We start from the raw sequence: 115,343 nt of genomic DNA, 5'->3' as shown, positions 1-115,343 counted from the left end.
GACGGCCTTGCCCTCGGTCACCTGCACGCCGTCCCACAGGCACGGGCCGGAGCGGATCGCGTCCAGCACCTGCTCGCCCACCTCGGGCGCGGCCCGCCGCACGTGCACCGCCAGGCTCGCCGGCTTCTCCTCCAGCAGCACGCCCTCGGCGCCGGTGATGATGCGCTCCAGCTCCGCGCGCAGCCGCCGGTGCAGGCCCCGGGCGGCCGGGTCCAGCGCGTGCACGAAGCCCACGTCGAACTCCGAGCCGTGGCTCCCGACGAGATGGACCTCCGCCGGCAGCCGGGACAGGGTCGCCAGGTCGCGCAGGGCACGGCCGGAAATGACCGCGGCCGTCGTCGACGGCAGGCCGGCCAGCGACCGCAGCGCGTTCACCGACTCCGGCAGCGGGCGGGCCCGCTCGGGGTCTTCCACGATGGGCGCCAGCGTCCCGTCGTAGTCGCAGGCGACGAGCAGCCGTGGCGTTCGCGCCAACTGGACGATCGCGCGGCGCAGCTCGGCAGGGAGGGCCTCGGCGGTCAACGCCTCTCTCCTCACGGGCGTCGGGGCTGTTGTGCAGGGGTTGTGGTGCCTAGTCTCGCTCAGACTCAGTGTGCGGCTGCGCGCCCAGTGCCTCGAGGAACGACCGTGCCCAGCGATCGACGTCGTGGGTGAGAACCTGGCGGCGCAGCGCGCGCATCCTACGGCGGCCCTCGGCCGGGTCCACGGTGAGGGCGGAGTACAGCGCGTTCTTCACGCCGTCCAGGTCGTGCGGATTGACCAGGAAGGCGCTGGTCAGCTCGGCGGCCGCGCCGGCGAACTCGCTGAGCACGAGCGCGCCGCCCAGGTCGTAGCGGCAGGCCACGTACTCCTTGCAGACCAGGTTCATACCATCCCGGACCGGGGTCACGACCATGACGTCGGCCGCCGAGTACATGGCGACCAGCTCCTCCTTGTCCACGGACGTGTGCAGGTAGTGCACCGCCGGGCGACCGACGCGGGAGAACTCCCCGTTGATCCGCCCGACCTCGCGCTCGATGTCCTCCCGCATCTGCCGGTAGTGCTCGACCCGCTCCCGGCTGGGCGTGGCCAGCTGGATCATGACCACCTCGCCGGCCTCGACCCGCCCCTCGTCGAGCAACTCGTGCAGCGCGTGCAGCCGGACGTCGATGCCCTTGGTGTAGTCCAGCCGGTCGATACCCAGCAGGATCTTCTTCGGGTTGCCCAGCTCGGTCCGGATCTCCCGGGCCCGCTGCTGGATGTCCCGACGGCGGGCCAGCGCGTCCAGGCCCGCCGAGTCGATCGAGATGGGGAAGGCGCCCACCCGCACGACCCGGTCGCCGAAGGGCACCACGCCGGGCTTGGTGCGCACCCCGACCGCGGCCCGGCTGGGCTCCAGCCCCGCCAGCCGGCGGCTCAGCCACAGGAAGTTGTGCGCCCCTCCCGGCCGGTGGAACCCGACCAGGTCGGCGCCGAGCAGGCCGCGAATGATCTCGGTCCGCCACGGCAGCTGCATGAACAGTTCGACCGGGGGAAACGGGATGTGCAGGAAGAACCCGATCCGCAGGTCCGGGCGGCGCTCCCGCAGCATCGCCGGCACCAGCTGCAGCTGGTAGTCCTGCACCCAGACGGTGGCCCCGGGACCGGCCACCTCGGCGGCGGCCTCGGCGAACCGTCGGTTCACCCGCACGTAGGCGTCCCACCACCGTCGCTCGAACACCGGCGGTGCGACCACGTCGTGGTACAGCGGCCACAGCGTCCCGTTCGAGAAGCCCTCGTAGTAGTCCCGCATCTCCTCGGTGCTCAGTCGCACCGGGTGCAGCCGCAGTCCCTCCTCGGCGAACGGGTCCACGTCGATGTCGGCCACCCCGGGCCAGCCCACCCAGGCACCCTGCCGGGCGCGCAGGAACGGTTCGAGGGCACTGACCAGACCACCCGGGCTACGTCGCCACCGCTGCGAGCCGTCCTCCAGGCGCTCCAGGTCGACGGGTAGGCGGTTCGCCACCACGACGAAGTCCGCCCGTCCCACGCCTGCACCGTTGGTCACGTGCCTCGCCCCTCCTGTCGCCGACGCGGGTGTGCCACACCGCCGGCGGCTCGCCCGGCCGGCGTCACCGCCCGTCCACGCCGCCCGTCCCGCGGACGCCGGATCGCGACCCGGCCGGGGCGTTGGCCCAGCGCACGGCGCGGTCACAAGATCCGCGGAACCTGGCACCGAGGTTATCGGGGCGGGCCGGCGCTTGCGTGCCCGCGTCGCTCCCATCACACCCGATCGGCCCTGTCAGTGCCCGCTCCGCCACCGGACGTGGGAGCGCCGGCGTCACTCCAGCCGACGGTCGGCCGGACGCAGCGGCCCCGCCATCCGGGGCCCGGCCAGCCGGCGCTCCAGTCGACCCAGCCCGGTGCGGACCGGCTGCGCCAGGTACTCGCCGAGCACGACACCCGCGGCGAGCGCCATGGCGACACCGGCCGCGAGCACCAGCGTGGACAGCCCGACGCCGATGTCGTTCTGCACGGTGAGCTGGAACAACCCGCGGTAGGTGGGCAGACCGGGCAGCAGCGGCGTAATGCCCGAGACCGCGACCACCAGCGGGGGCACCCGCAGCCGGCGAGAGATCACCCCGCCGACGAAGCCGATCAAAATGGCCGCGGCCGCGGACGCCACCAGCGTCTCGAAGCCGAACAACGTGAGCACGACGTGACTGGTCAGCCCGGTGGCGCCGGCCGCGGCGGCAATGAGTAGCGCACGCAACGTCGCGTAGCTCGCCAGCGCGAAGCAGGCCGAGGTGGTGGCGCCGGCCGCCGCCATCAGCGGCAGGTCGGAGGGCATCGGGGGCAGCGGGTCACTGGCGGAGTTGGCCGAGATCGGCACCCCGAGCCACACCGCGGTGCGCAGCGCCAACGCCACCCCGGTAACCAGCCCCACCGACATCATGGCCAGTTCGGTGGCGCGACCCGCCGCGGTGACGTTGAACCCGGTGATGGCGTCCTGCACCACGCTGACCAGGGACAGGCCGGCCAGCACCACCACGATGCTGGCGGCGATCGCCAGCGACGGGCGTATCCCGGTCGGGAGCAGGCCGGTGGCGTACAGCGCGGACATGACGCCGGTGCCCAGCGCACCGCCGACGGCGTACTGGAAGAACAACGGCAGTGCGCGCCGGTGGAGCACCCGGTTCACCCGGTCGATTAGCGCGGTGACCCCGGCGGCCAACAGCGAGAGCACCAGCCCTCCGCCCAGCAGCAGCGACACCGCGGCCGCCATCCCGGCCAGGGCGGCCGTGGACACCCAGCGTGGGTAGGGGTGCGGGGCGGTGGTGATGCTGTCCAGTTCGGCGTAGGCGTCGGAGGCGCTGATGTCGCCGTTGGTGATTCGCCGCACGAGGTCCTCGACCGCGGCGAGGCGGGTGTAGTCGTGGTTGCGGAACCGGACCACCCGCAACGTGGCCACCGGCGCCGCGTCGGTTCCCCGGTGGCAGCACACGGTGATCGACGTGAAGATCACATCGACCTCGCATCGCGGCAGGCCGTAGGCGTTGGTGACCGCCAGCATCGTGGCCGTGACGTCGGCCGCGCCCGCGCCGCTGGACATCTGCACCTCGCCGATGCGCAGGGCCAGATCGAGCACGAGATGCACGGTGGCGTCGTCGGGCAGCTCCGGCCCGTACACCCGTCCGTTGCCCGTTGTGCGTACCTCGGTTGGCAGGGCGACACGCGCCCGATGAGAGCCCTCACGCCACCAGAACACGTTCCGGGCGCGTTGTCCCAACCGCACGAACGACACCTCCCCACGGCCTACTCGAATTGCTGTCTCGGTTGCTGTCCCCGCGTGGCATCGGCGCACTTGGCCGCGCCGTTGCAAGTCGCTCGGCGTGGTCTCCGACACATCACACGAAAGAGTTGTAATGGCACGGTTGGTAGTCGAATCGGTTCCGTGGTGTGACCGGCCCCGGCCGCGCGCGGCGGCGCTTACGATGTGCGCGGCGACGGGACGACGTCGCCGCGCCGGCGTAGCTCAACTGGCAGAGCACTCGCCTTGTAAGCGAGCGGTTGAGGGTTCGAGTCCCTCCGTCGGCTCTGGCCGGTGTGACCAGCGGAAACACCGTGCTGGTCACACCGTACCCCCGGGGTGCGCCCGCTGGCACGTCGCGCTGGGGACACCTCGCTCCTGGACGGAACCGCCAACGGGGCGGGGCTGTCCGCCGTGCGGACCTCGGCCCCCTCGGTGCGCGCGTCATGGGGCACGGGTGGCGGGAACACCGGGTGAGCAACGTTCTTGCGGCTTCCGGCATGAGGATGTGTCTCCACCCGCCATCCGGGGGAGGGATCGGTCACCCCCTGCAGACCCCGTGTGATCGACGATCGAACCTCCAGCGCCGTGACCGGCGTCAAGGCAACCGTGCCGCGTCCCAGCCGTCCTCTCCATGGATGCCCTGAGCAGGGTGTCTGCCCCCGGCGGGGTACTGTGTGAACGCCGCCTGACCGGGCTGAGGCCCACGACACGCCGGCGGCGTGGTAGGCGGATCTGACCGAGTCGTGGGGAATCCGAATCGATGGTCATGCTGGTCCTGTTGGCGATCTGGGTGCCTGGTCTCCTGCTCGGTCTCACGCTCCGGCTGCGCGGCTGGACCCTGGCCGCCGCCGCGCCCGTCCTGACCTTCGGCGCCGTGGCGACCGGCACCGCGGTGCTGGGCAGGCTCGGGTTTAGCTGGAGCTGGTGGTCCTTCGGCGGCTGGGTCCTCGGCGTCGCCGTCGTACTCGGCCTCACGTCCTGGCTGATGGCGCGCCGGGCGGGAACCGCGGCCGCGCGCAAGAGCACGGACGGCGGGCCCGCCGAGACCACAGCCGGCGTGGAGCCTGGCCGCACGGACAGTCGTTCCCCGCGCGACCACGTCGTGGTCGCCGTGGGCGTCCTCGCCGGGCTCGTCGTGGGCGCGGTCACGTTCCTCCGCGGCATCGGCGGCCTGGGCACGATCAACCAGGACTGGGACGCGCCGTTCCACGCCAACGCGATCCGGTGGATCGCCGAGCACGGCGACCCGCTGCCGTCGGCCCTGGCGCCCATTGCCAACGAGGCGTCGAACGGGAGCTACTTCTACCCGAACACCTACCACGCGTTGCTGGCGCTGGTGTTCGACCCGAACGGCGGCAGCATGCCGGAGGTCCTCAACCTCGGAGCGCTGGCCATGGTCCTCGCCTGGCCACTCGGCGTGGCCGCGGTGGGGATGGCGTGGCGGATGCCCGCGCTCGGCGTCGCCGCCGCGGCCGCGGTCTCCACCTGGTTCAGCACCTTCCCGTACGACCAGCTCTGGCGCGGGCCGCTCTGGCCTTACGTCGCGGGTGTCGCGTTGATCCCCGCCACCCTGGCCCTCGCGCGGCACGTGATCGTGCCGCGCGGGCTCGCCGGCCCGGTCGGCCTGGGGCTGGCCGGGGCCGGCCTGGTGGGGCTGCACCCGAGCGTGGCCTTCGTCCTGGCGGCCTACGCCGTCATGCTGCTGCTGGCGCTGCTTCTACGCTTCGAGCCGGTCCGGTGGCGGGTGGCCCGCCTCCCCCTGGCGGCCACGGTGGTCGTGACCGGGCTGCTGGCGGTGCTGGTCATGATTCCCGCCCTGTCGGCAAAGGCCGGTGTGACCGCCGCCCGCTGGCCGCTGATCGCCACCCCGGTGGAGGGCTTCGGCCAGGCGATCCTGTTCTCGCCCAACGCCCCGAACCCGCAGTGGTGGCTCGGCATCCCCGCTTTGGTGGGTATCGGCCTGTTGATCGCGCATCGCCGGCTGCTCTGGGTCGTCGGCGCCTACCTGATCTTCGCGATCGCCTACGCGGGCTGCGCCTCGCTCGAGTCGCAATGGGTGTTCACCATCACCGGCCCGTTCTACAACGACGCGTGGCGGTTCGGTGCCCTGCTGCCGCTCGCGGGTGCCTTGGCCATCGGCGAGCTCGTGAACACCCTCTCCGGGGCCGTCCGTGACAAGCTGACCGCCCGTTTCCGACAGCCTTGGTTGCCCGTCACCGCGACACTCACCGCTGGCGCGGTGATGATCGCGATGCTCGGCGTCCTCGGCCACGGCGCATACCTGCACCGCAATACCGAACGGCTTGCCTGGAAGAACAACGACGCGTCGGGGCCGGACGGTGACAATTCCGGCGCCACCGTCACCAAGGGGGAGCGCGAAGCCTTCCAGTGGCTCAAGGAGCATGCGGGCGACTCCCCCGTGATGAACGACCACAGCGATGGTTCGGTGTGGATGTACGCCCTGGCCGGGGTCAAGCCCGTGGACTGGAGTTTCTACGGGAGCCCGGCCGACAGCGACTCGGGAATGCTCAACCAGCACTTCAACGAGCTGGACACCAACCCGGACATCCGCCGGAAGGTCGACGAACTCGGCGTGCGTTACGTGATGGTCGGACGCGGGTTCGTGCGCGGCAACCAGTCCGTACGGGCGCCCGGAATGGTCGCCCTGGACAGCGTCCCGGGACTGCGCGAGGTCTACACGAACCCGGATGCCACCATCTACCAGGTCACTGACGCGCCGGAGCCCGTGTCCACGCCGCAGCTGTCCAACTCTCGGCGCTGACCGTCGCCCCGACATTGGGAAGGCTCCCGGGCTGCCGCGGTGACAGCCCGAGCCGGAGTGGTCCTGACGGACGAGATCCGTGCCGTTGACGACGCCGGCCAGCAGGTGACCGGGGCCATACCCAGCCACAGCCGCTGGCCGAACCATGCAGAAGCCGACCGTCTGCCGGCTGTGAACCCCGCGTAGCGCAAGTAATCCGGGACACAGCTCGACCGCGAACCGGCTCAGACATCGTGTCTCACGTTTGTGGCTGTACCAACCTCGGCGGCCCGTTACCAACTGCACCAACCAAACATGGGGCCGGCCCTGCAGGGCCGGCCCCATGTCGTCGTTCCGGAAGTCGGTTGCTCAGCAGAACCCGAGCTGCGCCAACGTCTCCACGATCGTCTCGCTCGGGTGGTAACGGTCCAGAGTGGACGGATGGCGCAGTGCCTCGGGGTCGTCGAGGAACTTCTTCAGGCCCTCGGTGCGCATCCCCGTCAGCACGATGTTCTGGCCCAGGCCCTGGTGCCGCTCCGTCCGTTCGCGGTGGATCGCACAGGGCACGCCGAGGTACGCGCACTCCTCCTGCAGACCACCCGAATCGGTGACCACGAACGCGGCGCGTGCCAACACCGGCAGGAACTCCAGGTAACGGAGCTTGGGGCGCAGCAGGAACCGCTCGTCGTCGAACAGGTGATACAGGTCGAGCTGTTCCAGGCGCTCGCGCTCCGGCGGGCCGACCAGATAGACCAACGGCGTGTGGGCGCTGGCGTCCCGCAGCAGCTCCAGCACCTCGCGGTAGCGCTCCGGCCGGCGCAGCAGCTCGAACCGGTGCAGGGTCACCAGACCGAACCGCTCGGGCAGGTCGAAGGCGACCTTCTCGTTCCCCTTGGCGAACCGCAGGGCGTCGATCACCGTGTTCGCGCCGGTGTCCACCACGACCCCGCGTGCCCTGCGCAGGTTCCGCACCTCGCGGGAGGTCGGGGCGAAGTGGATGTCCACCATGTGCGCGGCCACCCGGCGGTTCGCCTCCTCCGGCAGCGGGCTCAACAGACTGCCGCTGCGGGTGCCGGCCTCGACATGGGCGACCCGGGCACCGAGAAGACGGCCGAGGAATGCGCCGTACGGCGTGGTGAAGGTGTCGCCATGCACGATCACCAGGCCCGGCCGGCCGTCATCGGTGAGCGCCCTGCGGAGCTCCGCGCGCCGCGCGTAGGCGGTCCGGGCCACCGTCATGGCCCAGCGGGGCACCTGGGCTGGCCGCTCCACGTGCGTGGCGACCTCCCGGGGCACCAGCCACTCGTCCGGCTCCGGCAGCCGCAGGTCCTCCAGCACCTCCGGCACGTCGTGCACGTGCTGGGCGGTGAACCAGAGCAGCGCCTTGGTCCCCCGGTTCATCAGTGCGTGGTAGACGGGCGCGATCTTGATGAGCTCGGCCGTGGTGCCGGCGACGAAGGAGATCACTCGAAGACCCTTAGTCTCGGTACAGACGTAGCAGCAGGATACTGGCAGGCGTGATGAGCCCGAGCAACTCACCCAGCGAGCAGGAAAGGCCCAGCTCAGCGGGCCTGCCCAGGCTCACCGTCGTGATCCCGGTCTACAACGAGGAGAGCTGGATCACCCGCTCCGTCCAGGCGGTGCTGTCCGCGCTCACCAACGCGGAGTGGCCGGCCCAGGTGATCGTCGTCGACGACGGCAGCACCGACGCCACGCCGCAGCGCCTGGCCGAACTCGCCGAGCAGCACGGAATCACCGTGGTGCGGCAGGAGAACCAGGGCCGGTTCCGGGCCCGCCAGGCCGGTGTCGCCAGGGCCACCGGGGAGCAGGTGTTGTTGGTGGACAGCCGGGTCATCGTCGATCCCGGAGCGCTGAAGTTCCTCCGGGGCCAGCTCACGGAGCATCCGGAACGCGTGGTGTGGGGTGGCCACGTCAACGTGGACACCGACGGTAACCTCTACGCCGGTTTCTGGTCGGGCCTAGTGGCGTTCGGCTGGCGGCGGTACTTCACCAACCCCCGACTTGTTTCCTTTGATATCACCGAGTTTGACGCATTCCCCAAGGGAACGGGGTTCTTCTGCGCACCGCGTGCCATGTTGATCAACGCAGGTGAGTCGTTCTCGTCGCTCTTCTCCGATGCCCGGTTGGCCAGCGACGACACCCGCATGTTGCGCTGGATCGCCGAACGTGAGCGCATTCACCTCTGCCCGGAGTTCTCCGCGACCTACCACGGACGGGACTCCCTGTCGAAGTTCGTCCGGCATTCGTTCTTCCGTGGCACCACATTCGTCGACAGCTACCTCGACTCTCCGGGGCCGGTACGGCGCATGTTGATCTGGGCCATCGTTGCCGGACTGGCCGGGCTTGGTCTGCTGCGGCGACGGCCCAGGACCTTCGCCGTGCTCGCCGTCACGACCTCCGCCGGCCTCGGAGCCGCCGTGCGACGGTGCGGTGGCAGTTCGGGGGAGGCACGCTCGGTGGCCGGTCTGTTCCCGTTGTTTGCGGTCTGTTTCGGCACTGGGGTACTCCGCGGACTCGGTAAGGCCCTGCGGAAACGGCTGGCGCGATGAAGGCGGAGGCTAGCGTGTCCGGTACCGAGATGCCCGCTGTCGGCCGCTCGGTCGGGACGGTAGGTATCGCCTTGCTCGTGGCGGTCGGGCTCGGCTATGTCGTGCTGATCGCTGTGGGCCGGCTTCTCTCTCCGGCGGACTACGCGATCTTCATGACTTTCTGGGGTGTCGTGTTTGGCGTCGGCGCGACGCTGGCCCCTCTGGAGCAGGAGACCTCGAGACAGGCCGCGCTCGCCGCGGTGCACGGACAGCGGGCTGGCGCGACCGTCCTTCGCACGGTCGCCGTTGGTGCCGCGGCCGCGGCCGTGTTCGGGCTATTGATCCTCGTGCCCGCAATGAATGAAAGGCTGTTCAGCGGGTACGGCGCTCTGGCGGTGGTCGCGGGGGTCGCCGGCGTGGCGTTCGCTCCCCAGTACGGGGTGCGGGGCCTGCTGATGGGCCAGCACCGAGTCCGCTTTTACGGGGGCCTGATCGTGGCGGAGGCCGGGCTACGGTTGGTCCTGCTCGGCGCGGTGGTCCTCGCGGTCGTAACGGGGTTGGTGCCCGTGGTGGGGGTGGTGCCGGCCGCGATCACGGTAGCTGTGGGGTCGTTCGCCTGGCTGTTGTTTGTCCGGCCGGCCACTACGGCGGTGGACCGCCACATCCCCGGTGAGCGCTGGAGCGGTGTGACACAGCGCGTGGTGGTCCTGATGGCGAGCGCCGGCCTGACCGCCACGGTGATCACCGGCTATCCGGCGATGGTCCGGCTGCTGGCGGGAGGCGACCTGACCCCGCTCGGGGCGCTGTTCGCCGCGCTGATGATCCTGCGGTTTCCGTTGCTCCTGATGTCGCCGCTCCAGGCGATGGCCGTGCCGTTGGTAGTACGACTGTCGCATTCGGATGATGGCCGGCACCGCCTGCGCGTGTTGTTGGCCCAGGGAATCGTCGGCTCGATCCTGATCGCCGCCGTGGGAGCTGTCCTGGGTGCCTTGGTAGGTCCGTGGGGCGTCCGTTTCCTGCTCGGTCCGCGGTACCACGTGGACGCGTGGGCCGCCGGCGGCCTGTTGGCCTCCTCGGTCCTGCTAACAGCGATCCAGTTGCTTTGTGCCGTGCTGATCGCCCGGACACAGGTGCACCGCGTGCTGCTCACCTGGGCGGTCATTGCGGCCACCAGCGCCGTAGTGCTGGTCGCGTGGCCGGCCACCCCGCTGGTTCGGGCGGTCCTGGGCCTGGTGCTTGCGCCGGCCCTGGGGCTTGGGGTCGCGGTCGCTTGCGTGCTGCGGCACGACGCAGGCCCGTCCCGACTACCGCACGGTAGCGACGAGGCTCCGGAGGGCGGCCGCTAGAGTGGATGTCGTGTCCACAGCTGCCGTCGACACCCGTCGGGTGCTCATCGTTCTCCCGGCGCTCAACGAGGAGCAGAACGTCGAGCAGGTCGTCACGGAGGTCCGTGAACACCTGCCCACTGCGGACGTCCTCGTGGTCGACGACGGCTCGACGGACGCCACCACCGACCGTGCGCGGGCCGGCGGGGCGCGGGTCGCCCGGCTCGCTGTGAACCTTGGTGTGGGTGGCGCCATGCGGACCGGGTTCCGGTACGCGCTGCGCCGTGGCTACGACGTCGTGGTCCAGGTCGACGCGGACGGGCAGCACGACCCGCGCAACGTGGCCGAGCTGCTGGAGCAGCTCGAGGACGCCGACCTGGTGATCGGCGCCCGGTTCGCCGGGCGCGGGTCGTACGTGGCCAAGGGGCCGCGACGGTGGGCGATGTGGGTGCTGGCCTTCGCGTTGTCGAGGCTGGCCCACACCAGGCTCACCGACGTCACCTCAGGCTTCCGCGCGGCCGGCCCCCGGGCAGTTCGGCTGTTCGCCCAGCATTACCCGGCCGAGTACCTGGGTGACACGGTGGAGTCGCTGGTCATTGCCATGCGGGCTGGGTTCACGGTGCGCCAGGTGCCGGTCGAGATGCGGGTCCGCAATGGGGGTACGCCGAGCCAGACCCCTGTCCGCGCCGCCGTGTACCTTTTCCGGGCGGGCTTGGCGCTGCTGCTCGCGCTGGTCCGGCGGAGGCCGTCGCTGTCGGCGTCGGACTCGGTCTAGGACCGGTCCAGGCCCACCCAACCACAGGAGGTCGTCGTGCCTGGTTGGCGCCTGCTGAGTGTCATTGTCGCGATTGCGGTGCTGGTCATCGTCGTGGAGATGATGCGGCGCCGGAAGCTGCGGGAAAAGTACGCCGGGGCGTGGCTGCTCGTCGGCCTCGGCGTCGTCATCTTCGGTGTCTTCCCGGGCGTGGCCGAGGCGCTGGCGCGGGCGACCGGCATCCTCACCGCGGCCAATCTGGTCTTCCTGTTGTCGGGCTTGGTCCTGTTGGTGGTGTCGCTGCAGCTCAGCAGCGAGATCGGCCACCTTGAGGAGGAGGTCCGCACCTCGGTGGAGGAGATCGCGTTGCTCCGCTGCGAGCTGGACGAGACCCGCCGTCGGCTCGAGGAACAGATCGGCGAGATCGCGGCGCGTACCAACGGGCCCCACGCGCCGAACGAGACGCCGGCGGGCCTGGAGAACGGCGTCACCCCGGCGCGGAGGTGACCGTCAGGCCGGCAGGTGGGCCATTCCGGAGTCCGGCTGAGCACTGGGCGGGTGTGGTTGTCGCGTGCTTGCCGGTGCTGGGCACAGCAGGTCGCTACGTCGAGGCTGTCATGGGCCCTCACCGCGTTGGTGGATGCCAGGCCGAACCTTTCGGAGAACCGCGCGGACAGCGGTACGGCTGCAGTGGGTTGGTCGGTGGTCCCAGGGCCCTCCGCCGAGGGCGTTGCCCGGGGCGCGTGGGCGGGGTGGACGCAGCGAGCGAGGTGGGCCGCCGCTCCGTAACCGTGCCGGCCTGGGCCTCGTACGGCGTGGGGCCCCGGGGCTCTCGCCTGATCGAGTGTCGTCGGGGCGATCGAAAAAACGTCGGCCAACCGATGCTTTGATCTTGTTTTCCGCGATGAATTAGTCCAATTGGTTGACAAGGAGAGCGATAAGCCCTGTTGATGATGGGCTGGGTCGTTTCCCGTCCCTTTTCTCGGCTACCACTCATGGGTGAGTGACAGACCGACCGGTCGGTGTGACCTCACTCACCTGTCATGGTGATGGTGCTGGTCAGGGTCGTGTCGCGTGGCCCTCCTGGACGATTCAGAACGAAACTCGTCCGTAAACTCTTGTGCCCTTGCCCGGCTTGGGTGAAGCTCGTCACGCCGACCGGCGGAGCGCGTCCCTTCGAAGGAAGGTACGTGCGGGGCCACCCGCCGCGATCAACACACGTTGCGCGGAACGAGGAGGATTGCATGGGTGAGTCGAACGCCCGCGGCAGAACTCGGTGGGGTCGGTTCCTGGCCGCCGCTGCCGCCGGTGGGCTCGGTGTCGGCGTGCTGCTGTTCGGGATCCAACAGGGTGCTCTCGCGGCGAACATCTCGGTCGCCGGCACCACGTTCAAGGCCTCGGCGAGCAAGCTCAGTGGCACTGGCTTCGTGCAGTACGCCTCCGTCGACCACGGCAGCGAGGGGCAGGCGCACACCGTCGCGGTCAACGCGATGCGCAAGGCCACGGCGGACGACTTCTGCCAGACCAGTGTGGTGGACCTTCCCGTCGTCGGTACCCAGACGATCAAGATGACCGCGGCAGGCAAGGGTGCCGCCCAGATGGACAACTTCGTGCTGGACCTGGTCGACCTCAACGGTGAGACCTTCACCGTGGGCAACCTGGAGGTCGGTGTCGACGCCGGGCAGCTCGCAAAGGGTCCGGAGGGTGCCAAGGGCACCCCCGGCGGCATCGGTCTGCAGGGCGACACCGTCGAGGTCACCGCCGCCAAGCAGGTGGCCTGGAAGCTGACCGCGGGCACGCTGCGGGTCAAGGGCCTGCAGCTGAAGGTGATCCCCGGCAAGAGCGAGTGCTTCTGATGACCGTGCACAACCCCAGGTGGCCCGCTCCGAAGACGGGGCGGGCCGCGGGGCACTCGCGGCTGGGCGGCGCCCGGTCCCGGGTGGGCACGGCGTGGGCCAGGTTCCGGGACTGGCGGCAGGGCCGCCCGTTCTGGGCCGGCCTGCTCGTCGCCCTGGGTGCCCTTGCGCTGCTCTACCTGCCGTTCGGCACCATCAAGCTGGGTGAGCTGATCATCTCGATCAGCACCGTCGGCGGGGTCTCCTCGCTGCTGATCGGGTTCGTCATGCTGGCCGCGGCGGTGTCGCTGTGGGTGCGCCCGCAGTACCGGCTGGTCGCCGGGATCTCCACGATCCTGCTGTCGCTGGCCGCCGTGGTCACCGCGAACCTCGGCGGCTTCCTGATCGCCACGGTGCTCGGCATCGTCGGCGGGGCGTTGGCCCTCGCCTGGACCGACAAGCCCGCTGCCCAGCGGCCGCGGCGCAGGGTCCCGGCGGCGCCGACCGTCGTCCTGGAGGAGGCGCGGACCACCCCGCTGGAGCGGGTGCCCGGGCCGACCACCGAGGAGGAGATCACCGAGACGATCGTCCGGGCCGGCGAGGAGCAGGCGGCTCCGCAGCGGGAGGCCACCGAGGCCGAGCCCCCCGACGAGGTCCCCGGTGGTACCGCCGGCGGGCAGGGCCAGACCATCTCCCACGGTGGTCTCCGGGGCCGGGACGAGGATGGCGGCGGGGCACCGGGCGACCGGCGCCCGACCGGGCGACTGCGGATGCCACCCGGCCTGACGCTGCTCGGCGTCATCGCCTCCGCGGGCGCGTTGGTCGTGGCCACCGGAGTCACGCCGGCGCACGCCCAGTCGGACGACTGGTGGTGGCCGTGGCCGAAGCCGACGCAGACGACCGACGCCGGCACACCGTCGACGCGGCCAACCCCGACACCGAGCGGGACGCCGGGGAAGCCGTCCCCGTCGGGATCGGAGTCCGGTGCGCCGACGTCCGGTGCGCCGACGGAGTCCACCGAACCCTCGTCCCCGACGACCCCGACGCCGGCCCCGCCACCCGAGGGCGGGGAGAAGATGCAGCCCTTCGGCAACGCGTTCACCCTGCAGACCCCCAAGCTGGAGCTGAAGCAGCTTCGCTTCATCGGGCCGAAGACGGTGACGGTCCAGGGGAAGCCGGTGAAGGTCATCGAGTTCCAGGCCGCCGGCATCAACATTCATGACATGGTCATGACATCGGACTACGGCAACGGGAAGCAGCTGGTGATCCGGGCCGGCAAGGGAACGGTCACCACGATCGGTCCCGGTCCGGTCACGCTGTACACGGAGCGGCTGGTCGGCACGCTCGCGGCGGTCGGTCCCATCCCGCTGCCGCCGCAGATCGGCCCGTTGCCCCTGCGGATGGACATCAGTGGGGACAACCCCGGAATCGCCCCGCTGTTGGGGCTGCTTCCCCTCGACCTGACGTTCAGCAACGTGGACAACCGGAACACCCTGTTGTCGGGCGGAACCATCCACGTTCCCAAGCCGCACCTCAGTGTGGAGTGACGGTGGTTGTCGGCGGGGTTGCGGTGAAGCCGTCTTCCCGCGAGTCGACCATCAGGGCAAGTCGAGCCATCCGAAGCTGACGGGGGCCGCTACGACCGCATGAGGTATCGCGAGTGCGGTCGTAGCGGCCTCGACCTTTCGGTGATTTTCCCTGGTTACTCGGGAGAATCTCGGCGACGCCCGTCCACATGAGACGCGACGTTCGATCGTCTTCGTGCCTTCGACTTCGGAGTCATGCACTTCGACTGGGCCACATACTGAGGTCCTCCGTTGGGCACGGCGGAGTGGAAGTTTGGTCGCATGCTGCGCTGGAACCTGTGGCCCTACCCTCACGAGCTAGCCATCTCCACGACAGCCGAGTACAGGATGCACCCGGTTCCCTTCGGTGAATGGGGATCACGCGGGTATCAATGTCCTCTTTGGACTTCTCCTGCGCCGGATGCGATCTTCTACGTCGGAATCTTCGACCCGCGCCGTTCCGACCTGCTGACTCTGTCGGAGGAGACTGTCGGCGCACTCGTTTCTGTGGTGCAACAAGGGAAGCACTGTACATCGCGGTCTCGTCGTACTCGCCGGCCAGGACACGGTAGGCGGCCGAGATGTTGTGCCAGGCCGGGATCACGCTTTTGATCCACCAGCCCTCGTGCTCGATGTTGAACCGTTGGATCGAGGAGGAGCTGCTGGACACGCTCGCCGGGCTCGGCGCCGGCTGTATCGCGTTCTCCCCGCTCGGCCAGGAGCTGCTACCGACAAGTACCTCGACGGCTTGGCCGCGGGCTCCCGGGGGAGCCGGAACGGCTCGCTGCGGCGGGAGTACCTGAGCGCGGAGAACGTCGCGCGAGCGCGGGCGCTGAACGTGGTGGCGGGACGCGGCGGGCAGAAGCTGGCGCAGCTGACCTTGTCCTGGGCGTTGCGTGACCCGCGGGTCACCTCCGTGCTCATCGGTGCCAGCTCCGTCGCCCAGCTCGAGGAGAACCTGGCCGCCCTCGACGGCCCACCGCTGACCGACGACGTGCTGATCGAGATCGACAAGCACGCGGTCGACGGCGGTATCGACCTCTGGGCACGCTCGCGCGCGGCCGGCTGACGAGCGAAACCCATCCGGAAACCTCCGGCCTACCGGGCACTTTCACCGCCGGGCCACTCACTCGGGAGCGGTGCGCAGGCGGGCAGCCGCAGGCCGCCGAATCCCGTGATGGCGCCTCGTCAACGCGGCGGGCAGCGGTGCCGGCCCTTGCCCGGCAAGGTGCTGCACCGTGCGGAGGTGGCGCGCCGGAGCGCGACTCGAAGGAGGACGCCGCTCGGCGGCCGAGCCGGCAGACCTGCCTACCTCGACGCAGGGGGAACCGCCCCCCCGGTACCTCCACCCGACGCCGCGCCACCAACCCCGTCGCGCGCCCGGCCACTTCTCGAGCTGGGCGAGCAGACCCCGAGCCGGCTGTCAAGTGATTTTCCGGGCGTTGGGGACAACGGATCCTTCCTGTGGACACCCGTTTTGACCTGCGCAATTCGCCCCCTACGCTGGACGCGGGGCGTCAGCCCCCGGAGAGGGCGGGGGCCGTGTTGGTCAAGGGAAGCTGGGAATTCTTCCGTAGGCGCGGAAAATCGCGCGAGTGGTGAGATTTCGGTCACATCAAGGCGGGTCGCGGGCGGGTCGCGTGGTCGATTGTGGATCACATAGGCCCGGCACGCTCGTGAAGTGCGGAAAGAAACGGCCCCGCCCCTGGGTCGGGCTTACGCGTGCGCGTTGTGCTGCCCGAGTAGGGACAGCCGCATCCCGGTCAGGATGAGCCGCAGCCCGTGCTCGAAGCGCTCCTCCGCGCTGTCCGGGTCGAAGGTGTAGCGGCTCGCCTCGGCGGCCAGCGGATAGCGGTCGGGGTTGTGGTGCTCCTGTAGCCGCTCCTGGCTGTACTGCTCGTTCAGCTCGCCCGGTCGCGGGGCCACCGCCTGTTCCTCGATGGTGTGGCCGATGACGAAGTTGTAGACGGTCCACCCCCCGCCCACCGCGTCCTGCACCGAGAACCCGGCGTCGATGAGCACACGCAGCCAGATCTCCTCGGCCTCGACCAGGCGTGGATCGGCGACGTAGGTTCCGGCGCACATCCGGGCGCCGTCCCGGTAGGAGAGCAGGGTGCGGCGCAGCTTGCGGGCGAAGTCGGCCATCCACTCCACCCACGTCTCGCCCGGCCGCTGTGGCCGGACCTGGTGGTAGAGGTCGCCCAGCACGACGGTGGCCATCTCGTCCAGCAGCTCCTGCTTGTTCTTGACGTGCCAGTACAGGGCCGGGGCGCGCACCCCGAGTTCGTCGGCGATGAGGCGCAGCGTGAGGCCCTCCAGGCCGACCTGGTCGACCAGCTTCAACGCCGCCCGCACGATCGCCTCGCGCCGTAGCCGCATCCTGTCCGCCCCTCCGCTCGTCCGCCGGAAACGCCTTGACAGCTTAACGCCGTTCAGGGCAGGCTGAACACTGTTAAATTTAACGTCGTTAAGGAGGGGGACGAGTGGACACACGGGTCGTCGTGGTGGGCGCGGGCCCGACCGGCCTGATGCTGGCGGGCGAGCTGGCGCTGGGGGGTGTTGACGTGGTCGTGCTCGACCGGCTGACCACGCCGAACGACAACGCGCGGGCGCTGGGGATGCACGCCAGGACCATGGAGGTGCTCGACCAGCGGGGCCTGCTGGAGCGGTTGCGACCTGCCGTCGTGGGGTCGTGGGGGCACTTCGGCGCGCTCTCGCTGGACTTCGGCCGGCTGGACGGCGCGCACCCGGGACAGATGTTCATGCCACAGAACCGGACGGAGCGGATGCTCGCCGAGTGGGTGCGCGAGCTCGGGGTGGAGATCCGGCGCGGCCACGAGTTGCGGGACCTGGCGCAGGACGACGAGGGCGTGACCGCACAGGTCGACGGTCCCGACGGCGGTTATGAGCTACGCGCCGCCTACCTCGTCGGCTGTGACGGTGGACGCAGCACAGTACGTAAGGTGGTGGGCTTCGACTTCCCGGGCACGGACGCCACCACGGAGTTCCTGCTCGCCGACGTCACCGGTATCGACCTGGGCCTCCAGACCTTCACCCGGAACGAGCGCGGGCTGTACGCGGTGATCCCGCTGGGCGACGGTGTCTACCGGATCCTGCCCTACGAGTTCGGCACGCCACCCCGTCGCCGCACCGCGCCACCCACGTTTGCCGAGGTGGCCGCGGTGCACTACCGCGTCACCGGGCAGGACATCGGTGCGGCACGGCCGCTGTGGGTGAGTGCGTTCGGCGATGCGACGCGCCAGGTCACCGAGTACCGGCGCGGCCGGGTCCTGCTCGCCGGCGACGCGGCACACGTCCACTTCCCGGCGGGCGGGCAGGGACTCAACCTCGGCGTGCAGGACGCGGTGAACCTGGGTTGGAAGCTCGCCGCGGAACTCAGCGGCTGGGCTTCGCCGGGGTTGCTCGACACCTACCACGCCGAGCGGAATCCGGTGGGCGCGCGCGTGCTCCTCAACACCCGCGCCCAGGGAGTCGTGATGTACCACGGGACGCAGGTCGAACCGCTGCGGGCAATGCTGCGCGAGCTGTTCGACATACCCGAGGTGAACGACCACCTGATCCGGATGATCAGTGCTGTCGAGATCCGCTACGACGTCGGTGTGGACGGTCACCCGCTGGTCGGGCGCAGGATCCCGCACGTGGAACTGTCCACTTCGGACGGGAAGACGAGCACGACCGCGTTGCTGAACCCGGCGCGCGGGGTCCTGCTGGACCTCGCCGACGACGCCGAACTACGCGCGACGGCCGCGAACTGGGCGGGCCGTGTTGACATCGTGACCGCCATCGCGCCCAATGGTGACCTGGACCGCACGGCGGCTGTCCTGTTGCGCCCGGACGGTTACGTCGCCTGGGCGGCGCCCGGAGCAGGCGGGTTGGCGCCAGCACTGCGTCGTTGGTTCGGAATGTCCGGTTCGTCCCGTCGCGAGAGACCTTCCGGATGAGCGCGACGCGGCAGGAGGCCCAGCCGGCACCGCCGGCTGGGTTCCGCGCGCGTGCATGACTAGCAACATCGCCGCGCAGACTTCCACCGTTACGTGGGCCTTCTCACAGGGGTTTTTGCGAACGTGCTGGTAGTGCCTCTGTCGTCGTACGCGGGGGGTGGCGTTCCAAGCTATTCCTGTTACGTTCGCATGACATGACCGGAGAGCGACCGGACCGCGCAATTGGTGGCGGAACGGCGACACCCAGCGTCCTCATCGAACAGCCCGGCACCACCGACGGTGCCGAGATGTGGCGAATCGCCCGCGATTCGCAGACGCTGGACCTCAACCCGTCCTACGCCTATCTGTTGTGGTGCCGCGATTTTTCCGTGACCTCGGCGGTGGCGCGGGTGGACGGGACCGTCGCCGGGTTCGTCACCGGCTATCTTCGACCGGACGCACCCGACACGCTCGTCGTCTGGCAGATCGCGGTGGACGCCCAGCAACGGGGCCACGGCCTGGCCGGGCGCCTGCTGCGGCACCTGCTCGCCCGCCTTGCCGAGCGCGGGGTCCGGTTCCTCGAGACCACCATCACCGCCGACAACACCGCCTCGATTGCCCTGTTCAGTGCGTTGGCGCGGGACCTGGGTACGACCATCGAGCGCCGCGAACTGTTCGACGCGGCGATGTTCCCGGACGGGCACGCCGCGGAGGACCTGTACCGGATCGGGCCGATCCCGAGTTGACCCGCCGCCGCCCGCCCCTGACGGACGGAGCTTGCAAGTGAACATCTTCGAAACACTGGAATCCGAGGTCCGCTCCTACTGCAGGAGCTGGCCGGCGGTATTCGAGACCGCGACCGGAAGCTGGTTGCGTGACGAGCACGGAAAGGAGTACCTCGACTTCTTCGCGGGTGCGGGCTCACTCAACTACGGGCACAACAACCCGGCGTTGAAAGAGCAATTGCTCGACTACCTGCGTTCCGATGGCGTCACCCACTCACTCGACATGAGCACGGTGGCGAAAAAACGTTTCCTGGAAGCGTTCCACGAGCTGGTGCTGAAACCGCGGGGACTGGACTACAAGATCATGTTCCCCGGCCCCACGGGCACCAACTCGGTGGAGGCCGCGCTGAAACTGGCCCGTAAGGTCACCGGCCGGCAGCTGGTGCTCAGCTTCACCAACGGATTCCACGGCATGACGCTGGGCGCGCTGTCGGTGACCGGTAACTCGATGAAGCGTGGCGGCGCCGGGCTGCCGCTGGGCAACGCGATGCCGATGCCCTACGACGGTTACCTGGACGGCCAGCTGCCGGACTTCCTGTGGCTGGACCGGCTGCTCAGCGACAGCGGCAGCGGGCTCGACCACCCGGCCGCGGTGATCGTGGAGACGGTGCAGGGCGAGGGCGGCATCAACGCCGCGCGCGCCGAGTGGCTGCGTGGCCTGGCCGACCTGTGCCAGCGGCACGAGATGCTGCTGATCGTCGACGACGTGCAGATGGGCTGCGGCCGCACCGGTCCGTTCTTCAGCTTCGAGGTCGCCGGGATCACCCCGGACATCGTCTGCCTGTCCAAGTCCATCGGCGGCTACGGCATGCCGCTGGCGTTGACGTTGTTCCGCCCGGAGATGGACCTGTGGTCCCCGGGCGAACACAACGGCACCTTCCGCGGCAACAACCCGGCCTTCGTCACCGCCACCGCCGCGCTGGAGACCTACTGGACCGACGACAAGCTGGAGAAGAGCACCCTCGCCAAGGGCGAGCACGTCGAGCGTGTGCTCAGCGAGATCACCGAGGCGTACCCGGACACCGGCATGCGCGTCAAGGGACGCGGCCTGGCCCGTGGGCTGTCCTTCGAGCAGTCGGAGCTGGCCGACCAGGTGTGCCGGGAGGCGTTCGACCGCGGTCTGATCATGGAGACTTCCGGCCCGGAGAGCGAGGTCGTCAAGGTGATGCCGCCGCTGACGATCAGCGACGAGGAGCTGGAACGCGGGTTGGCCCTGTTGGCCGACTCCGTGCGCGTCGTCGCCGCCTGACCGCACCGAAGATCCTTTCCCTGGAGACAACGTGATCGTTCGTTCGTTGGCCGACATCGAGGGCACGCACCGCGACGTGCGGACGCCCAACTGGCGTAGCCGCCGCATCGTCCTCGCCAAGGAGAAGGTCGGCTTCTCCATGCACGACACCGTGCTCTACGCGGGAACCGAGAACGCCATGTGGTACGCCAACCACATCGAGGCCGTCTACTGCGTCGAGGGTGAGGGGGAACTGGTCAACCAGGAGACCGGCGAGTCGCACTGGATCTCGCCCGGCACCCTCTACCTGCTGGACGGCCACGAGCGGCACGTGCTGCGCCCAAAGACTGATATGCGCACCGTTTGTGTGTTCAATCCTCCGGTCACTGGGCGTGAGGTGCACGATGAGAACGGCGTCTACCCCCTGGTGAAGGAGGACGACGACCCGCAGCCCGTCGGCTGACGAGCACATCCGCTCCACCGCAACGGAAACTCTTTGCCGCCAAGGAGTGAGCGCATGACCACCGTCGAGATGAGCACGACTGGCACGGTGCGTCCGGACGACCAGTACCCGACCCGGGTCAACGGTCATCCCGCGATGCTGCGCCGACCGGACCCCGTGGTGTGGCCCGGCCCGGACGGCACGCCCGTGCCCGGCCCCATCGACAACGACATTCTGACCAGCTACGACGCCAAGGGCTTCCTGACCATCCCGGGGCTGTTGTCCGCGGAGGAGGTCCAGGAGTTCCGCGCCGAGCTGAACCGGCTCGTCGAGGACCCGGAGGTGGTCAACGACGAGCGCACCATCGTGGAGAAGGGCTCCAGGCGGGTCCGCTCCATCTTCGAGGTACACAAGATCAGCCCGAAGATCGCCGCGCTGGCGCGCGACGAGCGGGTGCTGGACCGGGCGCGGCAGCTCCTCGGCTCCGAGGTCTACATCCACCAGAGCCGGATCAACTACATGCCGGGCTTTCGGGGCAAGGGCTTCTACTGGCACTCCGACTTCGAGACCTGGCACGCTGAGGACGGGATGCCGGCGATGCGCGCGGTGAGCATCTCCATCGCGCTCACCGACAACTACCCGTACAACGGCGGGCTGATGATCATGCCAGGCTCGCACCGCACCTTCGTCTCCTGTGTCGGTGAGACCCCCGCCGACCACTACCGGGAGTCGTTGAAGGAGCAGGAGATCGGCACGCCGGACGAGGACAGCCTGAGCGTGCTCGCCGCCCGCTACGGCATCGAGCAGTTCACCGGTCCGGCCGGCTCGGCGTTGATGTTCGACTCCAACTGCATGCACGGGTCGGGCAGCAACATCACGCCGTTCCCGCGGTCGAACATCTTCATCGTGTTCAACAGCGTGGAGAACGCACTCGTGTCACCGTTCTCCGCACCGTCCCCCCGGCCGCCGTTCATTGCCGCCCGGGAGGTTGAACCGGTACGGCGGTGACGGCCGGGGCCGCGCGGGGACGGGCCGCACGTCGAAGCGCTCGGGGTTGCGACCTGTCCGGGTGACCAGCGGGAACGTGCCGGGCGAGGTGCCGTTGCGGTGGCGAACGGACCGGGGACCTGTCGGCTGCTGCGGCAGCGTCCGTTCCACACCGCACCGGAACGTCGGGCACCGCCCGTTGGACCCAGCCGGGCCTGCTGGCGAAGGCGACGGGTTCTGTCACGGTGAGACCCACCCACCTCGGGCCGGGTCTCACCGTGACGTACGGCGGATCGGGTCACGTTTCTCGGTGTTCTCCCGGACGGAAGCGTTCCGTCCTCGCGCGGTTTCCCTTACTCCACAAGCTTTCTTACGTCGCGACCGACGTGACGCTCAGGGGACGTCGGTGGTGGCGGAGGTGAACCGGTAGTGGTCCGCCTCGAAATCCGTGCCGGTGCACGCCGCCCCGAGGTCCTTGCCGAGCTGTGCGACGACCTCGGCCAGCTCCAGCCGGTTCAACCAGGATCGTGGCAGCACGTCCGTGCCGTGCGTGGCGCCCAGCAGGTTCCCGGTGATCGCCGCGGTTGTGTCGCTGGCGCCCGAGTGGTTGGCGGCCAGCCGCAGCGCCTCGCGGAACCTGGCCGGCTGGTAACGCACCAGTGCCGCATAGACCGCGATCGCCAACGCCTCCGGCGCGCGCCAGCCCTCGCCGAGCCTTCGCACGGACTCCGCCGACGGAGCCGTCCCCTCGGTGTGGTCCGCCCGCTCGGCCCGCAGATCGGCCACGGCCAGCCGGCGCGCCCCGGCCAGCGCCAGCCCGGTTTCCTCGTCATCGGCGAGGACCCGCCCGGTCGCCTGGTCCACCGCTTCCCATAACGGGCGGCCCTGCACCGCGACCAGGTGCACGATCAACGCCAACGCCCCACCCGGCGCCCATCCGCCCGGGCTCCCGTGCGTCAGCGCCGCCGTCTCGCAGCCGTGCCGGTACGCCATCTCGGCGTGCGGGGAGAAACCCAGCGGCGCGGTGTGTGCCAGACCGCCACAGCCCTCGGAGTCGTTGCACGGTCGTTCGATCGACGCCATCTCCTGGCGTTGCAACGCGCGCAGGCAGGTGAGACCCGGCTGCCGGGAGGCGTAAACCCGGGGATCGGCCAGCAGGCCGCCGGCGCCCTCGGCCGGCTCGACCCGTTGTTGCGACACCAGCCATCGCCGGCACGCCAACCAGATGAAGGTCATCGGCCAGGTGAAGCCGTTCTCTTCCACCAGGCCGTGCAGGAAGCCCTCGGCGGTGAACAGGGTGAGCTGCGTGTCCTCGGTCACCAACGCCGGAACCGGTGGCTCGGTGATCCCGCCCGGACCGTAGCGGCGGTCGATGTCGGTCCGGTGCAAGAACTCCACCGGCGCGCCAAGGGCATCGCCGAGCGCGCCGCCGAGCAGGCAGCCGGCCGCGCGGTCCATCAGCACCGTGGGATCAACGTGCACGGCGGACAAGGCTACGGGCGTGATCACCTCCAAGCCGAGTGTGGCGCGGACGACCCGGCGCGGCCGGAAGCCGTGTACGGTGCTCGACGACTCGCGTCGCGAGGCGACATTCGGGGGCTGGTTGTGGTCGAGGACAGGGGGACGACCAGCGGCCCGGACGGGCTGGAGCTGCGCCTGCTCGGGCCGGTCGAGGTGCTCGTGGACGGCCGGCCGGCCGCGTTGGGCGGGCCGGGCGTCCGCGCGTTGCTCGGTCTTCTCCTGTTGGCGACCAACCGGGTCGTGCCGGTGGACCGCGTCATCGACGTGCTGTGGGGTGACAGTCCGCCAACCTCGGCGCGCACGATCGTGCACAACTACGTCCACCGGCTCCGCAGGCTGCTCTCCTCCTTCGACCCGGGCAACCGGGCCCGCATCGACACCCAGGGCGGCGGTTACGTGCTGGTCGTGGACTCCCACCGCGTGGACCTGCACCGTGCCCGCGAGTTGATGGCCGCGGCGAGCGGCGCCCCGCTCGCCCGCCGCGCCGAGCTGCTGCGCGCCGCGCTCGGCCTGTGGCGCGGCCCCGTCCTCGTCGACCTCCCGCCGCAGGTGCGCGCCCGGATCGGCCTCGACGTCGTGGAGGAAGTGTGGTTGGGCGCGGTGGAGGACCGCATCCAGGCCGATCTCGACCTGGGCGAGCACGCGTCCCTGGCCACCGAGCTCCGCCCGCTCGTCGCCGAACACCCCTACCGCGAGCGCCTCGTCGGCCAACTCATGCTCGCCCTGCACCGGTCCGGCCGGCGCGCCGACGCTCTGGTGGTCTACCAGGAACTTCGCCGTCGGGTCGTCGAAGCCCAGGGCATCGACCCCGGGCCCGAGCTGCTCGACCTCTACCAGCGGATGCTGCGCGACGACCCCACCCTGCGCGTTGCCGATCCGGACGCGGTCCGGGGCTCCGACGGTGTGCTGCCCCGACCGGCCCCGGTACCCGCCCAGCTGCCGCTGGCGCCCGGCGGCTTCACCGGCCGCGCCGACGAGCTGACCGCCCTCGACAACCTCCTCGCCGACCGGGGCCGGGCCGGCGCCCCGGCGCTGGGCGTGCTCACCGGCACCGCCGGGGCCGGCAAGACCGCGCTCGCGCTGGCCTGGGCACACGCCGTGGCCCACGAGTTCCCCGACGGCCGCCTGTTCGCCTCGCTGCGCGGCTTCGATCCGGTCAACCCACCCCGTGGACCCGGCGACGTGCTGGCCCGCCTGCTGTCCGCGCTCGGCGTGCCCGCCGCCGGCCAGCCCGTCGACGTGGACGAGCGCGCCGCCCTCTACCGCTCGCTGCTGGCCGACCGGCGGGTGCTGGTCCTGCTCGACGACGCCAGCGACACCGAGCAGGTCCGCCCGTTACTGGCCGGTGGCGGGGAATCGCTGGTGTTGGTGACCAGCCGGCGTCGGCTGGACGGCTTGGTCGTGCGGCACGCCGCCCGGGTGCTCGTGGTGGGGGAGCTGCCGCCGGACACGGCCGTCGAGCTGGTCGACGTCGCCGCTGGCGCGCCCCGCTCCCGCGCCGAACCGGACGCCGTGCGTGAGCTGGTCGAGCTGTGCGGCCGCCTGCCCCTGGCGTTGCGGATCGCCGCCGCGCGCCTGGCCAGCCACCCCGGCCGACCGGCGGCCGAGCTGGTCGCGGAGCTGGCTGACGAGCGGCGCCGGCTGACCGGGCTGGACGTGCCCGACGGTGGGGTGGGCGTCCGGGGCGCCTTCGACGTCTCCTACCGCAACCTGACCGCCGAACAGGCCGCCACGTTCCGGCTGCTGGGCCTGCACCCCGGACCGGCCGCCACCGTCACCGCGGTGGCGGCGATGGCCGGATCCGACGTCGGCACGGTGCGCAGCAACCTGCGGGCACTGGCCGCGGCGCACCTGGTGACCGAGCCCGAGCCGGACCGGTTCGGCGCGCACGACCTCCTCCGGCTGCACGCCCGCGACCTCGCCCGCCATGAGCTGACCGTGGGGAAGCGGGCCACCGCGCTCCGCCGGATGATCGACTACCAGCTCGCCGCGTGCGACCGGATGCGCCGCCTCATTCGCCCGGTGCGCGACGATCTCGACTTCACCGGGTGCGTCCCGGCCGAACTGCTGCCCACCCCCACCGATCCACAGCAGGCGGTGGCGTGGTTCGACACCGAGTGGCCGAATCTGCTGGCGCTGTCCCGCTTTCTGGACGAGGGCGCCTACCTCGCCGACGTCTGGCAGCTGGCCCGCCTGCTGCTCAACGTGTTACCGATCCGATCCGGCTGGGAGGACTGGACGACGTTGTTCCAACGCGGGCTGCGCGCGGCCCGGCAGCTCGGCGACCGCTCGGCCGAAGGCATGATGCTCGTCGGCCTCGGTGTCGCCCACGACTACTTCGGACAGTCCGAAGGCGCGTTGGAGCACTACACGCGAGCCCACGACATCGCGGTGGAGCTGGACGACCCGCGCGGCGCCGCGGTCGCGGCGGCCAACCTCGGCTCCGCGTTGCTCAGCCTCGGCCGCAACGCGGAGGCGAAAGAGCGCATCACGTCGGCGATCGCCTTCTTCCGTGGTCTGAAAGATCTGCACGCCGAAGCGAACCAGCTGCAGAACCTGGCGCTGTGCGAACAGCGGATGGGACGCGGTGCCACCGCCGTCGGCCACCTCCGGCGGTCGTTGGAGCTGTACCAACAGACCCAGGACGACGACGCGGTGGGCCGGGCACTGGCCAACCTCGCCGAGGTGTTGCTCGCACTGGGCCGGGTGGATGAAGCCGAGGAGCACTATCGGCGCGCACTGCGCCTCGCACTCGACTATCGGATGCTGGTGTCCGAAGCATTCGCACGACTCGGGTTGGGCGATGTGCACCACGCCCGCCGAGAGTTCGAGCAGTGCCGTACCGAGTGGGATAAGGCGCGGGAGCTGTTCGAGCGCTGTGGTTCCGCTCACGCCAAGGAAGCGCGCGACAGGTTGGTCCGGCTGGGACTCGACGACCCCGACGACACCCCGGAACCAGCCGGGACGTGCGGCGTTTAGCGAACGTTTAGCCCGGGCTCCGACATTGCTGACATAGTGGCCTGGTCGCCGGTTGCGGGCCACCGGAACCGGCGACGACGGGTGGCTCGACGGGGGAGTCGGAGGGGGAACCGCCGGGGGATCGACGGGGACCAAAGAGCAGCCGCCCAGTCCCTCCGGCCGGCATCCACCTCGGATGCCGGCCGGTCCGGCGTTTCCCGCGGGGTCAGGCGACCGGGGTCAGCGTGGGGCGCTTCGGCCCCACGTTGTCGCCCGAGGACTCGCCGCGCAGCCGGCGACCGATCCACGGCACGAAGTGCTCCCTGGCCCAACGCAGGTCCTCACGCCGGGACGCCATCCAGTCCGGCGTCGGCCGGGGCGGCCACGGCGCGTCCCACCGATCCTCGACCGGAACCCCGAGAACCTCGCAGGCACGCAACGCAACCCGACGGTGACCCTCCGGCGACAGGTGCAGCCGGTCGTCGCTCCAGGCCCGCGGATCCTGCAGGATCGTCATCGACCACAGATCCAGCACGCGGCAACCATGGCGGGACGCGATGGCCCACAGGTGCGTGTTGTAGGTGGCGACCTTGCCCCGCAGGTGCCTCATCACCGCGATCTGCTTGGTGTCGAAACCGGTGCACATCAACACGTCCGCGCCGCTGCCCCGTAACTGGACCACGGCCGCCTCGAAGGTCTCGGCGAGCGCGTCCGGATCGCTGCCCGGGCGCAGGATGTCGTTCCCACCGGCGCAGAACGTGACCAGGTCCGGCTGCAGGCGCACCGCCTCCGGCACCTGGTCCTCGACGATCTGGTGCAGCACCTTGCCGCGCACCGCGAGGTTCGCATAGCCCAGGCCCGGCTCCAGCTCACCCAGCCGCTCCGCCAACCGGTCGGCCCAGCCCCGGTAGCCATCCCCGGTCGGGGCCGGATCATCCAGGCCCTCGGTGAAGCTGTCCCCAAGCGCGACATAGGCGTTCCACTGGTGCACGGCTTCCTCCCTCCAGACGCGTCCCAGCCGAACAGCATGACAATTCACGGTCGACCTACGCCACCGTCACCTACGCTGACGTAAGTTCCTGCTGAACACCAGCCGTTTTCCGGCGAACCGGACATTGCGCGAAGTTGATCTGCTGATGATCGCGGGCAGTCCACGCTACCTGGTCGGATGCTGGTCCGGCACGGTTCGGAGGCGTGTTGCCATCTGCCGGTGCAGCCGCATACCGTTGCCCGTACCGGAATCGCGGGAAGTCGATGTGAGACGCTGCCGGAGAAAGGCGGTGCAATGCGATTCAAAGACGCTGATCTCATCGTCGGCCGGCCCAAGGCTCCCAACCACCGCGCCAACCCCGCCCACAACGACTCTGACCTGGTGTGATCTGCGTCCTGTCACGTTTCGCGAACCTCGCTCGAGGCCGCTCCGTCGAACGTGTTCGACTGCTAACGTCTGACGCCGCTGGGCTGTCTGTGCTGCCTCGAGGGGGATGTCATGCCGATGCCCATGGACATGGTGCCATCCAGGAGTCGATGCAGAGCATGCGTGGCCTGACCGCCGCCGCCTCCTCCTCCGGCGGCTTCGCCGTCGACTCCGCCACCGGCCAGAAGATGAAGGACGCGCTGACCCGCATCCAGGACAGCGTCGACAGGATGCTTGGCCAGATGAAGGTCGTCCAGCGACGAACCCCACTGGGGAGTAGTCCGATCGCGCAGGCGGTGGCGGAGAAGAACGAGCTGGCCGCCGGTGGAGACAACGAGTCGGCCGAGTACGTGCTGCGTAAGTACAAGGAAGTACTCGCGCAAGCGGTCGAAGCGGTCGAGAAGAGCGTGAGCAACTACGACAACGCCGAGTTGGGCAACGTGTCCGCCGTGAATCAGACGTGCCAGGTATGAGGTCAGTGTCGATGAGGTGCAGAGCCGGCCGAGTGTTCTTCATGGGACTTCTGCCCGCGACGGCCATGTCGATGGTGGCAGCTTGTTCGGGCACCAACGGCGGGACACCCCGGGCTGCGGACACGACAACGACCACGCCCACCACAGGCAAGTCGAGCCAGCCCGGCTCATCGGCTTCCTCTGACCTCGGGAAGGCCGATCCCTGCGGGCTGATCAGCGCAGCTGAGGCAACCGAGCTGGGTTGCCGGTCAGGGGGCAGTCGTCGAACCTCGGTACCAGGGGTTGCCAGTGGCAGGCATCCGGGAGCTTCTACCTGCGGATAGACATCGACGACCAGCGCGATGTCAACGATCTGAAGACGAAGCCGGACGAGAAGGTCACAAGAGTTCCCGTCGGGCCAACACCAAGGTCGCCGGGTTGAGGAGGCGGCTGACGGCGGTGGGTGCGAGGTCAACATTGCGATCTCGTCCTCGTCCTCCGTCTCGGTGTCTTCCCGCGCACGAAACGACACACAGAAGGCATGCGGGATCGCGACGAAGGTCGCGGAGACGATCGAGCCCAAGCTTCCGTGAGTAGGGGGTTCGCGGGATGACCGGTGGTAGCGGGACCAGCGGCACCTACGGGAACCAGAGTTACCAGCCGCACAAGATGGACTACGGTGCCCGGCCGGAAGATCACCAGAGTGACAACTGGCTCGGCCGCACCGTGGACTAGGTGTCGGGCCGGGACATCGAGCAGGGCCGGGAAGAGCTGGAGCGGCAGCAACGGCAACTGTCCGAATCCGTGGACAGCCGCCGGTCACCGGTGGCCGCTCCGTGCGCGAACTACATGGGTGTCGACCATCCCAAGTTGAAGGAGTGGGTGGAGAGTGGCAACAACCCTGGTGAGGCGCACGGGATTGCCGAGGCTTGGGTCAACCTGGGCAACGTGACGGTCGAGGCGTCGCAGGCGCTCGTCGGTGCCGCGAACTCGACGGAAGCGGACTGGTGCGGCCCGGCCGCGAACGCGGCACGCGCGACGCTCACCAAGCTCGGCGGGTGGAGTGGCGAGACCGGTGGTGGCCTGCAACTGATGGGCACCTCGGTCGGGCAGCAGGCGCTCGCGGCCGAGGAAGCCAATCGGAACATGCCCGAGCCGGTCGAGTTCAACGTGCAGCAGGAGTGCAGGAAGCTGATCGTCACTGCTGCGACGAACCCCTTCGCGCTCCCCGGTGCCATCGACCAGTTCGAGCAGAAGTACCAGGAGAAGCAGGAACGGCACGAGCGGGCCGCCCAGGTCATGCAGACGATGGACATGGCTTTTCGGGACGCTGACCGTTCCGTGCCGGCGTTCACACCACCTCCGCCGCTGGCTGGCAGTGGTGAAGGTGATGACTTCGGTGACACCGGGCGTACTCCGCCCGGAGGCGGTGGCGGCACCCAGCTTCCGCCGATGCCCGGTACCGGCGGTGGTGTCGGTGGTGTCGGTGGTGGAAGCGGCGGTGGGTCGAGCAGCGTTGTCACCCCCCAGCTGACCCCGCCGCCGGGCGGTGGGACAACTCCACCGGGGACACCGCCACAGTTCACTCCACCCAACCCCGGTCTTCCGCCGGGAACTGGGCCGAGCCCAACGCCTTATCCGCCGTACAACAACCCCGCCTTCCGCTGTGCCTCCAGTGGGTTTCCCACCGGGCGGTGGTGGGCCGAGCGGCCAGCGGCCCGGTGACGGCCGCGGGCCCGGCGGAGGCGGGCGTTTCCCCGGCGGGCCGGGCAGCGGCACGGGGCGCGCCGGTGGTTTCCCGGGTGGGGGCGGCCGCGGTGGTTTCGGTCCTTCCGGTGGGTCCGGTGGCGCGGGCGGCAACCTCGGTGCTGGCGGCCGCAGCGGTGTCGGTGGCCTCGGTCCGATGGGTGGTGTCGACCCGGACGGGCCGAGTGCCGCTCGTGGTGGCGCCGGCCGGCCCGGTGCGACGGGCATGGGCCCCATGGGGATGGGTACCCGGCCGCGGTGGCGGTGAGGAGGACAAGGAGCACTTTCGTCCGTCCTATCTGGTGGAGACCGACGATGTGTTCAGTGGTGGGGAGATGGTGGCGCCGCCGGTCATCGGCGAGACCCCGCCGCCCCGGTAGCCGCCGATGCAGGGCTCGGTGTCGTTGTCGCGTGCCGCGATCGACATGCTGTGGGAGCGGATCGGCCTCGGCACGCGGCCTTACCCGTTCGAGATCCCGCACCACGGCGAGACCATGGACGATCGGGAGCGCATCCGGAACGCCGTCTTCTCGGACCTGGAAGGGCGTGGGCTCGTCCACCGTGGACGGCCCGAGCCGGAGTTGGTTGACGCCTTGACGACGCTGGTGCGGTCCGATGTCGCGATCGCTGTCATCGGGCTGTTGGACGTCGAGCACGAGCGGTTCCTGCTGGCGCGGGCGGCCGCCCGTGGCCAGTTCGCCGTTCTCGGTGTGCTCGACGACCGGATGCTGCACATCGACTTCATCCGGCACACCGCGTTGCCGATGTCGGTCATCCGGTTGCTTCCACCGAACCCGGCCGGCCCCGGCCGTTCGGTCACGTTGGCCAGGCCCGTGGTGCGGAGCCGGGAACCGGACGACGACGCGGGTTTCCACCTGGAGACCGCGGCTTCCTGGACAGGCGGGCAGGCCAGGGCCGCCGAGGTGATCCTGGAACGGCCACGGCTGCGGCTCGGCCAGTTCGCGGTGAGCGCCATGGACCAGCTCAACCGGTGGCATCGGCTGCCGAGCCCGAGCTGGTTCGACACCGACGAGGGACGGTACCTGGCGCAGACCCGGCGTGCCGGCGATGGCCAGGAGTGGGTGACGTACGCGCCGGCGGACAACAACAGGTTGGCGTTCCGCCTCGGCGAGATGCTCAATGAGTTGACCCAGCGGTGAGGCTGCCGTGGCTTCCCGCGATGCGGAAGCCGCGGCAGCCCCGCGCCGCTCAGCGTGGGTCGTCCATCCGCTCCGCGATGCCGCCCAGGAGTGCTCGTCCGGCCGACCTCAGCCGCTGCTCAGCGGCTGGCTCGGCGCCGATCGCGTCCAATCCGTAGAGGGCAGCCCCGACCACCGGGGGAACGTCCACGACACGCACCTCACAGCGCGGTGCGGCCGTGGTGCACAGTTGCCTGACGCGCTCCCAGAGCAGTGGCCCCGCGCCGACGGCAACCCCGCCCCCCAACACCACCGGAACCGCCTCGGTGAGCAGGTCGAGGCGGCGCAGGCTGACCGTGGCGAGCAACGCCACCTCCTCGGCGAGCCGCTCGACGAGCCGGAGCGCCACCTCGTCGCTGCCCTCGGCCACCTGGAACAGAATCGGGGTGAGGGCACCCAGGTGGTCCGGCGGAACCTCCCCGAAGTGCAGGCGTTCCACGAGCTCGGGTGCCGAAGCCGCCCGGAAGTGGTCCAGGACGGCCGGGAGAAGGGCGGTGTCCGGTCCCCTGCCGTCAGCGGCCCGCATCGCCCACCAGATCATCTCGGTGGCGAGGAACTCGCCGGCACCCCAGTCTCCGGAAATCCGTCCTACCGAGGGAAACCGGGAGATCTGTCCGTCCGGAGCCACCCCCACGCAGTTGATTCCGGCACCACACACCACGGCCACCCCGACACCGTCCGGTGTTCCGGCCCGAAGCACGGCGAACGTGTCGTTTCCGACCACAGTGGAGTGCGACCAACCCTGCTCGGCAACGGCCCGCTGCAGCATCTCCTCCTCACGGGGCAGGTCCGCTCCGGCGAGGTAGGCGGCCGTGTGCCGGGCGAGTGGTTTTCCCGGTGGGAGCCGGGCATCCCTGGCGGTACGCCGAACCATGTCGTCGAAGGCACGCATGCTGGCTTCCAGCCCAACGGCCTGCGGGGAGGCGCCGGGGCCCCGGAGACTCGCCAGGATCGTGCCATCGGCGTCGACAAGGAGTACGTCCGTTTTGCTGTTGCCGCCGTCGATCGCCAGCACGGCGGCAACCGGTTCGGTCATGCCTTCGCCCACGGCAGGAAATCGGCGTTTCGCGCCAGCAACTCGTCGGTAAGTCGCTCGGCGAGATCGTGTTGTCCCACGAGCGGGTGGGCCAGCAGGGCGTCCGTCACCCGCTCGCGGCCACCGAGCGTGGCCGCCTCCAGCGCCAGGAACTCGTAGGCGGTCACGTGCGCCACCAAACCGGACATAACGGGCGGTAGGGGGCGGACCGTGGCGGGCACGGCGCCGCCGGTGTCCACCGTGGACGGCACCTCGATCACCGCGTCCTCGGGGAGAAAGGGCAGCGTGCGGCCGTTGCGTACGTTCACGGCCTGGATGCCGCCGCCACCGTTCACCAGCGAGCTCACCAGCTCGACCGCGGCGTCCGAGTAGTGGGCACCACCGCGCTGGGAGAGCAACTCGGGTTTGCTCGACATGCCCGGATCGGAGTAGATCGCCATCAGCTGACGCTCGACATCGGACACTGTGTCGGCGCGCGGCGGCGAGGTTCGTTGCTCCGCCACAACCTCGTCGTGCGCGTAGAAGTACCGCAGGTAGTACGAGGGAACCGCGCCGAGCCGCCGCAACAACGCGCCCGGCAACCCCACCCGTGCCCCCAGCTCGTCGGCACGTTCGGTGAGCAACGCGGGAAGCACGTCGGCAACGGCGTTCGGACCCTTGATGAGCACGCCGCGTTCCCAGCTCAGGTGGTTGAGGCCGACGTGTTCGGGAAAGACGTTCTCCGGCGCGACCCCCAGCAGCTCGGCGAACCAGCGCCGGAACCCGATCGCCACGTTGCACAACCCAACCGCCTGGTGTCCCGCGCTGAGCAGGGCGCGGGTCACGATCCCCACCGGGTTGGTGAAGTTGACCAACCACACGTTGTCGCCGGCCACCCGACGCACCCGGTCGGCGATGTCGAGCACCACCGGCACCGTGCGCAACGCCTTGGCCAACCCACCCGCACCGGTGGTTTCCTGGCCGACGCAGCCGCAAGCCAGCGGGAACGTCTCATCGGCCCGGCGGGCGTCCTGTCCACCCACCCTGAGCTGCAACAGGACGGCGGTCGCCTCCGCCGCACCATGCTCGAGGTCCGTGGTGGTGCGCACCACGGCGGGATGGTCGGCCGCGGCGAGCATCCGCTGGCAGAACGGCCCCACCACGGCCAGCCGTGACTCGTCCGGATCTACCAGGACGATCTCGGAGACCGCGACCTCGCCCGCGTGCCGCGCGATGCCGTCGACCAGTTCGGGGGTGTACGTGGAACCGCCTCCGACGACGGTGAGCTTCATGCCTATCCCTTGACTCCGGTGAACGTGATCCCTTTGACGAACGTCTTCTGGGCGACCAGGAACAACACCAGCGCCGGCAGCATGACCAGCACGGTAGCCGCCATGGTGAGATTCCACTCGACCCGGTGCATCCCGCGGAACGAGGCCAGTGCCACCGACAGCGTCCAGCTCTCCGGGCGTTCGGCGGTGTAGAGCAACGGTCCGAAGTAGTCGTTCCAGGTGTAGAGGAAGCTGAACAGGGCGGCGGCCGCGATGCCCGGCCGTGCCATCGGCACGATGACCCGCAGCAGCACGCCGGCCTCGGAACAGCCGTCGGCCCGGGCGGCGTCTACGTAGTCCCGCGGGATGGTCAAGAAGAACTGGCGAAGCAGGAAGATGCTGAAGAAATCACCCAACAGGTAGGGGATGACCAGCGGCCACACCGTCCCGGTGAGGTCCAGTCGCGCCCAGAGCAGGTACAGCGGCACGGCGACGACCTGCGGCGGCAGCATCATCGCCGCCACCACGGCGAGGAAGGCCAGGTTGCGCCCGCGCCAGCGCAACCTGGCCAGGGCATAGGCCGCGGGGACGCTGGACACCAGCATCCCGGCGGTCGCCACCCCCGAGTACAGAAGTGAGTTGCCGAGATAGGTCAGTAGCGGGGCCTTCTCGAAGACTGTCACGAAGTTGGCCCACTGCCATTGTCGCGGCCAAAGCTCAGCAGTCAACGCCTGGCGGTCAGACATCACCGCTGTGAGGCACACGAACACGAGCGGTAGCAAGAACATCAGGCCCAGGGCAAGCGCGATGCTGTGTATCGCAACCCATTCGAGGAACCCGGTGGAGCCACGAGCACGCCGGTACGCAGCCGCCGGCCGTCGCCTTGGCAGTACGGCCGTCATCGTGCCTCCCCCAAGCCCGACGTGTTCCGCATCTGTCGAATAAGGACGGCCGTACCCGCGAAGGACACCAGGAACAGCAGCACGCACATCGCCGCGGCGTAGCCCATGTTGAACTGACGGAAACCTTGCTGGTAGAGCCAGATCGGGAAGGTCATCGTGGCGTTGCCCGGGTAGCCGAGGGTCTTGCTGTTGCCCACCACGTCGGCGGAGCCGGCGGCGACCGCGGACGCCACCATCGCCTGGGTGAAGAACTGCAGGGCGAGGATCACCGAGTTCACCACACCGAACAACAGCACGGGCGAGATCGAGGGCAACGTCACGTGCCAGAACCGACGTAACGGACCGGCGCCGTCCAGCGCGGCCGCCTCGTGCAGTTCCACCGGCACATCGAGCAACGCCGCCAGCATGATGATCATCAGCTCGCCCGAAACCCACAGCATCAGCAGGGTCAGCGACGGTTTCGCCCACGTCGGGTCGGTGAACCACCCCGGTGGGGAGTCCACACCGAGCCAACGCAGTGCGGTGTTCACCGGGCCGGTACCGGGGTTGAACAGGAACACGAAGGCCAGCGTCGCCGCGACGGGTGGTGCCAGTGACGGCAGGTAGAACAACGTTCGGAAGAAGCCCACCCCGGTGCGCACCCGGACGAGTACCGATGCCGTCCCCAGAGCGAACACCACCCGCAGCAGGGTCAGCACCAGTGCCAGCCACAGCGTGTTGAGTGCGGCGGTGCGCCCTACCGGATCGTTGACGAACAGGTGGACGTAGTTCCGTAATCCGACCCACACCGGAGGATTGAGGCCATCGGCCCGGGTAAACGAGAAGAAGATCGTTGCGAGCAGCGGGTAACCGAAGAACACGAGGAAGCCGATGATGGCAGGGGCGACGAAGGCCAGCACCGTCAACCGGTTCCGCAGCCTCCTTCGCCCCGGCCCGGTCCCGGCTCCGACCCGGCGGGCGGCGGCGGGGCGCTCCAGGGTGGCGGTCATCGGGCCGACCTCAGTTGCCGCTCAGCTCGTTGTGCGCGTTGATCTGTTCGTCGAGCTTGCGGAGTCCCTCGTCCAGGTCCGATACCTCGCCGCTGAGGTATCGGGTCGCGAAATCCTCGGTGAACTTCACGTAAGCTCCACCGTTCGGGCTGGCCGGGGAGGAGACCAGCCGCGGGTGGGCGAAGATCTCCAGAAAAGTCCGGAAGTTCTCGTCCACCGACAGCTTCGGGCTGGTCAACGCCGACTTCGTGGTGGGAACGTTCTTGATCGAGTTGGCCAGTTCCACCAACGCATCGGTGTCCGTGGTGAGGTAGGAGACCAGCTCCCAGGCCGCTCCCGGATTCTTTGCCCCTCGTGGGATACCGATGATGGTTCCGGTGGTGTACCCGGTGCCGTAGCGGTCGGGCTGGTCGTCGGCAACGGGGAACGGCGCGGTGCCGTAAGGCAGGTCCGGGGTGAACTCGTCGATGAACGCGGTGCGGTACTCGCCGTCGATCATCATCGCGACCTTGCCCTGCTGGAAGGCGTTGTCCGCCGAGTACTGCTGACCGGCCGAGGCCAGGAACTGGCTGAGTCGCTGCCTGCCGTAGAAGTCGACCAGCTCCTTGTGCCAGGTGAAGAACTCCCGCCACGCCGGGTCGGCGGACAGCCCCGAGGTGCCGTCCGCCCGCTGCCAGTGCGCACCCCAGTGCGGGGCGAGCATCTGTGGTCGGTGGTTGTAGAACTTGAGGTCCGGGACGAACCCGGCGACCCTGATGGATCCGTCCGGGTTGAACTCGGTGAGCCGCTCCGCCATCTCCCTCAGCTCGGAGAGGGTTTTCGGCGGACCGCTGATGCCCGCCCGGTCGAACAGTTCCTTGTTGTAGTAGAGCCCGTAGACGTCGGCCAGCAACGGCATCGCGCACCGGACGCCCTTGTACTGCGTGTAGTCCCGGACCGCGTCCGGGATCTGGTCCAGGTCCACCGCGTCCCGCTCCAGGTAGGGGCCGAGGTCCTGCCACGCTCCCGAGGAGCAGAACTGACCGAGGAAGTCCGTGGCGAAGGAGATGGCGACATCCGGCGGGTTGCCGCCACGAATCGCCTGGGTGATCTTGTCGTCGTCCTGGCTGCCCTGGCTTTCGACGGTGAAGTTCGGATGCTTGGCGCGGAAGCCGTCGAGCACCTTGTTGAGCCCGTTCAGCTCCCGGTGGGCGAAGTTGCTCCAGACCGAGACCGTCACCTGCTCGTCGGGAGCCGGCGCGGGCGCCGGTTGCGTCGTAACACCACCACCGGTGGTGCAGGCCGTGCCGATCAGGCCAGTGACCAATGTGGCCATAAGTATGGATAAGTGTCGGGGACGGCAGGACGAGCCCATGGGTCCTCCCGGAACTAGCGACGGACGGACGGAACAGCGGTGTCGGTCAGGCCGAAGACCTGTTCGCGTGCGGCGGTGAGGGCACGGTGCAAGGCCCCGGTGCGGACCGGGTTTCCGGTGACCGTGGCGGGCGCCACCGGGGTGCGGGGCAGGCCGAGGCGACCGAGTTCCTCCTGCACCAGCTGGCACAGGTGTTGGCCACCGGCCTGGCCGGTGTCGCCGGCCAGCAGGACGAGATCGGGGTCCAGCAGGCTGGCCGCACCAGCCACCCCGGTGGCGATCCGGCGGGCGAGGTCGGAAAGGAAATCCCGGCCGGCCTTGCCAACGGATGGGGCACGGGTGACCGCGACCGCGGCCGAAGGTGCCGAAATGTTGTGCGCCAGGGCCAGTCGCAGCACTTCCGTTGCGCCGAGCAGGTCGCCGAAGCGGACACCCCGTCGGTCGACCCCGGTGCCGCGCTCGGCCCGGTCCGGCACCAACATCGCATCGATCTCGCCCGCTCCACCGTGGGCCCCGTGCAGCAAAGCCCGGTTCACCACGACCGCGGACCCGACGCCGGTGCCGAGCCACACCAGCACGAAGTCGGTCACCGCGCTGGCTCGGCCCGCGGTCATCTCGGCCACCGCGACCAGGTTGACGTCGTTGTCCACCACGACCTCGACGCCGAGCGCGGCCGTCAGCCGGCCCGATACGTCGAACCCGGCCCAGGCCGGCAGGTGCGGGGCGTACCGAAGGTGTCCGGTATGCGGATCGATCGCGCCTTGCGCGCCCACGACCACCCGTCGAAGGTCTGTCGGCCGTAAGTCGGCACCGGCCAGTGTGGACTCCAGAGCGGCAACGAACGCGCCGACCACGTCGGTGTCCGTGGGAGTCGTGGGGTGGTCGGGTTCCCGCTCGGCCGGGCTGGTCGGGTCGGGTCCTGGGCCGGGGGTGGCGGCCGGCATCGGGACGCGGCGCTGGGCGAGGATGTCGCCGGCGAGGTCGGCGATCACGATGTCCGCGGCGTCCGTGGTGAGGTCCACGGCGGCGACCCGGGCGAGTGCGCCGTTCACCCGCCACAACTGGGCGCGCGGGCCCCGGCTGCCACCGCGGAGGCCGCTGCGCACCACCGAACCCCCGCCTTCCAGGCGGGTCAGGAGTTGGGCGGTGGCGGGCTTGGACAGCCCGATGGCCGCCTCCAGGTCGGCCCTGGTGAGTGGCCCGCTGCGCAGCATGACCTCGAGGGCGGCGCGATCGTTGATCTCGCGCAGCAGGCGTGGGCTCCCGGCGCGCACCCCACCCCCCGGTCCCGCCCCGATCTGGGAACTTCCCAGACGGTTTTCGGGAAGCTAGTGATGCCGCTCGCCCGGGGTCAAGGGGCCGATCGAGCGAGCCGACCGGTGGCGGGATGCGATCGAGGTAACGCCGGGCGGCCGTGCCCGCAGGTCAGCGCATGGGGCAGGCTGGGGGCGTGGACCGACCGACCGACCCCCGGCAGGACCTGCTCGCCGGCTCGGGCCGTCCCGCGCGAGATCCGCACGCGGGGTCGAGCCAGCAGCCGCAGGACCTGCTTGCGGGGTCGAGCCCCGGGCAGCGAGATGCGCTCGCGGGATCCGCCCCCGGGCGCGGTGACGGGCGCGATGGTTCGCGCGATCACGATGGCGCCGCGCGCGGGGACTCGGGCGGACCGCCGCGTGATGGGCATCCGGAACAGGGCCGTGCACCCGGTGGTGAGCCGGCCGAGGCAGCTCCGGTGCCGGCCGGCCAGGAGTCGCTGGCCAGCCTGCTCGGGGGCCGCACCGCGGCCGTCGACGCCACGTTGCCTCCGGTCGCGTTCGTGCTCGGCTGGCTGCTCGCCGGCTCCTCGGTGCCGGTGGGCGCGGCCACCGCGCTCGTCGTGGGCGCCGGGGTCGCCGGGTGGCGGCTGTGGCGCGGTGACCGGCCACGAGCCGTGTTGCTGGGCCTGCTCGGCGTCGCGGTCGCCGCGGTGATCGCGTTGCGGACCGGCCGGGCCGCCGACTTCTTCCTGGTGCAGGTCGCGTCCAACGCGGCGAGCGCACTGGCGTGGATCACGAGCATCGTCATCCGCTGGCCGCTGCTGGGTGTGGTGGTCGGGACCGTGCTGGGACAGCGGGGGCGGTGGCGACGCGATCCGGATCTGCTCCGCGCCTACTCGCGGGCGAGCTGGGTGTGGGTGGCCCAGTACGTCCTGCGGCTCGTGGTGTTCGTACCCCTGTGGTGGGCGGACGCGGTCATCGCCCTCGGTGCCGCGCGGTTGGCGCTGAGCTGGCCGTTGGTCGCGGTCTGTCTCGGGGTGAGCTGGTGGGTGCTGCGGCGTGTCCTCCCCGCAGGCCATCCCGGCCTCCGCCACCCGCGCACCTGACGACTCGCTGTCGGCACGGGCACAAGGGCGGCAACAGAGCGCCCCACCGGGGCACGACGGGTCTTTCTGGCCCCAGGCTGGCCGTGGACCGGGTGTATACCGTTGGCCCTCCTGGCGAAGGGGTGCGCGGCTGCCGCTCAGTGGTCCAGCATTCGGCGTGTGCAGTCCACGTGTTCCCACAGCCCACCCTCACCGCGAGTAACGGGTGGCGCGGGTGGAGCACCCCGCGTCTGCAGTTCGAACGTGTCGTTACCTCACCCGGCCAAGCCGGGCCGCGCACGGCCCGTGCCCCTGGTCAGCCGATGCCGTTGGCACCTTCCAGCGGGACCGGAGGAACGACCACCTTCCCCTCTTCGCCGGCCTGGTCCTGTCGGTGCTTACCCGTATCCGGGCCCACGACCGGCTCAGGTGTCTGAGCAAGCGCGCGGAACCGGTCCGGCTCCGCCTCGATGAGTTCCCGGTAGCCAGGATTCCGAAATGCGAGTCGCCGGTAGCTCGCGCGGAGAAAGTCGCGCTGGAACACCGCGATCTCGCGCGGCACATCCACGTGCGCGGCGTAGAAGAGGTGACGCCGCACATCCGCGTCCAGCGGCCGGACAACACAGCCCTCCGGCGGGACGACGTGTGCCGGTACCAGCGAGACCGCCAGCTCGTTGCGTACGCCCTCCAGCAGGTGCAGCCCGGCGCCCAAGTAGCGGATGTCCGGCGTGAAACCGGCCGGGGCGCACATCCCCACCAGTTCCTCACGCGACTCCGAAGCCTCCACCCACGCCTCGCCGGCGAGCTGGTCCAGCCGCACCACCGCCTGCCCCGCCAGCGGGTGGCGGTCCGCGAGCAGCAACCAGACCGGCTCGTGCGCGATCGTCTCGATCTCGACGGCGAGCGGTACGGGCGGCTGGGCGAACAACCGCTCCGCGCCTTGAACAGCGTCATACCCACCGAGACCGACGTACGGCAACGCCGTCCCCGGGGTGCGCAGCTCGTACTCCGGCCGCAGATGGGGAAACCGCTCCTGGGTCGCGCTGACGACACAGGCGAGCTCGGGAATGGTTGTCGCCAACACCATCCGTTGCTCGCTCGTCCGCACATCGGCCACCGCGCGGTACCACATGTGGTTCAGCCGGTGCACGTACCGCAACAGTCGCCGGCCTGGCGCGGAAAGGACAACCCCGCGGGAGGAGCGGTACAGCAGCTGCACACCCAGCACCCGTTCCAGCCGGCGTACCCGGCTGCTCAACGAAGGCTGGCTCAGGCGCATCCGCTCCGCAGCCCTGGTGAAGCTCAGTTCCTCCGCCACGGCATGGAAAGCCTGGAGATCCTGCCAGTCCATGCCGACTCCGGTTCGGGCTCGTGCGGCCGCCGCCGGCCGTGTCGTGTCGGGTTGCGTCCCCTCCGGCACGACACGTCCCAACGCGGCGACCTTTCCCGGTCCGCGGCACCCGTCCATCAAGCCCCCTTCGCCCGCGTGCCCCAGCGAGCTACGGCGCCCCACGACACGAGGCGCATGATCACTCAAAGACGACATCCGAGCGTAGTCGGAAAACGATTGTTCCCGGCGTGTTGATCAATTATTCGTGTGCTGAGTAGTGCGGTTCCTACTACTCGTGGGTGATGTTTCTGTGCGCTGCCCAGCACTTATTTCTCCGCCTTATCGAACAAGAAATATCGAACGTCGACGTTATAGTCGCCGTCCATACCACATCGGGTGCCGGGGGTCGGCGGAAGGGTCTGTTCTTCGTGTCGGTCGGCGAGCTTTCCGCGCTCCTGGGGCTGGTTGTGCCGTGTCGCCCCACCCCGGGCGGTGGTTCCATACGGATTCTCTCTGGGGTTCCGGCCGGGTCGTGCATCTGGCGATAATCCCTGTTTGTGGTCCGTATCACTTTACGGCGGCCGTCGGCTTTGGGTAGGAATGTTCGAGACGGGGGCCAATTCTGATGTTCCCGTTCTTTCCGGAAGTCGACGCGGTTTTTCTTATCACCCGCGTGCGCCGGATACGTACGTCTGGCAACGAGGAGAGGAGATCGACATGAGCGCGCACGACCTGATGGAGGGCCTCACCTTCTACGTGGACGCCGAGGAGTTCGTGGCGGACGCCGGCTCGGTGCAGCAGGTGGCCAGCGGCAACCCGCTCACCACCAGCATCTGCTGCCCGTCGGTCCAGTGCGGCTGAGGCCGTGACCACGGTGTGGGGCCCGCTTTCCGGTCGGTTGCGGGCCCCACACCGCATCTTCAACCTTCCTCGACGCTCACGACCGACCAACGTTGCTGAGCGAGGCGCACCGGGCGGGAACGCCGTTTCCGCGCCGGAATTGCGTCCGACCCAACGTCGCTGGCCAGTAGAGGTACTTGATGGATCATGACGATTCGCGAACCCGCGCGCGGGCCCTCGAGGTGGTGGCGGCGGTTGCCGAGCGGCTGTCCGACCCCCGGCACGTCGCCGCGCACGCCACGCCGACGGCCGAGTACGCTGGTTCGCTGCTGGCCAACGGCCATGCCGGCGTCGCATTGCTCTTCATCGAGCTGGGTCGGTGGGAGCCGCGATGGAACGTTCCGGGGACCGCGCACCTGTTGGCGTCGGTCGCCGGGCTGAAGGGTGCCGCCAGCCGGGTCGGACTCTTCGGGGGTCTTGCGGGCCTGGGTTTCGCGTGCCGGCTGGTGGCCTCCGAGCAGGAGGGCTACCTGTCCGTCCGGCAACACGTGCGGTCCCCGGTGAACGCAACCGCGGTGCGGCTGGCTGCGGCGCTCCACGAGCGGTTCTCCCACGGAGAACCGAACCTCGGTGTCAACGACTACGACCTCTTCTACGGTCTGACCGGGCTCGGAACCTACCTCCTCGCCGAGGACAAGGCCGACGACGGTGGCCTGGTCGGCGTGATCGACGCCCTGTCCCTGCTGGCCGGTACCCGCGAGATTGCCGGGCACAGGGTCCCGTCAGCGTGGGTCGAACGCACCCCGCTCATCGGATACCCGCAGGGCTACCTCAACCTTGGGCTGGCGCACGGACTCGCGGGTGTGCTGGCGTTCCTCGCCTCGGCGTTGCTCGTCGGCGTGGAGTTTCCCCGGCAACGCGAGACCGTCGAACACCTCGCCACCTGGTTGCTCGCCCAGCGTCGACCCGATCGCCGGGGCCGGCTGTGCTGGCCCCGGATCCTGAGCTTCGGCGAGGTTACCGGCGTGGCGAACACGACGCCGCTGACCCAACTGGGCTGGTGCTACGGCAGTGTCGGAGTGGCCAACGCGCTGCGCCTCGCCGCACGGGCACTGCATCGTCCGGAGTGGATGCGGGACGCGATCACGACCATGCGGGATGGGTTCGACGTGGCCGGTGACCTCGACCACGTGCGGGACGCCGGCATCTGCCACGGCTGGGCCGGTCTGCTCTGCCTCGTGCTTCGCGCTCTAGACGATGTCACGGAGCCGCAGGCCCGCGATGCGTTGCAGGAGTTGTCGACCACACTCGCGGAACGTGTTCTCGGTCAGTTCGAGCCGGACAGTCGGTTCGGCTTCCGTGCGGTGCACGGCAACGAAATGTACGACGATCCCGGGTTCGCTCTCGGAGCCGCGGGCACGGCGCTGGCGTTGCATGCCTACGCCACCGGGCAGCCCCCACGGTCCGGTTGGGACTCCGCGTTGTTGCTCGTGCCACCTCCGGTAGACGGTTCGGCGGAATGACATCCCTGGTCGGTCCCGTTCGGGATGCTTGGCGGGGGAGGAGCTACGACAGCGGGCACGCGATTGTCGCCCAGGGCTGGTGAAGCGGTTCGGCACCACGACTGCCCTCACCGGGCTGGGCTGACGTTCGGCAGTTCGATCTCTGCTCCGCCCGACACCATGCCGGATGGCTGTATTTATATGTCGTGCACAACCCGGCGACCTACGTGACAGATGCTGTTCGTGAGTTCATGCTCGGACACTCCGTCGGGAGTTCGGCGTCTTGGACTGTCCTGTGGATCGTGGCGCTCGTCGCGGTCTTCGACCCGCTGGCGCTGCGCCATTATTCCGCGAGGGCCTGACAGCAGCACTACCATGTCCAAAGTTGACCTTGGTGTGCCAAGGAAACTCAGTTCTCGGTGGTGTGCTGGGGGACATTCCGAGAGGGGTTCGCTGGATCGATCCCCGCACGCACCATCGCCGTAGCAATGGCGACCTCACGTGTTGCGTCCTCGGGGTTCTGGGCGTGCGAGAGCAACCCTTCGGCGATGGCGGCGGCACGATGCTGACCGAAGCTGAGGCCGCCCATCCCCGGCCGTTCGTCCGCCGGCTCCCACGCGATCGCGATCCCGGGTGCCATCCGTTCGGCGAAGCAGGATGTCTCCGCACCCAGTCCGTCGACCTCGCCGAGGGCCGAGGTCACGTCGTGCACGATGTGCTGCTCGCCTGCGGGAAGATAGATGACCAAGCCATCCCGGCGCGGATACGAAACCGGACTGGACAGGACCTTGGCCTGATAGCGCACCTCGGACATCTCGAGTGCGCGAAGGGCGACCGCCCATGCCTCGACCGCAGTGTCTGGGTCCTTCAGGTGCACATATATACGGAGAATCGGACCGAGCCCGATCGAGCCACGGGATCCGCGGGCGAGGAAGAACCCTGGCGACAGGGTCGGGCGCGCCGCGCCGAGCTCGACATCCGCGAGTTGGCCGGCGTCGCGCGGGATATCACCCGCCAGGCGGTCCACCGGCACCCGCACACGAACCCCGTCGACCTCCACAACGGGCGTGCCACCATCGTCATCGGGCAAGGACACCAGGGGCGCGACGACCCGGGTCCGCGCATGCGGCATCGCGGCCAGAAACCGCTCTTCCAACTCCGGCTCTCGCGCCACCCGCGGCGGCGGACCGTCTTGAGTGGATTGGCCGGTGTGGAGAATCTCGTACAGTGCTTCGGAGAGCCGGCGCCGCAGCTCGCGAGGATGAGCCGCGACGACATCAACCTCACCGACCCGGGCCCTGTGGCCTGCCGAACCGACCTCCACCGCGGCCAAAGCCCCGACCAGCCTTGGTGGCAACATGGCGGTGGGCGTGCTCATGTGTCGTCTCCTAACCCGAGTACGGCACGGAAGCTCCCCGGGGCGAGTAGGACGTTGCGCCCGATCCCGGCCGCGGCCCGTTGCAACGCCGAAAGCCGGCCCTGGACCCCGCCACCGGCCAGCAGGCGGTCGAACATGTGCCATCCGGCGAACGCACAGGCGCGTTCGGCCAAGCCGGTGTCGAACCGGGGGCGGGCGGCCCGGTATCCGTTCCAGAAGGCCGAGATCAGTGGCCGGAACCGGGCCAGCCGCTGCACGCCGCGCGTGGCGATGGCCCCTGGGGACGGCTCCAGCTCGGCGTCGTCGCCCTCCTCCGGGTCGGGGATGCTGACGATGGCGTGCCACAACAGCTCACCCACGACGGAGCCAACGTCCCGTGCGGGGTCGGCGAGACGGAACTCCTCCCAGTCGAGGATGTGGAGTTCCTCCCCCACCGTGGCGATCTGGTCCAGGCGCAGGTCGCCGTGCACCGGGGTCGGGGCGGCATCGGCTTCCTGCCGGCGCAGTTCGGTCAGCGCCCGGGCCAGCTCCCTGTCACGTTGGAGAAGCCGCCACGCGGCCAGCTCCGCCATCGTGGCTCGCTGGAAGGCGCCCAACGGCAGTGCCTGGAGGAAGTCCAGGGGAGGCAGCGGGTGCGGGGAGCGGTCCAACCCGTCCCCGGGCTCGACAGGCAGGCCGTGCAGTGTGCCGATGGCGAGGCCCGCCTCGCGACACCACTGGGGACCGAGCGATTCCGCACGGAGCAACTCGTTGCCGCTCGTGGCGTCGAGCAGCTCGAAGACCAGCAGCCTGTTCGGTTCGTCGGAGCCCAGGCAACGGGGGCGGCGCAGGGACCGTGCGGGACGCCGGTCGACCCAACGCTCGAAGGTGAGCGCACGATGGAGACGCCCCAGCGACTCCTCGCGGTCCCCGCCGACCCGTTTCACGAAGACACCCCGACCACTGCGGGTCGTTCCCGCCCAGTTGTCGTTGCGACCGGGGAACGAGGTCACCGAGTCGGCCTCGAGCGGTCCCAGTTCCGCACCGGTCAGCAGGGCATTGACCGCGGGAACATCGGCGAGTGGCCGCGGCAGCACGCGGTGCGGCGACGAACCACCCGAGACTCGCATCAGACCTCCAGACACCGGGACGCGGTGGTAGCCGCGTCGCGACCCGTTCGGCACATGGCGCGGGACGCCGTACGGACCGAGTGATGACAGCACCGTTCGGCGTCCCGTGAGCCTTCCTACCTGCAGACTCCGAAAGAAGTGAAGTGAGTGGAACTACAGGACGGCCGTTATTGGGAAACGCTTTCCGGGTTGAGGAGCGGAAGGCGATCCATATAGTCCGAGCACCAGGCCGGAACAGTCGGCCGTCTCGCCGCCGGAACGGAAGTCACGGCACGAGAACCGCGTGCAGGGCCACCGGGTCGTCGGCGAGGTCCAGGGCGGCGAGCCAGGCGGCGCCCGCCGCACCATCGGTGGCCGTGCGGATGTCGTAGCGGCCGAGCTTGGCGCGGAGCGCGCTGCCCACCGGGTTCTCCCGCGCGGTGAGACCGCCGATGAGTACGACCGGGCTTGCGTCATCGGGCTCGCGCGTGGCGGTGACGAGATCGGCAAGGTGTGTCGCGGCGGTGTCCACAATCGTCCCGGCCGACTTATCCCCGGTCCGGGCCGCATCGGTCACGAGAGGTGCGTATTCGGCCAGCGCTACCGGCTTGGCCCCGTTCACCAGGCTGATCAACCGGTTCCGGGCCTCCCACGGATCCGACCAGTCGCCGAGTGCCGTGCTCAGGACCGAGTCCACCAAGGACGTCCACCGACCACGGTGTTCCACGGCGTGGAGCGTGTGCCGGACCGCCTCCCGGCCCAGCCAGAACGCCGACCCCTCGTCTCCGAGCAGCCAGCCGTGGCCACCCACGGTTCGGAAACGGCGGTGATCCACAATCCGGCATGCCACCGACCCGGTTCCGGCTACCAGAGCGGTTCCCGTCGGCTCCGAGGTACCGGCGGCGAATCCCGCCTCGACGTCGAGGGCGACCCGGAACGCGCACCGCAACCCGGATTCCCGCCACGCCAGCTCGAACATCGCACGTACCATGGGGTCGGTCAGCTTGCTCGCGCCCGCCATCGCCAGCACCCCGGCCGCCACCTCCGCCGGATTGGCGTCCCGCAACGCTTCCCGCAGCGTTCTGCCGACGTGCGCCGCGGCCTGCTCGGGCGGGTAGGCATTCGGGTTTCCCCCCGGCCCCTGTGCTGCCCCGAGCCGGCGACCGGCCAGGTCGGCCACCACCGCCCGGGTCGAGGTGCCGCCGACGTCCAGGCCCACCACGAGCGCGCTCATGCCGGGCAGTATTCCGTGCACGAGGGACGGGGCCGGCGCGCCCCTCGGTCGCGCCGGCCCCGTCGGCTCCCACGGTGTGGTCGAGCCGGGACCGCTCAGCCGGGCATCAGCCCTGGCGCGGTCCCCCGATCCTGGCCCCCGGGGCCCGAACCACCTGCGCCCGTTTGCCGCTGGCGTTGTGGTGGTGTAGCACCAGGAGCTTGTTCGCCCTGTCCGCCCGCAACGCCTCGGCGTCGCGGTTCACGACCAGGGCGGTGCCGGCCTTGGCCAGGTAGGACAGGGCGGCATCCCCGCCACCCTGCACCCACAGGCCCGGCTTCAGCGGGTCGAACGACATCGGCGTCGAGATCGCGTCGATGTTGCCGTCCTTGTCGCCGGGCGCCGTGTAGTAGCCGGTCACGCCGACGGTCCAGCTGATCCGCTTGCTGTCGGCGTTCGGATCGATGCCCAACGCCTTGAGCGAGACCGGCAACACGAGCACGTTCGTGTCGAACACGTTCGTGTCGACGTCACCGAAGAAGTTGTTGACCGGCCGCAGCTCGGCCGTGGCGAACCCGCCGTCCGGGAGCGGCTTGTTCAGGTCCACCGTCTTGGCCACCAACACGTCGGTGCCCGACGGCCGGGCCACGTAGGTCTCGAAGTCCGGCCTGCCGTCACCGTTGGTGTCGATGTCGACGAACGGGATCGTGTTGCCGCCGACGTTGTACCAGTTGCTCCAGGTGGCCAGACCGAACGCGAGCACCGACCGCTCCGGCCTGCCCTGCATCTTGGCCAGCGGAGCGGTCGAGGCGGCGCCCACGTAGCGCAGGTCAGCGCCCCTGGCGGTCTCGTTCACCGTGCAGCGGGTCGTGATCTTCCTGCTGCACTCGGGAAGCCGCGGCGAGATGCCCTGCAGCTCGAAGACGCTCAGCAACGAGCGGTACGCCCGGCTGTCCTCGCCCTGGTCCAGGCCGCGGCCCCGCACGTTGAGCACGGCCTGTTGCTCGCCGGGACGGAACCGCACCGCCTCGGCGGTGCTGATGTCGGCCACCGGCTTCGGCGCCGCGTAGACCGGAACCCGCAGCGGGGTGGTCGACCCGTTCTTCGGCGACAACGTGAGACGACCGGAAGCGTCGGACAGGAACTGGCGCGCCACGTTGAGCTGCACCGGCTCCATGGTCGGGTCCATCGTCTTGCGCAGCGCGGCCGGGTCGTCGATCTTCAACGTCACCTTGATCCGGGCGACGCCACGCGGGTTGAGGCGCACCGAGCTGGTCGAAACCTCGTAGCGCACACCGGGGATCTCGGTGGCGGCCTGGTAACCGACGCCGAACTCCACGGCCTGCACGCCCTTGTTGACCAGCTTCACGGTCTTGGTGATCGCGGTCGGGCCGCCCACCTCGACCGTGCCGAAGGAGACGCTGACCGCGCCCGGGTCGTCCTCCACCATGGCCAGTACCTGGTTGTCCAGCGCGGCCTTGGCGTCGACCCGGCCCGAACCGACCCGGTTCGGGCCGTACACCGTGCCGTTGGGACCGGTACGCAGGTCCGCGTTGGCGGTGTTCATCACCGCCGCCTTGACCTCCTCCGGTGACCAGTCGGGATGCGCCTGCCGCACCAGCGCGGCGACACCGGTGGTGTGCGGCGCCGCCATCGAGGTGCCGCTGATCACCAGGGTACGGTTTCCGCTGCCGGACAACGCGGAGGCGATCGTGTCACCCGGCGCGGACACGTCCGGCTTGGAGATCTTGTGGTGCACGCCGCGGGAGGTGAAGCTGCTGGGAGTGTCGGTCAGCTCCGGCGACCACGTCTGCAGGCTGGCGCGCAGGTCACCGGACAGGCGGATCTTCAGCGTTCCCGCGGACAGTGCCGGGCGGAGTTCCTTGGTGACGGTGGCGGTGAACTGGAACACCGGGATTTTCTTGTTACCCGCGATTCCGGCGTTGAAATTGTCCAAGGTGGACGACAGGATCACGCCGGTTGCGCCGGCGGCCTCGGCGTTGTTGGTCCGCACCGCCGAGCCGCACCGCCGGGTGGCGTCGTTGTCGTCCCACTCCAGCCAGGCGAGCCTGCCCGCCACCGCGGCCTTGTCCGCGTCGGAGAACGCCGAGCAGCCGTCCTTGTTGGACCCGTCGGTCAACCCCACCACCGGCAGCGTGGTGTTCAACGAGTCGTAACCGGCGAACTCGCTGCTGTACTGGCCGGGCTTGGTGCCCGCCACGTCGGCCGGGGCCGTCACCTCGGCACCGTCGCGCAGCACGTAGGCATCCCGGCTGCTGGCCACGGTCAACGCCTCCGGCGTGTTGCCGGGCGAGCCACCGGTGTCGTGCCGGTCCCCGTCATTGCCCGCGGAGATGACGGGGAGAACACCGTGCTGTACGAGCTTGCGCACGAACTTGCTCTCGGCGCTGTCCGGTGCGCCGTAGTTGCTGCCCAACGACAGGTTGACCACGTCGAGGCGGTCGCTGAAGTCCCCGTCGCCGTCCGGGTCGAGTGCCCAGTCCAGCGCCTGGCTGGTCAGGTTCGTCGAGCCGCGGCAACCGAAGACCTTGATCGAGTACAGCAACGCCCTGGGCGCCATGCCCGGGCCGATGCGCATCTCGTTGAGCTTGGCGTCGTCGAGCGTCCGGTAGTCGCCGGTGAAGGTCTTGCCCTCCGCGGTGACCCCGAAGCCGGCCGCGGTGCCGGCGACGTGCGTACCGTGCGTGCCGCAGGAAATGGGGTTCGGGTCCGGCGACGGCGTCTTGGGGCCGTTGCGGCCGGATGCGTCGTAGTCGTCGCCCGCGAGGTCAACGCCGCCGATGACCTTCGTCGTCGGGAAGAAGGAGGCTTCGACCTTCGTCCGGTCGATGGCGTCGTAGGCATCCTTGGTGCCCGGCCCGCCGAACATGGCGTGCGTGTAGTCGATGCCGTCGTCGATGATGCCGATGCGGACACCCTCACCAAGCTTTCCGGTGTCCTGCCAGACCTTGACGGTCCGGGTGAGCTGCGCGGCGCTGGAGTTGGTGCGTTCGGCCGGCAGGACCGGCCTGACCGCGCGGACCTCCGGCATCGACGCCAGCTCGCGCACCTTGTCGGCATCGGCCGTCACCACGACGCCCGGCACCGCGTTGCTGGTGCGGTGCGACTCGGTGGTGTTGGCGTCCTTGGCGCGCAGCTCGCGGACGACCTTCTCCGCGGCCTGCCGCGTCTCCTGCTTGGCCTGCTGGGCCGCCTGCTTGGCGCGCTCCTTGCCGGCGCCCTCCCGCTCCTTCTCGGCGAAGGCATCGACCGCCGGCTTCTTCTCCAACTCGACGAACGCGGTGACCGCGCCCTTGACCTCGGCCAGCTTCGGGGAGATCTTCCCCTCCACCGGCGCGGTCGGCAGCGGCGTCGCACCCGGCACCGACGGTGCTAACTCGGTGCCGTCCGGCGCGGTCGGCGCCGCGGTCGCCGTGACCGTGCCGGCGACCGCCGTCACCAGCAGTGCGCTCAGCACGGCAGCAGCCGAGCGCGCGGCCACGCGACCGGCCCCGCCGGGCACGCGTGATCTTGTCATGGGTTCCCTCGCTGACGGGTCGTGCTCCGACCAGGCGGGCGGTTCCCGCCACGGCGCCGTGCCCTCTACGACGCCGGTCCGACCTCGTCGCGCGGACGTTAAGCCGCCGTGAAGAGTGCGGGCACCCGACGATCGTCTCCTTCGTTCCCCACCATCGGCGGGTGGTGTGGGGCCGGGAACTGTGATGCCCGGAGCCGATCGGCTCATGGCGCCGCATTGCGGGAGAACCAGGCAACGGGGGCCGCTGCGGAGGAAAGGTCTGGACTCCCGCGGCTGCCGAGGGTATGCAGTTTCCTGGCTCGCTTGGCCGGCGCGCATTGCTGACAGTGCTGTCCTCGGACAAGGAGGAGCAACGTGCGCTTTCTGCGCCTCGGCGAGCCAGGTACCGAGTGTCCCGCCGTCCGGGCCGGCGACCAGCTGCTGTACGACCTGCGACCGCTGACCCGCGACCTGGACGGAGCTTTCCTTACTTCCGACGGTCTGGGCCGGGTCCGGGCGGCGTTGGCCGACGGTTCCCTGCCCCGGCTCGACGATCCGGGCGACGGCAGCGGCCTGCGGGTGGGGGCGCCGATCGCCCAGCCGGGCAAGGTCATCTGCCTCGGCGTGAACTACCACAGTTATGCCCGGGTTGCCGGCGCACCGGTGCCGACGGAACCCGTGGTGGTGCTGCGCGCGCCCGATGTGGTCGTCGGGCCGTATGACGAGGTGCTCCTGCCACGCGACTCGTCCCGCACCGACTGGGAGGTCGAGCTGGGAGTGGTCATCGGCCGGACGGCGCGATACCTGGCAGGGCCGGAGGAAGCGTTGGACCGCGTTGCCGGGTATGTGCTCTCGCACGATGTCACCGAGCGTGAGTTCCAACTGGAACGCGGGGGCGGGCAGTGGGGCAAGGGCAAGTCGTGTGAGACGTTCAACCCACTCGGGCCGTGGCTCGTGCCCGCGGGCGAGGTGCGCGACCCGCAGTCGGTGGCCTTGCGATTGTGGGTGAACGGTGAACTGCGCCAGGAGTCGACAACCGCCGAGATGGTGTTCGGTGTGGCCGAGATGGTGTGGCGACTGAGCTGGTACATGGTGTTGCGGCCGGGGGATCTCATCAACACGGGCACCCCCGCCGGCGTGGGGATGACGTCCCCCGAGCCGCAGCCGTACCTGCGCCCGGGCGACGTGGTCGAGCTGGAAGCGACCGGCCTCGGCCGCCAACGCCAACACATCGGCACCGCCTGACCGAAGCCACCTGAGTGGCCCAGGAGCGTCGCCTGGCCGTCGTCCACGTGTGATGCTCCGGGTGCGCGGCGGTCACCCGTGTGCCGTGGCTGTCCGGCCTGACTCAGCCAGCCGCGGAGTGGGGCGCCACCCACTCGGGCGCGTCACGTGGCAGGTATTGCTCCGTTCGGCGTAACCTAGGAATTGCCCGCCTCATCCCGCCCCCTCGGTGAGGCGGGCCTTCCCGTTTCCGGGCCACCCATCCGGACGACGACGCCGATCGGGAGAACGGACGGGGCGGACGGTCCGGGGACAAAGCAACGAAAAGCCGGTGGGGGGAGATGCCGTGGCGCGACGGCACCTCACCCCACCGGACGTCAGGTCCGGCCGCCCGCAGAGCCAACCGAGGCGAAGGTAGGAGATCGGTTGACACCCCGTATCCCCCGCTCATGATCGCAGGGCAGCCGGCGACGGGCCCTCAGCGGGTCCGCGTGATCTTGTTCAGCCCGCGCGGGTGGTCGGGATCGCCGCCCCGGGCCAGCGCGAGCCCGAGCGACAGCCGCTGCACCGGCAGGATCTCCAGCACCGGTGCCACCTCCTCGGCGCAGGCCGGCAGATCGATCCGCTGCGCCGCGGACACCTTGCCCGCCGCCGAGCCGACCGCGCAGATGTCCGCGCCCCGCTCGTGCACCACGTCCAGCACCTCGCGCAGGGCCGCGCCGCCGCGCCCCTCGCTGCACACCGCCAGTACCCCGGTCTGCTCGTCGACGGCGGCGACCGGGCCGTGCAGCAGGTCCGCCCCGCTGTAGGCGCGGGCCGACAGGTAGCTGGTCTCGGCGAGCTTCAGCGCCGCCTCCGCCGCGGTCGCCGAGGAGTAACCCCGGCCGGTGGTGACCATCCGCGACACGAAGCGATACCGCTGCACCGCCTCCTCGACCGCGTCCACCGAACTATCCAAAGTGGACCGCGCCAGCTCGGGCAGCGACGCCGCCCGTGCGCCCGACCCCCCGTGGATCGCGTCGATCAGCAGGTAGAGCGCGAGCAGCGAGGCGCTGTAGGTCTTGGTGGCCGCAACCGCCTGTTCCCGGCCGGCACCGATGTCGATGCTCAGCTCCGCGGCCCGCTCCAGCGGCGATCCCGGCGTGTTGGTGACGGCGACGGTCAGCGCACCGCGGCGGCGCGCGGACTCGGTGACCTCCAGCAGGTCGGGCGACCCGCCGCTCTGGCTCACCGAGACCAGCAGCACGTCGGTCAGGTCCGGTTCGGCGCCGTACAGCGTTGTCGTGGACGGGGAGACCAGGCCGGCCGGCAGCTCCAGCAGCACCTCGATGAGGTACTTGGCGTACAGCGCGGCGTGGTCGGAGGAGCCGCGGGCGGCGAGCAACGCGAACCGCGGCCGCCGGGCCGTCACCCGTTCGGCCACGGCCGCGATCTCCGGCCGCCGTGCGAGCAGTGCCGCGAAGACCTCGGGCTGCTCGGCGATCTCGGCGGTCATGTGCTGGCCGGGCGCCGCGGCCGGCTGCTGCTGGGTCATCAGATTCTCCTCGAGGAGACCCTCGCGTTCGGGTGGGAGAGAGAGAACGGGGCGACCGGGTCCGGGAAGGCCGGTGCGGGCGGGGACAACCGGGGCCTCTGGCTTCAGGAGGGCGCTGGTCGGACCGACCGCCGGGGCGGAATGCGAAGCCCGGGCGGCCGATCTGGGACCGCCGGTCCGCAACGCAGACCTGCGTCCCGGCCGGGACTGCCGGCCCGCGCTGCGGGGTGCGGCGGCACCCCTCGGCGTCTGCCGTGGGAGGTAGCTCAAGCCTGCCCTCCTCCAGCCCCGGTCCGGCCGGCAAGTAGTTCGGCTGCGGCGCGAAGCGAGGCACGCGAGCCGCCGTGCGTGTCGAGCCGGGCAACCCCGGGCACCTCGGGGCCCGGTACCCCGGTCTCGACCCAGATTAGGTCTAGACCAATTCTAGCCAGTCCGGCTACCAGGTCACCTGCCCCAGGGTGCCGGTGTGCGTCCCGCGTCACCACCACGACCGCACGCCCGTCGGCCGACTCGCCGAGCTGGCCCGGCTCGGGCAACGCGTCGACCGGGCACCGCAGGCACACCGTGCCCGGCAGCAGCTCGGCCAGATGCCCGCCCAGTCCCCACGGCACCTCGCCCACGGCGATCGACGGCGGCGTGACCACGTCGACCACCAGCGGCGGCCCGGCCAACGCCACCGTGCCACGCACCCGCAGCGCCCGCCGCGCGGCACGCCGCCCCAGCGCGGCCAGCAGACCCGGGTCGCCGGGGAGGGCCGTCGCCGGCTGGCCCAGCCCGGCCACCCGTCCGGCCGCCTCGACCAGGCGCTGCTCCGCCAGCTCGCCGGAGCGGACCGCGGCCACCAGGGCCTCGACCACGCCGGTGACGACCGACTCGTCGGCCAGCTGGCCACCCAGGCAGAGCCCGTCGGCGCCGGCGCGCAGTGCCCGCACGGCGGCCGCGGTCAGCCCGGCCATGTCCCCGAACTGGCCCGCGACCCCGCCCATCTCCAACGCATCGGTGATCACGGCACCCGAGAAGCCCAGCTCGCCCCGCAGCACCTCGCCGATCGCTCGCGGGCTCACCGTGGCCGGCTCCGGGCCCCACGCCGGTACCACCAGGTGCCCGGTCATCACCGAGCGAACCCCGGCCGCCACGGCTGCCCGGAACGGGACCAGTTCGACCGCGTCGAGCTGGGTGGGGGACCGTTGCAGGGTCGGCAACTCCACGTGCGAGTCGGCGGGGGCGGCGCCGTGCCCGGGGAAGTGCTTGGCGCACGCCGCGACTCCGGTGGACTGCAGGCCACCCACGAACGCCGCGACCTGCTCCGCCGCCGGCCCCGCCTCGGCGCCGAACGCGCGAACGCCGATGATCGGATCGTCCGGCGTCAGCGTGAGATCGGCGCACGGCGCGAGATCGAGGGTCACCCCGCACGCGGCGAGCCGAGTACCCAGCGCGGCGGCCACCTCCCGGGTCAGTGGCGGGTCACCGGCCGCGCCCAGTGCCAGGTTCCCGGGCAGCACCGAGCCCCGGGCGGCGTCCAGCCGCGTGACGTCGCCGCCCTCCTCGTCGATCCCGACCACGATCGCGGACCGCTCCACGCGCAGGGCGGCGGTCAGCGCCGCCACCTGGGCGTCGTCGACCACGTTGCGGCCGAACAACACCACGCCGCCCAGACCGTCGGCGATCCGCCGCCGCACCCAGTCCGGGGCGGTGGTGCCGACGAACCCGGGTAGCAGGACCCCGTGTGCGAGCGCGACCACGTCGCCGTCCGGTGTGGACATCTCCTCACCCCTTCACGGCGCCCGCGGTCACCCCGGCCACCATGTTGCGTTGCACGATCAGGAAGAACACGACGACGGGCAGGGTGAACAGGGTGGAGGCCGCCATGGTGCCGCCCCAGTCGGTGCCGAACGCCGACTGGAAGGTGGACAGCCACACCGGCAGCGTCCGCTTCGACTCGTCGGAGAAGAGGACCAGGGCGAAGACGAACTCGTTCCACGCCGTGATGAAGCCGAACACCGAGGTGGCGACCAGGCCCGGGCCCAACAGCGGCAGCGTCACGCGCCGGAAGGCACCCCACCGGCCGCAGCCGTCCACCATCGCCGCCTCCTCCAGGTCCACCGGGATCCCGTGCACGAATCCACGCAGGGTCCACAACGTGAACGGCAGGGTCGCGGCGAAGTAGACCAGGACCAGCCCCGGCAGAGTGTCCAGCAGGTTGGCGTCCCGCATCATCAGATACATCGGGATCAGCAGCGCCTCCAGCGGCGCCATCTGTGCCACCAGCACCAGCAGCAGGAAGCCCTTCCGGCCCCGGAACCGCAACCGGGCCAGCGGCACCGCGGCGAGCAGCCCGGCCAGCAACGAGAACAGCACCGCGGTCAGGGTGACGATCAGGCTCATCTGCAACGCGGCGAGGAAACCGGGCTTGCCCAGCGCGGTGGCGAAGTGTTGTGTGGTGATGCTGGTCGGTACCAGGTCGTAGTCGGTCGACTGGAGCTGGTTGGTGGGCTTCAGCGCCGAGCTCACCATCCAGTAGACCGGGAACGCGAAGAACGTGGCCGCCAGTACACCGACAACAGAAAAGAAGGTACGGCGCGCACGCGACGCCCTCACAGTTCCACCTCCTGCGCCCGCACCAGCATCCGCAGGTACTGCGCGGTCACCACGGACAACACCAGCACCATCAGCACGCTCACCGCCGCCGCCACGCCGAAGTGACCGGAGGCGATGCCCTTGAGGTACTGCAGGACCGGCAGCGTGGTGCTCTCCCCGTTCGGGCCACCCTGGCGGAACGCCCACACCTGCGTGAAGACCTTGAAGTCCCACAACAACTGCAGGAAGGTCATCATCAACACGATCGGCCGGAGCGTGGGCCAGGTGACCGAGCGGAACGTCTGCCACGCGCTCGCCCCGTCGATGCCCGCCGCCTCGTACAGGTCGCGCGGGATCCCCAACAGCCCGGCGTAGAGCGCGAACGCCACGAACGGGATGGCCTGCCAGCAGATCAGCAGCCCGATGACCGCAAGAGTCGAGGTGCCGGTGGCGAACCAGTTGTGCTCCCGGAAGGAGTCGAATCCGAGCAGCACCAGCGTCTTGTTGAGGATGCCGAAGCGCTGGTCGAACATCCACTGGAAGACAGTCGTGGCGGACACGATGGACATGGCCCATGCCAGCAACATCGCCACCTGCAGGATGATCCGCACGGTCCTGTCGAGCTGGCGCATCAGCAACGCCACCAGCAACCCACCGACCAGGGTGGCGGCCACGCAGGCGGCGGTGAACACCACCGTGCGCAAGGTGATCGTCCAGAACTGCGGATCGGACAACACCTCGGCGTAGTTGGCGGAGCCGACCCAGATCAGCTGGCCGCTGACCAGCTCACCCAGGCCGAGCTGGCGGAAGCTGGTCAGCACCACCAGCAACGCCGGCCACCCGACCAGGGACAGCAACGTCGCGATGGCCGGGGCCAGCAGGAGATAAGGAAGGAGACGCTCACCGAACGGGGCCCGGCGCCGGCGACCGCGGTCGGTGGCCCGTGGCGGTGCCGGCGGGGATCCCGCCGGCACCGTGGTGTCGACTGTGGTGGTCATTGCCGTAGCCTTCAACCGGCCAGCAGCTCGCCGATCCTGGCGTTGGCCTCCGCCGCGGCCTCGTCGACGGACTTCGCGCCGGTGAGCACGGCGGTCATCATGTCCTTCAACGGGTTCTGGCCCGCCTCCACGGCTGCCCAGTTCGGCGTCACCGGGGTGACCTTGCCGTTGCTCGCCGCCGCGGCCATCGGCCCGGCGATCGGGTCGGACCCCAACGCGCTCACGTCCCGGGACGCCCCGGGCACCGCCTTGGCCTCGGACCCGATCCTGTCCTGGTACTCGGGGCTGGCGAGCAACTTCAGGTAGTCCCTGGCCAGCTGCTGGTTCTTGCTGCCGGCCGGGATCGCCAGGTTGGACCCGCCGAGGAACACCGGTGCGGTACGGGCGTCGTCCTTGCCGGGGATCGGGAAGGCCGCGGTGACGTCGGCGAGCTTCTGGTCCGCCTTGATCGCGCTGGCCGCCTCCCACGGCAGGCCGATCATCATCGCCGTGTTGCCCTTGGCGAACAGCTCGTACTGCTGCGGGGTGGCCTCGTCGGCGTCCTTCGGAGCCTTGGTGCCCGACGCCTCGACGAGCTTGGCGTAGAACTCGACCCCGGCCTTGGCCTGCGGCGTGTCCAACGTGGCCGTGAACTTCCCACCGTCGGAGACCGCGATGTCACCGCCCTCGTCCCAGATGAACGACAACAGCACGTACCAGGACTGGCCGGGCAGGTACAGCGGATCGAAGTCGGGGTTGTCGGCGTTGGCCGCCTTGAGCTTGTCGATCGCGTCCAGCCACTCGGCACGCGTCTTCGGCGGCGCGGCGATACCCGCCCCGGCGAACATGTCCTTGCGGTAGATCACCGTGCGGTTGGCCGCGTAGAACGGCATCGCGTACGGCTTGCCGTCCCAGGAAGCCGATTCCTTCAACGCCTCCTGCCACTGGCCGCCGGCCAGGTCACCGAGGGAACCGCTGAGATCGGCCAGCGTTCCCTGTTCGGCGAACCGCGCGGTCTGGGTGTTGCCCAGCTCGATCACGTCCGGCGGGTTGTTTCCGGCCAGCGCCGTGGTGAGCTTGTCCTGGATGCCCTTCCACTGCTGCACCACGTAGTTGACCTGCACGCCGTCGTGCTGGGCCTCGAACTCCTTGTGCAGATCGTCGGTGAAGGACTTGGGCGCCGAGCCGTCCATGAGCCAGACGGTCAGCGTCTTGCCGTCCTGGTCGCCACCGGAGCCGCCACCGCCGCCGATCCCGCAGCCGCTCGTCGCGACCGCGAGCGCGGCGGCGCCCACGGCAAGTCTCTTCCAGCGCTCCACGTGTGCCGCCCTCCCGGTCTGGCGCCCCGGCCAGACCCCGGTACCGATGGTCGAACCCCGCGGGCCGGCGGTGCCGATGCCCGACCCACCGGGCCCAATGGTGTAGACCAATATGAGCAGCGTGTGTCCCGTCACACGGACTGTCAAGGGGGTTGCCGAGACCGTGATGAAGCGGGCGCATCGCTCCTGAGCGATCAGTGACGCCAGCTGGACGACAACGGCGGCAGGTCATGCCCCACGTGCCGGTGCTCCCGCCGCCCTGTCGAAGACCGGCCGGGTGCCTCGGCGGTGTGTCGCGCCGCGATCCACAACCACCGCACCCTGGCCGTGTGATCTCATCCCGGGCAGCGGGATTTGCGGGCATCCTGGAGGACCGGGGAGCACCGCGACAGTGGTGGGCGGGACGCGCCGCGCACGGCCGAGGACCGGGCGCGGGCGCCGAACAGGAGGAGGCCATGCTGGACACCACGCCGTCCGTGGACGAGGGCACCCGGGCACGCTCGCAGCGCGAGCCCAAGTACTGGGGGCTCAAGCGACACCTGCTCGACCTCCTCCGTTCGCTGCCGCCGGGTTCGCCCATCCCGACCGAACGCTCGCTGGCCGCCGAGTTCGACGTCTCCCGCACCACGGTCCGGCAGGCGCTGGCCGAGCTGACCGTCGAGGGCCGGCTGCTGCGCGTGCAGGGCAAGGGCACCTTCGCGGCCGAGCCGAAGGTGGCGCAACGGCTGCAGCTGTCCTCCTACACCGAGGACATGCGCGCCCACGGCCGGCAGCCGGCGTCCCGGTTGCTGGAGGCCACCGAGCAGCCGGCCGACCCGGAGCTGGCCCAGCTGCTCGGGGTGCGGCCCGGCGCCAAGATCCTCCGGCTGCGTCGGCTCCGGCTGGCCGACGGCGAGCCGATGGCCATCGAGACCACGCACCTGGCGCTGGGCCGGTTCCGCGGCCTGCGCCGCTACATCGGCGCCGGCAACTCGCTGTACCAGGTGTTGCGCGAGCGGTTCGGGGTCGAGCTGGGGCACGCCGAGGAGACCATCGAGACCGCGTTGGCCAGCCCGGAGGAGGCCGAGCTGCTCGGCGCCGACGTGGGCCTGCCCATGCTGTTGTTGTCCCGGCACTCCTTCGACACCGAGGGCGCACCGGTGGAGTGGGTCCGTTCCGTCTACCGTGGTGACCGCTACAAGTTCGTCGCCACCCTCAACCCACCCGCCCGCTGATCCTCGGGCCGCGTCCGGCCCGGACGTGATCAGGTGATCGTCGGCTTCCCCCATGGCGGGCGCCGATCAGGGCGGGGATGCTGCGAGCGTGGTGGAGACGGTAGAGGTGCGGCTGCGCACCGCCCGCGCCCGGGGAATCCTGGCCGCGACCATCCTCGGCTCCGGGATGGCGTTGATCGACGGCACGATCGTCAACGTCGCGCTGCCCTGGATCGGGCAGGAGCTGAACGCCTCGGTGTCCGGGCTGCAGTGGGTCCTGGACGGCTACCTGCTCACCCTGGCGGCGCTCATCCTCGTCGGCGGTGCCCTGGGGGACCGCTACGGCCGTCGGCGGATCTTCCAGATCGGGATCATCTGGTTCGGCGTCGCCTCGGCGCTCTGTGGCCTCGCCCCGACCCTGGAATGGCTGGTGGTGGCCCGCGTGCTGCAGGGGGTCGGCGGCGCGTTGCTCACCCCGGGCTCGCTGGCGATCCTGCAGTCGGTCTTCGTCCGGCAGGACCGGTCGACCGCGATCGGTTTGTGGTCCGGGCTGTCCGGGATCGCCACCGCCCTGGGCCCGCTGGCCGGCGGCCTGCTCGTGCAGGCGTGGTCGTGGCGCCTGGCGTTCCTGGTCAACCTCCCGGTAGCCGCGCTCACCTGGTGGCTGACCGTCCGGCACGTCCCGGAGACCCGCGATCTCGAGGCGGCCGGCCGTACCGACCTGACCAGCGCCGCACTGGGGGTGATCGGCCTGGGCGGGGTCACCGCGGCCCTGGTGGAGGCCCCCGCGCGCGGTGCGGGGGATGGCCTGGTCGTGGCGTCCGGTGGGATCGGCATCGTCGCGCTGGTGGCGTTCCTCCTGCGCCAACACCGGCCGAACCCGCTGGTGCCGCTGACGTTGTTCGGCAACCGCACGTTCGTGATCTCCAACTGGCTGACCTTGCTGGTCTACGCGGCTCTTGGCGGGATCATGGTGCTGCTGGTGATGCAGCTGCAGATGTCGCTGGGCTATCCGCCCATGCTGGCCGGCCTGGCCAGCCTGCCGATCACCGCGCTCATGCTGTTGCTGTCCGGCGGATCCGGCCGGCTCGCGCAGCGCGTCGGTCCCCGCGTCCAGCTCGTGGTCGGGCCGCTGCTGATCGCGACCGGACTGGTGATGTTGCGTGGGGTGGTGCCGGGAACCGGTTACCTGACGGCCGTGTTGCCCGGTCTGCTCGTGTTCGGGCTCGGACTGGCGACCGTGGTGGCGCCGGTGACCTCCACGGTGCTCGCCGCGGCCCCGGACCGGTTCGCCGGAGTGGCATCCGGGGTGAACAACGCGATCGCGCGCACCGGCACATTGCTGGCGATCGCGGTGCTCCCCGCCGTGGCGGGGCTGAGCGGTGACGACTACGCCAACCCCACGGCGATGACGGATGGGTGGCGGTTCGCGTTGATCGTGGCCGCGGTGCTGTGCGCGACGGCGGGAGTGCTCGCGGTGGCCGTGGACAACAACGTACTGCGGGCGGCGGCTGTCGAGCCGGAGTCGCGCGGCCACGAGGCGGCGCACCCGGGGGAGTGCCTCACCTGCGGCGTGGAAGGACCGCCGACCCACCTCAGCCCCCGTGGCATCCAACGCGAGCGGTGACCATGGGAATGCGGTGCGCGACGGGACAATCCGCCCCTCTGTCCACTATGGATATCAAGTGTGGTTTCCGTGAGATCCACAGGTAACTGTGGTCACGTGGACTGAACCCGCGGGAGCGATTAACGCGTCTTGCCCGTTGAGAGTGGGAAGGGAACCGGGCGGGGAGTCGCGACACGGAGCCATGGCTGAGGAGAAGCGGACCAAGACCGACGACGGGGACATAACGGGCAAGACTGGCAACGAGGAGGACGGTAAGGGCGGACTGCAAATCAAGACGACACAGGTGGTCGCGGGTGGCCTGGCCGCGCTGACCGCCGGCTGGCTGGGTGCCACGCTCGGCACCTACGGCACCGTCCTGGGCGCCGGCCTCGCCAGTGTCATCACCACCGTCGGGAGCGCGCTCTACCAGCACTCGCTGGAGCGCGCCCGGGACGCCGCCAAGGACGCGGCCAAGGCGGCCAAGGTCGTTGCCGCGAAGATCCCCCGTCGACCGGGGGAGCGCGCTAGCGTGGGGACGATCCCGGCACGACCGGGTTGGCCCGACCCGGAGGCGACGCAGATGGTCCGTTCACCCGGACCCGACGACGCCACCCAGGTCGTCCGGCCGGTGGGGGACCCCGACGCCACCCGTGTCGTGCGGCTGCCGGCCGATGCCGATGCCACCCAGGTCGTCCGCGTGCCCGGCACCGCCGGGCCGTCGAACGGGCCGAACGGAACGCCCGACACGGCTGCAGGTGTCGAGGAGCCGGGCACCGAGAGCTGGCGGGACTGGCTGAAGAAGCGCTGGGTCCGGGTGGCGGGTGTGAGCCTGCTCGGCTTCGCGCTGGGCATGGCCGCGGTGACCGGCGTCGAGTTGCTCCGTGGGGAGAGCCTGTCTGGTACCGAAGGCACCACGGTGACGGACCTGTGGCATCCCCAGCCCCCGGCTCCGAGGAACCACCAGCAGCCGGATCCCCAGGAGGTCCCGCCCAACCAGGACAACTCGGGGAACCAGCAGCAGGACTCGCCCAACGACGGGGTGCCCCCGCAGCCGCCGGCCAGCCGGAGCCAGCAGCCGTCGCAGGACAACACGCCGTCCAACACCCCCGAGCCGAGCAAGGGGGTCAAGCCTTCCCAGCCCAGCGATCCGTCCGGGAACCCGAAGCCGCCGACGAACAACCAGCCGGCACCGAACTACCCGGGCAACGGTGGTTCGGACTCCGGTTCCGGAACCGGCTCGGAGTCCGGCGGCACCAACGCCCGCTCCGGCCAGGGGGCCCAGCAGGGATCGGTGCTCGATCCGGAGCAGGGCGGCAGTCACCCCAACTGACCCCGAATCGTTCGCTGCGCCGTTCGGCCGCGCCCACCCGGGCGGCCGAACGGCGCAGTGCTGTGGGTCCGGGCAGGGGAAGCGGCCAGGGGTAATGAACCCTTGATTCATTACTTTCCGTCATAACTGGCCGAATACGGTGACCTCACGCAACCACCTCGCGGTGATTTGTGACACTCTTTGCCCCGATTGGCGGCTTTTCGTAATAGTCACCCCTCCATAACGTCCTCCATCAGGAGGACCTGTTCTCGATCGAGTGATGCGGGGCCGACGGGAGGTAAGCCATGTGCGCCGATCCCCCTGTCTCTCGTCGCGACCCCGCCCGCCGCGCACCCGGCGAGCCCAGGCCCTCCCCACCCGCGGGCGTCGTCCCTGCACGCAACTCCGCCGCCCGTGGGCACCCCTGCACCACATGAGCGAGGGAGACAACAGATGAAGCCGATGAACGCGGCTCGAATCGTCGGGGCGGCCATCGTGGTGGCCGGTACGGCTGCAGCGTTCACGGTGCCGGCCGCGGCGGCTCCCGCCACCGCCGGCACAGCCTCGCCCGAGATGCTCTCCGCCATGGAGCGCGACCTCGGGCTCACCGCCGACCAGGTGAAGGAGCGCCTGGCCAGCGAGCACGCGGCCAACGAGGCCGAGCAGAAGCTGCGCGGCTCGCTCGGCGGCAACTACGGCGGCGCCTACTACGACGCCGAGACCCGCAAGCTCATCGTCGGCGTCACCGACCTTGCGGTGGCCGACTCGGTGCGGGCCGCCGGTGCGGTGCCGAAGCTGGTCGACCGCTCCGAGTCCGCGCTCGACACCCTCAAGGCCGGCCTGGACGGCCGGGCGGGCAGCGCGCCCGAGTCGGTCCGCGGCTGGTACGTCGACCCGAAGAGCAACAGCGTCGTGGTGAACGTGGCACCGGGCGCGGTGGAGGCCGCCAAGTCCTTCGCCGGTACCAGCGGCGTCCGCTACGTCGAGACCGCCGAGGCGCCGCAGCCGCTGTACGACGTGCGCGGCGGCGACGCCTACTACATCGACAACCGGGCCCGCTGCTCGGTCGGCTTCTCGGTGACCCGGGGCTCCACGCCGGGCTTCGTGTCCGCCGGCCACTGTGGCCAGCGCGGCTCGCGCACGCTGGGCTACAACCGGGCCAGCCAGGGCACCTTCCAGGCGTCGATCTTCCCGAACCGGGACATGGCGTGGGTCGCGGTGAACAGCAACTGGACCCCGCGTCCGCTGGTCAACCGCTACAGCGGCAACGTGCAGGTCGCCGGCTCGCAGGAGGCGGCGGTCGGCGCCTCGATCTGCCGTTCCGGCTCCACGACCGGCTGGCACTGCGGCCGGGTGCAGGGCAAGAACGAGACCGTGCGCTACCCGCAGGGCGCGGTGTACGGCATGACCCGCACCAGCGTCTGCGCCGAGCCGGGTGACTCCGGCGGCTCGTTCATCAGCGGTAGCCAGGCCCAGGGCGTGACCTCCGGTGGTTCCGGCAACTGCCGTTCCGGCGGGACCACCTACTTCCAGCCCGTCAACCCGATCCTGAGCCAGTACGGGCTGCGACTGGTCACCAGCTGACGTTGGGCGTCCACCGGTGATCGCGGCGTGCGGCCGTCCCCTGCTGGCCGCACGACCGCATCGAGGTGCCCTCCGGGTCGGCGACCCGGAGGGCACCTCCTTCTACTTGGCATGCCTGGTTTTCGCGCTGCTCCGGCGGGCCTTTGTTGAGCCGGTTCGCTGTCCGGGTGAGCTGGTCGACGTGGTCGACCTGGTTGGCCGCCCGAAGTCGGCCAGTCCCGCCGACAGCAGGGCGAACTGCTCCTCGATCAGCCGGGGCTGGTCCGCGTGGACCTTGTCGACCGGCTCACCGTCGAACAGGCGCCGCAACGCCTCGCGGTAGATGACGCCGATCGTGGTCACGATCGTGCCCGCCACGGTGCGCATCGTCGGGTCGTGCGCGGGAACGCCGGCCTCCTCGGCAAGTGCCCCAGCCAGTTCCTCCGCGAGTTCCTGGCCCTGTTGCCGGAGGCGGTCGCCCAGTGCCGGGCTTTCCTTGACGACCTCCCAGAACGTGGGCAACCCCTCGAGGATGCCGCCCAGCGGGTGGCGCCGGCGCACGAGGTCGATCAGCAGGTCGCGCGCCGCCTCGACGACGGACCGGCCGGCGGGCCGACCTCGCACGGCACCCAGCAACAGGTCGCGCGTCTCCTGGTAACGGTCGAGATAGAGGTCTTCCTTGCGTGGAAAGTAATTGAAGACTGTCATCTTCGAGACCTCCGCGGCGGCGGCGATCTCCGCGACGGTCACCTGGTCGAACCCACGCTCGATGAACAGCTGCGTGGCCACGTCGGAGATGTGCTGTCGCGTCCGTTGCTTCTTGCGTTCCCGCAGGCCCTCCGCCATGACCGGACCTTACCGAGAAAAAGATTTGACCGGGTACACGTTCGACGGTGAGGATGGTGTCGATCTCCCTGGGGGTGAGGCATGGACTTCGACGTGGTGGTGGCCGGCGCCGGACCGGTCGGGCTGCTGCTGGCCTGTGAGCTGGCGGTGGGCGGTGCCTCGGTGGTGGTGCTGGAGCGGCGGCCGGACGTCGACCAGACGATGAAGGCCGGTGCGGTTGGCGGGCTCGCCGCGGAGGCGTTGGTACGCCTCGGCCTCGGGGAGCGCCTGGAGCGTGTGCAGTGGGACCGCGGCAGCGCGGTCATCGAGATGATGCGCGAGAGCGACCCGGAACTGGACGCCACCCTTCGCGCCGCCGACGCCGAAGGCCGACTGGACGAGGTGACGAGCGAGATCCACCCGTTCCGCAGGGTGCGCGGCCACTTCGGCGGGTTGTACATGACCCGCCCGCCGAGCCCGGCCGAGGAGGCGGAGCGGGCGTACCTGTTCGTCGCACAGCAGGAAATCGAGTACGCGCTGGCGGATCGAGCGCGCGAGCTCGGGGTGCCGGTGTGGCGAGAGCACCCGCTCGACGGTTTCCGGCAGGACGAGGACGGGGTCGCGGTCGAGGTCGGTGGGCTCGACGTGCCGTTGCGGGCGGGATATCTGGTGGGTTGTGACGGTGGGCGGAGCCTGGTGCGCAAGCTCGCCGGGTTCGACTTCCCCGGCACCGAACCGACAATCACCGGCCACCAGGCGATCGTGGACCTCGACGAGCCGGACAAGCTGCTTCCGATGGGCTGGCGGCGGACCGCGACCGGCGTGCTGGCGTACGGGCCCGTTGCTGGACGTGTCCTGACCGTGGAGTTCGACGGGCCGCCGGCGGACCGGGACGTGCCGATCACCGCGGAGGAGATCGAGGCCAGCCTGCGCCGGGTGAGTGGCACGGACGTCCGGGTCACCGCGGTGCGCAGCGCGACACGCTTCACTGATAACGCTCGTCGGGCGAGTACGTATCGGAAGGGCCGGGTGTTGTTGGCCGGGGACGCGGCCCACGTGCACCCACCGTTCGGCGGCCAGGGTTTGACGCTCGGACTGATGGACGCGGCGAACCTGGGTTGGAAGCTCGCGGCAACAGTTGCGGGCTGGGCGCCGGATGGTCTCCTCGACACGTACACCGCTGAGCGGAGGCTGGCGGCTGAGCGGGTGTTGCAGAACAACCGTGCTCAGGTCGCACTCATGCGGCCGGGACCGCAGACGACCGCACTCCGCGAGGTGTTCGCGGAGATGATGGAGCAGGACGAGGTCCTGCGGTTCCTGCAGAACATGTTGAGCGGGCGGGAGATCCGATACCCGGTGCCCGACGACGCGCATCCTTTTGTCGGCTGGCACATGAACGAGGGGAAGGTTGTGGTCGAGGGCCGCGAGCCGGCCTCCTTGGCGGAGCTGATGGGAAGCGGCCGCGGTGTGCTGCTCGACTTCGGTTACGGCGCCGACGTTGCGGGCTGGTCGGACCGGGTGGATGTCTTCCGCGTGGCAGAAGCGGATCGGACGGACCTTTCAGCCGTGCTGATTCGGCGCGACGGCTACGTGGCCTGGGCGGCAGACTGGGGAGAGCCGAACCCGGAAGGCTTGGCGAAAGCCCTCCACACCTGGTTCGGCGCCCCATTGTATTGGTAGTGGGGTGGTGAATATCGGAAGCGAAGAGCGGCACGCGCGTTTCCGCGCCGCACTGGCCGCGCGAGGATACGATCCCACGCCGGAGGAATGCGCAGAGCCTGCCAAGCAGGCCGCCGCGAAGTGGGCCAAGATCGAGCAGCAGGAGGCGGAGATCCTGGCGAGGTATCCGAAGGACGGAACATGATCCTGCGCTGATCCATCCTGCCAACAGCGTCAGGCGGTGAGGAGCTGCACCTTGCAGGGCAAGTTAGGCGCTGCGCAGAGCTTGGCATCTCCGGTGAGTAGCGGAAGGTCGAGCCTTGCAGCCAGGGCCACGTAAAGCGCGTCGTAGAAGGTGACTGTGTTCCGAAGCTCCCATGCACGTGTGGCGAGCCAACCGTTCTGTCCGTAGCGGTGTTCGACCAGGGTGGTGACTGCGCGAAGGCCCGTGATGGCTTCCTCGTCGGCGATCTCGCCGCGCCGCTCTTTGCGGCGTAGCACCTGACCAACCTCAGCATCGATGAGGTGCGGGGCGTGACAGGTAGCTTGTTCGACGACAGCGCGAACCGCGATGCCGACAGCACGCTTGTTGGTCACCGCTTCGATCAGCGCCGAGGCATCGACGACGTATTCGTCATTCACCCCGCAACTCCCGCAGGTCGGCGATCGTCTGTTCGGTGGTCGAACCGGGAGTCGGGTGACGCTCCAGGGTGTCGCGGATCGCCTGCATGATTTCGGACTTCGTGCGCCGACCTGCCTCGGTGATCAGGTACTGGCGCATGTAGGACTGCAGCGACTGACCGGCTGCTGCGGCGCGTCGCCGGAAGGTCTCGGCGACCTCCTCGGGGACATCCTTGATCTGTATCGTCGCCATGGCGCCATTCTAGCGTAGAAAAACCTTCATATTGGCGCTGCCCGGCTGGTATGGCCGGCTGAGGCTGCTCGGGTCAGTTCCGGAGCCGGCCGGAGAGACGTTCCGCTGCGGCCCGTGGGTCTTCGGCCTCCGTGATCGCGCGGACCACCACGACCCGCTGCGCTCCTGCTTCCATGACCTCTCCCAGGCGCCCCTCATCGATCCCGCCGATGGCGAACCAGGGGCGCCCGTGCCCCAGGTCGTGCTCCTGCCGAGCCGCGTACCGCACCAGCCCGAGCCCAGGGGCCGGGCGGCCCGGCTTCGTCGGGGTTGGCCAGCACGGGCCGACGCAGAAATAGTCAACACCGTGCTCGACCGCGGCGGCGTCAGCCTGCGCGCCGTCGTGCGTCGAGCGGCCGATCACCACCTCGTCGCCCAACACCCGCCGCGCCCAGTGCACCGGCAGGTCGTCCTGCCCCAGATGCAGCACGTCCGCACCCACCGCCAACGCGACGTCGGCCCGGTCGTTCGCCGCCAGCAACGCTCCGTGTCGGGCACATGCCTCCGCGACGACCTCCAAGGCCACCAGCTCGTGCTTGACCTCCAGCGGGACCTCGTCCCGCTTGTCCCGCAGCTGCACGATGTCGACGCCGCCGGCCAGCGCCGCATCCACGAACTCCGCCAGGTCCCACCGGTCCCGGCGCGCATCCGTACACAGGTACAGCCGCGCGTCGGCCAGCCGTTCCCTGATCTGTTCGCCACTCAAGCCAGGCACAGGCTCGACCCTAGGCCGTGGTGCGGCTACGGTGGGAGGTGGTCCGCACGGGAGCCTGGAGGAACCGGGCTGAGAGGGGGTCTGCCGACCCCGACCGTCGAACCTGATCCGGGTCATGCCGGCGCAGGGAGCGTGATGATGGTTTCTTCTGTCGGGGCGGGTGACGTCGCGGCCGGCGAGGCACCCCACCTTTCCACCGATCGGAACGGTCACCGCCCGCGCGTGCTCGTCGTGGGCGCCGGGGTCGTCGGCCTGTCCGTGGCCTGGCGCGCGGCCGCGGCCGGCCTCCCGGTCACCGTGGTCGACCCCGCACCGGCCCGAGCCGCCTCCCGGGTGGCGGGCGGCATGCTCGCCCCGGTCTGCGAGGCGTGGCCCGGCGAGGAGCCCGTTCTCGAGCTGGGGCTGGCGTCGTTGGCCCGCTGGCCCGATTTCGCCACCCAACTCGCTGTGGCCTCGGACACGGAGCTTCCCCTGTGCACCGCGGGTACCGTCGCCGTCGCCGTCGACCACGCCGATGCCCAGGTCCTGCGCGAGCTGGCCGACTACCTGGCGGGCCAGGGCGTGGCGGCCACCCCGATGACCGGACGCCAGCTGCGCCAGCTCGAACCATCCCTCGGCCCGAATGTCCGAAGTGGACTGTTCGCGCCGGGCGATCTCTCCGTGGACAACGAGATCCTCATGAACGCGCTCCACGCCGCCTGCGTGCGGTCCGGAGTGGACTTCCACGACGGAACCGTTTGTGAGGTCCGCCCGGGCGGAGCTCTGCTCGACGACGGATCCGCCCTGGACGCCGGTACCGTCGTGATCTGCGCGGGTGCATGGAGCGGCCAGCTTTATCCCGCCCTGCGCGGCCTGATCCGCCCGGTCAAGGGCGAGATACTGCGCATGCGGACCCGGCGCGGTGCCCTACCACCGCCCACCCGGACCGTGCGCGCGCTCGTCGAGGGGCGCCCGCTGTACGCGGTCCCGCGCCCCTGGGGCCTGGTCCTGGGCGCCACCCAGTACGAGGCCGGTTTCGACGCCGACGTCACCGTGGGCGGGGTTCGTGACCTGCTCCGGGACTCCGAGCTGGTCCTTCCCGGGCTGGCCGAGTACGCGCTCGAGGAGTGCTCGGTCGGGTTCCGTGCGGGCAGCCCGGACAACCTGCCGCTGATCGGCGAGCTGGAGCCCGGAGTACTGGTCGCGGCCGGACACCACCGCAACGGCCTGCTGCTCGCCCCGATCACCGCCGACGCCGTGCTCGCCCTCCTGCGCGGGCAGGCGCCGCCGGAGCCGGTGCGGCCCGCCGACCCGGCCCGGGCCACCGTGCCCGCCGGCTGAGACAACCCCGAAACCGCCCCGATCTCGTTCGTCCACTGTGGAGGAAAACTGATGAGGGTTGAGGTCAACGGCCAAAACCGCGAGTTCGCCGCCGGGGCGACCGTGGCGGACGTGCTCGCCGAGTTCGGCAGGCCCGGCACCGGTGTCGCCGTGGCCCTGGACGGCGCCGTCGTGCCCCGCGCCAGCTGGCCGCGCACCCCGCTGCGGGACGGTGCCCGCGTCGAGGTCCTCACCGCGGTGCAGGGAGGCTGACGTGAGCGAGACCCTGGACCGCACCGCGGTGACCGCCGACCCGCTGCTGATCGCCGGCCGGGAGCTCCGGTCCCGCCTGATCACGGGCACCGGCGGCGCCGGCAACCTGGTGGTGCTGGAACGTGCCCTGATCGCATCCGGAACCGAGCTGACCACGGTGGCACTCCGGCGGATGGACGCCGAGGGCGGCACCGGTGTGCTCGACCTGCTGCGGCGGCTGGGCATCGAGCCACTGCCCAACACCGCCGGCTGCCGTACCGCGGCCGAGGCCGTCCTCACCGCGCGCCTGGCCCGCGAGGCACTGCGGACGAACTGGATCAAGCTGGAGGTCGTCGCCGACGACCGCACCCTGCTGCCGGACCCGGTCGAGCTGCTGGACGCGGCCGAGCAGCTGGTGGCCGACGGTTTCGTCGTGCTTCCCTACACCAACGACGACCCGGTGCTGGCGCGCCGCCTGGAGGACGCCGGCTGTGCCGCGGTGATGCCCCTGGGCTCGCCCATCGGCACCGGCCTGGGAATCCGGAACCCGCACAACATCGAGATGATCGTGTCGGCGGCCGGGGTTCCGGTCGTGCTCGACGCCGGCATCGGCACCGCCTCGGACGCGGCGTTGGCGATGGAGCTCGGCTGCGACGCCGTGCTGCTGGCGACGGCGGTGACCAGGGCCCAGGACCCGGAGCGGATGGCCGCGGCGATGCGGGCCGCGGTCGAGGCCGGCCGGCTGGCCAGGCTCGCCGGCCGCATCCCCAGGCGGTACTGGGCCCAGGCATCCAGCCCGGAGTTGTGATCCTCCGGTCAGTTGCCGGAGCCACCATCGACGCGGATCTCCACACCGGTGAGGAAACCCGCGTCGCCGGAGGCCACATACGCGATGGTGCCGGCGAGCTGCTCGGGCGTGCCGAATCCCAGCGGCGGCGTGATCCGCTGGTAGAAGGAGGGGTCGACGTGGTCGGGGAACTGCACCGACCGCATCAGGGGGGTGTCCACGCCACCGGGGGAGACGACCACGACCCGAACACCCTGTCGCGTGTATTCATGGGCCAGGCTGATCGAGAACGCGAGTATCCCACCCTTGCTCGCGGCATAGGCGGTCATGAACGGGTGGGCGTGCGTCGCCGCCGCCGAGGCAACGTTGACCACAACGCCCCGACGCCTGACCAGGGCGGGCATCGCCTCGCGGCAGAACAGGAACGTGCCGAGCAGGTTGACCTGCAGGACGCGATGGAAGTCGGCCACCGTCTGCTCGGGCAGCGGAGCCATGTGCAGGATCCCCGCATTGTTCACCAGAACGTCGAGGCCGCCGAAGTGCCCGAGCGCGGCACGGACGGTCGTGCGTACCTGGTCCTCGTCGGACACGTCGGCCGTGTGCGGAACGATCTGCCCGGTGGCGGGAGACTCCGCCGCGAGCCGTTCGAGCCCCTCGGCGTTCCGGTCCACGGCAAGCACCCGCGCGCCCTCCTCGGCCAGCCGGAGCGCGGTCGCCCGGCCCATTCCGGAGGAGGAACCGGTCACCAGTGACGATTTGCCCTCGAAGCGCCGCAACATTGCACCCACCGTGTCGTTCGCGTGGCTGCCGCCACTAGCAACTGACCGACTGGCCAGCCTATGCGACCAAGCTACAGCGGCAACTCGAGTAGGGGCTGGGCAGCGCGCTCCGCACTTTCTGTCGGGGCTTGGTGGAGGCCCGTTAGCGCTCGTGCTGCCTCGTTCGGTCCTCCTTCGTGCGCTGGGTGGGGATGTCGAGGGTGAGCGGGATATGTGAGAGCTGTGCGACGTGGTGCGAGGTTCCCATGGCTATCCACCGCCATGCCGTTCCGACATTGTCGATCCGGCGTTGCGCGCAGTCGTTGATCTGGCTGTCGCCCCAGGAGAACTCGGGTCCCGCGTACTCTTCGCGGTCGGTGAGCTCGTCGGTCAGGTCGAGGAAGTGTTGTGCGGCCGCGCCTTTCGGCACGCGGCGGTCAGTGCCGCGCGGTAGCTGGCGGCGGAGGAACACCGCGCCGTCGGACACCGTGTAATAGAGGAATGGGTAGACGGTGACGGGATAGTTCGGTTCCCGCGCCGGCGGGATCGGGTGCACCACGCCGTAGTCGCCGTAACAAATGTCGCGGCCGATCCGCTCGTCCCGCACCGCCTGCCACACATCGAGTTCGGCGCGGTCGAGGCGCACGGTGTCGAATCCGTTGCGGGCCGGTGGAACCGAGCCCGACACCAGCGTCGTCGACCGGAGCCCGTGGTGGGACCCGAGCTGGTCCAGCGCGATGAGCGCGAGGTCGAGGTGCCGGGTGCGCCCGCTCGCCAGGTACCCGAGGTCCAGGATGAGGTCGACCGCACCGGCGGGCAGGCGCATCAGGTCCAGCGCACGGTCGACCCAGCGTCGCGCCGCATTGGCCCGCGCCGGATCGGAGATCTGCACCCGCAACGCGGCTCCGCAGCCCAGGTCTTCGTCGAGCAGCTTGACCGTACGCAGTGCCGCGACGCTGTCATCGGCGCGCAACACGGGAATCAGCGGCACCAGGTTCTCGGCGCAGTCGCCGTACTCCCGGATGGCGCGTTGCCGGATGTGTTGGGAGAGCATGTCGAGCGGGCCGCGCGGCCACTGGCTGAGCGGGCTCGAGGGATGCAGCAGCGAGCAGTCCACCATCAGCGGGCGGTCCTGCCGCGCCAGGGCCACGGCCGCCGCGACCAGCTTGGGCAGGAGCCGCCCGTCCGGGGTGACGGTGGGCAGGATCTCCACCAGCGGCTGCACGACGGCGACGTCCGCCCGTGACATCCGGGCGGCGGCCTCGAGCTCGCCCATCTTGCTCTTCAGCACGACCAGTGCCTGGAACCTGGGTCGCGCGGCTAAGCCATCCATCCCCGCCTCCCGTTGCTCACGCGGCCAACGGCCGCTCCGCGAGGTACGCCAAGTGATGTGAGGTCGCGAAGGCGACCGGTGTACTGGTCGTGCCGAGCTTCTCCCCGTTGCCGTTCGCGCTCGAGGCAAGCTGGTGATCCCCCCAGGAGAAGGTGGGGCCGAAATACTCTTCGGTGTCGGCCACCAGCTCCCGACTGATGAGTCGGAACGTGTGCGTCCGGCCGTCCTCACCGCAGGCGGTCGCCTCGTCGAGGTGATCCTCTATTGACTGCCGGAAGAACAGCCAGAACCCGTTGACCGCGTAGCGCAACGTGGAGTGGGTGAAGCGGCCGCCCGAGCGTTTGGGCGGGACCGGGTGGACGACGCCGAAGTCTCCGAACCGCAGGTCCTTTCGGGTCGAGCCGGTAGCGACACCCCGCCACAGCTCCTCCTCGTGCCGCACCTGCCGCAGCCGGCCGACGTGTCTGAGGGACTTCGGCACCGACCCCGCCACGACGCTGGTGGTTCGGTAGCCCTGCAGGCAGGGGTGGCTGCTCACGAGCGCTGTGACCTGCTCCGCACGTTGCCGCGCGGTCCGACGGTTCGGGAGGTAACCGACGTCGATGATGAGGTCGATCGCTTCGCGTTCGTGTCGCAGCGCGGCGATCGCGGCGGTGATCGCGGCGGTGATGTCCCCGGGTGGCGTGTGTTCGACGACATAGCGGAGGGCGGCTCCGCAGTCGCACTCGTCGGCGAGTGCGCCGAGCAGGTCGACATAGCTACGTGGGTCGGTGGCACGCACGACAGGGATGAACCGGCAGGAATCCGGGAGCATGCCCATCTTGTCCCGGAATGTCCGCATTGTCGCGGCGGGGTCGTCCAGGTCGGAGGCGTCGATCATCACGGGGCGGCCGCCAAGGGCATGAGCCGCCGCACAACCAGCCAGGTCGTCGATGTGGTCGCCGTCCACCGGCCTTCCCGGGTCCATCCGGAGCAACGGCTGCACCGCGTGGAACTGCTGCCGGAACCGGCCGGAGCGGAGCTGCCGCAGGGCCGTCAGCTCACCTTCCTTGGCGCGCAGGACCGCCAGCGCGCGGAAGCTTCCCGGCCCGGCTCGTTCCTCCCCCACGGCACCCACCCCCGGATGCGGGACGTGACAACGGTGTTCACGCTCCGCATCCGACGGTAAGCATTCGGGCTGGTCAGCGCGTCGGCCGGCCGGGTGTTCACTCCTCGGCCATCCGCGCGACCGCGCGCTGCACCGCGTTGGCCTCGGTGACCATCATCTGCGCGGCCAACGCGGCCTGCCACGGCTGGTTGTGCGGCACCACCTGCAGCTCGTCCGGCCCGGCCTGGCTCGGCGGGCCCAGCACGGCACGCACCCGCCGCACCGCGGGCACCGCCGGCCGCCGCAGCTCCTCGGGCAGCTCGGCCAGCTCCCGGAGCACCGCGCGCAACGTGTCCAACGCGTGCCCGGCCTCGCGGGCGGCCTCCCGCACCTCCTCGGGCTCCTCCTCGGCGCGGTCCACGAACGCCAGCAGGTCGTGCACCCGCCGCACCGCGATCGCGTGCAGCGACTTCACCTGCCTCGCCCCGCCGGGCTCCAGCAACGCCCACGTCAGCCCGCGCACCGACTCCACCGCGTTGTGCACCCGCTCCAACAGGCCGGCGCGCGGCCGCGGCAGGGTCAGGTAGCCCACGGCGAGCGCCAGCGTCGCGCCGATCGCGGCACTGGTCAGGAAGTTGATGACGATGTCGATCAGCGGACTGCGGTGGTCGACGCCACGCAGCACCACCACCAACGCGGTGAGCAGTGCGGTGAGCGCGGTGTGGTTGCGCTGCAGCACCGGGAACCCGACCACGCCGAGCACCACGAACGCCGCGACCAGGATCGGTCCCGGGGTGACCGCGCCGATCGCCGCGGCGAACCCGACCGCCACGAACGTCCACGCCGCCCGCTGCAGGGCCACCGAAACGCTGTCCCGTCGCGACGGCCGCAGCACGGCGAAGATCGTGATCACCAGGATCGAGGCCTGCGGATTGTGCTGCCACACCGCGATCGAGGCACCGACCAGCACCGCCACCGTCGATCGCAGGGCGTGCCGGAGCAGCGCCGACTGGGGGACCAGCAGCGCCCGCAACTCCTCGCCCAGGATGCGCCGGCGCGCGCCGCGCGGAGCCGTCTCGGTCGTGCCGGTGACCCGGGTCGTCAGCGAGTTGCGCACCCGACGCAGGCCCGTGGTCAGCGAGTCGAGCTGGCGCACGACGTCCGCCGGTGGCGAGGCGAGCCGCACCCACTCCAGCTGCTGCAGCAGCAGGTCCAGCATCGGTAGCGTGCGGGTCGAACGGGCCCGCACCGCCAGCGCGAGCTGGGAGATGACCCGGTCCGCCTCGACCAGGGCGATCCGCAGCCGCTCGCCCACCTGCGGAGGTGCCGTCAGTACCCGAGCGCCCAGCTCGGCCCGGGCCGTGCGGACGGCCGAGACCCCGGCCAGCGCCTCCCCGAGCCAGGGCTCGCCCCCGGCGGACCGCCAGACCTTGATGGCCTGCGGCAACGTGTGGGGGTCCTGGCTGGTCAACGCCTCGGACACGGCGGTACGCGTGTTCGCCGACGGGTCCCGCCCGCCGAACACGATCCGCAGCACCACCGCGAAGGCCACCCCGAGCGCCGCGGCCGCCAGCCGCACCAGGATGCTCAGGCCGGTGCCGATGCCGGTGGCGCTGGCCAGCACGGTCGCGGTGAGGAACGCGCCCACCGCCAGCTCCAGCCGCCAGCCCAGCAGCGGCGCGAACGCCGCACCCAGCACCGCGACGGTGGGCACCGCGATCGCGAGCGCGGGCAGCTCGTCCACCGCGGGCCCGGCGGCCAGCGCCAGCACGAGCAGCGGCCCGCACCAGCTCAACAGCTTCAGGTCCGCGCGCAGCGAGCCACCGACCCCGGCCATGAGGCCGAACATGGTGCCGAGGCCCGCGATGGCGGTGATCTCGGCGAGGCCGAACGCGGCGGCCGTTCCGGTGGCGACCGCGGTGACCGCCAGCACGATGAGCAGCCGTTGGCCGGGTGGGGCCGGTGGCCGACCACCGCCCCGGCCCGGCACGGCTCCGCGCGCGGCCGGCGAACCGGACCGACGCCCCTCAGCGGTGATCGACGATGCGCGACCCAAGAAGCCCACCTAACCAGGCATACCAACACCCACGTGAGTGAGGCGGCAAGTCTGCACGGTCGTCGGTCACACAGCGAAGCGCAACTTGATCACTACACCGTTTCGGGCGAGATACGCCAGAAAGATGACACCGGCCCCACCCCCGACCCGAGGGGGTAGGCATCGCTCACCGCTCGGACGATGTACCGCTTGCCGAACCGCACGGCCTCCACCAGGTCGGCGCCACGGGCCAGCGCGGCGGTGACCGCGGAGGCCAGCGTGTCGCCACCGCCGTGGGTATGTGGGGTGTCGAACCGCGGGCCGGGCAGTTCCACGACCCGCTCACCGTCGTGGAGGAGGTCGACGCAGTCCGGGTCGTCCACCAGATGCCCGGCCTTGACCAGCACCCACTGCGGCCCGAGCGCGCGCATCGCCCTGGCGGCGGCCACCAGCCCGGCCCGGTCCCGTGCGTCGACGCCGGTGAGCAGCCGGACCTCGTCCAGGTTCGGGGTCACCAGGGTGGCGCGCCGGAACAGCTCGCGCAGCGCATCGAGCGCATCCGCCCGCAGCAGGGGGTCGCCGTGCATCGACGCGGCGACCGGGTCGACCACGAACGGGATCCGCCCGTCACGCCCGATCCCCAGCCGGCCACACACCTCGTCCACGGCCCGAATGATCCCGGCCGAGGACAGCATCCCGGTCTTGACCGCGTTGACCCCGATGTCGGTGACCACCGACTCCACCTGGGCCGCCACCGTCTCCGGCGGGATCTCGTGCACCCCGGTCACACCGACCGAGTTCTGCACCGTGACCGCCGTGACCGCGGTCATGCCGTGCACGCCGCAGCCGAAGAACGTGCGCATGTCGGCCTGCAGGCCGGCCCCACCACCGGAGTCCGAACCAGCGATGGTCAGGGCCCGTGCCGGGGTGGTCCCCGGCACGGGCCGCAACGACCCGTCGAGCAACGAGCTCACCGGTCCACCACGGGCAGGTAGACCTGGTTGCCGCGCTCGGCGAACTCGGCCGACTTCTCCCGCATACCGGCCTCGATCGCCTCGACGCTGTCCAGGCCGTGTTCCTCGGCGTACCTGCGGACGTCCTGCGTGATCTTCATCGAGCAGAACTTCGGCCCGCACATGGAGCAGAAGTGCGCGGTCTTGGCCGGCTCCGCCGGCAACGTCTCGTCGTGGAACGCGCGGGCGGTGTCCGGGTCCAGCGACAGGTTGAACTGGTCCACCCAGCGGAACTCGAAGCGCGCCTTGGACAACGCGTCGTCCCACTCCTGCGCCCGCGGGTGCCCCTTGGCCAGGTCGGCGGAGTGCGCCGCGATCTTGTAGGTGATCACGCCGGTCTTCACGTCGTCCCGGTTCGGCAGGCCCAGGTGCTCCTTGGGCGTGACGTAGCAGAGCATCGCCGTGCCGTGCCAACCGATCTGGGCCGCGCCGATCGCCGAGGTGATGTGGTCGTAGGCCGGGGCGATGTCGGTCGCCAGCGGCCCGAGGGTGTAGAAGGGCGCCTCACCACACCATTCCTCCTCCAGCCGCACGTTCTCGGCGATCTTGTGCATCGGCACGTGGCCCGGCCCCTCGATCATCACCTGCACGTCGTGCTCGCGGGCGATGTGCGTAAGCTCGCCCAGGGTGCGCAACTCGGCGAACTGCGCCTCGTCGTTGGCGTCCGCGATCGAACCCGGCCGCAGGCCGTCGCCGAGCGAGAACGAGACGTCGTAGGTGCGCAGGATCTCGCAGAGTTCGGCGAAGTGGGTGTAGAGGAAGCTCTCCCTGTGGTGCGCCAGGCACCACGCGGCCATGATCGAGCCGCCGCGCGAGACGATGCCGGTGACCCGGCGCGCGGTCAGCGGGACGTAGCGGAGCAGCACGCCCGCGTGCACGGTCATGTAGTCGACGCCCTGCTCGCACTGCTCGATCACGGTGTCCCGGTAGACCTCCCAGGACAGCTCCGCCGGGTCGCCGTTGACCTTTTCCAGCGCCTGGTAGATCGGCACGGTGCCGATCGGGACCGGCGAGTTGCGCAGGATCCACTCCCGGGTCTCGTGGATCCGCTTGCCGGTGGACAGGTCCATCACGGTGTCGGCGCCCCAGCGGGTCGCCCACACCATCTTCTCCACCTCCTCCTCCACCGAAGACCACACGGCGGAGTTGCCGATGTTGGCGTTGACCTTCACCAGGAACCTCTTGCCGATGATCATCGGCTCGGCTTCCGGGTGCCTGCGGTTGGCCGGGATGATCGCGCGCCCGGAGGCGACCTCGTCGCGCACGAACTCCGGATCCACGCCCTCGCGCAGGGCGATGTAGGCCATCTCCTTGGTGATGATCCCGGCCTTGGCGTAGGCGAGCTGGGTCACCGCGCCGTTGACCGGCTCCCGCTCGGCGATCCACGACTCCCGCAACCTGGGGAGTCCACTGTGGATGTCGATGGTGGCCTCGGTGTCGGTATAGGGGCCAGAGGTGTCGTAGAGGTCGACGTGCTCGCCGTTGGTCAGCTCCACCCTGCGGAACGGGACCCGCAGCCCGTCGGGCGTCTCCCGGTAGTTCTTGTGCGAACCGGTGATCGGCCCGGTGGTGATGGTGGGGTGGACGGAACGGTCGGCAAGAGCCGTCATGATGCCTCCCTACGCCGGCATTACCCGGTCAGGTTCGAGCGGTCGGCGGCACCGGGTCGCATACGACACCAGCCGCCCTCTCAGCCCGCTACGGCGCGAGCTCCCGCGTGTCCAGTTGTCGGTTCGGGGAACGAGCCCCGCAGGGGAGGCTAGTGAGCCGGCCACCGGGAGTCCAGCTCCACCCGGATGCTGGACCTCCCGGCTCGCCTCCAGCCCGACCGGGTGCGAGGAGGTCAGTTCGTAGTGAGGATCAAGAACAACTTCGTGTTGATTTCGGAAACGTCGAACTTCGAGATCTCATGAACGACGGGCCCCAGCATGGCTTTCGGGGTGTGCTCGAGCCACGTGTACCACACCCAGCGATTCTGCCCAGGTAGCTCGATGGCAAGAGGCGTCGGGTGATCCATGACATCCATCGTGAGTACAAAGTCCTCACCGTGGAGGGTGTTGAACATGTCGCCCGAGTAGATCAACACGTGTCGCGAGTCGTCGCCGAGGACGGCTCGTATCTGCCCCTGCAGAGGGGTCACGCGGTGCCCCCCAGTGCCCGCTTCTTCGCTTCGGCGCGCCGCTTGTACTCCTCTACCGGGTCCGGCAGCCTGCCCTTGTTGGCGAGGCACCATTCGTTGTGCTCGGCCAACCGCTGCCGCAGGTTCTCGCGCTCGATGGCGTGCAGGATCCAGGCGTGAAGTGACATACCCGCCTGCTCGGCGCTCTGCTTGATCTCCGCGTGTTGCCCGTCCGGAAGCAGCAATGTGAGACGTTTCGTCATGACATCACATGATGACGGTGTTCGGTTATGGATGCCAGCGCCCCTGGTGGCCACTGTCGAAGATTGCCGGATCAGACGACCTCGGCGAGGTCGGCGGGGACGGCGATCACGTCCACCATCGCCCCGTTGCGGAACACCGTGACCGGCAACGGCAGGCCGATGGCCTCACCGAACAGCTGCCGCTGGATGCCCTGCGCGTCCGCGACCGGCTCCCGGCCGACGCTCAACACCAGGTCGCCGCGGTGCAGCCCGGCCCGGTCGGCCGGTCCGCCGGCCATCACCTCGACCAGCCTGACCCCGGTGTCCTGCCCCGTCCGCCGCGCCACGTCGGCGGGCAGCGGTGCCGGCATCCCCACCACACCCAGGTACGCCCGCCGGACCCGCCCTTCCGCGAGAAGCGTGCTGATGATCCGCCGCGTGGTGGCGTTGATCGGCACTGCGAGCCCGAGGCCGATCCCGGCCAACGCCGTGTTGATCCCCACCACGCTGCCGTTCGCATCCGCAAGCGCGCCACCGCTGTTGCCGGGGTTGAGCGCGGCGTCGGTCTGGATCACGTCCTCGATCACCCGTGCCGCCCGGCCCTGCCGCACCGGCAGCGCCCGCCCGAGCGCGCTGACCACCCCGGCCGTCACCGACCCGGCCAGCCCCACCGGGTTCCCCACCGCCACCACGAGCTGCCCGACCACGAGCCCGTCGGCATCACCGAACCGGGCCGCGGCCGGCGTCTCGTCCCGCGCACGCAGCACCGCCAGGTCCGACAGCGAGTCCGCCCCCACGACGTCGAACCGGCTTTCGCTCCCGTCGGCGAAGGTTGCCACGCCGGCCCCGGAACCGCCGACCACGTGCGCGTTGGTCAACAGGAAGCGGTCATCGGTGAACACCACCGCCGAACCGCTTCCGTGCCGCAACCGCACCGCGGCGACATGGGGCGTGACCGCGGAAGCGACCGCGCTCACAGTCCGCGAGTAGGCATCCAGGGCGGGCTCGGCGGGCCTTTCGGCGCCACCGGGCAGGATCGACTCGGTCATGGCGGTTCACCACCTCTCCCGTGTGGCAGGTTCAAGCCGGGGAGAGTGCGCGGTGTTCCGACGTTCGCCCTGGGCTGAAGCGGATCACCGGAGGGCCGGCGCCGTCCGCTCCCACCCGGCACGACGGAGATCGTCGGCGCGCGGGTGATTTCGGTCGCCAGCGGTGTCCGGAACCGATCAGTGCTCGCCGAACGGGTCGCCCTTGCTCGCCGGGTCCCAGCACAGCCCCGGTACGCCCCAGCCGTTGCGCTTGAGCATCCGCCTGGAGTCGCGCTTGTACCGGCCGATCAGCCGGTCCAGGAAGATGTACCCGTTGAGATGGTCGGTCTCGTGCTGGAGGCAACGCGCGAAGTAGCCGGTGCCCTCAACCTCGATCGGGTTGCCGTCCAGGTCGGCACCGGTGACCTTGGCCCAGCCCGCTCGACCGGTCGGGAACGGCTCGCCCGGAACCGACAGGCAGCCCTCCCAGTCGTGCTCCGGATCGGGCATCGTCTCCGGGATCTCCGAGGTCTGCAGTACCGGGTTGGCCACCACGCCGTGGTGCCGCTCACCCTTGTCGTCCGGGCAGTCGTACACGAACACCCGCAGGTCCACGCCGATCTGGTTGGCGGCCAGCCCGACCCCTTGGGCCGCGGCCATGGTCTCGAACATGTCGTCGACCAGCTTCCGCAGCTCGTCGTCGAACCGCTCGACGGGACGGGTCGGCTTGTGTAGCACGGGCTCGCCGACGATCACGATGGGGTGCACGGACATACCGGTCACCCTATGACGTGCGTCGACGGCGGATACGACCTGGGCCAGGCACGATCCTCGCCGCACGGGGTCTTCTGGAGCCGGCACGACGCGCCGGCCGATGCCGCGGCGTCGCGGCGGGTCCGCGTGGTGTAATGGTGTCCCGGGAATCACATATCTGTAGTTCCGGTGTGGCACGCAACCGCCGACTCGAGGCGAGGAGCCAGATGGACGCCGCAGAGTTCAGGGCTCGACCCTGCGAGCAGGTCCCTGAGCCGCCGGCCCGGTCGGGTGAGCCGGCCCGTGAGACCCGTGCCCGGTCCCGGGAGCGCGCCGGCGAGCGACGGGCGGCCCCGCACGACCCCGCCGACGGCCTGACCCGCCGGGAACACGAGATCCTCGCCTTCGAACGGCAGTGGTGGAAGTACTCCGGTGCCAAGGAACAGGCGATCCGCGAGTTGTTCGACATGTCCGCCACCCGCTACTACCAGGTGCTGAACAGCCTGATGGACAAGCCGGAGGCGATGCGCGCGGATCCCATGCTGGTCAAGCGGTTGCGCCGGCTGCGCTCGGCCCGGCAGAAGGCCCGGGTCGCGCGGCGGCTCGGCATGGACCCGCGGCAGTGGAACGGGGGATGAAACCACAGACATGAGCCCGATCGACCCCGCGAACCCCTCGCGTCCACTGCGGGTCGCCGGTCTCGCGCTGCTCGGGGTGGCCTCGGTCGCCGTGATCGTCGGCGTCGTGACGGTGACCGCAGGCGGGGACGGCAGCGCCAACGGTCCGCGCACGGTGGCCAGCTCGGCCAGCACCGCGACCGGCAGCCCGGCCGAGAGCCCCACCGCGGCCGGCCCGAGCAGCACGCCGGCTACCACCACCACCGCCGCCGCACCGACCACGACCCCGGCGCCGAGCGAGCCGGCCAAGCCGGACAAACCGAGCGGCCCGCCCGCAACCGGTCGACCGGACACCGCGAACCCGCCGGGTGGCAGGGAACCCGCCGACGACCAGCGCGCGACACCGCGTGCACCGCTGCGCGTCTACAACAACAGCACCATCAAACACCTCGCGGCCAGGGCGGCCGACGACTTCCGTGCCGCCGGATGGGAAGTCGTCGAGGTCGGTAACTACTCGAGCGGGATCATCCCGACCACGACCGTCTACTATCGGCCCGGGACCGACGAGAAGGCGGCCGCGGAGGCGTTGGGACGCCAGTTCGGGATGCGCGTGGAACCCAGGTTCGACGGCATCTCCGACGCCAGCCCGGGTCTCGTCGTGATCGTCACGAACGACTACGGGGGTCGGTAGGCGGCGTCGGGCCGGCGGGTGCCGCGCGGGCCGTCCCGTCCGCCCGTGGCACACCGCCCTCCCTTTTTCGTGTCACGTCGAATTTTGATCACATCGTTACGTCTTGAAAAATTTGTGACCCTGATTAATGGCGGGATTGGGTTGCTGTTTCTTTTTTGTCCGACTGTCCGTATTGTTCGCTCCTGGGTGGTTTCGCGGGACCGGCTTCGGCGCGGAAAGCAGGTTGTGACCGGCGGGGATATCCTTGTGGGGCGGCATATTCCGATGCCTGTGGCCGGCCTGGTTCCCGTACCGCGGGCCGGTGATCACAATTCACGCAGATGTCGGAGGTGGGTGTCCCGTGGCCTTGACTGAATCCCCGAAAAGACCGTTATTCTCGTGCGGTGGTTAGTAGTACCACCATTCCCTCCGATTTTGATCAGCAGGGTCGTCTCGGTCGCACCAGCGCGGTGAGCGGATCCAGGCCGTGGCGGGCCTTGATCGGCAACCCGTGGTGGGAGCGTCCCGCCCTGCTCGTCCTCGTGCTGGCCACGGCCCTGGGCTACGGCTGGGAGCTGGACCGGAACCAGCTGCTCAACTACTACTCGGCCGCGGTCAGGAGCATGTCGCAGAGCTGGACGACGTTCGTGTTCGGCGCCCAGGATCCGTCCGGGACCCTGACGCTGGACAAGCTGCCCGGTTCGTTCTGGCTCGAGGCGCTGTCGGTGCGTGCCTTCGGGTTCCACAACTGGTCGGTGCTGCTGCCACACGTGGCCGAGGCCGTGCTCGCGGTGATCGTCCTGCACCGGGTGACCCGCCGCTGGTGGGGCCCGGTCGCCGGCATCCTGGCGGCGGCCGCGCTGGCCGTCACGCCGATGGTGGGCGCGCTTGCCAAGGCCGAGATCGCCGACATGTTGCTGATGCTGCTCCTACTGCTGGCGGTGGCGGCGTGGCAGCGGTCCGTCGAGACGGGTCGGCTGCGTTGGCTCCTGCTCAGCGGTGTCTGGGTGGGGTTCGCCTTCCACGTCAAGATGGTCCAGGCGTGGGCGGTGCTGCCGGCGCTGGGTGTCGGCTACCTGGTGGCGGCGGGCCGGAACCCGGCGGTCCTCTGGCGCCGGGCCGGGCAGCTCCTGCTGGCCGGCGTCACCACCCTGGCGGTATCGAGCCTGTGGATCGTGCTGGTGCTGCTGACCCCCGCGTCGGCCCGCCCCTACGTGGACGGCTCCATGGACAACTCGCCGATCTCCATGGTCTTCGGGTACAACGCCCTGGGCCGGTTCGGGGTCGGTGACGATCTCGGGATGGGCGGGGGCCTGGGAGCACAGATCGGTTCGGGAACCGGGACGCACTGGCTGTACCTGTTGAGCGACCAGGTCGCGCCCCAGGTCGGCTGGCTGTACCCGCTGGCGCTGGCCGGCCTGCTGCTCGGGATCGCCTGGCCCGATCCGGCACCCCGGGCCGCGTGGGCCCGGGCCGGTTGCGTCATGTGGGGAGTGTGGCTGCTGGCCCACGTCGTCGCGTTCAGTCTGGGACACGTGGCGCACTCCTTCTACGTGGCCGCGCTGGCGCCACCGGTGGCGGCGCTGGCCGCGACGGCGCTGACGACGATGTGGTCGGCGTATCGGCAGGAGGGGTGGCGGAAGTGGTTGCTGCCGCTCATGATCGCGGTGTCGACGGTGTGGTCGGCCTATCTGGCGTCGCGTTTCCCGGGTTTCCTGCCGTGGCTGGCCCCCAGCGTCGTCGTCACGGGATCGCTCGCGGTTGTGGTGCTGGTGATCGGGAGGATCGTTTCGGCGCGGGCGAGCGAGCGCTCGCCCGGGGCGCGACCGTGGACGACGCACGTGCTCGCGGCGGGAGGTTTCCTCGGCGTCGTCACGGTTCTGTTGGCACCCTCCGCTTGGGCCGCGACGACGGTGGTACCCAATCCCGACGCGGTGTCGTTCGATCCGGCGGCGGGACCGCGCAAGATACCGGCGGCGGAGTTCGACAAGTCCGCCCGGCGAAACCAGAAGACGTTCGACTACCTGAGGTCCCGGCGACAGGGAGAGAAGTACCTGTTCGCGGCGAGTTCGATGATTGCCGCGTCCGCCACGGCCGCCGGAGAGTCCGTCCTACCCTTCGGTGGCTTCTCCGGTAGCCTGCCCGCACCGTCCGTCGACCACGTCGCCGACCTGGTGTCGCGGCGCGAACTGCGGTACGTCATCCTCGGGAACATCCTGTCCGGCAGGAAAAGACCCGAACCGCCCGTTGCGGGCTGGGTGCGCCTGAACTGCTCCCAGGTGGACCCGAAGGAGTACGGGGGCGGCGGCCGAACGGTCACACTGCCCCCGACGGACTCCGGGAGGCCGATCTCGTTCCGGTACGACCTGCAGCTCTACGACTGCCGTCCCGGCGGGTGAGTTCGTTCCGCCGGGCCCCGACCCGGTGACCGGGCCTAGGTCCGGCTGGCCGCGTACGCCTCCAACTCGGCCAGCTGGACCGGATCCAGGGAGGGACGCACCGCCCGCCGCGCGGTGGCCAGGTGGGCGGCATTGACCTCGGCCGCCGCCAACGACTCCCGCATCGCGGTGAGCGCGGCCTCGCGAACCACGGCGGCACAGTCGGCCGCCGAGTACCCGTCGAGTTCCGCGGCAACCGCGTCGAGGTCGACGTCCCTGGCCAGGGGAGTGTTCTTGGCGGCGGAACGCAGGATCTCGGCCCGGGCCGCCGTGTCCGGCGGCGGCACGTACACCATGCGCTCCAACCGGCCCGGCCGCAGCAGCGCCGGGTCCACCAGGTCGGGGCGGTTGGTGGCGGCGAGCACCACGACGTCGCGCAGCGGCTCCACACCGTCGAGCTCGGTGAGCAGGGCCGCCACGACCCGGTCGGCGACCCCGGAGTCACCGGACTGGCCGCGGCGCGGCGCCAGAGCGTCCACCTCGTCCAGGAAGACCAGCGCGGGCGCGGCATCCCGGGCGCGGCGGAACAGCTCCCGCACCGCGCGCTCGGACTCGCCGACCCACTTGTCCATCAGTTCCGCGCCCTTCACCGAGAGCACGTTAAGCCGACCGGTCCCGGCAAGGGCACGCACGAGGAACGTCTTGCCACAGCCCGGCGGACCGTACATGAGCACACCACGTGGCGGCTGGACGCCGAGCCGGGCGAAGGAGTCCGGGTACTGCAGCGGCCACAGCACGGCCTCGGTGAGCGCCTGCTTCACCTCGCCCATGTCGCCGACGTCGTCCAGGGTGAGGCCACCGACCTGCAGGTTGTCCGAAGTGGACATCGAGATGGGACGGACCACCTCCAGCGCGCCCAGCAGGTCCTCCTGCGCGATGCGTGGGTCGGCGGGCTCACCGGCCTGCTTGTGGCGCACGGCCGCGCGCACCGCGGCTTCCCTGCGAAGCGCGAGCAGGTCGGCGACCACGAAACCCGGGGTGCGCTCGGCCACCGCCGAAGGGTCCACTGTGGACTCCAGCGGTGCGTCCCGGAGCAACACCTGCAGCAGTGCGGTCCGGGTGCGCGTGTCCGGGGCCGCGACGGTCACCTCGCGTTCCACCAGGTCCGGGGCGCGCAGCCGGGGATCCACCGACTCCGGGTGCGCCGAGGTGGCGACCAACGCCAGCCCGGTCGTGGGAACCGCGGCGCGGAACGCGTCCAGCACGACCGTGGCCAGTGGGGGAGGAGCCGCCGACGGGAGGAGCGAGTCCACATCGGACACCAGCAGTACGCAGGGCTTCCCACGGGCGGCACGGGCCTTCGCATCGGCGACGGCGTCGTGCACGCGCTGCGAGGCCGTGCCGGCCTCCAGTGCGGCCACGGTGGGGGCTACCAACTCGACGACCTCCGCGCCGGCGGCGTGCGCCACCGAGCGCACCAGGGTGGCCTTGCCGACCCCGGGCGGGCCGGTCACCAGGACGCCCAGCCGCGCGGACGAGCCCAGCCGGGCGAGCAACTCGGGATGCTGGAAGGCGAGATCGAACCACTCGGTCAGCCGGCGGGCGGCGTCCTCCGCGCCCACCAGGTCCGCCACCGGCACCGGTGGTCGCTCAGGAGCGGCGGCCTGGGCGGGTTCCGCGGCCGGCTGCGGGGCGGCGGTCACGGCGCCGATCCGGTCGCCGGTCCGCGCGCCGCCCTGCCAGCGGACGACCGTGGCGGGCTGCACCGCCACCGGTCCCGCCGGATCGGTCTCGGCGACCGTGACCAGCTCGTTGGTCCAGGTCATGCCGATCGCCGCGGACAGCCGGCGGCGCGCGGTGGACACGTCGGCGCCCGGTGGCGGCGCGAGGTCCTGCGGCAGCAAGGACACCGCGTCGCCGGTGGTCAGCACCTTGCCGGTCAGCGCCAGCCGGAGCGTCTCGGGGGACACCGCGGTCATCGCGAGCCGGGAGCCGGAGACGGTGATCGACCGCGCCGCCACGACCCGAACCGGGGAGACCACGACCTGGGTCCCCTCGGGAAGGCCCAGGTTGGACAGGGTCACGTCGTCGACCAGGGCCACGCCGGTCGGCGTGCCCGGCGTCGCCGCGGCGGCCAGCGCGGCGGTCACCCGGCTCCCGGTGAGCCGGACGGCGTCCCACGCACGCAGCCCCAACGCATCCAGCACTTCGGGGTGCAGCCGGACCACCCCGCGCCGGGTGTCCAGGGCCGACGGCGACAGCCTCGTGGTGAGCGTGATCTCCGGTGCGGTCACGCCCGCAGCCTACGGAAACCACCCGGCAGCGCCGCCCACCGCGAAGTTATCCACACCCCCCAGATGTGCCCACAGCCGACGATCACGCCCTTGACCTGCGATTTTCCTGATCACTACGCTCGACTTGGGCTCGCGAGACCCAGGGAGGGCGGGGTGCGGCTGTAGGAGTACGCGCGCGATCCCGCTGGCGGAAGCGGCGGCCGGCCGGGGCCCTCCGGGGCAGCGGGAGTGCTGTCAGTCGACGAGGTCCTCGGGTCGGCGCTGCCGGCCCGGTCGTCCGTTGCGCCGGGAGAGTCGGGCCAGCCGGACCGTCCGCGGCGTGCCCGCGGCGCGCCGCAGCGGTGGTCGCAGTCCCAGCCGGCGGCGGCTGTGCGCGCGGCGGATCGCCCGGCGCTCCTTGGGCGGCACGTCCCACGCCTCGGGGTGCCTGGCCAGCCAGCGATAGCGGTACGCCGCATAGGGAATGTGCAGCAGGTAGAGCACCATCGCCGCGATCAGGGCCACGACCGGGTAGAGAATCACCGCGGCCGCCAGCACCCCCACACCCACCAGCAGCGGCGCCATCGCCCGCGGCGCGACCTTGATCGTCTTCAGGGACAGCGTCGGCACCCGGCTGATCAGCAGGCCCGCGCAGACCAGCATCCACACCATCACCGCCGGCTCGGACGACCACCAGCCGTCCCTGATCTCCAGGGTCAGCACGACCGGCAACAACACCAGCAGGGCCCCGGCCGGCGCCGGCACACCGACGAAGAACTCCTTGGTGAACGGCGGCTGGTCGGGGTCGTCCAGCAACGTGTTGAACCGGGCCAGCCGCAACGTCATGCACACCGCATAGATCAACGCGACGGCCCACCCGTACTTGGTGCCGTGCAGGCCCCACACGTACAGGGTCAGCGCGGGCGCCACCCCGAAGGCCACGTTGTCCGACAGCGAGTCCAGCTCCGCGCCGATCTTGCTGGTGGCGTCGAGCAGCCGCGCCAGCCGGCCGTCCAGGCCGTCCAGCAGGGCGGCGACGGCGGTCGCGGCGACCGCACCGGTGGGCTGCCCGCGCAGCGCGAACATCACGGCCGACAGGCCGGCGCACAGCGCGAGGATGGTGATGGCGTTGGGCAGCAGCCGCACGCCGGGCGTGCGTGCCATGGTCAGCCCTCCTGCGGCAGCTCGGCCAGCACGGTCTCGCCCCCGATCGTCCGCTGGCCGGCCTCCACCAGGACCCGGCTGCCGCGCGGCAGGTAGAGGTCGACCCGCGAACCGAACCTGATCAGGCCGTAGGTCGCCCCGGCGGTCACCTTGTCGCCCTCGGCCGCCTCGCAGACGATGCGCCGCGCGATCAGGCCGGCGATCTGCACCACCGCCAACGCGCGACCGTCGCCGTCACGCAGCAGCACACTGTTGCGCTCGTTGTCCTCGCTGGCCTTGTCCAGGTCCGCGGACAGGAACCGGCCCGGCCGGTAGGCGACCTTCTCCACGACGCCGTCGACCGGGGCACGCTGCACGTGCACGTCGAACACGGACAGGAAGACGCTGACCCGCACCATCGGGTCCGGACCCAGGCCAAGCTCCGCGGGCGGCGCGGCCTCGGCGACATGCGACACCGTGCCGTCGGCCGGAGAGACCGCGATGCCCGGCCGCATCGGGGTGACCCGGCGCGGTTCCCGGAAGAACCAGGCGCACCACGCGGTGAGAACGGCGGCGAGCGCGCCGAGCGGGCGCCAGCGGCGGCGCAGCAACAGGGTGAGGGCGGCCATGCCGAGCACGAACGGCCGGCCGGCCGGATGCAGGGGCGGCACCGAGCGGCGGGCCAGCTCCAACGAGTGGGCGAACGTGCCGGCGCGGGGGCCCTGCGCGGGGGCGTCGTGGTCCGAGGTCATCGTCCTGTAGGCCGTGGAAGGTGTGGTGTCCGCCGGTCACGAGGAGACCGGCGACGGCCACCCACGGTACGCCAACGCACAAAGCAGCCGGGACCGGTGTCAGCAACACCGGTCCCGGCCCGCCCCGCCTGGCGGGGCTGTCGAGCTGGGCCGGACATCGCTCCCCCGAACGGGTCCGTGCGTCCCCCGACGACGCACGGACCTTCTCGGCCCGCGACCCGCCCCGACCGGGTCGTTACGGACCGGCGTCAACAGACCAACTCGACGTTAACCAGTTTCCGTCATCGGCTCCTGGCAGGGAAGGGATGACGGAAACTCGTCGTCCTCACGTGGGAATGAGTGTAATACGTGTCACACCAACGCCGCGTGCCGGTCCGCTGACCTGCGGATCAAGCTCGCTAGCGGGTTCGCTGGCCGGTCAGCAGGCGGACGAACGCGAGCAACACCACGGCCCCGAGCACGGCGACTCCGAAACTGGACAGGTCCCAGTCGAACGTCTTCTCCCGGCCGGTCACCAGGGTGTAGATCAGCCCACCCAGCACGGCACCCACGACGCCGACCAGGATGCTGCCCAGGCAGCCCAGCGGCCGGCGGTACCGGCCACCCACCACGACGTTCGCCGCCCAGCCGGCCAGCGCGCCGAACAGGATCCACGACAGCAGGCCCATGCCGCCACGCTACCTGGCCGGCCGGCCCGCCCCGGCGGCCGAAAGCCGTCCGGGCCGGCCGGCTCGGGCCCGGGGGCCTCACCCCGGGGTGGGCTCGCGTCGCCGCTGCCGGACGTCCTCGACCTCCAGGCGGTCACCGAGCAGGCCCGCCAGGGCCTCGGCAGGCTCGCCACGCTGCACGGTGTCCTCGGTGCCGGTCAGCTCCAGCTCAGCGTCGCCGCGCAGCCGCAGCCAGAGGTCCCAGCCGCTGCGCCGCCGCACCAGCCGGCCCCACTCGACGTCGTACCCGCATATCCAGTGGGCACCGGGCCGTCGCCGCAGCTCGGTCAGTGCCTTTTTCGCCGCTTTCGTCGCGAGCTTGCCTCCCGTGCTGGGCAGCACGAGCAGGCCCACGTCGTAGACCAGCAGGTCGTGTGGCTCGCCGTCCCGGCGGACACCGCACGCGCTCGCCGCGAGCGTCGCCTTCGGCGGTTCGGCCGGCCGCGCCGCGAAGTCCAGTGGCACGCCCATCCGGGTCAGGTGCTGGTGCAGCCGCGGCACCAGGACCGGCCGGTGCACCGCCGGTGCCACCAGTCGCTCCAGGTCGACCGCCTGCCCACCCACCAGCCGCAGCCGGGCCGGCCCGTTCCAGTCCAGCTCGAAGGTGGCCCGCCGGGCCCGGCACAGCGCGGTGGCCGCCGCCCCCGCCACCAGCTCGACCAGCGTGGTCACCGACGCCTCCGGCACCTCGCGCGGCGCGAGCGCCGGGTCCAGTGCCGGTTTCACCAGCTCCGCGCCCAGGCCCCGGTGCAAGGCCAGCAACACGCCGGCGATCGTGGGCTGCGCCGGCCGGCCGTCCACCTGAGCCCCGCTGTCCAGCACCGCGCGGGCCAGCTCGGCGGCCCGTTGCTCGGCCCGCTGCACCGCCGCGACCCGCACCAGCTCGGGCCACGGCGCCCGCGGCCCGAGGTCGACCAACAGCGCATCCTCCAGCTCGGGGACGCTGCGCACCGGCTCACCCAGCAACATCCACGCGGGCCGGTCGTCCGGTTCCGCGCCCGGCTCGCCGGTGTCGGCCATGGCTGCCACCCGGTCCCGCAGCGGTGGGTGGTGATCGAAGCCGGAGATCGGACCGGCGTCCAGCACCTCCTGCTCGACCTGCTCCCAGCGGTGGCGCCGGGCCGGCGCGGACAGGAACGCACGGAACCCGAGCAGCACGTCAGGGGTGCGGCCGGCCAGCCGCGCGAGCGCGAGGTACTGCTTGCCGTACTCCGGCCAGGCCGCCGCCAGCACGCCCGGACGGACCAATCCCTGCTGGGCCGCCCGGCGGCCGGCGGCGGCCATGGCGGCCTGGTCCGCCGCGCACTCCCGCTCGGTCAGCACCGGCCCGGCCGCCCACACGAAAACGCGCACCCACCGGTCGAGCAGCCAGCCCAGCACCGGAGCGCCCCAGCGCGGCAAATCCCGGCGCAACTCACCGACGGTGTGCTCCAAAGCCTGCGCACCCCGGTAAACGGTTGCCGTCAGCCCACCGTTGCCGTGGTGGCCCAGCTCGTGGGCCACCAGCGCGCGCAGCTCGGCCACGGTCGTCCCACCCAGCAGCGGCAACCCGATCTCCAGGCACCGCCGGCCCCGGCGCAGGCCCAGGGGGCCGCCGTTGTCGACGACCCCGAGCGTCACCTCCGAGGCCACCCGCACCTCGTCCGGCGCATCGGCCCGGGCGGTCCTGGCCAGCTCCCCGACCACCCGCCACAGGGCCGGCTGCGCGCCCCGCTCCACGACGACGCCGCGCGACTGGACACGCACCGACAGCACGGATTGCGCACCGAGCCCGGTTGCGGTGCCGACCAGCAACGCCGCAGCGGCGAGCACCGCGCCGCTGAGCCCGACGGTGCCGTCCTTCATGGCGTAGACCGCGGCCACCGCGAGTGCGGCGGACAACCCGGCGGCCACCACGAACCAACCGACGAGCACCACGAGCGCGAGGACGGCGCGCCACGGGAAGCGCAACGCCTTCGACCTCCGGCTCGAGAAGAACTTTCGGGGATGTAGGGGAGTGGGGAGCGGCCCGTCATCGGCCAAACGGCAGTCTCGGCCCTGGCCGTGAGCGTCAGCAAGTCACCTGATCAGCCCAACAACCACACGGTGACCTCCGAACCCGCCGGCAGGTCGGTGGTGTTTTCCGGGACCTCCAGCAGGCAGTTGGCCCTGGCCAGCGCGGACAGCAGGTGCGAGCCGGGCCCGCCCACCGGTGCGACCGTCACGGTGTCCTCGGCCGCCTCGTCGAACCGGCCCCTGCGGTACTGCCGCTTGCCGGAAACCGATCGCAGCGACTCCACCAACGTGGCCCGGCGACGCGGCCGCTCCGTCTCGGCGAAGCCCATCGCCGCGCGCAACGCGGGCCGGACGAACACCTCGAACGACACCAGCGAGCTCACCGGGTTACCGGGCAACGTCACCACGGGCACGCCGCCGTCGTAGCGACCCAGGCCCTGCGGGCCGCCGGGCTGCACCGCCACCTTGTGGAAACTGACCCCGCGTCCGCTCAGCGCTTCCTTGACCACCTCGTATGCGCCGGCGCTCACCCCGCCGGAGGTGAGTACCAGGTCCACCCGGTCCAGCCAGGGCGCGAGCGCGCGGTGGAAGGCGTCCACGTCGTCGGGCACGAACCGCAGCAACTCGGCCGTCCCACCGGCCGCCCGCACCGCACTGGCCAGCATCACGCCGTTCGACTCGTAGATCTGGCCGCCCCGCAACGGCTGCCCGGGTTCCACCAGCTCCGAGCCGGTCGAGAGCACCAGCACCCGCAGCGGTCGGCGCACCGCGAGCCGGTCCGCTCCCACCGCGGCGGCCAGGCCCAACTGCGCGGGTCCCAGGCCGATCCCGGCCGGCAACACCACCTCACCGGTGCGCACGTCCTCGCCCGCCCACCGGATGTGCGCGCCCGGCCTCGCCGCGGCCCGCACCAGGACTTCCGACACCCCGCCGTCCGTCGACTCGACCGGCACCACCGCATCGGCGCCGGACGGCACCGGGGCGCCGGTCATGATCCGATGCGCGGTTCCGGGCAGCAGGGGCGGCACGTCCCCGCGGCCCGCCGGGATGTCCTCGGCCACGGGCAGGGACACCGGCGCCTCCGGTGCCGCCGTTGCCACGTCGACCGACCGCACCGCGTAGCCGTCCATCGCCGAGTTGTCGAAGGGCGGCAGCGCGATCGGCGACTCCAGGTCCGTGGCCAGCGCCAGGCCGAGGCAGTCCCCGACCGGGCGTCGCTCGACCGGCGTCGGGGGGATCAGTGCCGCCACCCGCGCCCGATGCTCCGCCACCCCGACCAACGTGCGTTGCGTCTGCTGCACGCCGTGCATCCTGCCGTGTCCCGCGCTTCCGTTGAACCGCTACCGAAGCCAGCGCGTCACATCCGACGCGTGACATCGGACGGGCCACCCCCCGGCGCGTCGCCCGTCGTGTCACACTGCGCGGCGCTCCGACCATTCACCCGATCGGCGGCAGCCCGCGCGGACACCTTCGCCGGCGCACCGGCCCGCCGCCCGGCTCCGGTGCCCCACCCAGGAGGGATGACGTGCAGGTTCGCGTCCGCCACACCCCGACATACGGGGTCGCCCGGCTGGTGCTCGCACCGGGCGAGCCGGTGCGGGTCGTGCCGGGGGCGATGCTCGCCACCAGTTACGGGGTGGCGGTCGAGGCACCCGCGCGGGGCGGGTTCCTCGGGTTCCTGTTTGCCCGGGGCGTACGCGGACGCGCAAAACTCCCACCGACCACCTTCACCGCGTCAGCGGAAGGTGGCTGGGTGGATGTCGCCGCGCCGCTGCCCGGCGACCTGCACGTGCTGGACCTGGATGGCCGGACCGGTTGGGTGGTCGCCCGCGGTCGCTGGCTGGCCACGGCGGCCACCGTCGCCGTTCAGCCCCGATGGGCAGGATCGGACCACCTCGCCGGCGCGGCGGGTGGATTCCTCGTGCACGTCGCCGGCCAGGGCCCGGTCGTACTGTCCTGCTACGGCGCGCTCGACGTCATCGATCTCCGGCTGGGCGAGCTGGTCACCGTCGACAGCGGACACGTCGTGGCGTACGCCGACACCGTGCAGTGCCGGCTGCGGCCGATCGGGACCAACGGCGCGCGGTCGGTGCGCAGCGGTGCGGGGATGGTGTTCGACTTTGCCGGTCCGGGACAGGTCCTCACCCAAACCAGGAGCCCACGTGAGCTCTTCACCGCCGTGCGGTCGAACCGCGTTGGTGCGCATGGGTGAGGCGGGCTCGCCGCCAAGCCGGCTACCCGGTTCCGGACCCGGTTGTCGGCCAGCCGTCGCATTCCCCGTTCCGGCTGCTTGACCGCGCGTCGAATGTCCACTATTCGGGCCGGTTTCGAGCCTTGGGACGAAAGAAAATCCGCCCGATTTGTTTGCGACGTGTGGCGGGGATCTCCGGTAGCGTGGCGGTGCTTCAAGCGGTGCTTCCCAGTTCCGCTGCACGACACGCAAGGAGGACGCCGTGGCTCAGCAGGGCACGGTCAAGTGGTTCAACTCGGAGAAGGGCTACGGCTTCATCGCCCAGGACGGTGGGCCCGATGTCTTCGTCCATTACTCGGCCATCGACATGCAGGGCTTTCGCACCCTGATGGAGGGCGACCGCGTCGAGTTCGATGTGAAGGACGGCCGTGACGGCCGCAAGCAGGCCGACGCGGTGCGGAAGCTGCCCGCCTGACCATGAGGGGGACCGCCCCTCCTCGGCGGTGCTCGATCATGGCTTTTCCGGTGGCCCGGTCCCGGCGGGGACCGGGCCACCGGCGTACGCGGGGCAACCGGCGGAACCGCCCGCGACCGGACCGTCCCAAACGTTAGGCTGCGCTGCGTGTCGGATGACCTCACCGGGCGCCGTCTCGGCCACTACCGCATCGACGGCGTTCTGGGCCGCGGCGGCATGAGCGTGATGTACAAGGCCACCGACGTCCGGCTCGGCCGCAAGGTCGCACTCAAGGTCATCGCCAGCCATCTCACCGAGGACCCGGAGTTCCGCGAGCGGTTCGTCGACGAGGCCCGCAACACCTCGGCCATCGACCACTCGCACGTGGTGCCGCTGTACGACTTCGGCGAGATCGACGGCCTGCTCTACATCGCCATGCGGCTGGTCGACGGTTCCGACCTGGCCAGCCTGATCAAGGACGGCCCGCTCGCCCCGGCCCGCACGCTCAGCCTGCTCGGCCAGGTCGCCGACGCCCTGGACATGCTGCACGACCGCGGCCTGGTCCACCTGGACGTCAAGCCCGCCAACGTGCTGGTGACCACCCGGGAGTCCGCCGGGGAACACGTCTACATGGCCGACTTCGGCCTGACCCGGCGCGGCGCGACCGGCCACCGCACCCGCACCGGCGACTTCCTCGGCTCACCCACCTACGCCGCCCCGGAGCACCTGCGCGGTGAGCCGGTGGACGGCCGTACCGACGTCTACGCACTGGCCTGCATGCTCTTCGCCTGCCTCACCGGCCGGCCGCCCTACCGGGGCAAGGTTCCCGAGGTCATCCAGGGCCACCTGGTCGGCGAGGCACCCTCGGCGACCGCGCTGGTCGAGCTGCCCGCCGGGATCGACGACGTGTTGCGCCGGGGCATGGCCAAGGAGCCGGCCCAGCGGTACGGCACCGGCAAGGAGCTGATGGCCGCGGCCCGCGCCGCGTTGGCCCAGGTCTCCCGGCCCGGCGTACCCGCACCCGGCCGGCGGGCGGGCGCGGGGACCCAGCCCGTCGGGCCGGCGTCGCGGCAGGGACCACAGCCCGGCTACCCCGGCCCCGGCTACCAGCAGGGCCCGCCGCAGGGAAGGTCGCCGATCTCGGCGGTACCCGCCATGTCCTCGGTGCCGGGCAACCCCGGCGGCCCGTCGGGCCCTTCCGGGGAGCCGATGCGGATCCGGCCCCCGATGCCGGTGCAGTCCGACGCGTTCCGCGAGCGCGACGGGGCCGGTCGGTGGCTGCTGCCCGCCATCGTCGGCGCGGTCGCGATCGGAGTGGTGGCCGTGCTCGTCGCCCTCTTCAGCACCTCCGAGGGCACCGAACCCGACCGCGGCGGGACCGGTGCCACCCGCACGACGGAGGTCACCTCGAGCAAGCACCGTCCGCTGCCCACGGTGATCCGCACGGTCACCCGGACGTCATAACCCGGTCGCTTGCACTCCACCATGCTGAGTGCTAAACACGATCCTGGCACTCGGACCCGCTGAGTGCCAGAGGTCGGGACGGTGAGGCCGACAGGGTGTCGGTCGTCCGTCGCGGGCACCGAGCCTGGCCGAGCACGTGTCATCCACTACCGGAGGACCACACCGCAATGGCCAAGATGATCGCGTTCGACGAGGACGCGCGCCGTGGTCTCGAGCGCGGCATGAACACCCTCGCCGACGCCGTCAAGGTGACGCTCGGCCCGAAGGGCCGCAACGTCGTGCTCGAGAAGAAGTGGGGCGCGCCGACCATCACCAACGACGGCGTCTCCATCGCCAAGGAGATCGAGCTCGAGGACCCGTGGGAGAAGATCGGGGCCGAGCTGGTCAAGGAGGTCGCCAAGAAGACCGACGACGTCGCGGGTGACGGCACCACCACCGCGACCGTGCTGGCCCAGGCGCTGGTCCGCGAGGGCCTGCGCAACGTGGCCGCCGGTGCCAACCCGATCGCCCTGAAGCGGGGCATCGAGAAGGCCGTCGAGGCCGTTGCCGAGCAGCTGCTCAAGACGGCCAAGGAGGTCGAGACCAAGGAGCAGATCGCGGCCACCGCCTCGATCTCCGCCGCCGACCCGACCATCGGCGAGCTGATCGCCGAGGCCATGGACAAGGTCGGCAAGGAAGGCGTCATCACCGTCGAGGAGAGCAACGCCTTCGGGCTCGAGCTCGAGCTCACCGAGGGCATGCGCTTCGACAAGGGCTACATCTCCGGCTACTTCGTCACCGACGCCGAGCGCATGGAGGCGGTCCTCGACGACCCCTACATCCTGCTGCTGTCGGGCAAGATCTCCTCGGTCAAGGACCTGCTCCCGCTGCTGGAGAAGGTCATGCAGTCCGGCAAGCCGCTGGCCATCATCGCCGAGGACGTCGAGGGCGAGGCGCTGGCCACCCTGGTCGTCAACAAGATCCGCGGCACCTTCAAGTCGGTCGCCGTCAAGGCCCCGGGCTTCGGTGACCGCCGCAAGGCGATGCTGCAGGACATGGCCATCCTGACCGGTGGCCAGGTCATCAGCGAGGAGGTCGGCCTCAAGCTGGACAACGCCGACCTGTCGCTGCTGGGCCGCGCCCGCAAGGTGGTCGTCACCAAGGACGAGACCACCCTCGTCGAGGGCTCCGGCGACAGCGAGCAGATCGCCGGCCGGGTCAACGAGATCCGCGCCGAGATCGAGCGCAGCGACTCCGACTACGACCGGGAGAAGCTGCAGGAGCGGCTGGCCAAGCTGGCCGGTGGCGTCGCGGTGATCAAGGTCGGCGCGGCCACCGAGGTGGAGCTCAAGGAGCGCAAGCACCGCATCGAGGACGCGGTGCGCAACGCCAAGGCCGCGGTCGAGGAGGGCATTGTCGCCGGCGGTGGCGTGGCCCTGCTGCACGCCGCCGAGGCCGCCTTCGGCAGCCTGAAGCTGGACGGCGACGAGGCGACCGGCGCCGGCATCGTCAAGCTGGCCGTGGAGGCCCCGCTCAAGCAGATCGCGGTCAACGCCGGCCTGGAGGGCGGCGTCGTGGTCGAGCGGGTCAAAAGCCTCAAGCAGAACGAGGGCCTGGACGCCGCCAACGGCGACTACAAGGACCTGGTCGCGGAGGGCATCATCGACCCGGCCAAGGTCACCCGCTCCGCGCTGCAGAACGCCGCGTCCATCGCGGGCCTGTTCCTCACCACCGAGGCCGTCGTGGCCGACAAGCCGGAGAAGGAGAAGGCCCCGGCCGCCCCGGGCGCCGGCGAGATGGACTTCTGATCCACTCTCCAGCCTGATCCACAACAGGGTGTGGCCCCGACCGCCAGGTCGGGGCCACACCATTTACGGGGTCATCAGTCTGTACGCAGGTTGTAGACGACCAAGCCGGAAGCCTTATACGGGTCGGGTGTAGTGGTAGCGACAGCGAGTCCCTCGGGGTAGTCGAGAGAAGGCAACGCCGCTTGTATGGCGTGCGCGATGTCCAGGTCCCATCCCATGAACGTTTCCTCGCTGGTGATGGCTACAATGGCCGGCGCAGTCAGCTCTGCCAGTGCGAAACCGGTGAGCCCAGCAAACCCTCCGACATCGGCCGGCCGAAGAAAATGCCAGGCCATGCCGCGTCGCTGTCGCTCGGCGGCCCACAGGCACGTAATGGGGATGATCAACCGCCACTCATCGTGCAGCGCACGAGCAATCAGAGCTGAGGCGAAGCGGTTTTGTGCTCCAACAGCGAGTACGGCCGTCGTGTCCAGGACAATGTCCTGGGCGGGAGTGGTCACGCGGTAGCCTCCCTACGGCGGGCAAGCTCAGCCTTGAGTTCGGCCAGCTGGGCATCGGTGTGAGCCACGGCCTCTTTCCACTCCTGGCTTTCGGTATCGATACCCAGCACGTCTCGGATGTACCGCAGGTTGTGTTGCAGGATCCTTTCTCGCTCATCGTTTGTGGGCATCGACTCAGCGAGCTGTCGAACCATTTCCCCGAGGGTGGTGCCGTGTTCGTCGGCGAGTCTCGCGATGCGGTCGCGTACTTCTGCCGGCAAGCGGATGCTCGTGTCAGCCATGACGGCAGCATACAGATTGCATGCGACGGGTTCGTCCTGTTCCGTGGATCTCCACCTGATCGCGTTGGGATGACCGCTCACGTGCCGGCGAGGGGGCTGTCCGACGGGTGGTCGCCCGTACGATGGAAAGGCCGGCACCTGTTCTGGGCCGAGCCATGTCTCGGTGCTTCCCTGCCCAGGACCGCGAGTTCGTCCGCGGTGAACGGTGGACCGTCGTGCAGGGGTCGACCAGGTCCACGCAGGGTGTCGAACACCGCACCCGGGGACGCGCACCTACGCAGCGGACCCAGCAGGGTGTACACGTCAAGCAGCGCGTCGGTCGCTGCCCGACCGCCGGCAGCCACCCGCAGCATCAGCCGACTCGCATAACGACGTCCCCACCGCTCCCAAACGGCCAGCGATCTGTTCGTCTCGACGGTCGGTTGCACAAGGTCCTCGATCACCGACAACTGATAGGCGCTTCGGCCCGCGCATGCAACCGCCCGTTGGATCCGGCGGGCGGTACCGGCAACGAGACCGTGCTGTCGCAGCACTTCGCGGAGCGCCATGGCTTGGCACGCCGCCACCGACATGCCGTGGCCATAAACCGGGTTGTGGGTGGTGATGGCGTCACCGAGGACGACGAATCCCTCGGGCCAATGAGAGATCTTCTCGTAGAAGCGCCGGTGGTTGGCGGTGGAACGGGTTCTCCGGATCGGCCCGGCCGGTTCCGCCAGCGCAATGAGGTCCGCGATGACGGGATGCGGCAGGCTCCTGGCAAATTCCACGAACCCGCGATGGTCACCCGGGGGTAGCACTCCTCGACCGGTGAGCGTGACCAGCCACTGGCCGTTCTCGAGAGGAACCAGCGCTCCGAACCGGAAAGGTAACGGACGCCAAGGGTCATATCCCAGGTTGATGGGGGGAAGCTCGTGGAGTCCCGCCGGTGGCGTGAACCGTCGTGTCGAGTACGCGATGCCCGGGTCGACCAGCTCCTCGCGCGGGGCGGGAAGCCCGAGCAGGGGCAGCCATTGGCCCGCCCGCGAGCTCCGGCCCGTGGCGTCAACAACGAGATCGGCGTTGATCTGCTGGGTGCATCCACGGCCACCGTCCTGTACCCGGGCCCCCGTGATCCGGGTTGGGCCGCCGACCAACTCCTCGGCCTTGGCGTCCTCCAGGACCGCAATCCTGTTGTGTCGCAACACGAGTCGCCGGACGCCCCAGTCAAGCAGCCACCGACTGCAGGTCAGGGCGAACCGCTTGCCCGGGACGCGGGGGATCCAACCACGCTCGGTGAGAATGAGGACATCCCCCGGGACGTCGACCAGGCGGGCCCCGTGGGACACCAGATGTGCCACGGCACCGGGCAGGAGAGCCTCGAGGGCGTTCACGCCCCCGGCCATCAACCCGTGCACGTGATGCGCCTGCGGTAGGCCACGACGGGGCTCGGGTTGCTCCGGGAGCCGGTCCCGCTCGACGATCGTGACCGTGTCGACATGCTCGGCCAGCACCGAGGCGGCCAGCATCCCGGCCAGCCCGCCGCCCAGCACCAGGGCGTGTGTCGGCTCCCGCACCTCGTCCCCTAGCTCGCCGGGCGGTTCGCAGCTCCGTACTCGACGAAGTCGGTGATCAGCCGGGCGAGGACACCGGGGTGGCTGTGCGGTGCCCAGTGCCCGGCGCGCACCTCCCGGCGGCGCACGGCCGGGCACCACTCGCCGAGATCGTCGAAGACCCAGGGCCGGACCACGAGGTCACGGGTGAGGACGACGAGCAGGACGGGCACGGTGCACCGGCGAGGACGGGGCTCGCGGAGGCGCGCAAGGATGTTCGCCCGGTACAGCCCGAGGCCGTTCACCGCGTCCCTCCCCGGCGTCGGGCTGGTCGCGATTCCCTTGCGGCGGAGCAGCCACGCGCGGCACGAGTTCAGCAGCTGGCACGCGAGATCCGACAACACCGGGACATGGGTGAACCACACGTAGCTGCTCAGCAGCGCCTGCCCCGCCACCCGGATCCGGTTCCCGCCGCTCCACTCCGCACGCAGCCACCGCGCGCCGAGATCGAGGTTGGGCCCGGAGATCGAGGTGAAGGAGGCGAACAGCGGGGCGTGTGCCGAACTGGTGACCGCCTCCCACCCCTGCACCGAACCCCAGTCGTGGCCCACCAGGTGAACGGGGCGGCCGGGGCTGACCTCGCGTGCCACGGCGGCCAGATCGGCCGCCAGCCGATCAAGTCGATAACCGTCCTGCTCCGCCGGTCGACCGGAGCGGCCGGCCCCGCGCACGTCATAGCGGACGATGCGGAACCGGTGCCGGAGATGCCTGACGACCGGGTCCCACAGTGCCGCGCTGTCCGGATAGCCGTGGACCAGAAGGATTGTCGGGCCGGCTCGGTTGCCCTCCTCGCGGACCGCGAGTCGCACCCCGTCCGACTCCACCCAGCGATCAACCGCGCCCATGACAGCACGCTAAGAGCGCCCTTTTCCGCCCGCCTGTTGGAACGTAAGATTCATTCGCTCCGGTGACACCGATGTAATTTGAGCCGTACGGTCAGTTCAGGCACCGGCGCCCAGGCACAGGAAGGGCCGGCGGAGCGGGTCCTGGGCGGTGGCCTCCGCCAGTGCGACCGCGGGCGCGGCCCCCTGGGCCAGCCGCCGGTGGTAGGCGGCCATCGTGCTCGCGGCCGCCACGTCACCGACCTTGCTCACCGCGGCCACCACGGTCTGCGAGCCACCGGCCAGCAGCGCCCCGGCGAAGCCCAGCGCCTCGTCACCCGGCCGGATCCGGTTGAGCGCCAGCTCGCAGGCGGCGAGCACCACGTGCGCCGGTGGCCGCCGCAACCCGGACGTCTCGTGCGCGAACAACGGGCCGTCCACCAGCTCGAGTCGGGAGAACATGGCGTTCGCCGGCTCGTGCGCACCGTGCGCGGCAAGGTGCGCCATCCGTGCACCGTCCAATGCGGACAGTACCGCGCCGACCGTCGCCTGCCCGTCGTCGAACAGCGTGGCCTCGGGGTAGGTGTCGCGCAGCCCGCTCACCTCGGCCACCCCCGCCGACAACCCGGGCCCACCCACGAGCACGACATCGCGCTTGTGCCCGTTCGGCAGGGTCGACGGATCGGGACGGTGCTCGTCGGGGGAGGAGGACGGGACCGATCCCCCGCAGGCGGCCAACCATGCCGTGGCCGATGGTGCCACCGACAACGGCCGGCCACGCAAGGAAGGCAGGGTCGCCCAGGGCACCGCGTAGAAGACGCCGGTGGGCACGACGACGAGTTCCCGGTCACCCACCAGCCGCAGCAACGGGCCCAGTAGCTGCTTGTCGAGCAGCTCCGTGCGATGCCGGGCGGACGCGGTCACCGTGCGCACCAAGGGATCCGGCAGCTTGTCCGGTGCCAGGGCGTTGAGGTCGGCGTGCAACTCGCGCACCCGTTCCGCGGCGGTACGCGCGGATCCCAGGCGCACCAGCCGTGCCCTACCGTCCACCACGACCACGGCGACCAGCGAGTCGCCCGAGGCCGCCAGGCTCACCATCGCGCGCTCGCCCAGCCGCTCGGCCACCTCGGCGAGCCGGGCCACCGGGCGCGGCCGGCCCCACTGGCCGCTGCGCCACCCGCGGCGCAGGATCTCCCGCGCCACCGCGTTGTAGCGGGCCTCCATTTCCTCGGTCGGCCGCCCCTCCAGGCGGGCCTGCTGGGTGGCGCGGCGCAGGTGCCGGGCCGCGGCCACCCGCTCGGCCAGCTCCGGGTCCGCGGCCGGCGGCAGCGGTTCGTACCGGTAGAGCTGCGCGCGGCTGCGCTCCAGCCAGCCGAACAGCCGGCGGGCGTCCACCCGTTCGCCGCCCTCCAGCAGCAACCGCACCGCCAACGCGGTCAGCTCCCGGCCGTGTGCGGCCGGCCCGGACAACAGCTCCAGACCGGCCATCCGGTTCCGCAGCCGGTTCAGCTCGGCCAACCCCTTGCCGGCCTCGGCCAGTGCCCGCCGCCGGTCACCGCGGGCCTCGGCCAGCTCGGCCCGGCACAGCCGCAGGATCATCCGGTTGGCCACGGGCGTGATGCGCCGGGGCGCCGGAACCTCCCGCAACACCGCCTCGGCGCCGTCCACCGCGCCTCGGCGCAGGCGCACCCGCACCGCGAGTAACCGCGCCACCGCGGCCTCGTCCACCAGGCCCAGCCGCTCCAGCCGGGCAGCCAGGTGCAGGACACGCCCGGGCAACCGGACCGGGCCGCGGAAACCTTCCACTGCTTCCACGGTTTCGGCCTGCAGCCGGGTCAGCGCGGCGATCGCGGCCCAGCGCTGGTTCCCCCGCCGCACCAGCCGGCGGTAGGCCAGCCCGGCATAGGTGCGCGCCATCTCGGTGTCGCCCTCCAGCAACGCCGCGGCCGCGCGGTGGATCTCGGCGTCGGCGAGGTCGAGCCCGGCCCCGCGCAACTGTGGCAACGCCTCGTCCAGATGGCGCGCGGCCTCCTCGGCCAGCCCCGCGGTGAGTAACGCCCGCGCCTGGTCCAGCCGCAGCCGGCCCTGCATCCCGGGCAGGATCGCCTGGTAGATGCGCTCGGTCCGCTCGTAGTGCCGTAACGCCTGCGGCACGTCCCCGATCATCTGGGCGATGTCGCCGAGGTTGTGCTCGGTCTTGGCCAGGATGACCTGCTCGCCCCGCTCCTCGGCCAGCGCCGAGGCGCGGCGCAGGTCCCGCCGGGCCGGACCGATCCGGCCCTGGACCATATGGATCCAGCCCCGGTTCAGCAGGGTGCGCACCAGCACCACCGGCTCGCCCTCACTGCCGGCCAGTCCGCGGGCCAGCAGCGGCACCGCCTCGTCGGCGGCGCGGGTGGCCTCGTCGAGGTGGCCGGCCCGGGACAGGATCAGCGACTCCTGCTGCCGCACCAGCCCGGCCAGCGCGTCCCGTCGCGGGCTGGGGTCGAGTCGGGCGAGCAGCCGGTGCGCCCGCTGCGCCGCGGCCAGCCCGTCGGTCAGCGAGTTCGCCTCGGCCTCCACATACGCCTGCGTGACCAGCACCCCGGTCCGTGCCTCGACCAGGTCGGGGTGGTCCGGGCCGGGCGGAGCGTGCCCGAGCCCGTCGAGCAGGCGCAGCGCCTCCCGGATGAGTCCGACGGCCTCGTCGCTGCGCAGTTCCGACGCCCGGTGCCGTGCCTTCTCGCGCAGGGCACCGACCCGGCGCAGGACCTCCTCCGGCGCGACGACGCGACGCGGCCTGGGAACCCCACCACCATCGCCGGCGAGCTTCGGGGTTGCCACGGCCGTCATCCGAACACACCAAACACCCGTTCGGCAGTCGGCCAACGGGGGAAACGTGCGGCCGAACGGGTGGGCCAAACCCACCAACGCCGTGCGGACCTCGGGCGGCGTCCGCGCCGCCGGCGCGGCGGGAATGGCGTTGTAGCGTCGAACTTTCAGCCGGTCACAGGACCAGCGTCGGTGTCACAACCGTGCGTGCGGACCTCCCGTTCTCGGCGAGATGGACCAGGATCTGCGTGACTCCCCGCGGTACCTCCGGCAGCGCGAAGCGGCCGTTGGAGTCCGCGGTCGTCGTGTTGGAACCGTGGCCGTCGATCCGGACCTCCACGGCGTGCGGGCCGGGCGGGGCCAGCCAGCCGTCGATCCGGTAGCCACGCGGGGTGCGCAGGAAGCTGACCATCACCGTGAGGTCGTCCACCGTGAAGGTCACCGAGCCGGGCTCGGCGCTACTGCGCACGCCGGCCAGCTCGGAGTGGCGCTCCCACCGCGCCACCTCGACGTCCAGGTACTCCAGGTCGATGGCGAACCGAACCCGGTCGAGCAGGTCGGCCGGGACCGGGTCCACCCGCTCCAGCACCCGGTCGAGCCGCGCGAGCAGCTCGTCGTCGCTGGTCGAGTTCACCGTGTTCCTCCTTCCGCGCCCAGCAGGGCGCGCAGGGTCTCCAGGCATCGGCCGCGGGTCGGGCCGATGCTGCCCCGGGGCATCCCCAACGCCTCGGCCACGGCCTGGTACCGGGCGCGTCCGGCCACCACCGTCAACCGCAGCAGCTCCTGGCACCGCGGGGGCAGCCGGCGGAACGCCGACCACAGCCGGCGGTCCCGGTCGCCCCGCAACGCCTCGGCCTCGGGTTGCCCGTCCGTCGTGGGCACCTGATCGAGCACCTCGGTCGGCAACGGGCTGGTCGGGCTCCGCTCGGCCGAGCGGACCCGCACCGCCTCCCGCCGCGCGGTGGTGATCAGCCATGCGGCCAGGGCACGGGGTTGGTCCAGCCGGTCGAGGTTGCGCAGCAACGCCAACCACACCGTCTGCACCACGTCCTCGGCGGCCGGGCGCTCCACGCCCTGTCCCCGCACCACGTGCCACACCAGCGGCGTCAGCTCGTCGACCAGGACGTGCAGCGCGTCCCGGTTGCCGTTGCGGGCGGCGTCCAGGCACACCGCGTGCCGGGCCGGGCCGTCCAGTCCTTCCCAGGGCGGGTCGTCCGTCGTCGACAGGCTCATCTCCCTCACCTGATCTCCTTTCGCCGCATCCCCGGCCGCGGGCGGCCGGTACCGGGCCGATCCGGCGACGCCCGGCAACCCGGGCCGGGGCCGCGGGGCGCCGTGACCCCGGCCGACCCGCACGGCCGGCCCCGGCCGGCGTCTTGGGCGCCGGCCGGGCCACGGCCCGCGGGACGTGCCAGCTCCGACGCCGGTGGCGCCGGGCGGCTCCCCGCCCCTCGGCAAGCTCCCGGCAGCCGTCGGTGCCGCGGCCGGCCGCCCGGTTCGCGAGGGTGGTCCGTCCCGCCCGTACGGCGGGAGCGGACATCAGCTCTGGACAGTGGTCACCTCACCTCCGTTCGTTACCGATCACCACCGTCGTCGGTGGACCTGCCCGCCGACCTGCTTGCGGCACCCTGGAAAGCCAGGGACCCCGGTGCCGGGCCGGAGGGTTCGGTCGCACCCGAGGTGTCGGTCGGGCCACCCGGGGAGATCGGGGCGGCCAGACCCTGGGTCGCGGCCAGCGGCCGCGCCCGCTCGTTGTCGTCGTGTTGCGTGTCCTCGCCCTCGTGCTGCGTGGCGGGCGCCGCGTCGCCCTGTCCCCGCGGAGTGCCGGGGTGCTGGTGCAGGGGAGCGACCAGGCCCTGTGTTGCCGCCAACGGTCCGGAGGGTCCGATCGCGTGGAGCGGTTCGGACGGCTCGGTCGCACCGAGCGGTTCCGAGGGCTCCGTTGCGCCGGCGAGCGGTTGGGACGGCTCGGTCGCGCCGGAGACCTGACGCTCCTGGCCCGCCCCCGAAGGCTCGGTGGCACCGCGGATGGGCTGGATGTCGGTCCGGTCCGGCTCCGGTCCGGACCGCTCGCTCGCACCGGTGACCCCCAGGATGGCGTCGTCGAGGTACACCGGCACCGGTTGTTGCGTCGGCTGTTTGTCTCGCTCTGGGTGGCCCTCCACACGAGGTGCGGAGCGTCGCTGGTCCCCCAGGTGGTCGGTCTGATCCACAGCGTGCTCCCATCGGAGTGAGATCGGGCCCCGGGGCGAGGCCCGCTCGCCTGACATGAGGCGGGGCGAGGCCGGGTGATACCTGCTCCCCCCACTTCGGGTGAGACGAATCACAGTGCGGCCCGGTTTCCCGGTCACTCCGGTGCCGAAGCTTCACTCGATCAGCGCAAGATCGGGTGGCTGTGACGGGATGGTCCGATGATCTGGTCACGGTGCGCCGGCAAGGGTCATGGAACGGTGTCCCGGCGCCGTGGACCGCGGTGCGGCCGCCCCTTGCGCGGGCGGCCCCGCCCCGGCCGGGCCTTTCCGACCGGCGGGGCGCTCGTCGGGCATGCGTCGCTCCCTTCGCGGACAACGTCGGGCACCACGCAGGAGCCGGCGCCGGCGGGCCGGGATACCACCGTCATCCCGACGGCGCAGCCGATTCGCTCGGCCGGCGGCAGGGGCGACCACGCGCCGTGCTGGCTGGCCGCGTTCCCCGTCCGGACCGTATGGTCTAGACCATGTCGTGGGACGCGGGCAGACCGCTGCTGGAGGTCATCGCGCTGGACGCGGCGGACGCCCGCGCCGCCTCCGCCGGTGGGGCGGACCGGATCGAGCTGGTCGCGGACATGGCGGCGGACGGCCTGAGCCCGGCGGTGGCCACGGCGCGGGAGGTGCTCGCCGTCACCGACCTCCCGGTCCGGGTGATGTTGCGGGACGCCGCGGGCTTCGCCCCGCGCGACCTGGCCGGTCTGCGTCGCACCGCTGCCGCGCTGCGTGCCGCGGGCGTGCGGGAGTTCGTGCTCGGATTCCTCGACGCCGGCGGGGGTGTCGACGCCGTCGCGTGCGAGGAGGTGCTGGCCGAGCTGGACGGCTGCCGATGGACGTTCCACCGCGCCCTGGATCACGCCGACGACCCCGAGAACGCCTGGCACGCGGTGTCCCGTCTCGGTTGTGACACGGTGCTCGCCGCCGGCAGCCCACAGGGGGTGACGCACGGGATGGCCGTGCTGGCCCGCCTCGCCGCGCGCCAGGCCGGCGACGGTGTCGAGCTGATGGTCGGTGGCGGCCTGCGCACCGAACACGTGGCCCCGCTCCGAGCGGCCGGGGTGCGGTCGTTCCACGTCGGCAGCCTGGTGCGTTCCGCAGGATGGTCGAGTCCGGTCGACCCGGCCCGCGTGGCGGAGTTCCGCGCACTCCTCACCGACAGCGTTCCGGCGTAGCGTCTGGGCCTGTGAGCAAAGAGAGCGTCGGTATCGACCCCAAGCTGCACGAGTACCTGGTCGCGCACGGTGTCTCGCGGGACGACGTGCTCCGCGACCTGGAGGCGGAGACCGCCCGCCTCCTGCCGGACCTGGTCGAGATGCAGATCGCGCCGGAACAGGGCGCCTTCATGACGTTGCTGGCCCGGCTCCTCGGGGTCCGCTCCGCGGTCGAGGTCGGCACCTTCACCGGCTACTCGTCGGTGTGCGTGGCACGTGGCCTGGCCGAGGGCGGCAGGCTGCTGTGTTGCGACGTGAGCGAGGAGTTCACCGCCGTCGCGCGCCGCTACTGGGAACGTGCCGGTGTGGCCGACCGGATCGAGTTGCGGATCGCGCCAGCCGTGCGGACCCTGCGGGCGCTGCCGGCCGAGCCCACCATCGACCTGTCCTTCATCGACGCCGACAAGGAAAGCTACATCGACTACTGGGAGGAGCTGGTCCCCCGCACCCGCCCGGGCGGGGTGATCCTGGTGGACAACGTCCTCTTCCACGGCGAGGTGCTGAACCGCGGGGAATCCGAGCTCGGGAAGGCGGTCCACGCGTTCAACGAGCACGCCCGGGCTGACGACCGCGTCGAGCTGGTCATGCTGCCGATCGCGGACGGCCTCACGCTGGCCCGTAAGCGTTAGAGGGTCGGGAAGGTCCTGGCCGGATCGGCAGATCCGGTCGCTCGTGGCCTCCTCGGCGGTACCACCCCGCGACGCCCCACGCGTCCACGGCTGGTGCTGCGCCGTCCAGACACTTTCCAGGTAGATAGCTGATCCGTCGCCTTGGGCGGTGCCGGGCTCGAAGCACGTTCCGGCACCGCCCTTCGCTGTGCCACGTGCGCCTGACGCGGCAACGCCGCCACCAACACGACCGCACTGATCTGTTCCAGGACTCGCGCCACCGGACACCCCTCTCCGTAGACGTCATCGTTGCCGCAACGGATTGGCGCGTCGTGGTTTCCGTGTGGTTTCCGTGAGGTGGTCGTCGCCGCGAGAGAGCCCGCCGCTGTCGTATCGCCAGCCTCTCTCCCGTCCAGGTCGAGGTAGATGGTGGCCACGGACCGACCGGAGTAGCTCACAACCGGGCGGTGCTGACGTCACCTGATCGCCGGTTGTGGGGAGATGGTCCAGACCAAGAGGTTGAGGGTGTGCAGCGCCGCCGGGGCACGTGCCCCGCGTCGAGAGGGGAACGCACATGTGCCGGAGGTTCCGCCACCCACACCGGATGTTCGTGCTCGCCCTGTTCCTTGCCCTGGTCGCGGCCCTGGTGTGGCCACTCGGGCGCGGTGACGCCGCGCCCACTACTACCGGAGTGCCCTCGATAACCCCGACCCCGCAACAAGTCCAGCGGATCGGTCGAGACGTGCGAATACCCGAGCACGTCGTTGTCGTGGTGGACAGGGCCGTTGATCAACCGACCCGTGACCTCGTCGTTCGTGTGTTCCAGGGGGCTGGTGCGCGTCACGTCACGGTGGTCGAACCGGGGGCTCGGTCCGAGCGTGGCGTGCTTGTGGTCCGAGTAGGAATTCTTTCCGCTGTGGCGCCTCACCTTCGCGCCTTCGGCGTTGAACCGCCCACTGCGCTCCCGCCCGAGGGATACGTCCTGGCTGCCACACCACACGGCGTCCTGCTGGGCGGGGTGGACGGTGACGGCGTCTACTACGCGGCACAGACGTTGCGCCAGCTGGTGAGTGGGCGGTGGATCGCCGGCGTTGGCATCGTCGACTACCCGCTGATGCGATTACGCGGTGCGATCGAGGGCTTCTACGGCAGCCCCTGGACGCACGGCGAGCGCATGGACCAGTTGGCGTTCTACGGCGACGTCAAGATGAATACCTACGTCTACGCGCCCAAGGATGACCCGTACCACCGCGAGAAGTGGCGTGAACCGTACCCGCCGGAGAAGCTGCGCCAGCTTGGCGAGCTGGTTCGCCAGGCGCAGGACCACCACGTGCGGTTCACCTTCGCACTCTCACCCGGGTTGTCCATATGCTATTCCAACCCGGCGGATTTCGACGCGCTCGTCGCGAAGCTGCGGGCCCTCTACGACCTGGGCGTGCGCAGCTTCTCCCTCCCTCTCGACGATATCGAGTACCGGCGGTGGAACTGCCCCGGTGATGCCGTCCGCTATGGGCCGCCCGGGCCGGGCAGCGCGGGACAGGCGCAGGTCGACCTGCTGAACCGCGTGCAGCACGAGTTCCTCGACCGGAAGGAGGGCGGCAGGCCGCTGCAGATGGTGCCCACCGAGTACTCCGATGTCGGGGAAACCCCCTACAAGAAGGCGATTCGTGAGCAGCTCGACTCGCGTGTCGAGGTGATGTGGACCGGGACCGAGGTGGTGCCGCCGGCGATCACGGTTGAGCAGGCCAAGGCGGCGGCGACCGTTTGGGGCCGCAAGGTGTTCGTGTGGGACAACTACCCGGTAAATGATTTTCGCGCCACCACGGGACGGCTCCTGCTCGCCCCGTACGACAAACGTGAGCCGGGGCTGCACGACCAGCTTTCCGGAATCGTGCTCAATCCGATGAACCAAGCAGCGGCGAGCAAGGTCGCGTTGTTCGGCGGCGCCGACTTCACGTGGAACGACACCGCATACGACGCGCGGCGCACACACCGGGCCGCGGCGAACTATCTTGCGGGCGCGGACCCGCGGGTCGCCGAGGCGCTGCTGGCGTTCTTCGACGTCGAGCACCTCGCGCCCACCGGAGACGGGCGACCGTGGCAGCCCCAGGCGCCGGAGCTGGCACGCCGGATCGCGGAGTTCCGCACCGCATGGGCTGGCGGGGAGCGGAAACAGGCGATTGACACCCTGCGTCCCTACGCCGAGCTGCTGGCCGCCGCGCCGGAACGCATCCGATCCGGTGTGGTGGACAAGGCTTTCCGCGAGGACTGTGCGCCCTGGTTGGACGCGCTGGCGTTGTGGGGCCGGGCGTTCACCCTGTCCCTGGACGGATTGCGGGCCCGGCTCGACGGCGACGAGGCACTGGCCGAGCAGCGGTTCCGCCACTCCGCCAAGCTCGCCGGCGAGGCGTCCCGGATCTGGGTCATCCCGGGGGAGACCCGGCCGGAAGGCCCGGTGAAGGTAGCCGACGGCGTGCTCGACGTGTTCCTCGCGGAGGTGCCGAACCTGCGCTGACGAACCCGCGGTGGACCCGGTTGCCGCACGCCCGAACGTCCCGGCCCTGACATGTCAGCGCGGTGTCGATCGGGTCCACGCGGTGCCCGGTCAGTCCTCCTCGGGCACCAGCACCCAGCACACCAGGTAGAGCACGGCACCCGTGCCGAACCCGAGCAGGGTGGCGGCGACGAGCAGGATCCGCACCAGCGCGGCGTCGATGCCGAACAGCTTCGCGGCGCCACCGCAGACGCCGCCCAGCATGCGGTCGGTCCTGCTGCGGCGGAACGTGCGCACACCGGCCTTGTCCATGCCTTCACGGAGCATGTTGCCGGCCTGGGTGACCTTCTCGTTCGCGGTCCTGGCCGCGTTCTCGGCTGTCTTGGCTGTGTTCTCGAACATGTCCCCAGCGTCCCCCGGCACCGGCCGTGCCGGCATCCGGAATCACCCCGGTTGCGACCCTGATCCCGCCCCGGGCGGTGCGGGCGTGGCCGGGTTCAGCTGATCTCCGGCAGTGCGGGGCCGAACAGGTCGTCGGCGTCCATGATCCGGTAGGCGTAGCCCTGCTCGGCCAGGAAACGCTGCCGGTGGGCGGCGTAGTCGGTGTCGAGCGTGTCGCGGGCCACCACCGAGTAGAAGTGCGCCTGCCGGCCGTCGCCCTTGGGCCGCAACAGCCGGCCCAGCCGCTGCGCCTCCTCCTGGCGGGAGCCGAACGTGCCCGAGACCTGCACCGCCACCGACGCCTCCGGGAGGTCGATGGAGAAGTTGGCGACCTTGGAGACCACGAGCGTGCGCAGCTCGCCGCGGCGGAAGGCGTCGAACAACGCCTCGCGCTCCTTGTTCTTGGTCGAACCCTGTACGACCGGGGCGTCCAGCGCGGCGCCCAGCTCGTCCAGCTGCTCCAGGTAGGCGCCGATGACCAGGGCCGGCTCGTCCGGGTGCCGGTCGAGGATGGCGCGGACCACGGGCAGCTTCGTCCGCGCCGTGGAGCACACCTTGTAGCGCTCGTCCGGGTCGGAGGTGGCGTACTCGAGGCGTTCGGTGTCGGTGAGGGTGACCCGGACCTCGACGCACTCGGCCGGCGCGATCCAGCCCTGGGCCTCGATGTCGCGCCACGGGGCGTCGTAGCGCTTCGGGCCGATCAGGGAGAAGACGTCGCCCTCCCGGCCGTCCTCGCGCACCAGGGTGGCGGTCAGCCCGAGGCGGCGCCGGGACTGCAGGTCGGCGGTCATCCGGAACACCGGGGCGGGCAGCAGGTGCACCTCGTCGTAGACGATCAGGCCCCAGTCCCGGGAGTCGAACAGCTCCAGGTGCCGGTACTCGCCCTTGGACCTGCGCGTGATGACCTGGTAGGTGGCGATCGTGACCGGCCGGATCTCCTTCTTCTCGCCGGAGTACTCGCCGATCTCGTCCTCGGTGAGCGAGGTGCGGGCCACCAGCTCCCGCTTCCACTGCCGGCCGGCCACGGTGTTGGTGACCAGGATCAGCGTGGTGGCCTGTGCCCGGGCCATCGCGGCGGCGCCGACCAGGGTCTTGCCCGCGCCGCAGGGAAGCACGACCACGCCGGAGCCGCCGTCCCAGAACGCGTCGGCCGCCATCTGCTGGTAGTCGCGCAGCTGCCAGCCGTTCTCGGCCAGGGCGATCGAGTGGCGCTCGCCGTCGACGTAGCCGGCGAGGTCCTCGGCGGGCCAGCCGGCCTTGAGCAACGCCTGCTTGAGCCGGCCGCGCTCGCTGGGGTGCACCACGACTGTGTCGTCGTCGATGCGCGCGCCCAGCATCGGGTTGATCTTCCTGTTGCGCAGGACCTCTTCCAGCACCGCCCGGTCCAGCGAGGACAACACCAGGCCGTGGGCCGGATGGTTCATCAGCTGGAGCCGGCCGAACCGGCCCATGGTGTCGACGACGTCGACCAGCAGCGGCTGCGGTACGGGGTAGCGGGAGAAGCGGACCAGCGCGTCCACGACTTGTTCGGCGTCGTGGCCCGCGGCCCGCGCGTTCCACAGCGCCAGTGGCGTCACCCGGTACGTGTGCACGTGCTCCGGGGCACGCTCCAGCTCCGCGAAGGGCGCGATGGCGGTGCGGGCCTCGTCGGCCAGCCCGTGGTCGACCTCCAGCAGCAGGGTCTTGTCGCTCTGGACGATCAGGGGTCCCTCGGTCACGTGTCCTCGCTCCTCGACCTGATGACGCCTGGGCGGTCCCTCCAGTGTTCCATCGGCGGCAAAGTGATCACTGCCGGTAACGATCCGTGCGGATGCAACCATCGCCCGGCCCGTCCTGCGCGCCGCACCGTGGCGTTCCCAGCGCTCGGGTGACCGAGCACACACCGCTGACGAGTGACTTCTTCCGATGATGTTGAGGAGACTCAAACATCCGTGCCTCGGAGCGCGGTGGATCCCGCTTCGCTTCACCGCTCGCCGCGCGCGGCCTCGCGTGCGGCAGCTTCGGCGGCCATCCACTCGGGGTCGTTGATACCGAGGGCGTCGGTTGTCTTCCTGTGGTCCTCCCAGAACTCGCGGGCGAGCCGTTCGCGGGCGGCCTGCGCGATCCAGGCGGAGATGTCGTCATTCGCGGCGGCGCGGACCTGCGCCGCAAGGTCGTCATCGAGCATGATCGACAACTGCTCGGCCATCGCTGGAACGTTGTCGCCGGCGTTACCGCCCGCCCTATCGGGCGAGGGGGCGTCGCGGGCCTCGGTGAAGATCGTTCCCTGCCCCACTGCCCGGGCCGCGGGTCTGGGGCAGGCTGGGTGCGTGCGATCCGATCGGCTGGAGCGGGACCTGCGCGCGGCGCTGCGCGGCGAGGCGGACTTCTCCACCCGCCGCCGCGCCGAGTTCTCGGCGGATGCCTCCAACTACCGGCGGGTGCCGCTGGGCGTGGTGTTCCCCGCCGACGTCGAGGACGTTGTCACCGCGATGCGGGTCTGCCGCGACCACGACGTCCCGGTGACCTCCCGTGGCGGCGGGACCAGCATCGCCGGCAACGCCATCGGCAACGGCGTCGTCCTCGACCTGTCCCGGCACGTCAACCGCGTGCTCTCCATCGACCCCGAGGCCCGCACGGCCGTCGTCGAGCCCGGGGTCGTCCTCGACGACCTCAACCGCGCCGCCGCCCGGCACGGCCTGCGCTTCGCCCCCGACCCCTCGACGCACAGCCGCTGCACGATCGGCGGGATGATCGGCAACGACGCCTGCGGCTCGCACTCCGTCGCCTGGGGCCGTACCAGCGACAACGTCCTCGCCCTCGACGTCCTCCGCTACGACGGACAACGCCTGACCGCCGCCCCGGGCCCGCTGCCGGAACCCCTGGACAACCTGGTCCACGCCCACCTCGCCGAGATCCGCACCGAGCTCGGTCGCTTCCGTCGCCAGGTCTCCGGCTACGCCCTGCACCGCCTCCTTCCGGAGAACGGCCGTGACCTCGCCAAGGCACTGGTCGGCACCGAAGGGACCTGCGCGCTGGTCCTCGGGGCGAGGCTGCAACTGGTCCCGGTACCCGCGGCGACCCAACTGGTCGTCGCCGGCTATCCCGACCCGATCGCCGCGGCCGCCGCCGTGCCCGCCCTCATCGCCCTCGAACCGCTGACCTGCGAAGGCATGAACGACAAGCTCCTGGAGGTGCTGCGCGCCCGCCGCCCCGCGGCGGTGCCTACCGACGCCCTGCCCGACGGCGCCGCCTGGCTGCTGCTCGAGGTCGGCAAGGACGGCGCCCCGGACGGCCACGCGGTGGCGGCCGCCGCCCGCGACACCGGAGCCGTCGACGTGCGGGTGGTGACCGACCCCGCCGACCGGCGGGCAATCTGGCGCGTCCGGGAGGACGGCGCGGGCCTGGGGACCCGGGCCGCCGACGGGGGAGAGGCGTGGCCGGGTTGGGAGGACGCCGCCGTGCCCCCGGACCGCCTGGCCGACTACCTGCGTGACTTCGACGCGCTGATGTCCGAGATGGGCCGGCACGGCCTGGTCTACGGCCACTTCGGCGAAGGCTGTCTCCACGTGCGCATCGACTTCGACCTGCTGACCACCCCCGGCCGTCACCAGTTCCGGGAGTTCATGGAGCGAGCTGCCGACCTCGTGGTGACCCACGGCGGCTCGCTGTCCGGCGAGCACGGCGACGGACAGGCCCGCTCGGAACTGCTGCCCCGCATGTACGGGGAGCGGATCCAGCACGCCTTCGCCGCCTTCAAGTACCACTGGGACCCGGGCGACCGGATGAACCCGGGCATCCTGGTTCACCCCCGTCCGCTCGACGCCGACCTCCGGATCCACCCCACGCCCAAACCACGCACCCAACTCGCGTTCCGCCACGACAACGGCGATCTCGGCAGCGCGGTACGTCGCTGCGTCGGCGTCGGCCGCTGCCGTTCGGAGCGCGGCGGCGTGATGTGCCCCAGCTATCGGGCAACCCACGACGAGAAGGACTCCACCCGGGGCCGGGCCCGGGTGCTCGGTGAGATGTTGCGCGGCGACCTGGTCACCACCGGATGGCGTTCACCAGAGGCGCGAGAGGCACTTGATCTTTGTCTGGCCTGCAAGGGATGCCTCGTCGACTGTCCGGTCAATGTGGATGTTGCGTCCTACAAGTCCGAGTTCCTGTACCACCACTACCGCTGGCGCCCACGCCCGCTCAGCCACTATTCGATGGGCTGGCTTCCACTGTGGGCGGCAATCGCGACCCGAATGCCGCGAATGGCCAACTCGGCGATGAGGTCGCCCATCGCGTCGCTCATCAAGCGGGCCGGCGGGATCGCGCGCGACCGCGAGCTACCCAGCTTCGCCCCACAGTCCTTCCACCGTTGGTGGTCGGTGCGCCCCACCAAGAACGACTCCGAACGCCGGGCGGTGCTGTGGGTCGACACCTTCACCAACGCGTTCCTGCCCGAAGTCGGACAGGCAGCCGTGGAAGTGTTGGAAGCAGCGGGTTTCCGTGTCGTCGTGCCACCCGGAGTCCAATGCTGCGGCCTGACCTGGCTGACCACAGGGCAGCTGGGAATGGCACGACGAGCCGCCACCCGCACCGTCGCCGCCGTCTCCCCGCTGCTCACCGACGGAGTGCCCGTGGTTGGCCTGGAGCCAAGCTGCGCAACCCTGCTGCGGACCGACCTGCTGGAGCTCCTCCCGGGAGACGAACGCGCCGCAAAGGTCGCCGAAGCAACACTTTCCCTGGGCGAGCTGGTAACGCGGGAAAACCCCGACCTCACCGCAGGATCCGGACACGTCCTGCTCCAGCAACACTGTCACCAACGTGTCACCACGAGCGTTGCCGTCGATGCCGATCTGTTGCGCAGCAGCGGTTTCCGAGTCGACCCGCTCGACACCGGATGTTGCGGACTCGCTGGAACATTCGGGTTCGAACACGACCACTACGACGTTTCGGTCAAGGTGGCCGAACACGCCCTGCTGCCCGCACTCCGCGAGTCGCCTGACGCACTCGTCGTCGCCGACGGCTTCAGCTGCCGCACCCAGGTCGAACAACTCGCCGGACGACGCGTCGCCCACTCCGCCGAGCTCCTCCGCGACGCCATAGCGAACCGGACCCAATGACGCGTGTGCCGTTCCCGATCAGCACGACCGGGAACGGCACACGCGATTCAGCAACCTGTCGGCACGGCCGCGACGGTAAGGCCCTTCACCCGCCCTTACTCGCCGACGACAGCCCCGGCCCTTTCCCGAGCCGGCGCGGCCACCTCGGCCGGCGGGCTGTGCAGCAGGCGGGCCACCTCGGCACGCATCGCCACGAACCGCTCCGACTCCCGGGTCGTGATCTGGTCGCGTTCGGCCGGCAGGTCCACCGTCAGGTCCGCCACGACCCGGGCCGGCGACTTCGACAGCACCAGCACCCGGTCACCCAGGTACACGCTCTCGTCGATGTCGTGGGTGACCAGCAGCACCGTGGTGTCCTGCTCGCGGCGCACCCGCAGCAGCAGGTCCTCCAGCTCGAACCGGGTCTGCGCGTCCACCGACGCGAACGGCTCGTCCATCAGCAGCAGCGCCGGCCGGTAGGCCAACGCGCGGGCGATCGCCACCCGCTGCTGCATGCCGCCGGAGAGCTGCCACGGGTACTTCCCGGCCGCGCCGGTCAGCCCCACCTGCTCCAGCGCCTGTCGCGCGCGCTCCCGTCGCTCGGCCCTGCCGAGCGCTCGACGCAGCGGGAACTCCACGTTGCGCTGCACCGAAAGCCACGGGAACAGCGAGCGGCTGTAGTCCTGGAACACCACGGCGAGGTCGGCGGGCACGCCGGACACCAGGTTGCCGTGCAAC

Annotated in this window: 98 protein-coding genes, 1 tRNA gene, 1 pseudogene and 2 riboswitches (2 of these 102 cut by a window edge); of the genes and pseudogenes, 45 read left to right on the top strand and 55 right to left on the bottom strand. The window is 70.6% G+C overall.

Features of this window, described 5'->3' with window-relative positions; translation table 11 throughout:
* The 3 genes from otsB to IEY55_RS06915 form a co-directional block, all read right to left on the bottom strand.
* A protein-coding gene (otsB, locus tag IEY55_RS06925; RefSeq protein ID WP_189055119.1) for a trehalose-phosphatase crosses the window boundary here: on the bottom strand, positions 1–522 show its 5' end (the start). It extends 2,019 nt beyond the left edge of the window; only the first 522 of its 2,541 coding nucleotides appear in the window; it begins with the start codon at positions 520–522; its stop codon lies beyond the left edge, outside the window.
* Between the two features lie 49 nt (positions 523–571).
* The gene (locus IEY55_RS06920) at positions 572–2,026 is read right to left on the bottom strand and encodes an alpha,alpha-trehalose-phosphate synthase (UDP-forming) (RefSeq protein WP_189055117.1); all 1,455 of its coding nucleotides are present in this window, start codon (positions 2,024–2,026) and stop codon (positions 572–574) included.
* Positions 2,027–2,299: 273 nt separating this feature from the next.
* Positions 2,300–3,754 (bottom strand): threonine/serine exporter family protein, encoded by a 1,455-nt coding sequence (locus tag IEY55_RS06915; protein WP_373289972.1) that lies wholly within the window; start codon positions 3,752–3,754, stop codon positions 2,300–2,302.
* Positions 3,755–3,983: 229 nt separating this feature from the next.
* On the opposite strand from IEY55_RS06915, the gene IEY55_RS06910 reads away from it, so the two are divergent.
* Together IEY55_RS06910 and IEY55_RS06905 are read left to right on the top strand one after the other, a co-directional pair.
* A tRNA-Thr gene (locus tag IEY55_RS06910) sits at positions 3,984–4,056 on the top strand.
* Positions 4,057–4,532: 476 nt separating this feature from the next.
* A complete protein-coding gene (locus IEY55_RS06905) occupies positions 4,533–6,554 on the top strand; it encodes a DUF6541 family protein (protein ID WP_189055116.1) in 2,022 nt (673 codons plus the stop codon).
* A gap of 348 nt (positions 6,555–6,902) precedes the next feature.
* On the opposite strand, the gene IEY55_RS06900 is transcribed toward IEY55_RS06905, so the two are convergent.
* Complete coding sequence (locus IEY55_RS06900) at positions 6,903–8,000, bottom strand: UDP-N-acetylglucosamine 2-epimerase (RefSeq protein WP_229686133.1); 1,098 nt, start codon at positions 7,998–8,000, stop codon at positions 6,903–6,905.
* Positions 8,001–8,053: 53 nt separating this feature from the next.
* On the opposite strand from IEY55_RS06900, the gene IEY55_RS06895 reads away from it, so the two are divergent.
* The 7 genes and pseudogenes from IEY55_RS06895 (at position 8,054) to IEY55_RS33205 (ending at position 15,630) form a co-directional block, all read left to right on the top strand.
* Positions 8,054–9,103 carry a glycosyltransferase family 2 protein gene (locus tag IEY55_RS06895; RefSeq protein WP_189055348.1) on the top strand — a complete coding sequence of 350 codons (1,050 nt, stop codon included), beginning with the start codon at positions 8,054–8,056 and terminating at the stop codon, positions 9,101–9,103.
* 14 nt (positions 9,104–9,117) lie between these two features.
* Positions 9,118–10,428 carry a lipopolysaccharide biosynthesis protein gene (locus tag IEY55_RS06890; protein WP_229686132.1) on the top strand — a complete coding sequence of 437 codons (1,311 nt, stop codon included), beginning with the start codon at positions 9,118–9,120 and terminating at the stop codon, positions 10,426–10,428.
* Positions 10,429–10,438: 10 nt separating this feature from the next.
* Positions 10,439–11,182 carry a glycosyltransferase family 2 protein gene (locus IEY55_RS06885; RefSeq protein ID WP_229686131.1) on the top strand — a complete coding sequence of 248 codons (744 nt, stop codon included), beginning with the start codon at positions 10,439–10,441 and terminating at the stop codon, positions 11,180–11,182.
* A gap of 36 nt (positions 11,183–11,218) precedes the next feature.
* Entirely contained in the window at positions 11,219–11,668 is a 450-nt protein-coding gene (locus tag IEY55_RS06880; protein WP_189055114.1) for a DUF2304 domain-containing protein, read from the top strand.
* Positions 11,669–12,405: 737 nt separating this feature from the next.
* Complete coding sequence (locus IEY55_RS06875) at positions 12,406–13,017, top strand: DUF6230 family protein (protein WP_189055112.1); 612 nt, start codon at positions 12,406–12,408, stop codon at positions 13,015–13,017.
* Entirely contained in the window at positions 13,017–14,543 is a 1,527-nt protein-coding gene (locus IEY55_RS06870; protein WP_189055110.1) for a DUF6114 domain-containing protein, read from the top strand. The genes IEY55_RS06875 and IEY55_RS06870 overlap by 1 nt, the downstream gene beginning before the upstream one ends.
* A 599-nt stretch (positions 14,544–15,142) precedes the next feature.
* Positions 15,143–15,630 (top strand): annotated as a pseudogene (locus IEY55_RS33205) (aldo/keto reductase).
* 647 nt (positions 15,631–16,277) lie between these two features.
* On the opposite strand, the gene IEY55_RS06860 reads toward IEY55_RS33205, so the two are convergent.
* Positions 16,278–16,940 (bottom strand): TetR/AcrR family transcriptional regulator C-terminal domain-containing protein, encoded by a 663-nt coding sequence (locus IEY55_RS06860; protein WP_189055108.1) that lies wholly within the window; start codon positions 16,938–16,940, stop codon positions 16,278–16,280.
* 104 nt (positions 16,941–17,044) lie between these two features.
* On the opposite strand from IEY55_RS06860, the gene IEY55_RS06855 reads away from it, so the two are divergent.
* The 5 genes from IEY55_RS06855 to thpD all read left to right on the top strand — a co-directional run bounded on the left by IEY55_RS06855 (position 17,045) and on the right by thpD (position 21,965).
* Positions 17,045–18,523, top strand: coding sequence for an FAD-dependent monooxygenase (locus IEY55_RS06855; protein WP_189055106.1), 1,479 nt, complete (start codon positions 17,045–17,047; stop codon positions 18,521–18,523).
* A gap of 194 nt (positions 18,524–18,717) precedes the next feature.
* Positions 18,718–19,248: a diaminobutyrate acetyltransferase gene (gene ectA, locus IEY55_RS06850; protein ID WP_189055104.1), complete on the top strand. Its 531-nt coding sequence runs from the start codon at positions 18,718–18,720 to the stop codon at positions 19,246–19,248.
* Positions 19,249–19,285: 37 nt separating this feature from the next.
* On the top strand, positions 19,286–20,536 hold the full coding sequence (ectB, locus tag IEY55_RS06845; protein ID WP_189055102.1) for a diaminobutyrate--2-oxoglutarate transaminase: 1,251 nt from the start codon (positions 19,286–19,288) through the stop codon (positions 20,534–20,536).
* Positions 20,537–20,567: 31 nt separating this feature from the next.
* Positions 20,568–20,978, top strand: coding sequence for an ectoine synthase (locus IEY55_RS06840; RefSeq protein ID WP_189055100.1), 411 nt, complete (start codon positions 20,568–20,570; stop codon positions 20,976–20,978).
* A 54-nt stretch (positions 20,979–21,032) separates the two neighbouring features.
* Entirely contained in the window at positions 21,033–21,965 is a 933-nt protein-coding gene (gene thpD / locus IEY55_RS06835; RefSeq protein WP_189055098.1) for an ectoine hydroxylase, read from the top strand.
* 372 nt (positions 21,966–22,337) lie between these two features.
* Here thpD and IEY55_RS06830 read toward each other — a convergent pair whose 3' ends face one another.
* Entirely contained in the window at positions 22,338–23,426 is a 1,089-nt protein-coding gene (locus IEY55_RS06830) for an ADP-ribosylglycohydrolase family protein (RefSeq protein WP_229686129.1), read from the bottom strand.
* Here IEY55_RS06830 and IEY55_RS06825 point away from each other — a divergent pair.
* Positions 23,421–26,444, top strand: a complete 3,024-nt coding sequence (locus IEY55_RS06825) for an AfsR/SARP family transcriptional regulator (protein ID WP_229686128.1) — start codon at positions 23,421–23,423, stop codon at positions 26,442–26,444. The two genes, IEY55_RS06830 and IEY55_RS06825, sit on opposite strands and share 6 nt — an antisense overlap.
* Positions 26,445–26,649: 205 nt before the next feature.
* Here IEY55_RS06825 and IEY55_RS06820 read toward each other — a convergent pair whose 3' ends face one another.
* Complete coding sequence (locus tag IEY55_RS06820) at positions 26,650–27,414, bottom strand: SGNH/GDSL hydrolase family protein (RefSeq protein ID WP_189055096.1); 765 nt, start codon at positions 27,412–27,414, stop codon at positions 26,650–26,652.
* Between the two features lie 536 nt (positions 27,415–27,950).
* Between IEY55_RS06820 and IEY55_RS06815 the strand changes: the two genes are divergently transcribed.
* The 5 genes from IEY55_RS06815 to IEY55_RS06800 all read left to right on the top strand — a co-directional run bounded on the left by IEY55_RS06815 (position 27,951) and on the right by IEY55_RS06800 (position 31,198).
* Positions 27,951–28,313 carry a hypothetical protein gene (locus tag IEY55_RS06815; RefSeq protein ID WP_189055095.1) on the top strand — a complete coding sequence of 121 codons (363 nt, stop codon included), beginning with the start codon at positions 27,951–27,953 and terminating at the stop codon, positions 28,311–28,313.
* A gap of 588 nt (positions 28,314–28,901) precedes the next feature.
* The gene (locus IEY55_RS32510; protein WP_268239284.1) at positions 28,902–29,027 is read left to right on the top strand and encodes a hypothetical protein; all 126 of its coding nucleotides are present in this window, start codon (positions 28,902–28,904) and stop codon (positions 29,025–29,027) included.
* Positions 29,028–30,017 (top strand): PPE domain-containing protein, encoded by a 990-nt coding sequence (locus IEY55_RS06810; RefSeq protein WP_189055093.1) that lies wholly within the window; start codon positions 29,028–29,030, stop codon positions 30,015–30,017.
* A 119-nt stretch (positions 30,018–30,136) separates the two neighbouring features.
* Positions 30,137–30,418: a hypothetical protein gene (locus IEY55_RS06805; RefSeq protein WP_189055390.1), complete on the top strand. Its 282-nt coding sequence runs from the start codon at positions 30,137–30,139 to the stop codon at positions 30,416–30,418.
* 18 nt (positions 30,419–30,436) lie between these two features.
* Complete coding sequence (locus IEY55_RS06800; RefSeq protein ID WP_229686127.1) at positions 30,437–31,198, top strand: ESX secretion-associated protein EspG; 762 nt, start codon at positions 30,437–30,439, stop codon at positions 31,196–31,198.
* 49 nt (positions 31,199–31,247) lie between these two features.
* On the opposite strand, the gene IEY55_RS06795 is transcribed toward IEY55_RS06800, so the two are convergent.
* The 6 genes from IEY55_RS06795 to IEY55_RS06770 are packed head-to-tail and all read right to left on the bottom strand — an operon-like array spanning position 31,248 to position 38,042.
* Entirely contained in the window at positions 31,248–32,273 is a 1,026-nt protein-coding gene (locus IEY55_RS06795) for an N-acetylglucosamine kinase (RefSeq protein WP_189055089.1), read from the bottom strand.
* The gene (locus IEY55_RS06790; protein WP_189055087.1) at positions 32,270–33,544 is read right to left on the bottom strand and encodes a 6-phospho-beta-glucosidase; all 1,275 of its coding nucleotides are present in this window, start codon (positions 33,542–33,544) and stop codon (positions 32,270–32,272) included. The genes IEY55_RS06795 and IEY55_RS06790 overlap by 4 nt, the downstream gene beginning before the upstream one ends.
* Positions 33,545–33,546: 2 nt before the next feature.
* Positions 33,547–34,425: a carbohydrate ABC transporter permease gene (locus IEY55_RS06785; RefSeq protein WP_189055085.1), complete on the bottom strand. Its 879-nt coding sequence runs from the start codon at positions 34,423–34,425 to the stop codon at positions 33,547–33,549.
* Positions 34,422–35,414 (bottom strand): carbohydrate ABC transporter permease, encoded by a 993-nt coding sequence (locus IEY55_RS06780; RefSeq protein ID WP_189055083.1) that lies wholly within the window; start codon positions 35,412–35,414, stop codon positions 34,422–34,424. The genes IEY55_RS06785 and IEY55_RS06780 overlap by 4 nt, the downstream gene beginning before the upstream one ends.
* A gap of 10 nt (positions 35,415–35,424) precedes the next feature.
* A complete protein-coding gene (locus IEY55_RS06775; RefSeq protein ID WP_229686126.1) occupies positions 35,425–36,729 on the bottom strand; it encodes an ABC transporter substrate-binding protein in 1,305 nt (434 codons plus the stop codon).
* A gap of 53 nt (positions 36,730–36,782) precedes the next feature.
* Entirely contained in the window at positions 36,783–38,042 is a 1,260-nt protein-coding gene (locus IEY55_RS06770; RefSeq protein ID WP_229686125.1) for an ROK family transcriptional regulator, read from the bottom strand.
* Between the two features lie 176 nt (positions 38,043–38,218).
* On the opposite strand from IEY55_RS06770, the gene IEY55_RS06765 reads away from it, so the two are divergent.
* A complete protein-coding gene (locus IEY55_RS06765; RefSeq protein ID WP_308424730.1) occupies positions 38,219–39,130 on the top strand; it encodes a DUF3159 domain-containing protein in 912 nt (303 codons plus the stop codon).
* Positions 39,131–39,425: 295 nt separating this feature from the next.
* Here the strand turns inward: IEY55_RS06765 and IEY55_RS06760 are convergent, their stop codons facing one another.
* Positions 39,426–40,577 carry a LysR family transcriptional regulator gene (locus IEY55_RS06760; RefSeq protein WP_189055077.1) on the bottom strand — a complete coding sequence of 384 codons (1,152 nt, stop codon included), beginning with the start codon at positions 40,575–40,577 and terminating at the stop codon, positions 39,426–39,428.
* A 579-nt stretch (positions 40,578–41,156) separates the two neighbouring features.
* Between IEY55_RS06760 and IEY55_RS06755 the strand changes: the two genes are divergently transcribed.
* Both IEY55_RS06755 and IEY55_RS06750 read left to right on the top strand, forming a co-directional pair.
* Positions 41,157–41,300: a hypothetical protein gene (locus IEY55_RS06755; protein ID WP_189055075.1), complete on the top strand. Its 144-nt coding sequence runs from the start codon at positions 41,157–41,159 to the stop codon at positions 41,298–41,300.
* A 179-nt stretch (positions 41,301–41,479) separates the two neighbouring features.
* A complete protein-coding gene (locus tag IEY55_RS06750) occupies positions 41,480–42,802 on the top strand; it encodes a lanthionine synthetase LanC family protein (protein ID WP_189055073.1) in 1,323 nt (440 codons plus the stop codon).
* Positions 42,803–43,190: 388 nt separating this feature from the next.
* Here IEY55_RS06750 and IEY55_RS06745 read toward each other — a convergent pair whose 3' ends face one another.
* The 4 genes from IEY55_RS06745 to IEY55_RS06730 form a co-directional block, all read right to left on the bottom strand.
* Entirely contained in the window at positions 43,191–44,159 is a 969-nt protein-coding gene (locus tag IEY55_RS06745; protein WP_189055071.1) for a T3SS effector HopA1 family protein, read from the bottom strand.
* The gene (lxmK, locus tag IEY55_RS06740; RefSeq protein ID WP_189055069.1) at positions 44,156–45,268 is read right to left on the bottom strand and encodes a class V lanthionine synthetase subunit LxmK; all 1,113 of its coding nucleotides are present in this window, start codon (positions 45,266–45,268) and stop codon (positions 44,156–44,158) included. Before lxmK ends, IEY55_RS06745 begins: the two co-directional genes overlap by 4 nt.
* Positions 45,269–45,533: 265 nt before the next feature.
* Positions 45,534–46,481, bottom strand: coding sequence for an N-acetylglucosamine kinase (locus IEY55_RS06735; protein WP_189055067.1), 948 nt, complete (start codon positions 46,479–46,481; stop codon positions 45,534–45,536).
* A gap of 106 nt (positions 46,482–46,587) precedes the next feature.
* A complete protein-coding gene (locus IEY55_RS06730; RefSeq protein WP_189055065.1) occupies positions 46,588–49,998 on the bottom strand; it encodes a S8 family peptidase in 3,411 nt (1,136 codons plus the stop codon).
* A 354-nt stretch (positions 49,999–50,352) separates the two neighbouring features.
* Between IEY55_RS06730 and IEY55_RS06725 the strand changes: the two genes are divergently transcribed.
* Positions 50,353–51,222 (top strand): fumarylacetoacetate hydrolase family protein, encoded by an 870-nt coding sequence (locus IEY55_RS06725; RefSeq protein WP_189055063.1) that lies wholly within the window; start codon positions 50,353–50,355, stop codon positions 51,220–51,222.
* A 457-nt stretch (positions 51,223–51,679) separates the two neighbouring features.
* On the opposite strand, the gene IEY55_RS06720 is transcribed toward IEY55_RS06725, so the two are convergent.
* The 5 genes from IEY55_RS06720 to IEY55_RS06700 form a co-directional block, all read right to left on the bottom strand.
* Positions 51,680–52,735, bottom strand: coding sequence for an SIS domain-containing protein (locus tag IEY55_RS06720; RefSeq protein WP_189055061.1), 1,056 nt, complete (start codon positions 52,733–52,735; stop codon positions 51,680–51,682).
* Positions 52,736–53,001: 266 nt separating this feature from the next.
* Complete coding sequence (locus tag IEY55_RS06715) at positions 53,002–54,498, bottom strand: glycoside hydrolase family 3 N-terminal domain-containing protein (protein WP_189055059.1); 1,497 nt, start codon at positions 54,496–54,498, stop codon at positions 53,002–53,004.
* Between the two features lie 4 nt (positions 54,499–54,502).
* Positions 54,503–55,333, bottom strand: coding sequence for a carbohydrate ABC transporter permease (locus tag IEY55_RS06710; protein WP_229686124.1), 831 nt, complete (start codon positions 55,331–55,333; stop codon positions 54,503–54,505).
* Positions 55,330–56,310 (bottom strand): carbohydrate ABC transporter permease, encoded by a 981-nt coding sequence (locus IEY55_RS06705; RefSeq protein WP_189055058.1) that lies wholly within the window; start codon positions 56,308–56,310, stop codon positions 55,330–55,332. Before IEY55_RS06705 ends, IEY55_RS06710 begins: the two co-directional genes overlap by 4 nt.
* Before the next feature lie 11 nt (positions 56,311–56,321).
* Positions 56,322–57,608, bottom strand: coding sequence for a sugar ABC transporter substrate-binding protein (locus tag IEY55_RS06700; protein WP_189055334.1), 1,287 nt, complete (start codon positions 57,606–57,608; stop codon positions 56,322–56,324).
* A gap of 455 nt (positions 57,609–58,063) precedes the next feature.
* Between IEY55_RS06700 and IEY55_RS06695 the strand changes: the two genes are divergently transcribed.
* The 4 genes from IEY55_RS06695 (at position 58,064) to IEY55_RS06680 (ending at position 63,300) form a co-directional block, all read left to right on the top strand.
* Positions 58,064–58,822, top strand: a complete 759-nt coding sequence (locus IEY55_RS06695; RefSeq protein WP_189055332.1) for a GntR family transcriptional regulator — start codon at positions 58,064–58,066, stop codon at positions 58,820–58,822.
* 52 nt (positions 58,823–58,874) lie between these two features.
* Complete coding sequence (locus tag IEY55_RS06690; RefSeq protein WP_189055056.1) at positions 58,875–60,428, top strand: MFS transporter; 1,554 nt, start codon at positions 58,875–58,877, stop codon at positions 60,426–60,428.
* A 181-nt stretch (positions 60,429–60,609) separates the two neighbouring features.
* Positions 60,610–61,737, top strand: coding sequence for a hypothetical protein (locus IEY55_RS06685; protein WP_189055054.1), 1,128 nt, complete (start codon positions 60,610–60,612; stop codon positions 61,735–61,737).
* Between the two features lie 432 nt (positions 61,738–62,169).
* On the top strand, positions 62,170–63,300 hold the full coding sequence (locus IEY55_RS06680; RefSeq protein ID WP_189055051.1) for a S1 family peptidase: 1,131 nt from the start codon (positions 62,170–62,172) through the stop codon (positions 63,298–63,300).
* 102 nt (positions 63,301–63,402) lie between these two features.
* Here IEY55_RS06680 and IEY55_RS06675 read toward each other — a convergent pair whose 3' ends face one another.
* The gene (locus tag IEY55_RS06675) at positions 63,403–64,125 is read right to left on the bottom strand and encodes a TetR/AcrR family transcriptional regulator (protein ID WP_189055049.1); all 723 of its coding nucleotides are present in this window, start codon (positions 64,123–64,125) and stop codon (positions 63,403–63,405) included.
* An 81-nt stretch (positions 64,126–64,206) separates the two neighbouring features.
* On the opposite strand from IEY55_RS06675, the gene IEY55_RS06670 reads away from it, so the two are divergent.
* Both IEY55_RS06670 and IEY55_RS06665 read left to right on the top strand, forming a co-directional pair.
* Positions 64,207–65,784, top strand: coding sequence for an FAD-dependent monooxygenase (locus IEY55_RS06670; RefSeq protein WP_189055047.1), 1,578 nt, complete (start codon positions 64,207–64,209; stop codon positions 65,782–65,784).
* A 7-nt stretch (positions 65,785–65,791) separates the two neighbouring features.
* The gene (locus IEY55_RS06665; protein WP_189055045.1) at positions 65,792–65,968 is read left to right on the top strand and encodes a hypothetical protein; all 177 of its coding nucleotides are present in this window, start codon (positions 65,792–65,794) and stop codon (positions 65,966–65,968) included.
* 29 nt (positions 65,969–65,997) lie between these two features.
* Here IEY55_RS06665 and IEY55_RS06660 read toward each other — a convergent pair whose 3' ends face one another.
* From IEY55_RS06660 to thiE, 3 genes are all read right to left on the bottom strand, one after another.
* Positions 65,998–66,405, bottom strand: coding sequence for a type II toxin-antitoxin system VapC family toxin (locus tag IEY55_RS06660; protein ID WP_189055044.1), 408 nt, complete (start codon positions 66,403–66,405; stop codon positions 65,998–66,000).
* Entirely contained in the window at positions 66,398–66,637 is a 240-nt protein-coding gene (locus IEY55_RS06655; RefSeq protein WP_189055042.1) for a FitA-like ribbon-helix-helix domain-containing protein, read from the bottom strand. Before IEY55_RS06655 ends, IEY55_RS06660 begins: the two co-directional genes overlap by 8 nt.
* Positions 66,638–66,710: 73 nt before the next feature.
* Complete coding sequence (thiE, locus tag IEY55_RS06650; RefSeq protein ID WP_189055040.1) at positions 66,711–67,391, bottom strand: thiamine phosphate synthase; 681 nt, start codon at positions 67,389–67,391, stop codon at positions 66,711–66,713.
* A 37-nt stretch (positions 67,392–67,428) separates the two neighbouring features.
* Positions 67,429–67,538: riboswitch (TPP riboswitch) on the top strand.
* Between thiE and thiO the strand changes: the two genes are divergently transcribed.
* The 3 genes from thiO to IEY55_RS06635 all read left to right on the top strand — a co-directional run bounded on the left by thiO (position 67,530) and on the right by IEY55_RS06635 (position 69,750).
* Positions 67,530–68,711: a glycine oxidase ThiO gene (gene thiO / locus IEY55_RS06645; protein WP_189055038.1), complete on the top strand. Its 1,182-nt coding sequence runs from the start codon at positions 67,530–67,532 to the stop codon at positions 68,709–68,711. Its footprint overlaps the riboswitch before it by 9 nt.
* Before the next feature lie 51 nt (positions 68,712–68,762).
* Positions 68,763–68,963: a sulfur carrier protein ThiS gene (thiS, locus tag IEY55_RS06640; protein WP_189055036.1), complete on the top strand. Its 201-nt coding sequence runs from the start codon at positions 68,763–68,765 to the stop codon at positions 68,961–68,963.
* A gap of 1 nt (position 68,964) precedes the next feature.
* Positions 68,965–69,750 carry a thiazole synthase gene (locus IEY55_RS06635; RefSeq protein ID WP_308424729.1) on the top strand — a complete coding sequence of 262 codons (786 nt, stop codon included), beginning with the start codon at positions 68,965–68,967 and terminating at the stop codon, positions 69,748–69,750.
* 8 nt (positions 69,751–69,758) lie between these two features.
* Here IEY55_RS06635 and IEY55_RS06630 read toward each other — a convergent pair whose 3' ends face one another.
* From IEY55_RS06630 to IEY55_RS06585, 10 genes are all read right to left on the bottom strand, one after another.
* Positions 69,759–70,508, bottom strand: a complete 750-nt coding sequence (locus IEY55_RS06630) for an SDR family NAD(P)-dependent oxidoreductase (RefSeq protein ID WP_189055034.1) — start codon at positions 70,506–70,508, stop codon at positions 69,759–69,761.
* A gap of 142 nt (positions 70,509–70,650) precedes the next feature.
* Positions 70,651–71,820 (bottom strand): beta family protein, encoded by a 1,170-nt coding sequence (locus tag IEY55_RS06625; protein WP_189055032.1) that lies wholly within the window; start codon positions 71,818–71,820, stop codon positions 70,651–70,653.
* Positions 71,821–71,836: 16 nt separating this feature from the next.
* Positions 71,837–72,928: a beta family protein gene (locus IEY55_RS06620; RefSeq protein ID WP_189055030.1), complete on the bottom strand. Its 1,092-nt coding sequence runs from the start codon at positions 72,926–72,928 to the stop codon at positions 71,837–71,839.
* Positions 72,929–73,025: 97 nt separating this feature from the next.
* Entirely contained in the window at positions 73,026–74,963 is a 1,938-nt protein-coding gene (locus IEY55_RS06615; protein ID WP_189055028.1) for an FUSC family protein, read from the bottom strand.
* Between the two features lie 92 nt (positions 74,964–75,055).
* On the bottom strand, positions 75,056–75,916 hold the full coding sequence (thiD, locus tag IEY55_RS06610; protein WP_229686123.1) for a bifunctional hydroxymethylpyrimidine kinase/phosphomethylpyrimidine kinase: 861 nt from the start codon (positions 75,914–75,916) through the stop codon (positions 75,056–75,058).
* On the bottom strand, positions 75,913–77,565 hold the full coding sequence (gene thiC, locus IEY55_RS06605) for a phosphomethylpyrimidine synthase ThiC (RefSeq protein WP_189055026.1): 1,653 nt from the start codon (positions 77,563–77,565) through the stop codon (positions 75,913–75,915). Before thiC ends, thiD begins: the two co-directional genes overlap by 4 nt.
* Positions 77,554–77,682, bottom strand: a riboswitch (TPP riboswitch). (Overlaps the previous gene by 12 nt.)
* A 116-nt stretch (positions 77,683–77,798) precedes the next feature.
* The gene (locus tag IEY55_RS06600) at positions 77,799–78,095 is read right to left on the bottom strand and encodes a hypothetical protein (RefSeq protein WP_189055024.1); all 297 of its coding nucleotides are present in this window, start codon (positions 78,093–78,095) and stop codon (positions 77,799–77,801) included.
* Positions 78,092–78,337: a hypothetical protein gene (locus tag IEY55_RS06595; protein WP_189055022.1), complete on the bottom strand. Its 246-nt coding sequence runs from the start codon at positions 78,335–78,337 to the stop codon at positions 78,092–78,094. The genes IEY55_RS06600 and IEY55_RS06595 overlap by 4 nt, the downstream gene beginning before the upstream one ends.
* Before the next feature lie 71 nt (positions 78,338–78,408).
* Positions 78,409–79,365, bottom strand: coding sequence for a S1C family serine protease (locus tag IEY55_RS06590; protein ID WP_189055020.1), 957 nt, complete (start codon positions 79,363–79,365; stop codon positions 78,409–78,411).
* A 177-nt stretch (positions 79,366–79,542) separates the two neighbouring features.
* Positions 79,543–80,118, bottom strand: coding sequence for a peptide deformylase (locus tag IEY55_RS06585; protein ID WP_189055018.1), 576 nt, complete (start codon positions 80,116–80,118; stop codon positions 79,543–79,545).
* Positions 80,119–80,130: 12 nt separating this feature from the next.
* Between IEY55_RS06585 and IEY55_RS32505 the strand changes: the two genes are divergently transcribed.
* The 4 genes from IEY55_RS32505 to IEY55_RS06570 all read left to right on the top strand — a co-directional run bounded on the left by IEY55_RS32505 (position 80,131) and on the right by IEY55_RS06570 (position 83,783).
* Positions 80,131–80,253, top strand: coding sequence for a hypothetical protein (locus IEY55_RS32505; RefSeq protein ID WP_268239282.1), 123 nt, complete (start codon positions 80,131–80,133; stop codon positions 80,251–80,253).
* Positions 80,254–80,324: 71 nt separating this feature from the next.
* On the top strand, positions 80,325–80,735 hold the full coding sequence (gene napA / locus IEY55_RS33275) for a nucleoid-associated protein NapA (protein ID WP_189055016.1): 411 nt from the start codon (positions 80,325–80,327) through the stop codon (positions 80,733–80,735).
* Between the two features lie 10 nt (positions 80,736–80,745).
* Positions 80,746–81,405, top strand: a complete 660-nt coding sequence (locus IEY55_RS06575; protein WP_189055014.1) for a LytR C-terminal domain-containing protein — start codon at positions 80,746–80,748, stop codon at positions 81,403–81,405.
* A gap of 383 nt (positions 81,406–81,788) precedes the next feature.
* A complete protein-coding gene (locus IEY55_RS06570) occupies positions 81,789–83,783 on the top strand; it encodes an ArnT family glycosyltransferase (protein WP_189055012.1) in 1,995 nt (664 codons plus the stop codon).
* Between the two features lie 35 nt (positions 83,784–83,818).
* On the opposite strand, the gene IEY55_RS06565 is transcribed toward IEY55_RS06570, so the two are convergent.
* From IEY55_RS06565 to moeA, 6 genes are all read right to left on the bottom strand, one after another.
* Positions 83,819–86,056 carry an AAA family ATPase gene (locus IEY55_RS06565; RefSeq protein WP_189055010.1) on the bottom strand — a complete coding sequence of 746 codons (2,238 nt, stop codon included), beginning with the start codon at positions 86,054–86,056 and terminating at the stop codon, positions 83,819–83,821.
* Between the two features lie 234 nt (positions 86,057–86,290).
* Positions 86,291–87,205, bottom strand: coding sequence for a CDP-alcohol phosphatidyltransferase family protein (locus IEY55_RS06560; RefSeq protein WP_373289975.1), 915 nt, complete (start codon positions 87,203–87,205; stop codon positions 86,291–86,293).
* Positions 87,202–87,930 (bottom strand): phosphatidylserine decarboxylase, encoded by a 729-nt coding sequence (locus IEY55_RS06555; protein WP_189055006.1) that lies wholly within the window; start codon positions 87,928–87,930, stop codon positions 87,202–87,204. The genes IEY55_RS06560 and IEY55_RS06555 overlap by 4 nt, the downstream gene beginning before the upstream one ends.
* Before the next feature lie 398 nt (positions 87,931–88,328).
* A complete protein-coding gene (locus IEY55_RS06550; protein WP_189055004.1) occupies positions 88,329–88,598 on the bottom strand; it encodes a GlsB/YeaQ/YmgE family stress response membrane protein in 270 nt (89 codons plus the stop codon).
* Between the two features lie 78 nt (positions 88,599–88,676).
* On the bottom strand, positions 88,677–90,587 hold the full coding sequence (locus IEY55_RS06545; protein ID WP_189055002.1) for a M48 family metallopeptidase: 1,911 nt from the start codon (positions 90,585–90,587) through the stop codon (positions 88,677–88,679).
* A 116-nt stretch (positions 90,588–90,703) separates the two neighbouring features.
* The gene (gene moeA / locus IEY55_RS06540; RefSeq protein ID WP_189055001.1) at positions 90,704–91,942 is read right to left on the bottom strand and encodes a molybdopterin molybdotransferase MoeA; all 1,239 of its coding nucleotides are present in this window, start codon (positions 91,940–91,942) and stop codon (positions 90,704–90,706) included.
* 215 nt (positions 91,943–92,157) lie between these two features.
* Here moeA and IEY55_RS06535 point away from each other — a divergent pair, with 215 nt between their 5' ends.
* From IEY55_RS06535 to groL, 4 genes are all read left to right on the top strand, one after another.
* Positions 92,158–92,844 (top strand): TIGR00266 family protein, encoded by a 687-nt coding sequence (locus IEY55_RS06535; protein ID WP_189054999.1) that lies wholly within the window; start codon positions 92,158–92,160, stop codon positions 92,842–92,844.
* Between the two features lie 241 nt (positions 92,845–93,085).
* On the top strand, positions 93,086–93,298 hold the full coding sequence (locus tag IEY55_RS06530; protein WP_189054997.1) for a cold-shock protein: 213 nt from the start codon (positions 93,086–93,088) through the stop codon (positions 93,296–93,298).
* Positions 93,299–93,445: 147 nt separating this feature from the next.
* Entirely contained in the window at positions 93,446–94,741 is a 1,296-nt protein-coding gene (locus IEY55_RS06525; protein WP_189054995.1) for a serine/threonine-protein kinase, read from the top strand.
* 167 nt (positions 94,742–94,908) lie between these two features.
* On the top strand, positions 94,909–96,528 hold the full coding sequence (gene groL / locus IEY55_RS06520; protein ID WP_189054993.1) for a chaperonin GroEL: 1,620 nt from the start codon (positions 94,909–94,911) through the stop codon (positions 96,526–96,528).
* Between the two features lie 74 nt (positions 96,529–96,602).
* On the opposite strand, the gene IEY55_RS06515 is transcribed toward groL, so the two are convergent.
* From IEY55_RS06515 to IEY55_RS06480, 8 genes are all read right to left on the bottom strand, one after another.
* On the bottom strand, positions 96,603–97,028 hold the full coding sequence (locus IEY55_RS06515) for a PIN domain-containing protein (protein ID WP_189054991.1): 426 nt from the start codon (positions 97,026–97,028) through the stop codon (positions 96,603–96,605).
* Positions 97,025–97,309: a hypothetical protein gene (locus IEY55_RS06510; protein ID WP_189054989.1), complete on the bottom strand. Its 285-nt coding sequence runs from the start codon at positions 97,307–97,309 to the stop codon at positions 97,025–97,027. Before IEY55_RS06510 ends, IEY55_RS06515 begins: the two co-directional genes overlap by 4 nt.
* 77 nt (positions 97,310–97,386) lie before the next feature.
* Positions 97,387–98,862: an NAD(P)/FAD-dependent oxidoreductase gene (locus tag IEY55_RS06505; RefSeq protein WP_189054987.1), complete on the bottom strand. Its 1,476-nt coding sequence runs from the start codon at positions 98,860–98,862 to the stop codon at positions 97,387–97,389.
* A gap of 8 nt (positions 98,863–98,870) precedes the next feature.
* Entirely contained in the window at positions 98,871–99,743 is an 873-nt protein-coding gene (locus IEY55_RS06500; RefSeq protein ID WP_189054985.1) for an alpha/beta fold hydrolase, read from the bottom strand.
* A gap of 96 nt (positions 99,744–99,839) precedes the next feature.
* Positions 99,840–102,551, bottom strand: coding sequence for a CHAT domain-containing protein (locus IEY55_RS06495; protein ID WP_189054983.1), 2,712 nt, complete (start codon positions 102,549–102,551; stop codon positions 99,840–99,842).
* Positions 102,552–102,705: 154 nt separating this feature from the next.
* Complete coding sequence (locus tag IEY55_RS06490) at positions 102,706–103,212, bottom strand: carboxypeptidase regulatory-like domain-containing protein (protein ID WP_373289971.1); 507 nt, start codon at positions 103,210–103,212, stop codon at positions 102,706–102,708.
* Positions 103,161–103,763: an RNA polymerase sigma factor gene (locus tag IEY55_RS06485; RefSeq protein WP_189055326.1), complete on the bottom strand. Its 603-nt coding sequence runs from the start codon at positions 103,761–103,763 to the stop codon at positions 103,161–103,163. The genes IEY55_RS06490 and IEY55_RS06485 overlap by 52 nt, the downstream gene beginning before the upstream one ends.
* A 341-nt stretch (positions 103,764–104,104) precedes the next feature.
* Entirely contained in the window at positions 104,105–104,743 is a 639-nt protein-coding gene (locus tag IEY55_RS06480; RefSeq protein WP_189054979.1) for a hypothetical protein, read from the bottom strand.
* A 503-nt stretch (positions 104,744–105,246) separates the two neighbouring features.
* On the opposite strand from IEY55_RS06480, the gene IEY55_RS06475 reads away from it, so the two are divergent.
* The 3 genes from IEY55_RS06475 (at position 105,247) to IEY55_RS06465 (ending at position 109,110) form a co-directional block, all read left to right on the top strand.
* On the top strand, positions 105,247–105,948 hold the full coding sequence (locus tag IEY55_RS06475; protein WP_189054977.1) for a copper homeostasis protein CutC: 702 nt from the start codon (positions 105,247–105,249) through the stop codon (positions 105,946–105,948).
* Between the two features lie 11 nt (positions 105,949–105,959).
* Positions 105,960–106,616 carry an O-methyltransferase gene (locus tag IEY55_RS06470; RefSeq protein ID WP_189054975.1) on the top strand — a complete coding sequence of 219 codons (657 nt, stop codon included), beginning with the start codon at positions 105,960–105,962 and terminating at the stop codon, positions 106,614–106,616.
* A 583-nt stretch (positions 106,617–107,199) separates the two neighbouring features.
* Positions 107,200–109,110 carry a glycoside hydrolase family 84 protein gene (locus tag IEY55_RS06465; protein WP_229686121.1) on the top strand — a complete coding sequence of 637 codons (1,911 nt, stop codon included), beginning with the start codon at positions 107,200–107,202 and terminating at the stop codon, positions 109,108–109,110.
* Positions 109,111–109,200: 90 nt separating this feature from the next.
* Here the strand turns inward: IEY55_RS06465 and IEY55_RS06460 are convergent, their stop codons facing one another.
* The 3 genes from IEY55_RS06460 to IEY55_RS06450 form a co-directional block, all read right to left on the bottom strand.
* Positions 109,201–109,491 carry a PspC domain-containing protein gene (locus IEY55_RS06460; protein WP_373289970.1) on the bottom strand — a complete coding sequence of 97 codons (291 nt, stop codon included), beginning with the start codon at positions 109,489–109,491 and terminating at the stop codon, positions 109,201–109,203.
* 95 nt (positions 109,492–109,586) lie between these two features.
* Positions 109,587–111,248 carry a DNA repair helicase XPB gene (locus IEY55_RS06455; protein ID WP_189054971.1) on the bottom strand — a complete coding sequence of 554 codons (1,662 nt, stop codon included), beginning with the start codon at positions 111,246–111,248 and terminating at the stop codon, positions 109,587–109,589.
* Positions 111,249–111,493: 245 nt separating this feature from the next.
* On the bottom strand, positions 111,494–111,718 hold the full coding sequence (locus tag IEY55_RS06450; protein WP_189054969.1) for a hypothetical protein: 225 nt from the start codon (positions 111,716–111,718) through the stop codon (positions 111,494–111,496).
* A 121-nt stretch (positions 111,719–111,839) separates the two neighbouring features.
* On the opposite strand from IEY55_RS06450, the gene IEY55_RS06445 reads away from it, so the two are divergent.
* Positions 111,840–114,626 (top strand): FAD-binding and (Fe-S)-binding domain-containing protein, encoded by a 2,787-nt coding sequence (locus IEY55_RS06445; protein WP_229686120.1) that lies wholly within the window; start codon positions 111,840–111,842, stop codon positions 114,624–114,626.
* A gap of 95 nt (positions 114,627–114,721) precedes the next feature.
* Here IEY55_RS06445 and IEY55_RS06440 read toward each other — a convergent pair whose 3' ends face one another.
* A protein-coding gene (locus IEY55_RS06440; RefSeq protein WP_189054966.1) for an ABC transporter ATP-binding protein crosses the window boundary here: on the bottom strand, positions 114,722–115,343 show its 3' portion. The gene runs 197 nt beyond the window's last position; only the last 622 of its 819 coding nucleotides appear in the window; its start codon lies off the right edge, out of view; the stop codon is at positions 114,722–114,724.

Source organism: Longimycelium tulufanense (assembly GCF_014645795.1).
Taxonomy (GTDB): Bacteria; Actinomycetota; Actinomycetes; order Mycobacteriales; family Pseudonocardiaceae; genus Longimycelium; species Longimycelium tulufanense.
The sequence above is the reverse complement of the archived record's forward strand: the minus strand, read 5'-3'. Positions and strand labels throughout refer to the sequence as shown.

What these genes read in the sequence shown, in the direction of transcription:
- IEY55_RS06905 (WP_189055116.1), top strand. Translation starts at nt 4,533, where the DNA reads ATGGTCATGCTGGTCCTGTTGGCGATCTGGGTGCCTGGTCTCCTGCTC.
- IEY55_RS06895 (WP_189055348.1), top strand. Translation starts at nt 8,054, where the DNA reads ATGAGCCCGAGCAACTCACCCAGCGAGCAGGAAAGGCCCAGCTCAGCG.
- IEY55_RS06875 (WP_189055112.1), top strand. Translation starts at nt 12,406, where the DNA reads ATGGGTGAGTCGAACGCCCGCGGCAGAACTCGGTGGGGTCGGTTCCTG.
- IEY55_RS06870 (WP_189055110.1), top strand. Translation starts at nt 13,017, where the DNA reads ATGACCGTGCACAACCCCAGGTGGCCCGCTCCGAAGACGGGGCGGGCC.
- IEY55_RS06860 (WP_189055108.1), bottom strand. Translation starts at nt 16,940, where the DNA reads ATGCGGCTACGGCGCGAGGCGATCGTGCGGGCGGCGTTGAAGCTGGTC.
- ectA (WP_189055104.1), top strand. Translation starts at nt 18,718, where the DNA reads ATGACCGGAGAGCGACCGGACCGCGCAATTGGTGGCGGAACGGCGACA.
- thpD (WP_189055098.1), top strand. Translation starts at nt 21,033, where the DNA reads ATGACCACCGTCGAGATGAGCACGACTGGCACGGTGCGTCCGGACGAC.
- IEY55_RS06815 (WP_189055095.1), top strand. Translation starts at nt 27,951, where the DNA reads ATGCAGAGCATGCGTGGCCTGACCGCCGCCGCCTCCTCCTCCGGCGGC.
- IEY55_RS32510 (WP_268239284.1), top strand. Translation starts at nt 28,902, where the DNA reads ATGACCGGTGGTAGCGGGACCAGCGGCACCTACGGGAACCAGAGTTAC.
- IEY55_RS06795 (WP_189055089.1), bottom strand. Translation starts at nt 32,273, where the DNA reads ATGACCGAACCGGTTGCCGCCGTGCTGGCGATCGACGGCGGCAACAGC.
- IEY55_RS06790 (WP_189055087.1), bottom strand. Translation starts at nt 33,544, where the DNA reads ATGAAGCTCACCGTCGTCGGAGGCGGTTCCACGTACACCCCCGAACTG.
- IEY55_RS06785 (WP_189055085.1), bottom strand. Translation starts at nt 34,425, where the DNA reads ATGACGGCCGTACTGCCAAGGCGACGGCCGGCGGCTGCGTACCGGCGT.
- IEY55_RS06780 (WP_189055083.1), bottom strand. Translation starts at nt 35,414, where the DNA reads ATGACCGCCACCCTGGAGCGCCCCGCCGCCGCCCGCCGGGTCGGAGCC.
- IEY55_RS06775 (WP_229686126.1), bottom strand. Translation starts at nt 36,729, where the DNA reads ATGGCCACATTGGTCACTGGCCTGATCGGCACGGCCTGCACCACCGGT.
- IEY55_RS06760 (WP_189055077.1), bottom strand. Translation starts at nt 40,577, where the DNA reads ATGGACGGGTGCCGCGGACCGGGAAAGGTCGCCGCGTTGGGACGTGTC.
- IEY55_RS06755 (WP_189055075.1), top strand. Translation starts at nt 41,157, where the DNA reads ATGAGCGCGCACGACCTGATGGAGGGCCTCACCTTCTACGTGGACGCC.
- IEY55_RS06750 (WP_189055073.1), top strand. Translation starts at nt 41,480, where the DNA reads ATGGATCATGACGATTCGCGAACCCGCGCGCGGGCCCTCGAGGTGGTG.
- IEY55_RS06745 (WP_189055071.1), bottom strand. Translation starts at nt 44,159, where the DNA reads ATGAGCACGCCCACCGCCATGTTGCCACCAAGGCTGGTCGGGGCTTTG.
- lxmK (WP_189055069.1), bottom strand. Translation starts at nt 45,268, where the DNA reads ATGCGAGTCTCGGGTGGTTCGTCGCCGCACCGCGTGCTGCCGCGGCCA.
- IEY55_RS06735 (WP_189055067.1), bottom strand. Translation starts at nt 46,481, where the DNA reads ATGAGCGCGCTCGTGGTGGGCCTGGACGTCGGCGGCACCTCGACCCGG.
- IEY55_RS06730 (WP_189055065.1), bottom strand. Translation starts at nt 49,998, where the DNA reads ATGACAAGATCACGCGTGCCCGGCGGGGCCGGTCGCGTGGCCGCGCGC.
- IEY55_RS06720 (WP_189055061.1), bottom strand. Translation starts at nt 52,735, where the DNA reads ATGACCCAGCAGCAGCCGGCCGCGGCGCCCGGCCAGCACATGACCGCC.
- IEY55_RS06715 (WP_189055059.1), bottom strand. Translation starts at nt 54,498, where the DNA reads ATGTCCACACCGGACGGCGACGTGGTCGCGCTCGCACACGGGGTCCTG.
- IEY55_RS06705 (WP_189055058.1), bottom strand. Translation starts at nt 56,310, where the DNA reads ATGACCACCACAGTCGACACCACGGTGCCGGCGGGATCCCCGCCGGCA.
- IEY55_RS06695 (WP_189055332.1), top strand. Translation starts at nt 58,064, where the DNA reads ATGCTGGACACCACGCCGTCCGTGGACGAGGGCACCCGGGCACGCTCG.
- IEY55_RS06690 (WP_189055056.1), top strand. Translation starts at nt 58,875, where the DNA reads ATGGCGGGCGCCGATCAGGGCGGGGATGCTGCGAGCGTGGTGGAGACG.
- IEY55_RS06685 (WP_189055054.1), top strand. Translation starts at nt 60,610, where the DNA reads ATGGCTGAGGAGAAGCGGACCAAGACCGACGACGGGGACATAACGGGC.
- IEY55_RS06680 (WP_189055051.1), top strand. Translation starts at nt 62,170, where the DNA reads ATGAAGCCGATGAACGCGGCTCGAATCGTCGGGGCGGCCATCGTGGTG.
- IEY55_RS06675 (WP_189055049.1), bottom strand. Translation starts at nt 64,125, where the DNA reads ATGGCGGAGGGCCTGCGGGAACGCAAGAAGCAACGGACGCGACAGCAC.
- IEY55_RS06670 (WP_189055047.1), top strand. Translation starts at nt 64,207, where the DNA reads ATGGACTTCGACGTGGTGGTGGCCGGCGCCGGACCGGTCGGGCTGCTG.
- IEY55_RS06655 (WP_189055042.1), bottom strand. Translation starts at nt 66,637, where the DNA reads ATGGCGACGATACAGATCAAGGATGTCCCCGAGGAGGTCGCCGAGACC.
- thiO (WP_189055038.1), top strand. Translation starts at nt 67,530, where the DNA reads ATGGTTTCTTCTGTCGGGGCGGGTGACGTCGCGGCCGGCGAGGCACCC.
- thiS (WP_189055036.1), top strand. Translation starts at nt 68,763, where the DNA reads ATGAGGGTTGAGGTCAACGGCCAAAACCGCGAGTTCGCCGCCGGGGCG.
- IEY55_RS06630 (WP_189055034.1), bottom strand. Translation starts at nt 70,508, where the DNA reads ATGTTGCGGCGCTTCGAGGGCAAATCGTCACTGGTGACCGGTTCCTCC.
- IEY55_RS06625 (WP_189055032.1), bottom strand. Translation starts at nt 71,820, where the DNA reads ATGGATGGCTTAGCCGCGCGACCCAGGTTCCAGGCACTGGTCGTGCTG.
- thiC (WP_189055026.1), bottom strand. Translation starts at nt 77,565, where the DNA reads ATGACGGCTCTTGCCGACCGTTCCGTCCACCCCACCATCACCACCGGG.
- IEY55_RS06595 (WP_189055022.1), bottom strand. Translation starts at nt 78,337, where the DNA reads ATGACGAAACGTCTCACATTGCTGCTTCCGGACGGGCAACACGCGGAG.
- IEY55_RS06590 (WP_189055020.1), bottom strand. Translation starts at nt 79,365, where the DNA reads ATGACCGAGTCGATCCTGCCCGGTGGCGCCGAAAGGCCCGCCGAGCCC.
- IEY55_RS06585 (WP_189055018.1), bottom strand. Translation starts at nt 80,118, where the DNA reads ATGTCCGTGCACCCCATCGTGATCGTCGGCGAGCCCGTGCTACACAAG.
- IEY55_RS32505 (WP_268239282.1), top strand. Translation starts at nt 80,131, where the DNA reads ATGACGTGCGTCGACGGCGGATACGACCTGGGCCAGGCACGATCCTCG.
- napA (WP_189055016.1), top strand. Translation starts at nt 80,325, where the DNA reads ATGGACGCCGCAGAGTTCAGGGCTCGACCCTGCGAGCAGGTCCCTGAG.
- IEY55_RS06575 (WP_189055014.1), top strand. Translation starts at nt 80,746, where the DNA reads ATGAGCCCGATCGACCCCGCGAACCCCTCGCGTCCACTGCGGGTCGCC.
- IEY55_RS06555 (WP_189055006.1), bottom strand. Translation starts at nt 87,930, where the DNA reads ATGACCTCGGACCACGACGCCCCCGCGCAGGGCCCCCGCGCCGGCACG.
- IEY55_RS06550 (WP_189055004.1), bottom strand. Translation starts at nt 88,598, where the DNA reads ATGGGCCTGCTGTCGTGGATCCTGTTCGGCGCGCTGGCCGGCTGGGCG.
- moeA (WP_189055001.1), bottom strand. Translation starts at nt 91,942, where the DNA reads ATGCACGGCGTGCAGCAGACGCAACGCACGTTGGTCGGGGTGGCGGAG.
- groL (WP_189054993.1), top strand. Translation starts at nt 94,909, where the DNA reads ATGGCCAAGATGATCGCGTTCGACGAGGACGCGCGCCGTGGTCTCGAG.
- IEY55_RS06510 (WP_189054989.1), bottom strand. Translation starts at nt 97,309, where the DNA reads ATGGCTGACACGAGCATCCGCTTGCCGGCAGAAGTACGCGACCGCATC.
- IEY55_RS06500 (WP_189054985.1), bottom strand. Translation starts at nt 99,743, where the DNA reads ATGGGCGCGGTTGATCGCTGGGTGGAGTCGGACGGGGTGCGACTCGCG.
- IEY55_RS06495 (WP_189054983.1), bottom strand. Translation starts at nt 102,551, where the DNA reads ATGACGGCCGTGGCAACCCCGAAGCTCGCCGGCGATGGTGGTGGGGTT.
- IEY55_RS06490 (WP_373289971.1), bottom strand. Translation starts at nt 103,212, where the DNA reads ATGCCTGGAGACCCTGCGCGCCCTGCTGGGCGCGGAAGGAGGAACACG.
- IEY55_RS06485 (WP_189055326.1), bottom strand. Translation starts at nt 103,763, where the DNA reads ATGAGCCTGTCGACGACGGACGACCCGCCCTGGGAAGGACTGGACGGC.
- IEY55_RS06475 (WP_189054977.1), top strand. Translation starts at nt 105,247, where the DNA reads ATGTCGTGGGACGCGGGCAGACCGCTGCTGGAGGTCATCGCGCTGGAC.
- IEY55_RS06465 (WP_229686121.1), top strand. Translation starts at nt 107,200, where the DNA reads ATGTTCGTGCTCGCCCTGTTCCTTGCCCTGGTCGCGGCCCTGGTGTGG.
- IEY55_RS06460 (WP_373289970.1), bottom strand. Translation starts at nt 109,491, where the DNA reads ATGTTCGAGAACACAGCCAAGACAGCCGAGAACGCGGCCAGGACCGCG.
- IEY55_RS06450 (WP_189054969.1), bottom strand. Translation starts at nt 111,718, where the DNA reads ATGGCCGAGCAGTTGTCGATCATGCTCGATGACGACCTTGCGGCGCAG.